This window comes from Geothrix alkalitolerans, from assembly GCF_022808885.1.
In the GTDB taxonomy this organism is placed as follows: Bacteria; Acidobacteriota; Holophagae; order Holophagales; family Holophagaceae; genus Geothrix; species Geothrix alkalitolerans.
On the sequence record NZ_JAKZLE010000009.1, the window covers coordinates 1 to 83,323 of the forward strand.

The window sequence follows — 83,323 nt, forward strand, 5'->3', positions numbered from 1 at the left end:
GCTCATGCGCTACAACCGCATGATGTACGGTCCCACGGCGAAGGAGATGAAGCCCGCCGTGAAGAAGGTCAACTTCGGGGCGGCCTACCTGGATCACCCGAAGTTCCAGAGCCTGATGACCGCCTTCAAGCGGGGCACGGCCTTCAAGTTCGAGGTCACGGACAAGGGCAAGACCTACACCATCGCCACGGATGGAACGGACATCCTGTTCAACGGGAAGACCATCTTCTATTCCCGCCCCATGAACAAGTACGAGGACCACCTGCTTCTCGACCGCGTCTCCATGACCCAGTACCAGACGACGGATGCGCTCATCCACCTGGCCTTCGCCGTGCTGCGCAGCCTCCCGGAGCTCGCCGGGCATTCGCTGGTCTACATGCAGCACCAGTTCTACTACGGCGCGGAGCCCCTGGAGGATGGCGTGGCCCAGCAGGGTCCCAACCTCCTGCTCGGCTCCTACCGACACAACAAGGTCCCGGAGAAGACCCGGGGCTAGACACCGGCCGAGCGGCTCAGTTCTGGATGTAGTGCACCAGCTGATCGATGGTGAACCGCTGGTCGGAGATGGTTTCCTTCACCAGGTCGCCGATGGAGAGGATGCCCAGCACCTCGTTGTCCTCCGAAAGGACCGGCAGGTGGCGGATGTGCTTGCCCGTCATGAGGGCCATGCACTCCTCTACGGTCTCCCCCAGGGTCACGCAGCTCACCCGCTCGCTCATGATCTCCCGCACGAGGGTGTCCTTCGAGGACTTGCCCTTGAGGATGATCTTCCGCGCGTAGTCCCGCTCCGAGAAGATTCCCACCAGGCGACCTCCTTCCAGCACCAGCAGGGCGCCGATGTCGTGCTGGGCCAGCAGGGTCAGGGCGGTGAACACCGTGTCGTCGGGGCCTACCGACACCAGGGCCTTCTTGCCTTGGATCAACTGGGCGAGTGGTCGCATGCGTGCCTCCCGGCGCCGGACTGGATGGAATGGATGGCCCTGACTATACGGCCAAGGAGGGCCCAATGGGACCCTCCGGTTCCGGGAATTCGTGATCCTTGGCGTGGATTTTCCCGGGACAAGGCATTTATGATGCATGGGTCAGCTTTTTGAAAGCCTGCCCGGACCTGCGCTCAGGGCCGCGAAATGCCTCCAAGGATCGCCCATGTCCCTCCCCCGGAAACTCAAGGATCACGCCGCCCGCCAAGCCGAAGCCAAGGAGCCCCATCCGGAGGCGGCCCGGAAGCAGGCTGCCCAGGGCAAGCTCCTGGCCCGGGAGCGCATCACCGCCATCCTCGATCCCGATTCCTTCCATGAGTACGACCTCTTCGTGGAACACAAGTGCTCCGACTTCGGCATGGCGAAAAAGCAGCTGCCCGGGGACGGCGTCATCACCGGCACGGGCACCATCGCGGGCCACCCGGTGGCCATCTACGCCCAGGACTTCACCGTGGCCGGGGGCAGCCTGGGCCTGGCCCACGCCCGCAAGATCACCAAGATCATGGACCACGCCATCAAGCTGGGCATCCCCCTCATCGGCATCAACGATTCCGGCGGGGCCCGCATCCAGGAGGGAGTGAACTCCCTGGCGGGCTATGGCGAGATCTTCTACCGCAACACCCTGGCCTCGGGCGTCATCCCCCAGATCTCCATCATCCTGGGCCCCTGCGCGGGCGGAGCGGTGTACTCCCCGGCCCTCACCGACTTCGTCTTCGTGGTGGACAAGATCTCCAAGATGTTCATCACGGGCCCGGAGGTCATCAAGACCGTGCTGGGCGAGGAGATCTCCATGGAGGACCTAGGCGGGGCCCGGGTGCAGTCCGAGATCTCGGGCAATGCCCATTTCTATGCGGAAAGCGAGGCCACGTGCTTCGAGCAGGTGAAGCGCCTGGTCACCTTCATCCCCTGGAACAACCGCAAGAAGGCTGACCCCTTCAACACCAGCCCCTCCCGCACCGAGGAGGACCTGGAGCGCATCATCCCCTCCGAGGCCCACCGGCCCTACGATGTGCGCGACGTGCTGCGGGCCGTCTGCGACGGCTCGGACTTCATGGAGGTCCAGGCCCTCTGGGCCGCCAACGTCGTGGTGGGCTTCGCCCGGATGAACGGCCGCACCGTGGGCATGGTGGCCAACCAGCCCGCCGTGCTGGCCGGCGTCCTCGATGTGGACAGCTCGGACAAGGCCGCGAGGTTCATCCGCTTCTGTGACGCCTTCAACATTCCCCTGGTGACCTTCGTGGACCTGCCGGGCTACCTGCCGGGCGTGGACCAGGAGCACGCCGGGGTCATCCGCCACGGCGCCAAGCTGCTCTACGCCTACAGCGAGGCCACCGTCCCCAAGATCACGGTCATCCTGCGCAAGGCCTACGGAGGCGGCTACATTGCCATGTGCTCCCGCCACCTGGGCGCCGACTTCGTCTTCGCCTGGCCCTGCGCCGAGATCGCCGTCATGGGCCCCGAGGGCGCCGCCAACATCATCTTCAAGGGCGAGATCGCCGCCGCGGCCGATCCCGAGGCCTTCCGGAAGCAGAAGGTCCAGGAATACACCGAGAAATTCGCCAGCCCCTACGTCGCCGCGGCCAATGGGCATGTGGATGCGGTCATCGCCCCCCGGCAGACCCGCGACTTCCTGCTCCACGCCCTGGCGATCTCCGAGCAGAAGGACGAGCCGCGGCCCGCCCGGAAGCACGGCGTGCCCCCCTTCTGAGCGAGCCTCCATGACCACGCGCCAGACCCTCACCCTGAACGACACCGTCTACGAAACGGCCCACACCCGGAAGTACACCCTCCGGAAGGCCTACGCACCCAGGGACCCGGGCCGGATCACGGCCTTCATCCCCGGCCTCGTCCTGGAAGTCCTCGTGAAGCCCGGGGACCTCGTGCGCCGCGGCCAGAGCCTTCTCGTCCTCGAGGCCATGAAGATGCAGAATCACGTGGCGGCCCCCTTGGACGGCACCGTGCTCGACGTGACCGCGGCCCCCGGCGCGACCGTGGCCAAGGGGCAGCTGCTGGTGACCCTCCGGACGGGCTCTGACACTCTGTAAACCGGGGTTCGGGCCGGCGCCTTCCGGACCGCCGTCACCCCGGGGGGCGGCTACCCTGGGGCCTGGATTCGCTTCGGAGGACCCCATGGCCGTCAACCTCAAGGGACGCAGCTTTCTCACGCTGATGGACTTCACCCCCCTGGAGGTGCGCTACCTCCTGGACCTCTCCCGGGACCTGAAGGCCAAGAAGCGCATGGGGCTCCACGGCGAGGCCCTGAAGGGCAAGAACATCGTGCTGCTCTTCGAGAAGACCAGCACCCGCACCCGCTGCGCCTTCGAGGTCGGCGCCCTCGAGGAAGGCGCCCACGTGACCTTCCTGGACAGCGCCAGCTCTCAGGTCGGCAAGAAAGAGAGCATCGAGGACAGCGCCAAGGTGCTGGGCCGCTTCTACGACGGCATCGAGTACCGCGGCTACAAACAGGAAGTGGTGGAGGCCCTGGCCCAGCACAGCGGCGTGCCCGTGTGGAACGGCCTCACGGACACCGACCACCCCACCCAGATCCTGGCGGACTTCCTCACCATCGAGGAGCACGTGGCCAAGCCCCTGAACAAGGTGAAGCTGGTATTTTGCGGCGACATCCGCAACAACATGAGCTACGCCCTGATGTACGGCGCCGCCAAGACCGGCATGCACATGGTGGCCCTGGGGCCGAAAGACCTCGCCCCCGATCCCGCCGTGCTGGCCGCCGCCCGCAAGGCCGCCGAGGAGACCGGCGCCACCATCGAGGTCACCGATGACGTCGCCGCCGCCGTCAAGGACGCCGATGTGCTCTACACCGATGTCTGGGCCAGCATGGGCGAGGAGGACCAGATCCCCCAGCGCGTGAAACTGCTCACGCCCTTCAAGGTCACGATGGAGATGGTGCAGAAGACCGGCAACCCGGACGTGAAGTTCCTCCACTGCCTGCCCGCATTCCACGACTTCGAGACCAAGCTGGCCAAGGAGCAGAAGGCTCTCGGCCACGACATCCGCGAGGTGACGGACGAGGTCTTCCGGTCCCGCCACAGCGTGGTTTTCGACGAAGCCGAGAATCGCATGCACACCATCAAGGCCGTCATGGTGGCGACCATCGGGTAGGGGACGACCCAGCCCCATCGGTTGTTTCACCGCAGAGAACGCAGAGAAGGTTTTTCTCCGCGTTCTCTGCGGTTGGCGTTTGAAGGTGTTGCCGCGGACCACCCGGTGCTATGGTGGGACCACCCATTCCACGGAGGTCCCCATGCGCGCAGCCCGGCTGTTCATCGTACCTGTACTCGCGGCTCTGTCTCTGGCGGCCCAGGAGCCTCCCCTCTCCGGCGCCTGGACCCAGACCAAGGCCGATGACATCGCCGCGGCCATCGACGCCACGGTGAAGGAGATGGCCTTCTACAAGCGACCCATCGCCCGCGGGCGGCTCAGGAAGCTGAACCCCGCCTACCGGAAGGTCACCATCACCATCACCGACAAGGGCGTGGCCGTGAAGCTGGACGACCGGGCCCCCATCCTCATGCCCGCCGGCGGCAAGGCCGCGCCCTGGACCCGCGAGGACGGCGAGAAGTTCATGGTGGCCGCCCAGGTGGGCAAGGACCAGCTCGTCCAGACCTTCAAGAACGAGGACGGCGAGCGCACCAACTTCTTCAAGCTGAGCCCCGACGGCAAGGCGCTGACCCTCACCGCCACGGTGAAGAGCCCCCAGCTGCCGAAGCCGCTGACCTATTCGATCCATTTCGGCCGCTAGGCGCCGTTCGACGGCCCGGGCGGCCTGCGGAGGTGGCGCATGACACGCACCGCGCCGTACGCCGTGGCTTCCGTGATCATCCTCCTGGCCTCGTGCCGTCCCCCGGCGCTGGCCCCGTCCGCCCCCGACACGCCGGACACCCGGCTCGTACTCAGCTTCCTGGAGGCCTACGGCCGCCGGGATCTCGAGGGGATGATGCGGTGCCTGACCGAGGACGCCGTCTTCCGGGGATCCGGCGGAATCCTTTCGAAGCCACAGATCCGGGCCTTCTTCCAGACCACCTTCCGCAAGCACCCCGACCTCCGCGTGGAGGTCGGGACGTTGGCGGTGGTCCAGGGCTCGATCCAGGCCCGGGTCAAGGTCCAGACCGATGCCATCTGGTCTGACACCTGGATCTTCGAGATGCGGGACCACAGGATCCGCGCCTATTCGCTCGCCTCAGGAACACGCTAGGTTCCCCGCACGGTCCCAGCGGCCCCTGACAAGCTCACTTCGTGAGCGTCACGGCCTCCAGCTCCCGCCCTTCGGCATCCAGTTGCCGCAGCCTCAACTCGCGGCCGTCCACGTCCAGCACCGTGAAGGAATGCCGGTCGGAGACGAAGGCGCGGGTCCAGGGCTGCCAGCTGGCGCGGACATCCGTCTGCCAGCGGTCGTAGAGCTCGGCCCCGCCGGCGCCCGTGACGATGTGGACGACGCCCTTCGCCCGGGTGACCGTCTTGCCGTCGAAGGCCTCGTCGACGGTGAAGGTGCCCTCCACCGGCCTGCCCCGGGGCCCCACCTTCGTGGGCGTGAAGCGGAGGGGAGCCGTGCGCTGGTAGTTGTGGACATGGCCGGCCAGCACCAGGTCCACGCCGTACTTCTCGAGGAGGGGGCTGATGGGGCGCATCCACTGGTCATCCATGTGGCTGCGGGAGCTCTGGAACAGGGGGTGGTGGAGGGCCACGATGCGCCAGGTGGCCGCCTTCGCGGCCTTCAGGTCGGCCTCCAGCCAGGCCCTCAGGACCGGGCTCGTCCAATCCGCGTAGGCGTTGGAATCCAATACGGTCCAGTGGACCTTGCCGTAGTCGAAGCTGTAGCTGGCCATGCGGGGAAAGGCCGGGCCCGCGGCAGCCACCATGGCATCGTGCACGCCGGCCACGACGGGCGCGGCGTTCGGCCCGCCGGGCTCCAGGGCGGGCCCGTTCAGGGGCAGGGACCAGTAGGCGAAATAGGCGGCCGCATCCGGAGCGCGGCGGAACGGCACGTCGTGATTGCCGGGCAGGCCCAGGAACGGCACCTCCGCCATGAGCGGGCGGGAGCCGCCGTTGTAGACCGGGAAGAAGCGTTGGCGGTACTCGGAGGCCAGGCCCATGCCATAGACCAGGTCCCCGACAAGGAGGACTGCGTCCGGATGCGCGCCGGCCACGGCCTGCGCGAGGGCCGCCTGTTCCCGCGACCCGTCCGCCGCATCCCCGAACACCACCATCCGATGGGCGTCAGGCTTGCGCACTTGCGCCTGAGCCTCGAACACCACCGCGCCATCCCGCTTCACCCGATAGGGCACGCGGGCCCCCGGCGGCAGGTCCTTCAGGGTGGCCCGGTAGATGCGGTGGGGCGGCAGAGGCGGCGCATCCAGCCGGCGGAAGGCGGGCCGCAGGGGCTTCCAGCGGTCGCCGACCTTCACCTCCACGCGCCAGGCGGCGTCACGATCCTCGGTCTGCCACAACAGATCCAGCCGGTCCACGGCCGCCGCCTTCGGAGCATCGCCCAGCTGCAGGTAGGGCTGCACCAGGAAGACCTCCTGGGCCCGGAGGAGCGAGGCGAGCAGGAGGAGGATGGAGAGGCGCATCCTTCCAGGGTAGGTGGTCCTCCCAGGAGGCTCCAGACGATCCGGGCCTTGCCTGTGCCCAGGAAGGCCTTATGCTCCAAGCGCCGGCCGTCCTCGCCTGGCTGTCCCGCCACTGGAGGTCGTATGCCCAAGCCCCTGGCGTCCCTCGTCCCGAGCATCGAGAAGCGGGAATGCACGTGGACCGAGCTGCAGGAGCGGCTCGCGCGCTCCCATCAAAGGCGGAACCTGCCCACCATCACCATCTCCAGGGAGTTCGGCTGCCAGGGCTATCCCCTGGCCCTCCACCTGAAAACCCTCCTCGACGAGGTGACAGGCCTGCCCTGGACCATCTTCGACAAGGCGCTGGTGGATCAGGTGGCCTCCGACGAAAAGCTCTCCCGGGAGCTCCTGGCCCACCTCGGGAACGAAAGCCACGCCCAGGATGTCCTCCGGACGCATTTCGGCTTCCTCACCCACGATGACGCCTACGCCAAGGTGGTGCAGCACCTGGTCCCCATCGCCATGGCCGGGGGTGCGATCATCGTCGGCCGGGGCGGGGCTGTCGTCTGCCAGGACATGAAGAACTGCTTCCATTTCCGCCTGGTGGGCAGCTTCGAGTTCCGCGTCCGATCCATCGCGCGCCGCCTCGAGATGCCCATGGAGGACGCCGGGGACGTGGTCCGGGTCCAGTCCAAGCTGCGAGAGAAGTTCATCAGCGAGTGCCTGCACACGGACATCACCTCCTTCCACTGGTACGACGCCGTCTTCAACAACGGACGACAGCGGGTGGAAAGCGTCGCCCAGGCGTGCCTCCGGCTTGTCGAATGCGGCTGGCCTGATCTGAAGGGCGGCTACAAGGCCGGCCCCGCGCACCCGACCCTGGTCGGCTCCTGAGTGGCGCGACCTTTCCCGAACAAGGAACCGGGCGCCGTCGGCGCCCGGTTCTGCGGAACGGAAGGATGGCCGCTAGTGCGCGCCCACCGCGGTCAGCAGCCGCGAGCCCTGGGCGTAGCAGGTCTTGTGGGTGATGTGATGCTCGAACTCGTGGCGGAACTTCTGGAGGGCGGAGTCCATGGGGCCGCAGGCGGCGTCGCCGAGGGGGCAGAGGGTCCGCAGGCCGATGCGGGGTGTGAGGCTGGCCAGCAGGTCCAGGTCCTCCATGCGGCCTTCGCCGTGCTCGATGCGGTGGAGCACCATCTCCATCCAGTTGCAGCCTTCGCGGCAGGGCGTGCACTGGCCGCAGCTCTCGTGGGCGTAGAAGCGGATGAGGCGCAGGGTGGCCTGCACCATGCAGGTGTCCTCGTCCATGCAGATGAGGCCGCCGGAGCCGGCCATGGAGCCGCGGGCCTTCACGGTGTCGAAGTCCAGCGGGCAGTCGAAGTCCTTCTCGTCGAACATGGGGGCGCTGGCACCGCCGGGGATGATCGCCTTGATCTTCTTGCCGGTGCTGGAGCCGCCCGCCAGTTCGTTCACGACGAAGTCCATGGGCGTGCCCAGGGGCAGCTCGAAGAGGCCCGGGCGCTTCACGTGGCCGCTGACGCCGAAGATGCGGGTGCCCGTGTTCTTGGGGGTGCCCAGCTTGGCGTACTCGGCGCCGCCCATGCGGAGGATGGGGGGCACGGCCGCGAGCGTCTCCACGTTGTTCACGGTGGTGGGCTGGCCGAAGGCGCCCTTGGCCGCCGGGAAGGGCGGCTTCACGCGGGGCTCGCCGCGGCGGCCTTCCAGCGAGTTCAGCAGGGCCGTCTCCTCGCCGCAGATGTAGGCGCCGGCGCCGCGGTAGACGAGGATGTCGTAGTCCCAGCCCGTGCCCAGGATGTTCTTGCCGAGGTAGCCGGCATCGCGGGCCTGCTGGATGGCGGCCTCCAGCTTCTCGATGAGCCAGAGGAACTCGCCGCGGATGTAGACGAAGCCCAGCTTGCACTGCATGGCCCAGCCGCCGATGATCATGCCCTCGATGAGCTGGTGCGGGTTGTACTCGAGGATGGCGCGGTCCTTGAAGGTGCCGGGCTCGCCCTCGTCGCCGTTGCAGACGAGGTAGCGCGTGAACTTCCGCTCGGGCGTGTCCTTGGGCATGAAGGACCACTTCAGGCCGCAGGGGAAGCCCGCGCCGCCGCGGCCGCGGATGCCGGAGGTCTTCATTTCCTCGACCACGGCCACCGGCTCCATTTTCAGCGCGGCCTTCAGGGCCACGTAGCCCTCGTGCTTCTGCTCGTAGACCTTGAGGTGCCAGTTGTCCAGGTCCCCCGCCCCGCGGAGCATCAGGTTCGGGTACTTCTCCGTGCCGAAGCCGGGGAAGGTGTAGATCTGGGGATCGGGCTTGGTGCGAATGGCGGCCATGTCTGTGTCTCCGCTCAGTGGGCCCAAGGCCGGTAATCGCCCCGCTTGCAGGCTTCCATCACCTCGAGGAGCTTCTTCTCGTCCACGAACTCGTCGTAGACATCGTGGTTCACCTGCACGCAGGGGCCGCTTCCGCAGCCGGCGAGGCACTCGACCTCCTCCACGCTCCACATGCCGTCGGCGCTGGGGCCCTGGCCGGGCTTCACGCCGGTCTTCTCGCAGACCTTCTCCAGCAGCTGGGCGGCGCCGCGCAGGGCGCAGCTGATGTTGGTGCAGACCTGGAGGTGGAACTGACCCACCGGGGCCTTCTGGTACATCGTGTAGAACGTGGCGACGCCGAAGACGTGGCCCTCGGGGATGCCGATGGCCTTGGCCACGGCCTTCATGGCCGAGAGGCTCACGAAGCCGAACTCGCGCTGGGCGATGTGCAGCGCCGGCAGCGTGGCCGCGAGCTTGTCCGGGAACTTGACCATGAGGGCCTGGATCTCCGCCAGGGCCTCGGGGCTGAATTCCTTCCGTTCGGATTCCGGCAGCCGCTGGCCCGGGGCTAGGGGCTCGTTCGAGGTCTCGGGAGGCAGAGGATGGTTCATGGGCGCGCTCGCATGAACGGCCAGTTTAGCCCAAAGACGCTGGGGGGCACCGGGGTAAACCCCTGTGCCCCCCATCACGAAACGGGACGTCCGGTTACTTCTGGGCGGTCTGGGCGACCTTGCCGGCCTCGGCGTTCAGACTGACGGCGACGGTCTCGCCGATGACGCCGGGGAAGGTCTTGATGCCGTACTCATTGCGGTTGAGGCTGAGGGCGCCGTCGATGAAGCCTGCCACCACGCTGCCGGGCGCCATGCCAGGCTGGGTGCCGGCGTTGGTGATGGGGAAGGTGATGCGCCGAGTCACGCCATGCAGGGTGAAGTCGCCGGTGATCTCCAGCTTGCCCTTGGCCACTTCCTTCACGGAGGTGCTCTTGAAGGTGATGGTGGGGTACTTCGCCACGTCGAAGAAGTCGGGGGACTTCAGGTGCTTGTCGCGGGCCTCGTTGTCCGTGGTCAGGCTGGCGGCGTCGATGGTGACGGCCACGCTGGACTTGCTGATGTCGGCGGTGTCGACCTGGATGGTGCCTTCGAACTTCGTGAAGCGGCCGCTGACCTTGGCGAGCAGGTGGCTGACCTTGAAGCTGACCTCGCTGTGGACCGGGTCGATCTTGTAGGTGTCCTGGCCGGCCAGGGCGGGCACGGCCGCCAGGGCGAGGGTGGCGAGCAGGGTGCGGAAGGGGTGTCGCATGGAGCCTCCAGAAATTAGGTGTTTCACCATGCAATTCAGTCTAGGCGCTTCCAATGAAGTTGCAACACCTTTTTTGGGGGAAATCATGTCAATCTTGGATCAGCCGGAGCAGAACCATGCACATCCAGGAAGAACTCCAGATCACCAAGCCCCTCGAGCCGGGCCACGAGGTGGCCCTGGCGATCCTCCTGACCCGGGAGTATGTCGCGCGGCTCTTCGACCAGGCGCTCTATGAGCCCGAGGACCTCTCCGACCAGCAGTTCAACGTCCTGCGCATCCTCAAGGGGGGCGGGAAGGACGGCTACCTGGTGAAGGACATCCGCTGCCGGATGATCTACCGCTTCGCGGACGTGCCCCGCCTGGTGAACCGCCTGGAGGCCCGGGGCCTGGTGAAGCGCTGCGAGAATCCCTCCGACCGCCGGGGCAGCCGGGTGCAGATCACGGCCAAGGGCCTGGCCCTGGAGGCCCGCATGCACGACTGCCATCAGGCACTCTGCCAGCAGGTGGACCGCTGCCTCTCCGTGGAGGAGCGCAACCAGCTCCTGGCCATGCTGGAGCGCCTGCGGGACGACTACCGGGCCCAGCTGGAGGCCCTGGGCAAGTAATCTGCGGGCGGCGCGTCAGCGGTCGAGCCCGCCGGCGATGATGCTCACTCGGCGCGTCAGCGGTCGAGCTCGCCAGCGATGATGTTCATGGCGCCGAGGACGGCGACGGCGTCGGCGATCAGGCAGCCCTTCACCTGCTCCTCGAAGCTGCTGAAGATGGGCAGACAGGGCGGACGGACCCGGATGCGGTAGGGGTTCTTGCCACCGTCGCTCACGAGGTAGAAGCCCAGCTCGCCGTTGGCCGCCTCGGTGGCGCTGTAGACCTCGCCCACGGGCATGTCGATGCCGTGCATGATGAGCTTGAAGTGGTGGATGAGGCTCTCCATCCGCGTGTAGACCTTCTCCTTGGGCGGCAGGGCCACCTTGTAGTCGTCCACGATGACGGGGCCGGGCTCCAGGCGGTCCAGCACCTGGCGGATGATGCGCAGGCTCTGGCGCATCTCCTCGATGCGAACCAGGTAGCGGTCGAACACGTCGCCGGTGGTGCCCACGGGGATGTCGAAGTCGTAGGTCTCGTAGCCCAGGTAGGGCTGGGCCTTGCGGAGGTCCTGGGGCACGCCGGCGGCGCGCAGGCAGGGGCCCGTGTAGCCGCTGTTCACGGCGTCTTCGGGGCTGATGGCGCCGATGCCCTTGGTGCGGTTGTACCAGATGGGGTTGTGGGTCAGGAGACGCTCGCACTCGTCCACGGCCGCCTCGCATTCCACGAGGAACCGCTCGGTCAGGGGCACGAAGCCCTCTGGGATGTCGCGGAAGAGGCCGCCGATGCGGGTGAAGCTGGTGTGCAGGCGCTGGCCGGCGGCCATCTCGAAGAGGTCGTAGACGGTCTCGCGCTGCTTGAAGAGGTAGAGGAAGGCGGTGAAGGCGCCGATGTCCACGGCGTTCACGCCCACGCAGACGATGTGGTCGGCGATGCGGGCCAGCTCGGAGACCAGCACGCGGATCTGCTGGGCCCGCTTGGGGATCTCGATGCCGAGCAGCTTCTCCACGGCGCAGGCGTAGCCCACGTTGTTCATGATGGAGCTGCAGTAGTTCAGGCGGTCGGTGAGCGGAATGAACTGCTGGTAGCTGAGGCTCTCGCCCAGCTTCTCCACGCCGCGGTGCAGGTAGCCCATCTCCGGGGTGGCCCGGATGATGGTCTCGCCTTCGAGCTCGAGGACGATGCGCAGGGTGCCGTGGGTGGTGGGGTGCGAGGGCCCGAAGTTGACGATCATGTGATCGCCGTCGAGCATCTGGCGGGAGAGGGCGATGGAATCCATGGTCATAGCGTCCTCAGCCCCTGGCCCGTTCGCCGTTGTTGTAGGGAGCGGTGCAGCCTTCCATGCAGAAGGGATCGCCGCCATCCAGGGGGAAGTCCTTCCGGAGCGCGTGCCCCTGGAAGTCGTCCCAGGTGAGCAGGCGCTTCAGGTTCGGGTGGCCCTCGAAGCGGATGCCGAAGAGGTCGAAGACCTCGCGCTCGAACCAGTCGGCGGTCTTGAAGCGGCCGGTCAGGGTGGGCACGGTCTCGCCGTCGGCCACGGGCACCTTCACCCTCAGGCGCTCCTGGCTGGCGAGGTTCAGCCAGTGGTAGACCACGTCGAACCGTTGCTCACGCTCCGGCCAGTCCACGGCGGTGATGTCCACCAGCAGCTGGAAGCCCTCCCGGTGGATCAGGTCCACCAGGGGCAGCAGGTTCTCCTTCGCGACGACCACGGTCTGGTCGCCCCGGAAGTCATGGCGGTCGGTGATGGCGCCCGGCAGCTGTGCGTCGATGTGCTCGATGATCATGGTCTTCCCCAGGCTAGAAGATCGTGCCCGCGCCGCGCTCCGCGGCGTCCAGCAGCATCTCGCGGATGGTCTGCTGGCCCGTGAGGCCCTTTTCCGCCTGGAGCGCGTCCTGCCGTGCCAGGCTTTCGTAGAACCGCGCGATGTGGTCCTTGCGCATGGAGAGGGATTCCTTCTCGATCTTCTCCTGCAGCTTCATCACGCCGTAGAGCATGCTCTCGGGCCGGGGCGGGCAGCCTGGCACGTAGACGTCCACGGGAATCACCCGGTCCACGCCCTGGAGTGTGGCGTAGGTGCGGTACATGCCACCGGAGCTGGCGCAGACACCGAAGGAGATCACCCACTTGGGCTCGGCCATCTGGGCGTAAATGGTGCGCAGCACCGGCGCCATCTTGTTGGTGACGGTGCCGAGGATCATCATCATGTCGCTCTGGCGGGGGCTGAAGCGCATGGCCTCGGCGCCGAAGCGGCTCATGTCGTACTTGGAGGCCTGCATGCTCATGAACTCGATGGCGCAGCAGGCGGTGCCGAAAGGCATGGGCCAGAGGCTGTTCTTGCGGCCCCAGTTGACGACCGCGTCCAGGCGGGTGGTCACCACCGCGTCGTTGAGGTTCATCTCGGCCATGGTCAGTGCTCCCACTCGAAGGCGCCCTTGCCCCAGGCGTAGATGAAGCCCACGAGCAGGGTGGCCATGAAGCTCAACATGGGGACGAAGGTCCAAAGCGCCTTTTTGAAGTTCACGGCCCAGGGCAGGAGGAAGGCGGCTTCCACGTCGAACAGGATGAACAGCATGGCCGTGAGGTAGAACCGCACGGAATACTTGTGCCGCGCCCCGGGCTGCTGGATGGGCACGCCGCACTCGTAGGGCCGCAGCTTGGCCTCCTGCGGGTTGCGGGGCTTGAGCAGGGCCAGCGCCTTGCCCGACAGGAAGAGGATGGCGACGGCCGTCACGGCGGCGACCAGCAGCAGGATCAGGACCGGCAGGAAGGGCGATGCGGGATGGGCCATGGCGCTCTCGGGCGGAGGGTTCCGCGAGGATCCAGCTTAGCGCCCTTTGCGGATCCCGAAACCGTGCCAATATCACAACCCCACCGGGCCCCCGGGTTGAGGATAGAATCACCACTTCCACTGATCTGCCGGGATTGTCATGAGCGACCTCAAGCTGCGCGTCAAAGAGATGATCATCGAGCGCCTGAAGCTTGAGGGCCTGACCCCGGACCAGATCGAGGACCAGGCCCCCCTCTTCGGAGAAGGGCTGGGGCTCGACTCCATCGACGCCCTGGAACTCGTGCTGGGCATCGAGCAGGTGTTCGGGGTGAAGATCGAGGACGAGGCCGCGGGCATGCGGGCGTTCAAGTCCGTCCAGGCCCTCACGGACTTCATCGCCGAGCACGCCAAAGCCTGACGTCCCGCCCATGGACATCCTGGCCCACCTCCCGCATCGCGCGCCCCTGCTCCTCGTGGACCGGCTGCTGGAGCGGGAGCCGGGCCTGCGGGTGGTGGCCGAGAAGCTCGTCACGGCCGGTGAGCCCTACCTCCTGGACCACCCCGCCGGGGGTGCCCAGGTCCCCGGCCCCCTGCTGCTCGAGATGCTGGCCCAGGCCGGCGGCTTCCTGGAGGCGGAAACCCTCCACGGGGCTTCCATCTTCCTGGCGGGCGTGCGGGACGCCCGGTTCCACGCCCCGGCCGTTCCCGGAGACCGGCTGCGCCTGGAGGTGGCCGCGGAAGGCGCCTTCGCGGGGCTGATGCGCCTTCAATGCGCCGCGACCTGCGAAGGGCGAGACCTCTGCACTGCGACCCTGCTGGTGAAGCGCCTATGAACCGCGTGGCGGTCACGGGCCTCGGCATCGTGAGTTCGCTGGCCCTGGACCGCGAAGGCACCTGGTCCGCCATGCTCGCCGGACGGGACGGCCTGGGACCCCTCTCCCGCCTGGACCTGCCGGCGGAACCGGCCCAGGTCGCCGGCCAGGTGGCCCTGGAACCCCTTCGGCACCAGACCCTGTGCGAGGTCGCCGCCCTGAGGGCCCTGGTGGAGGCGCTCGGCGGCTTCCAGCCCAGCGGCGATCCAGCCCGTATCGGCGTCTTCCAGGGCGCGGGCACCAGCGGCCTGCCCGTGGCCGAGGTTTACCTGGAGGATCGCCTGGCCGGGCATCGCGGCCGGGCCGCGGAGCCCGCCTACCAGAGCCCCTGCACCGTCACGGACGCCCTCGCCCGGGTGCTCGGCGCCGAAGGCCCCCGCGCCACCGTCATGAACGCGTGCTCTTCGAGCCTCCTGGCTCTGGGCCAGGCCTGGGAGCGCCTGGCCGCCGGGGAGCTGGACCTGGCCGTGGCCGGGGGTGCCGAGGGCCTCTGCCGCACCACCTATGCGGGCTTCTCCAGCCTCAAGGCCGTGGATGCCCGGAAATGCCGTCCCTTCAGCCGGGATCGGGCGGGCCTCAACCTGGGCGAGGGCGCCGTGCAGATCCTGCTGGAGCCCCTGGACCGGGCCCTGGCCCGGGGCGCCACCATCTACGCCGAGGTGCTGGGCTACGGCGCCAGCATGGACGCCCACCATGCCACGGCGCCCCATCCCGAGGGCGAAGGCGCGGCCCGGGCCATGGCCATGGCCCTCCGCACGGGCCGGCTGGATCCCGCCGAGGTGGACCTGGTCTCCGCCCACGGCACGGCCACCCCCGCCAACGACGGCGCCGAGTGCCTGGCCATCCGCCGGGCCCTGGGCGCGGCCGCCGACGCCGTCTCCGTCACCAGCACCAAGAGCCAGTTCGGCCATACCCTGGGCGCCGCCGGAGCCTTCGGGGCCGCCGCCGCCATCCTGGCCCTGCGCGACCAGGCGGTGAGCCCCACCCTGCGGCTGGAGGACCCGGACCCCGCCTGCGACCTGGATTGCACGCCCCTGGTGGCGAAGCAGCGCCGGCTCCGCGCGGCGCTGGTGAATGCCTTCGCCTTCGGGGGCAACAACGTGAGCTTGGCCCTGCGCCGCTGGAGCGGGGCATGAGCGGCGACCTCGTCATCACCGGCCTGGGCCTGGTGCTGCCCTGCGGGGACGGCATCGAGGCCGCGGGGTCCTGTCTCGCCTCGGGGCAGCCCTGTTTCGCGGATCTGCCGGAAACGCTGGGCCAGGGCCGGGGCGCCGCCTGCGCCGCGTTCAACCCCGCCGGCATCATCCCACCCATGCAGCTGCGGCGCCTGGATCGCGTCTCGCGATTCGCCTGGGTAGCAGCGCACCAGGCCTTCCAGGATGCGGGCCTGGATCCGAAGCCGGTGGGCGACCGCATCGCCGTGGCTGTGGGCACCATGACCGGCGGCAGCGAGGCCAGCGAAGCCTTCATGCGGCCCTACCTCCAGCGCGGACCCGATGGGGCCTCGCCCCTGCTCTTCCCCAACACGGTGGCCAACGCCGCCAGCGGCCACCTGGCCCTGGCCTTCGGCCTCAAGGGCCCCAGCGCCACCTTCGTGGACCGGGAGAGCGCCGCCCTCGCGGCCCTGGAGCAGGCGACCCGCTGGCTGCGCGCCGGCCTGGCGGACGCCGCGCTGGTCCTGGGGGCGGATGGCCTCTTCCCCCTGCTCCTCGACATCTGCGCCGGCGCCCGCCTGCTGGCCCGGCACGGCCGCCCCGAGGTGGGCTCAGACCGGGGTTTCCTGCCGGGCGAAGGGGCCCAGGCCTTCCTGCTGGAGACCCGGGAACGCGCCGAAGCCCGGGGCGCCCGCCCCCGGGCCCGCCTGCGCGCCGTGACCTCGCGGTCCGCGCCTGGAGCCGGAATCGAGATCCGGGCGCGGGCCTTGGCCGAGGCATCGATAGAGGCCCTTGGCGAGGCCGCTCCGACCAGATGGATCGGCGGCAGCAACGGTCTGGGCCGGCTCGACGCCCTGGAGGCCCGTCTGGCCGCCGCCCATCCGGACTGGCCCGCGGCCCGCTTCCCCAAGGCCCTCTGGGGCGAGTTCGGCGGCTCCGGCGGCCAGCTGCTGGCGGCGGCGCTGCTGGAACCCGCGGAACGCGCCCTCGTCACCGCCCCCGCCAGTTCGGGTGCCCAGTTCGCGGCGCTGTTCGAAGGCGTTAGGCTGGAACGACGATGACCCAGCGTGACCAGATCAGCATCGGCAGCCAATCCATCCTGTGGGTGGCGGGCGTGGGCGTGGGCCTGGTCACCCTGGCTTTCGTCCTGGGCGTGCAGGTCGGCAAGCAGGGCGCGGCTCTGCGCCGCCCTGCCCAGAAAGGCGTGGAGGAGGAGCTCAAGGACCTTCCCGAGCCGCTGGTCGACCAGCTCAAGATCTTCGAAGGCGACGGCCCGGACAAGCTCGTGGCCACCCCGCGGGTGGATGCCTCCGCTCCCAGACCCGAGCCGAAACCTGAGGCGGCCCCAGCTCGGGAGAGTGCCTGGACCCTCCAGCTCGTGTCCACCTCTGATGCGGCCGAGGCCAAGCGCGTGGCCGACAAGGCCAAGGCCGCCGGCTTCGCCACCACCACCCTCAAGGACAAGGGCCAGCTGAAGGTGCGCCTCGCCAAGTCGGCAGACCGCGCCGCCATCGACAAGACGGCCGAGAGGCTCAAGAAGGCGGGCTTCAAGCCCTTCGCCGTGAAGGCGGAGTAGCCTCCACAGGCTGAACCTTCACGGCTTGGGACCTCAGGGTTTGGGATAGACGCGGATCCCCACCCACTTTTTCAGGATCACCTTGCCCGGCGCGAAGCCGCGGGGCTTGCTGATGTCGGCGATGCGGGCGAGGTGGACCTCCACCTTGCCGCCGTCGCGGGCCTTGCTGTGGTAGGCGGCCAGCTCGGCGGCCCGCTCCAGCACGTGGCGCGGCAGCTCGCTCAGCTTGTCGGGATTGCGGATGACCACGTGGCTGCCGGGCACGCTGGCCACGTGCAGCCAAAAGTCCGTGTTGTCGGCCACCTTGAAGGTGAGCTGGTCGTTCTCCGCATCGCCCTTGCCGATGAGCACCTCGAAGCCGTCCACCATGACGCTGCGGAAGGCCGCGCCCTTGCCGTCCTTTCGTTTCGTCTCCGGTGCGCCCATCCGCTTCGTCCCCTGGCCTTTCGCCGCGTCCTTGCCGCTCCGTTGTCGCGTGGAAGGCGGCTCCGGCGCAAGGCCCGCGGCCTCGGACTCCATCCGCTCCGCCCAGGCCGACCGCTCGCGGGCGAGCTCTGCCTCCAGTTCCCGCACCCGGGCCAGGCCCCGCTCGGCCTTCTTGGCCGCGGCGAACCAGGCCTGGGCGGCATCCTCGGCGAGGCGCCCTTCCGGCAGGGGCACGCGCGTCCCATCCAGCAGCACGGCCTCCCCCGTGGCCCCCTTGAGGCGGTACAGCTCCGCCGCCAGACGCTGGGCCTGGACCTTGAGAGGCAGCACCGCCTCGTGCTTCGTCCGGTCCCGGGCCAGGGCCTGGGCCAGCCGCGCCATACGCGCGACCTCCGCCTGGCGCTTCCGCTCGACCGCCGCCTGGGCCGGGGCCAGGATCAGTTCCTCGGCCCGGGCCGCGGACCAGGCGTGATGCCGGTCCAGCAGGCCCCCTTCGCCCTCCAGGACTTCGGGGATCTCCCCCGCCAGGGCCCGCTCCAGGTCCGCGCCCCACCGGTCTCGCCAGCGACGGAGGGGGGGCGGGTCCTCCTGCGGCTCCGGCGCCGCGGCAGGGAAGGGCGAGCCCAAGCCCAGGCGGGGCATCTGGGTATCCAGACCATCCGCCCGGATGCCGGCCCGGCCGGGGATGGCCTGGAAGGCCAGGCGCACGGTCTCCAGGCGGCCCGTGATGGCCCGGCGCTGGAAGACGAGGCCCAGCCAGCGCTCCCGCGGGTCCCCCTCCACGGCCTTCAGCCTCGCCCCCTGGAGCCAGGGGCCCCAGAGCTTCCCGCTGTCCTTCGGGGCCTCGGCCTGGAGGCGCGCCCAGGCGGGATGGGCCGAGTCCAGCAGCCAGAGCTCGGGCCTGGGCTGGAGCAGCAGCACCCAGCCCTCGGCGGCCTTCCGTCCCGCCCAGCGCAGGCCCAGGGCCCGGTTCGAGGCCCAGACGGCCTCCACAGGCAGCTCCCCCCGTTCCCGGAGCCACGTCCGGCTCAGGGCCAGGATCAGGGGTGCATCCACGGACTCACCTTTCTCTGTTCTTTCCACCCGACGGTGGCCATCATGGGGCAGCCTCCCCGTCCAGCATCCCATGTCTGGCCCCGGGAGGGTTCCCACCTCCCCCCTCATCCGGCTTTCCTCCTCCACCTGACGCTGGACCCATGACGATTGCCGCAGCCAAGGCCACCAAGACCCTCCAGGTACTCCTGGTGGACGACAATCCCATTCAGCTGAGCCTCCTGCATCACCTCTTCCAGCGGCACGGACACACCACCCTCGAGGCCAAGAACGGCGCCGAGGCACTCATCGTCCTCGCCACGGAATGCCCGGACGTGGTGGTGAGCGACTGCGTCATGCCCCTGCTGGACGGCTACCAGCTCTGCCGCCTGCTGAAGGACGACCGGGCCACGCGCAACCTGCCCGTGCTCCTGCTGACGGCCCAGGGCGTGGGCCTGGCGCGCTTCTGGGCCAAGACCTGCGGGGCGGACCGCTTCCTGGTGAAGGGGCGGGACCTCGACCATGTGGTGGAGGCGGCCACCTCCCTGGTGGAGCAGACCGACCGGCTGCGGCCCCTTCCCGGCACCCCCCGGCTCGCCCAGGAGAACTTCGGCGTGGACGCCATCCAGCGCCGCCTGGCCATGGCCCTGGAGCAGCGCGTGGTGGAGACGGCGCTGCGCGACTCCATCTCCCGCCTCTACACCGTGGAGCACGACACCCTGCGGCTCATCCGCGGGTTCATCGAGATCCTCCAGGAGCTCGTGCTGCCGGGAGCCATCCTGGTGTCCTACATGGGCGAAGAAGGCACCGTCTGCCACGGGGCCCACGGCACCTCGGCCAGCGAGGAGGACCGCCGGGCCCTCGAGACCGCCCTCCTCCAGTTCTCGCCCGCCGGGGTTCCGACCGAGTGCCGATGGCACCCCGTGGATGACGGCGACGAACGGCGGCGCACCCTCCGGGATCCGGTGATGCGCGTGCTGCCCGCCCTCATGCCCGGCTACCCGGCCGTGGGCGCCCTGGGCTTCTTCGCCGAACGCCGCTCCGTCGAGGAATATGAGCGGCTGTTCGAGATCGCCAACGAGGAGCTGGGCCGCCTCCTCACCCTGGAGGACTCCCGCCTCCGCCTCTACCACCAGGCCATCCGCGACCCGCTGACGGGCCTGTTCAACCGGCGCCACATCCTCGACATGCTCAAGATCGAGGTGGATCAGTGCGGGCGGTTCGGACAGAGCCTGTCGCTGATGCTCATCGACCTGGACCACTTCAAGGCCGTGAACGACCGCTTCGGCCACGCCACCGGCGATCAGGTGCTCAGCGTCATGGCCCAGCGGATGTCCTTCGCCCTGCGCAAGGTGGACCAGCTGGGCCGCATCGGCGGCGAGGAGTTCCTGGCCTATGGGCCCCAGACCGAGCTGGAGGGCATCCGCGCCCTGGCGGAGCGGCTCCGCGAGCAGGTGGCCCTCGAGCCCCTGCCGGGACTTCCCAAGAACGACCGCGTGACGTTGAGCGTCGGCCTGGCCACCTGGGAAGGCCCCGCGGACAGCCTGGAGCGCCTGCTGGCCCGGGCCGACAAGGCCCTCTACCGGGCCAAGGCCGAGGGCCGGGACCGCGTCATCGGCTGACCTGCCGGGAAGACCAGGCCGCTTGACAGGGCCGGAACCGCCATCCCATGATTCCATACGCTTCCGTATGGAGACCTCATGGCCGAGCTTCCGCAGGATCAGTCCGCCTCCCCGGATCTCACCGAGCGGGTGGCCCGCCTGGAGGCCCAGGTGGCCTGGCTCCTCCAGCGCCAGCAGGCGCCCGTGCCTCCGCCCACCGCGCCCAGGGCCCGCAAAGCACCTGCCGCCGCGCCCCGGAAGCCGCTTTCTCCGGTGGTCTGGATCGCCGGTGCGGCGGCTTCCCTCTTCCTCGTGGGGGCCGTCTTCTTCTTCCACTGGGCCATCCAGCAGGGCTGGCTCGGGGCCGAGCTGCGCTTCGCCCTGGGGCTGCTGGTCGGCGCCGCCATCGCCGGCACCGCGGGGAAGCTCATCTTCGGTGAGGGACGCCGCCTGGGCGTGGCCCTGCTCCTGGCGGGCCTGGGCACCCTGCAGTTCACCTTCCGGGCCGGGGCCATGGCCTACCACTTCTACCCCGCCACCCTGGGCCTGGTGGCGGCGGCCCTGGTCACGTTGGTGGCCGGCGGTCTGGCGGCCCGGGGCCGCAGCGGCGGCGCCCTGACCGTGGCCCTGGTCTCCGGCCTCGCCGCGCCGCTGGTCTTCAGCCAGGGCGGCCACCACGAGGTGGCCCTGGCCATCTACCTGGCCGTGCTCATGGCCGCGGCGCTGGCGGTGCCCTACCTCGCCAGGACCGGGGAGGCCTGGCACGGCGCCCGCTGGACCGCGCTCATCGGCACCTGGCTCCTGCTGCTCCCGGCCTGCACCGAGGTGCTGAAGGCCGACGCCCCGGCCCTGGCGGGCCTGCTGGCCCTCCACCTGGCCCTGGCCGGAGGTTGGGCCTGGCTACCAGGACGGGAGGAGAAACCGGGCACGCCGACCGTGCTCTGGCTGGTCGCCTCGATCCTGGCCACCACGTACGGCGGCCTGGTGTGGAAGCGCCTGGACCTCGCGCCCGAAGCCTTCGCGGGACCGGTTCTCGGCCTCGCCGCCCTGAACCTGGCTCTCGTGAAGCCGCTGCGCCGCCGCCTGGGCGGCCGCCACGCGGACTGGGGCCTGCTGGCCCTGGCCACGGGGCATCTCGCCCTGGCGGTGCCCGTGGCCCTGGCCTGGCGCTGGGTCGGCCCCCTCTGGGGCGTCTTCGCCCTGGGCCTGGCCTGGGCCTCCCGGAAGGCCGAGGAGGGGGAGTTCACGCAGGAGGCCACCGCCCTGCGCTGGCTGGCGGCGGGCATGGCGCTGCTCACCACGCTCCGCTGGGCCTTCCACGGCCTGGACAGCCTCTTCTTCCACGGCAGCGGGACGGTGCCCTTCCTTCATGCCTCCTTCGTCGAAGGAGCCCTGGCCTCCGCCGCCTGGTTCCTGCTCACACGGCGCGGCGGCCCCCTGGGCGTGGTCTCGTTCCTCGCCCTGGAGGTGACGGCCAACGTGACCCTGGCCTTCGAAGCGGCCCGGCTGGTGCAGTGGCTCCAGACCCCCCCCCGGCCGCCTGGGGCCCCTCCCGCGCCGCCTCCATCGCCATGACGTTGGTGTGGGCCCTGTCCGGCGCCTGGCAGTGGATGCGGGGGCTGGGCCAGCGCGAGGCGGCCCGCCGCGCCCTGCTCGCCGCCGGCTATGCCTGGATGGGGATCGCCAGCTTCAAGCTCATCGTGTCGGACCTCGACCGCGCCGACACCCCCCTGCGCGCCCTGGCCTTCCTCGGCGTGGGGGCCATCGGCATGGCGGCCGCCATCCTCGCCCACCGGCATCATCCCGAGGGGAACGCATGACCTCCATCCGACTGATCGCTCCCCTGGGCCTCCTCCTGCTCGGCCTCGCCTGCGCCCGCGAGGACGCCGCAGCCCTGCGCCGGCGACCCATCCTGGCGCCGGCCGCCAGCGGGTGGGCGCGCCTGCCACTGGACGCGGATGCCCAGCGTCAGATGAAGGGTGCCTGGATCGGCGATGCGGAGGGGCGGAGCGTTCCCTTCCTGGTGGCCCGCGAGGGTCTCTGGGAATCGCGCACCCTGGCCCTGGATCGCCTGCTGACCGGGCGGGACGCCGAGGGCCGGCCCACGGCCGAGTTCTCGCTGAAGCTTCCCGAGGGCTGGCGGGTGGGCGAGCGGGAGACGCTGGAGCTCGACTTCGACCTCGACGGACGCGCCCCCTGGGTGGCTCAGGTGAAGGCCGAACGGCGACGCGAGGACGAGGGCGACGGCCGCGGCTTCATCACCTACGATGCCCCCGCAGCCATGCACCTCTACGACCTGTCGCCCTCGGGGCGCCGGCACACCCTCCACCTCCCCTGGGACGGCCAGCGCTACCGCCTGGTGCTGGTGGCCTCGCAGGGGGAAGCTCCGCGCATCCGCGGCCTCGCGGTGCGGGCGGAGACCCGGCCCGAGGCCCTGGAAGCGGAGCTGGCCCTCGAGGGCACCCTCGCCCCGGAGCCGGGCCGGCCGCGAACCTGGCGGCTGACGCTGCCCGACACGGAGCGCATCGTGGGGCTCGATCTGGTGCTGGCGCCGCCGGCCGCGCCCCTCGCGCCGGAAGTCCGGGTGGGAGAGCGGGTCGAGGCGGAGCGGCCCGGCATGGCCCAGACGATGGCTCAGACCTGGACCGGCGGTGACCTCGTCTGGAACCTCCCGGCGCTGGGCACGCGCTCCAGCCGCATCGCCCTCGCGCCGACGCTGGCGAAGACGCTCACCCTGACGCTGCCCGACGGCGCCACGCCCCAGCAGGTGCGCGCCCTGGTGCGGCGGCAGACCCTGATCTTCCCCGTGGAGGCGGGACAGGCCTACGTCCTCCACCTGGGGGGGGAGGCCAAACCCGCGCCTGGCAGCCTGGGCGCCCTGCCCTCCCTCCAGGTCCTGACCGCCGCCGCCGCCCTGACCCTCGGCGCCAGCGAGCCCGATCCCCAGGGCCTTCCCCGCCGCGTCGGCGCCGACGAGCGCGCCCGGCCCTGGATGCCCTGGTTGGCGGGGATCGCGGTGCTGGTCCTGGCCGCGGTCGCCTGGAAGCTGCTGAAGGAGAGCCCCGCCGCATGACGCCGGGAAGCCCCACTGGGAGGAGACCTACTACGTGCTGCGGGCCCTCCGGGAGCTGGGGGCCCTGGCTCCGGCCGAGCAGGCGAAGCGGGAGCGCCAGCTCCAGGCCTCCCTCCGGAAGATCGAAGGGAGGCTCTTCCACGACCTCGAGGCCATTCCCGGCTTTCCCCGCCCCCTCAGCCCTTCGCGGCCCCGGGAGTCGCCGGCCGCAGCTGCACCAGCGCCACCGCTCCCAGGATGACCGCCATGCCCAGGACCTGGCGCGGGCCGAAGGGCTCGTGGAGGATGAGGCCCCCCAGCAGCACGGCCACCACCGGGTTCAGGTAGGCATAGGTGCCCATCTTCGCCGGCGGCCAGGCCTTGGCCAGGTAGACGTAGGCGGAGAAGGCCAGCATGGAGCCGAACAGGGCCAGGTAGACCGTGGCCCCCACGGCCCTGTGGGTGAGCGGTCCCCGCAGGAACCCGCCCGCGAGGGGCGCGACCGTGAGCCCGATGGCCGCGGCGGTGGCCATCTGGATGCCCACGTTGGTGAGCAGCCCGCCGCCGTGGACGAAGTGCTTGCCGTGCAACGTGCCCCAGGACCAGATGATGGGCGCCGCCACCAGGGCCGCCAGCCCGCCCATGTGAACGCGCGTGCCGCCCGAAGGCCACACCAGTACGCAGACGCCGGCCAGCCCCAGCAGGAGGCCCATCCACCCCTTGGGGCCCAGCGGCTGCTTCGCCATGGAGAAGACCGCCAGCCACAGGGGCACCAGGGCCGCCAGCACCGCCGCCAGGCCCGAGGAGACGTGCAGCTCGGCCCAGGAGACCAGCGCGTTGGCACCTCCCAGCAGGAGGGCCCCCACGATCATGAGGTGGCCCACTTCCCGGGCAGGCGGCCAGGGCTCCCGCCGCAGCCGTCCCGCCGCCAGGGCCAGCACCGAGGCGAGGGAGAAGCGCGCCGCCACCAGGCCGTAGGGCGTGAAGGATTCCAGGCCCAGGGCGATGGCGAAGTAGGTGGAGCCCCACACCACGGCCACGGTGAGGTAGGCGAGCCAGGCGAGCATCAGGGTGTGCCCATGCCCGCTGCGCGCTCCACGCGGCAGACCCGCAGGTGGAAGGATCCGTACCACCGCTCCCGGCCCAGGCGCTGGGCCGCGGCATGCTCCGCGTGCGCCTTCCACGCGGCGATGGAGGCCTCGTCCTTCCAGTAGGACACGGTGATGCCAAAGCCCTCGGCGTCCCGGGCACTCTCCACGCCGAGGAAGCCGGGCTGCGAGCGGGCCAGCTCCACCATGCGGTCGGCCATGGCCTCGTAGCCCTGGTCGCCCGGGGTGCGCTGGCTGGTGAAGATGACGGCGAGGTAGGGCGGCTCGGGGGTTCGCGCGATCACTTCTTGGCCTTCTTCCCGGCGGCGTCGCCTGCCGGGAAGGGGCTCGGACCGGCCTTTTCCCAGTGGGTCTCCAGCACGATGGTGGTGCGCGTGGTCACCATGGGACCCAGCGCGCGGATGCGGCGCAGGCGCTCGGCGATGCCCGCGGGGGTGTCCGCCACCACCTTCAGCATGAGGGCGTCCTCGCCGGCCACCGTGTGGGCCTCCAGGATGTCCGGCTCGTCCTCAAGCGCCTTGATGAAGCGCTGCTCGATGGCCTCGTTGTTGTCCTTGTAGCGCACCGCCACGAAGGCCACATTGGGCTTGTTCACGGCCGCCGGGGCCACGCGGGCCGCGTAGCCCGCCAGGATGCCGTCGGCTTCCAGGCGCTTCACGCGGTCGATGATGGTGGGGCGGCTCACGCCGAGCCGCTCCGCCAGCTCCGCGTGGCTCATGCGGCCTTCCTGCTGGAGCAGGGCCACCAGGCGCCGGTTCAGATCGTCTTCCATCAACGTCTTCGCCATGCTGGACTCCGGGAATGGGGTTGATGAGAATCATTGAACACTGTGCTAGAAGGTTCGGCAATACGGATGACAACCCGTAAATGGCCCGGGTCGAGGTAAAATGCAGGCAGAGGTGCACATGGACTTCGCCCGACCCTTCACCGGCCAGAGCTTCTTCCTGATCGCGGGGCCCTGCGTCATCGAGAGCCGGGAGCATGCCCACCTGATGGCGTCGAGCCTGCGCGACCTGGCCGAGGCCCGGGGCATCCCCTTCATCTACAAGTCCAGCTTCGACAAGGCCAATCGCACCAGCCGCGACAGCCACCGGGGGCCGGGCATGGAGGAAGGCCTGGACATCCTGGCGGAGATCCGCAGCCGCTACGGCGTGCCCGTGCTCACGGACGTCCACGAGAGCAGCCAGTGCGGCCCCGCGGCCCAGGCCGTGGACGTCCTCCAGATCCCCGCCTTCCTCTGCCGCCAGACGGACCTGCTGCTGGCCGCCGCGGCAACGGGCCGCACCGTGAACCTGAAGAAGGGCCAGTTCCTCGCCCCCTGGGACCTCCAGCACGGCGTGGAGAAGCTGAAGTCCGTGCCCGGCCACGGCCCCGTGTGGGTGACCGAGCGCGGCTCCAGCTTCGGTTACGGCAACCTGGTGGTGGACTTCCAGAGCTTCCCCCACCTGCGCAAGACGGGCTGCCCCGTGATCTTCGACGCCACCCACAGCGTGCAGAAGCCCGGCGCCCTGGGCAAGGCCACCGGCGGCGCCCGGGAGATGATCCCCACCCTGGCGCGGGCCGCGGCCACGGCCGTGGACGGCTTCTTTTTCGAGGTGCACGACTGCCCCGAGAAGGCCTTCAGCGACGGCCCGAACGCCATGCGCCTCGAGCAGTTCGGCGCCCTGCTCGATGAGCTGCTGGTCCTGTGGAGGGCTGGCCGCGCCGCGGCGCAGCTCGATCCCGCCGGCAAGTGAGGGTCGCGATGCCGGAGGCGATCAAGGCCGGGCGCGCCCTGGAACTGCGCCCCCTCTGCCTGCGCGACGCCCGCCCCCTGTTCGCGCTCGTGGACGCCAACCGGGACCGCCTGCGCCACTGGCTGCCCTGGCCCGACGACAACCGCAGCGTGCAGGATTCCCGCGCCTACATCCTGAGGGTGCGGGCCCAGGCGCGCGCGGGCATGGCCCTGCCCTTCGGCCTCTGGTGGAAGGGCGACCTGGTGGGCGTGGCGGGTTTCGTGTGGCTCGATCCGGCCAACCGCAGCGGAGGCATCGGCTACTGGCTGGCGCGGGAGGCCGAGGGCCACGGCCTGATGACCGCCGCCGTGTCGGCCCTGGCCCGCCACGGCTTCTACGCCCTCAAGCTCAACCGAGTGGAGATCCGCGCCGGCATCCGCAACCGCCGCAGCCGCGCCATTCCCGAGCGCCTGGGCTTCCGCCACGAGGGCACCCTGCGCCAGGCCGAGCGCCTTGTGGGCCGCTACGTGGATCATGCGGTGTACGGGATGCTGGCGGAGGAATGGCGGACCCGATAAACCGCCCGCGCGCCCGGCAGTAACCGGGACATGCGCCTCTGGATCCCCCTGCTCATCCTTTCCGCCCTCCCCCTGGGGGCCCAGACGGCCATGGTGTCGGTGGTCCGCCAGCCCAAGGCCACCGCCGCGGAGTTCACCGTTCCCATCACTGACCTCCAGGTGCGGGACCAGGGCGATTTCGCGCACCTCCACCTGGGCGTCGGCCTCGGGGCCCGGCACTGGGACGACGGCGACACCAGCCTGCGGTTCGTCATGGACGCCAACGCCACCGCCAACGCGCTGTTCGTGGGATTCGGTGCCATCGTGGAGGTGCCGCCCGGCGAGGGCGCCTTCCTCGGCCCCCGCCTCCGTGTGGGCTGGGCCTTCCACCCGTCCTGGGCCCTCAGCCTCGAAGGCGAGCACCTGGAACGCCCCTTCACCGACGGGATCACGCCCCGCCGGCGGAGCGCCCTGGGGCTGGCCCTCACCTGCCGATTCTGAGCGCCGACCCGGCCTTCAGCGGAGCCGGAAAGGCATCGTCAGGCGGAACCGCGCATACTGCGGCACCCCGTTGAGCTTGGCCGGCTCGAACCGCCAGGCCAGGGAATAGCTGATGGCGGTGAACAGCAGGGGTACCGGCCCTTCCCTCGCCTCGGCCTGGACGGGCTCACCCTGCGGATCGATGATCAGGTCCAGGACCACCGTGCCCTGAACGCGGGCCAGCTTTGCCGCGGGCGGATACGGCGGCGCGGGCGGCTGGCGCTTTACGCGGATCTGGCTGAAGTCGAAGTCCACCACGCCCCCGGCCTTTTGTGCGGGCGCGGTGGAGGCGGGAGCGGGCGCCGATGGTTTCGCGGCCGGCCTGATCTCCCGAATCGGGGCCGGAGGCGCCAAGACCTCGTCCAGGCCCTGCCTGAGCACACCGGCGACCAGATCCTGGAGGCCAGCATCGCCCTTCTGCCCAGCCACCCGGTTGAAGAAGGCGATGCGGGGCGGTTTTCCGGCCACGTTCTCGGTCAGGTCCCGGTCCTCCCAGAGCGAGCAACGCGCTCGGACCTGACAGATGGCCAGGCCCTCCGCCCGGACGACCTGGATCTGCAGCCCGAGGTGGAAGGCGTCCTGCGGTCCCGCCTCCAAGGGCGCGACCCGGGTCAGGCCGCTCCGGTCCAAGAAGCGTCCGAGCTCGGCCTCCAGCCGGTCGGCCTCGAGAACGGCCGGTCCGTCCGTCGAGTTCTGCGCCACCTCCACCACCACCTTGGATGGCGGCGCCGAGGGGTGGGGCGCGCCTGGCGCAGCGTCGAGGTGGAAGGGTACCCGCAGGTCACATCGCACCCGCAGGGGTGTCCCGTCGATGACGACGGGCTGGAAGGTCCAGGCTTGCAGATAGGCCGCCGCGGCCTCGCGAAGCAGCCTGGGGCCCTCCAGGGCCTCGGCCCGCTCCACCCAACCGGAGCGCGAGATGGTCAGCCGCAGCAGAACCTCACCTTCCAGGTTCGCAAAGCGGGCCAGGGGAGGGTACGGGGGCGAATCAGCCCGTTTCCGGACCACCAGACGCTGGAAGTCGTAGGGCACCGGGTCCGAAGTCGCGGCGGGAGGTGCCACCAGGGTGCCCGGACCGGCCGGCGCAGGCTGGGCCAGGGCCGGGAGAAAGGGGCTGAGACAGGCCAGGAGACCGGCGGCGGGGCGCATGGGAACCTCGGGAACGTCGGGCCAATGTAGGGGGGGCTCGGCGGAGGCCTACTCCACGCCCGCCGCGTAGGTGAGGTTCAGCAGGGCCATGGCGCGGGTGACCTTGCCCACGCTGTTCTTCGTGGTGTCGGTGTAGAGAATGCCGCGGCGCTCCAGGGCCTCGTAGTCGAAATTGCCGTCACCGCTGAGGTCGAAGCAGAGGGCGCCGTCCTTGATCCAGTCCGTGCGGATCTGGTATCCGGGGGCTGGAACGGCGCTCACGATGACGTCGGCCATGCGGACGAAGCCCTCCAGGTGCGTGGGGTTGGTGGCGGCGTGGCAGAGGATGGGCGTGCCCTTGAGGTTGGCCACCATGGCCGTGAGGGGCCGGCCGATGCGGAGGCTGTCGTTGATGACGAGGACGGTCTTCCCCGCCATCCAGCCGTCGCCGAAGCCCCGCTTGAGCGTCTTCACGATGGCCCGGGCGGTGCAGGGCGTCATGCAGCGGTGCTGGGAGCCGTCGTCCAGGCGCTTCCGGTACTTGGTCAGGAACCCGATGTTGATGGCGTGGAGGCCCTCGATGTCCTTGCCCGGATCCACCAGGTCCATGACCTCGTCATCCTTGATCTCGGGGTAGCGCAGGGGATAGAAGATGAACACGCCGTGGGTCTTGTCGTCCTGGTTGAGGCGGGCGATGAGCTTCACGAGCTGCATGCCGTTCTCCACGCGCAGGTCGGCGGCGTTGATGCCCAGGTCCTCGCAGTCCTTCATGAGCCAGCGCTGGTAGGTGACGCTGCCGGGGTCGCTGCTCCCGAGGATCACGCCGAGGCCCGGGGAGAAGCCGAGCTTCTTCACGTTCAAGCGCACCAGGTCCAGGTAGTGCCGGGCGGTCTCCTGGCAGTCGAGCTTCCCCGTGAGCGTGGTGGGCATGCGGCACCTCGCCTTCCAGTTTATCCACCCGGCGGGCCGGGCACCCTATCCTGGTCCCATGCGCTCCTCCAAGCCTCAGCTCCGCGAGATCCAGGCCCGGCTGCGCGCCGCCTACCCAGACGCTCGCTGCGCCCTGGACCACCGGGACCCCTTCCAGCTGGTGGTGGCCACCATCCTCAGCGCCCAGTGCACGGACGCCCGGGTGAACCTCACCACGCCAGCCCTCTTCGCCCGCTACCCCAATGCGGCCAGCCTGGCGGCGGCCCGCACGGAGGAACTGGAAGCCCTCATCAAGTCCACGGGCTTCTTCCGCAACAAGGCGAAGAACCTCATCGGACTCGGACAGGCGCTGATGGCGAAGCACGGCGGATGCGTGCCTTCGGACCCGGCGGAGCTGGGCGCCCTGCCCGGCGTGGGCCAGAAGACCGCCAATGTCGTCCTGGCCAACGCCTTCGGCGTGCCGGCCCTGGCCGTGGACACCCACATCTTCCGCGTGGGGCGCCGCCTGGGCCTCTCGAAGGCCGCGACCCCCGAGAAGGTGGAGGCGGACCTCTGCCGCCTCTTCCCCCGGGAGGACTGGATCGAGCTGCACCACCAGCTCATCTTCCACGGCCGCCGCACCTGCGACGCCCGCCGCCCCGCCTGTGCCGCCTGCCCGTTGCTGGACCTCTGCCCCACGGGGCTGGGGCAGATCAAGGATCCGCACCTGGGGGTGAGGCTGACGGTAGATCCTGGGCCGAGCGCGCTGCGCCCTGCGGTGCCCCTGCCCCGATCAAGAGGCGCCAGGCAGGATCATCAGGCTCTGCCTGAAGATCCTGCGGGGCCCCGGGGGGACATCGCGAGCGAGGCGAGCAGGCGGTCCCCCCGGAGCCTGTCAGGCCCCCAGCGCATCGTCAGCCTCGTCCCGTCGGTCACGGAGCTGCTCGTCCAGTGGGGCCTGGCGGCGCGGCTGGCGGGGCGCACGCGGTACTGCATCGAGCCGCGGTGGATCCGAAACACGGTGCCGGCCGTGGGCGGCACCAAGAACCCGGACCTGGACCGCATCCGCGACCTGGCGCCGGACCTGGTGATCCTCGAGCGCGACGAGAACCCGAAGGAGGTGGCCGACGCCCTCACGGCCCTGGACATCCCCTGGCTGGCCCTGGAGATCCGGACGGTGAAGGACTGCGTGCGCGCCTTGCGCCAGCTGGGGGAGCGCCTCGGCGCCGTCGAGGTCGCTGAATCCCGCGCCTCGGCGCTGGAGGCCACCCTGAAGGGACGCCGCCGCAAGGGTCCCCGCACCCTCGCCCTCATCTGGAAGGATCCCTGGATGAGCGCCGGGCCCGACACCTACGTGGGCGATCTCCTCCGGACGGGGGGCCTGACGCCCCTCGGCCCGGACCGCTACCCGACGCTGACCGACGACGATCTGGCGGCCCTCTCGCCCGAGCTGATCCTCCTCCCCACCGAGCCCTACCGCTTCAACCGGCGCCATCAGGCCGAGCTGCAGCGGCGCTTCCCGGACGCGGAGGTGCGCGTGGTGGATGGCCAGGCCCTCACCTGGTACCTCAGCCGGACGGAGCTGGGCCTCGACCTGGTGCGGAGCTTCCGATAGGGTGGTGGGCAATCCCCACCGAGAGGTGTCCCGTGTCGCGTCCTCCGCTGTGCAGCCTTCTCCTGGCCCTCTCCGGCCTCGCCCTGGGGGCCCAGGGCATCTTCAACAACGCCAACAGCCCCAGCGACCCCACCTGCCCGAGGATCATGCAGGAAAAGACGGAATTGAACGACAAGAGCCAGTACGGTCCCAACGGGGCGGACGCCTCCGCGGTCCGCTACTCCCAGCGTGGGGATCAGTTCTTCCCTCCGGCGGCCCGGAAGGATGTCTCCGCCTTCACCGCCTACGACGAGAAGAGCAAGGGCATCTCCATCGCCAGCCTCAAGGGCAAGGTGGTGCTGGTGGGCCTCTGGAGCAAGAACTGCGATCCCTCCGCCAAGATGCTCCAGGAATTCGCCAGCCTCTATCCCAAGAAGGGTCAGTACGGTTTCGAGATCCTGGCGATCAATTTCGATGAGAACCAGCAGGACAGCGGCATTGAGGGCGGCTGGCGGGCCATCCACAAGTTCATGAACCGGAACCGCCAGTTCTTCGAGAGCAGCCACATGCCCGTCTTCACGCCGGGCCTCGGCAAGGAGGGTCCGTCCAACTTCATGGACATGGTCTATTCCGTGCCCGTGCTGTTCGTGGTGGACCGCCAGGGGAAGCTGGCCGAACTGCACATCGGCTACCATGACGGCTTCGTGGGCCAGGCCGTGATGCGGGCCCTGCGGGAGCGGACGCCCGCCCCGGCGCCAGCCCCGGCGCCAACCCCGGCACCCGCCCTGGCCGAACCCGCCAAACCTGCCCAGCCCTGACCTCATCTATTGAGGTAACCTGTCCGGCGAGGCTGCCCGCCCCGCCGGAGGATCCATGCCCTTGCCCCTGATCTGCCTCATGACGGCCCTGCCTGCCCTGCAGGCTCCCGCCCCTGCCCCGGCCCCCCAGGCCGTGATCGAGGCGGCCAAGGCGAAGGCCAAGGCCGTGATGGAGGCCCGGGCCGCCTTCATGAAGGCCGGGGGCAACACCAAGGACTTCCGTGGCGACTGCGCCAAGGAGCTGGCGGACCTGGACGCGCGCCTGGCGGTCGAAAAAGCCCCGGAGCTGCGCCAGGCCCTGCTGGTGAGCAAGCTGTTCCACCTCCAGCTGGCCAAGGCCGAGCCTGCCCCGGCCTTCCTGGCCCAGCTGAAGCAGGAGGTGCCGCCCACCGCCGCCGCCTGGAGCCTGGACCCGGGCCTGCTCACCGCCCGCGCCGAAGCTGACCCCAAGGGCTGGGACGCCTACGTGGCCGAGGCCCGGACGAAGCACGCCGACGCGGACCTCCGGCGCACCCTGCTCTTCGAGCACTTCTGGGAGCGCCTGGACGCCAAGGACGAGGCCGCCTGGAAGCCCGCCTACGAGACCCTGCAGAAGGACTTCGCCGGCAGCCGCCAGGCCAAGCAGGCCCAGGGCATCCTCGAGGGCGAGCTGAAGACCGGCCTGGGGCGCCCGGCGCCGGCCTTCCACCTCCAGGCCCTGGGCGATCCGACGACCACCTACACGCTGGACACCTTCAAGGGCAAGTACGTGCTCATCGACTTCTGGGCCACCTGGTGCCCGCCCTGCCGCGCCGAGATGCCCTCCATGCACGCCGCCTGGGCCAGGTTCAAGACGAAGCCCTTCGAGATCCTCTCGCTCTCCTTCGACCGCCGCGTCGAGCACATCGCGCCCTTCCGGAAGCAGGCCGCCACACCCATGCCCTGGAAGCACGCCTTCATCGAGGGCGGCTTCCAGAACCCCGTGGCCGACGCCTACGGCGTGAAGGGCATCCCCAAGCCCCTGCTCGTCGGACCCGACGGCAAGATCGTCGCCAGCGGCGCCCAGCTGCGGGGCGAGAACCTGGAGAAGACGCTGGAGACGTTCCTGGGGAAGTAGCACGCGCTTAACCGGCAGCGTGAATTCAGAAAGGGCCCGCGTTCGCGGGCCCTCGTCATTTGCCTTCCAGCCACGCCCTCATGCTCTCGGGCTTCTGGAAGCCGAGGATGCGACGCAGCTCCCTGCCGTCCGCGTCCAGCAGGAGGACCGTCGGGTAGCTGCGGATCTGGAGCTTGGCGGCCAGGTCCTTGCGCTTGGCGTCGGTGTCGATGCGGATGGGCACAGCGTTCTGGGCCATCCACTGCTTCACGGAGGCGTCGGGCCAGGTCTTCTCGTCCAGCTCCTTGCACTGGGCGCACCACTCGGCGTAGATGTCCACCAGCACGAGCTTCTTTTCGGCCCTGGCCTTGGCCAGTGCGCCTTCCAGGTCCTGCTCCATCCAGCCGGCGTGTTCGTCTGCCACGGCCGCCGCGCCGCCCTTGGGCAGCAGGTCCACCTTCAGGTAGGTCTCCACCGTTCGAACGCCCAGCAACAGGGTCAGGACCAGCATCAGGAGGGCGAAGCCCTTGCGGAGCTGGCCCACCAGGCCCGCGGCGGCCTCGAAGGCGCCGAAGACGGCCGCGCCCGCCAGCATCACGATGGTCCACATGGCGAAGTTCGCCCAGTCCGGCACCACGAGCCGCACGTTCCAGGCCGCGAAGCCCAGCACCACCAGGCCCATGCCCTGCTTGAACCGCGTGAGCCAGTCGCCGCTCTTGGGCAGGGCCGCCGAGAAGGTGCCCACGGCCAGGAACAGCACGCCCATGCCCAGGGCGAAGACGAAGAGCTGGAGCCCGCCCATGAAGACATCGCCCCGCTGGGCAATGCCCACCAGCACCGCGCCGATGACGGGGCCCACGCAGGGCGCCGACAGGGGTCCCAGCACGAGGCCCATGAGGAAAGCCCCGCCGAAGCCCTTGCGGGAGCCGTCACCCTGCAGCTTCAGGGCGAGCCCCTGGGGCAGGGCGATCTCGAAGGCCCCGAAGAGGGAGAGCGCGAAGGCCGCGAAGAGCAGGGACACCGGAATGAGGAAGGCAGGCTTCTGCGCGAAGGCCCCGAAGGCCGCACCGCTGCGCGCGGCCAGCACGCCCAGCGTGGTGTAGGTGACCGCCATGCCCAGCACCAGCATGGCAGACAGCGCGAAGCCCCTGGCCTTGCCGCTGCCCTTGGCTCCCACGATGGCCATGGTGATGGGGATCATCGGGTACACGCAGGGCGTGAGCGAGGCCCCCATGCCCGCCAGGAAGACCAGGAGCAGCGACCAGAACAGGCCCGAGTGCTCGGGGACAGGCGCAGGCGCAGCCGCCTGCGCCGTGGGAGAAGGCGAAGCCGCAGGGGTCGCCGGCTCTGCCGTTTTTTCCACCGGAGAAACCGCAGGTTTCTCTGCCGGCACGGCCGCGGGCGCGGCAGTCGGAATCTCGGACGCCCTCACATCCAGCACCCGAGTGGTCGGCGGGAAGCAGACGCCGCCCTCGCCCTCGGTGCAGGGCTGGTAGGTCACTTCCAGTTTCACGGTGCCGCTGAGGCTCTCGCCGCGCAGGGGGATGCGCACCGTGCCATGCCACACGCCGTCGCCGATCTCGTCCTGGGCGTCCGTGGCGGGCAGGGGACCCACCTTCAGCGTTCCGGCGCCGCCCTTCTTCGCCACCTCCATGAACGAGGCCTTCAGGTGGGCGCCCGGCGGCACCGTGAGCACCACGGCTCCCTTCTGGAAGGCCAGGCTCACGCTCTTGATCGCATCGAAGGAGGGATCGGCCTTCTGGGCCCAGGCGGTCGCCGCCAGCAGAACGGAGCAGAACAGGGACTTCAGGAACCGCATGGGCACTCCAGGCGTGCCTCGGGGCACCCTCCATGATCCCCTGGGCGGACCGCCCTCCGCCAGCGGCCACTGCGATGGCAGGGGCCGGCGGTCAGGACAGGCCGCCCGCGGCCCGCTGGACGAAGTTCTGGAGGCCCATCTGCCCGATGAGGTCGAGCTGGGTTTCCAGCCAGTCCACGTGTTCCTCCTCGCTCTCAAGGATGTCCTGGGCCAAGTCGCGGCTCACGTAGTCGCGGATGCCTTCCGCATAGGCGATGGTCTCGCGCAGGTCCTTCATGGCGTCCATCTCCAGGGCCAGGTCCCCCTCCAGCACCTCCTTGGGATTCTGGCCGATGCGCAGCTTGTGCAGGTCCTGCATGCTGGGCAGGCCCTCCAGGAAGAGGATCCGCTCGATGAGACGGTCGGCGTGCTTCATCTCGTCGATGGATTCCCGGTACTCGTGCTCCCCCAGTTCCTTCAGGCCCCAGTTGCGGCACATGCGGGCGTGGAGGAAGTACTGGTTGATGGCCGTGAGTTCGTTGCGGAGGAGCCGGTTCAGGTGCTGGATGAGGGTCGCATCGCCTTGCATGGGGCCTCCCCTGGAAAGGCCCTCACCATAGCCACCTTTGCCGGTTCCTCACAACTCGTTTCAGCTGGCCTTGGCGATCTCGCCCGGTACGCCCCAGACCGGGCGGCAGCGTCCCCGGCAGCCCCAGGGCGTCGCGAGCGGATCCAGGGCCACCCCCACCGGCTCCCCGGCCCGGATGGCCAGGACCGCCTCGGCCATGGCTCCCAGACAGCGGCCGCAGTCCGGCTTGGCCTCCAGGACCTCGAAGACCGCCTTCACCGACGCCGCGCCGCGCTCCCGCACGGCCCAGGCGACCTGGTCTTCCGTGATGGCGTTGCAGATGCAGAGATACATGCCCGGCCTCAGGAATCCATTCTAATCAAAAGAGAAGGAGTCTCAATATTGAAATGTGTGATCTGCGCCACAATCCCCGCCCACGGTCGCTGGATTAGGCTGGAACCATGACGTCGAGCCCCGCCTTCCCCTGGTCCGCGCCCCTGCTGGCGCGCCTTCGGGCCCACCTGGCCGCCGAGCCCTTCCCCCGGGATGCCGCCCACGACCTGGGCCACATCCTGCGGGTGGCGCGCCTGGCGGGCGTCCTGGCCACCGAGGAGGGCGCGGATGTAGAGGTCTGCGTGGCCGCCGCCCTGCTCCACGACCTGGTCTACCGCCCCAAGAACCACCCGGAGTCGCCGCTCACCGCCCGCATGGCGGCGGAGCTGGTGCCCCAGTGGTGCCGGGAGACGCCGGGATTGGAGCCGAAGGCAGAGGCCATCGCCGCCGCCGTGGCCACCCACAGCTGGAGCGGGGGCGAGTCTCCCGGCAGCCTGGAGGCCGCCGTGCTGCAGGACGCCGACCGCCTGGAGGCCCTGGGCGCCATCGGCATCGCCCGGGTCTTCGCCACGGGCGCCAGCTTTGGGGCCGGCCTCTGGCACCCGGAGGACCCCTGGGCCGAGGGCCGCGACCTGGATGACAAGGCCTGGAGCCTGGACCACTTCGAGCGGAAGCTCCTTAAGCTCGCCGCCGGCATGACCACCGCCGCGGGGCGCCGCCGCGCCGGGGCCCGCCAGGCGGTCATGACCGCCTACCTGACCGCGCTCCGCGCGGAGCTGGGGCCGACGGCCGAGCCCTGATCGCCGTTCCTCATGTCCGCAGTTCCATGGCCGATAGCTATACTCAGCCATGCCTTTCACCCTCTCTCTCCGACGCCCCTTCGTGGCCGATCATTTCCACAACCTTCCTGGATTCCAGGAGGATCGGCACGGGCACAACTGGGAAGTCGAGGCCACGGTCGAGCTGGTCTCCGAAGCGGACGAGGCGGCCTTCGCCAAGGCCCTGGATGCCTGGCTGGAAGCCGTGGACTACCACCTGCTGAACACCCTGTCCCCGCTGGATGGGCGGAACCCCACCGCCGAGGCCCTGGCCGAGTGGGCCTTCGAGCATCTGCGGGAGGCGGACCTGCATCCGCACAGCGTGAAAATCCGGGAAAAGGCCAACTACTGGGCGCTCTGCCGGGGAGACGCCACGTCATGAGACCCGCCCGCAGGTCAGGTCCGGGCCCGAGTCTGCGGATGGGCATGTGCACGGGCCTGGGCTCGGGGCTCTTCCTGGGCCTGTTCCTGGCCTTGACGGGCTGCGGGCGCCAGGCGGCCCGGGAGGCGGCTTCGCGGCCCGCTCCCCCGCCCAGGCCCGCCACCTCGGCCCGGAAGGACTGGTCCTGGCGCCCGGTGGGGGGGCTGGCCATCCTGGAAGGCGAGCTGGCCTCACCCGCGGAGCTGGTGCTGGAGGGGCGCTCCATCCGGGAGGCCCGCTTCGCCGAAGCCGGCCCCGTGCGCTGGGAGCTGTTCCGCCCCCCCGTAGGCGAGACCGCCCTGCTGCGCACCGCCTCCGGCCAGATCCTGGCCCGCTTCGAGTTCGTGCTGCCTCCGCCGGCCAGGGTCGCGCCCCCGAAACCCAGCACCCGCGCTGCTTCCAGGGTCCCGTCGAAGGCGCCGCATGCCGACCCGCCGGCCCGGGCCGAGGTGGGCCCCGCCATCGTGCCCGCCCGGCCTCCGAAAGCCTTGCCCGGATTGCCCGCCGTGGCCCCGGATCGGGTCACTCCCCTCCCGAGCCCCGCTCCGTTCCTTCTCCCCCGCGCCGCGGCGCCGGCCCCGGGGCCAGGCCCCTGGCCCGGGATGGGCGAGGCGCTCAACCTCACCCGCGGCCCCGGGGGACAGAAGCGGCTGCTCCTCAGCTTCGATGGCGGCTCCAATGCCGAGGTCGCCACCGAGATCCTCGACGCCCTGAAGGCCCGGGGCGTGCGCACCACCATCTTCCTCACGGGCGCCTTCATCCAGCACTTCCCGGCCCTGGTGAAGCGCATGGCGGCAGAAGGGCACGAGCTGGGCAACCACACCATGAACCATCCCCACTTCGCGCCGGGCATGAAGCGCGATCCCAAGTGGACCAAGGAGCGGGTGCAGCGGGAACTCCTGGAGGCCGATGCGGCCCTGGTGCGCCTCCTCGGCCGCCCCATGGATCCCTACTGGCGGGCGCCCTATGGCGAACAGACCGCCGAGATCCGCCGGTGGGCCGAGGAACTGGGCTACCGCCACGTGGGCTGGAGCGAAGGCGCGGACACCCTGGACTGGGCGACACCGAAGGAGCGCCGCCTGTACCGCAGCGGCGATGCCATCCTCCAGCGCCTCAGGCAGCGCCTGGACCGCGATGGCGACGGCCTCATCGTGCTCATGCACCTGGGCTCGGAGCGGGCCGAGAAGGACCGGCCCTCCGCGGGGCTGGGGGCCTTCATGGACCGCGCGCGACGGGAAGGCTGGGCCTTCGTGCCGGCCAGCGCTTTCCTGCACGACCTTGGCAAGCCCGCCTGGAACCCGCAGCTGCGCCTGGCCTTCCTGCAATCCCCAACTCCAGCGCCCCAGTCCCGCTGAGCGCCGCGCCCCTGGGCTACACTGAAGCCCAGTCACCTTGGAGGCGCGTTGCAGGGGATCGGCCGTTGGATGCTGAGGGCAGGACTGGGCTTCGTGGCCCTGGTGCTGCTGCTCTCGCTGGCCAGCTTCCATCCTCTGGACCCGCACCCCTTCACGCAGGGCGCCGCCGTGGCGGGCGTGCAGAACCTCTGCGGCACCGTCGGGGCCACCATCGCGGGTCTGCTCCAGACCCTCATGGGCATGGGCGCCTGGATCGTCCCGCCCTACCTGCTCTGGGAAGCCTGGCCCCGGGAGGAGCACCGCTGGCCCGGCCGCCTGGCCTGGCTGGGTCTGGCCCTGGCGGTCTGGACGGCCCTCGGCGCCTTCGGCAGCCGGTCCTGGCCGGGCCTCGATGGCGTAGGCACCGTGGAGATCCGCTGGGGCGGCTGGCTGGGAAGCACCCTGTGGCCCGCCCAGCGTCACCTCCTGGGGCCTGTCGGACTGCCCCTCTTCCTGGCCCTGGTGATGCTCACCTGCGCCCTCGTCCTGGCCCCCTCCGTGACGCGCGGCATCGGCAGGCTGCTGCACCGCTGGCTGGGCGAGACCGCCTGGCCCTGGGTGAAGCCCATGCCGGCGAAGGGTTTCCAGGGTTTCCTCGGCATGGTGAAGCGGCCCTTCCTCCGCGGCCGCAACCCGGACCAGCCGGACCTGGACGCGGCGGATGGCGCGGCCCTGCTGGCCCTGGCCCAGCGCCAGGAGGCCCTGGAGGCCCAGCGAGAGGCCCTCCTGAAGGCCGAGTTGGAGACGGCAGAGGTCCGCAGGAAGCAGCCCCTCGTCCGCGCCGAGGACCTGCTTCCGCCCATTCAGTCCATCAACCTCGATGCCACCCAGACCCTGATCGACGCGCAGCCGCTCCCCACCTCCGCACCGACGCCCCCCCTGCCCGCCGACGCCCCCTTCCGGGCCAAGCTGCTCGCCGAGGCCCCGCCGCCGCCCAAGCCGAAGGCCACCGTGGCCAAGGTCCAGGTGGCCAAGGACCGCTTCGGGCGGGAGATCGTCCAGCCCCCGCTGCCCCTCACGGAGCCCACCCCGGCGCGCCCCCTGCCCGCCCCGCCGCCCGATCCGGAACCGGGCCCGGCCTCCCGGGAGACCCTGCCCCCGCGCCGGCTCTTCGATCCTCCCGGACAGCACGCGAAGGCTGACCTCGCGGCGCTGGAGTCCATCAAGGAAGTCATTGGACAGAAACTGTCCGAATTCAAGATCAAGGGCGCCGTTACCGGCATGCAGCCCGGCCCCGTGGTCACGGTGTTCGAGTTCCAGCCCGATCCCGGCATCCCCCTGTCCCGCATCCTGGGCATGGAGGAGGATCTCGCCCTGGCCCTGCAGGCTGAAGCTGTGCGCATGGACCGCATTCCGGGCAAGAACCTGGTGGGCATCGAGGTGCCCAACCCCAAGCGGGAGATCATCACCTTCCGCGAGGTCATCGACAGCCCCTCGTTCCGCGACGCGCCGGGGCTGCTTCAGCTGGCACTCGGCAAGGACATCGCGGGCAAGCCCGTGGTGGCCGACCTCAACAAGATGCCCCACCTGCTCATCGGCGGCAGCACCGGCAGCGGCAAGAGCGTGGGCGTGAACGCCATGATCTGCTCCTGCCTCGTGCGCGCCCTGCCCGACGAGGTGAAGCTCATCCTCGTGGACCCGAAGATGGTGGAGCTGGGCGTCTACGAGGACATCCCGCACCTGTGGGCGCCGGTAGTCACGGACATGAAGGAGGCGGGCCGCGTGCTGAAGTGGGTGGTGGCCCAGATGGAGGACCGCTACCGCCGCCTGGCCCTGCTCAGCGTGCGCGACCTCAAGGGCTTCAACACCAAGATCGCCGACGCCGGCGGAAGCCTGGACATCTCCGAGCGCACGCCCAATCCGCGCTGGCCGGACCGGCCCGCGGTGCTGGACCCCATGCCGCACGTGGTGGTGGTCATCGACGAGCTGGCGGACCTCATGATGGTGGCCCGCAGCGAGGTGGAGGACAGCATCGCCCGCATCGCCCAGAAGGCCCGCGCCGTGGGCATCCACCTCATCCTCGCCACCCAGCGGCCCTCGGTGGACGTGGTCACGGGCGTCATCAAGGCCAACCTGCCCAGCCGCCTCAGCTACCGCGTGCGCACCAAGATCGACAGCCGCACCATCCTGGATTCCGGCGGCGGCGAGCAGCTGCTGGGCGCCGGCGACGCGCTGTTCCTCCCCAACGGCGCCAGCCATCCCCGGCGCATCCACGCCCCCTTCCTCACGGAGGACGAGACCCTGCGCCTCGTCACCTGGCTGCGGGAGCGCGGCCGGCCCGACTACAACCAGTCCCTCGTCAGCGCCATGGAGACCGAGGAGGAGACCGCCCTCTTCGACGAGGCGGAGATGGGCGGCGGCGACGACATCTACGTCCGGGCCCTCGCCGTGGTGAAGCGGGAGCGCAAGGCCAGCACCAGCCTCCTCCAGCGCAAGCTCAACCTCGGCTACGGCCGCGCCGCGCGCCTCATCGACCGCATGGAGGAGGAAGGCATCGTCGGGCCCGACCGCGGCGCGGGGAAACCGCGCGAAGTGCTGGTCGAGGCGGAGTGAGTCTCAGACGATATCGTTAATCGATTCATAACCATATCAACATAATTCAATCCATTGAACACTTGTAGAAACCCGCCATCGGACTGTCCGTAGATCTGCGTCACACATTTCTTGATGCATCGATCATGAATCCTCAGACTTCGCTTACCCCTGCCTGAGGAGCCTGCATGAATTCCGTCCCCTTTCTCCGCGCCGCCAGCCTCCTGGCCGCCGCTTCCTGCCTGTTGGCCGCCGAGCCCGCTGCGGCCCAAAAGCCGGCTTCCGCGAAGATCTGCACCACCTGCCACACCACCGCCGCCGACAACCTCCGCGGCAACTTCGACAACCTCGCCCTCAAGAACAATTCCTTCCAGCTCAAGCTCGACGAGCGCACGGAAGTGCTGCGGTTCGACAAGGCCTCGCTGAAGGTGGTCACCCCCGAGCCCGCCGCCAACGCGGAAGCGGCCCTCAAGTCCATCGCCAAGGGCCACGAGGTGCGCGTTCAGTTCACCGAGAAGGACGGCGTGAAGACCGCCGTGGCGGTGTTCGCCAAGCCTCCCGTCAAGCTGGCCGCCAGCGAGACCATCACGCTCGACGAGCTCCAGAAGCTGGTGGTCCTGGGCCCCGAGAAAGGAAAGTATTTCCTCTTCGACTCGCGCCCGGCGCCACGCTTCATGGAAGGCGCCATCCCCACGGCCGTGAACCTGCCCTTCCCCGCCTTCGACAAGAACGTGGCCAAGCTGCCGGCCGACAAGGGCGCGCTGGTGATCTTCTACTGCAGCGGGAAGACCTGCAACATGAGCCCCGGATCGCTCGCCAAGGCCAAGAAGCTGGGCTACACGAACGCCAAGGTGTTCATCGACGGCATGCCCGCCTGGACGAAGAAGGCCTACGGCGTGCTGAGCCCGGCTTCCATGAAGGTCGCGTTCCTCGACACGCAGACGCCGCTCGTGATCCTCGACACCCGTCCCGCCGCTGAAGCCTCCAAGGGCTTCATCAAGGGCGCCGTGGCCGCGGATCCCGCGAAGACGGCCGACCTGCTCCAGACCTTCCCCTCCGCCAAGCTCAAGCCCCCGGTGGTGGTGGTGGATGAGACCGGCGGCGACGCGGCGAAGGCCGTGGCCTCCGACCTGGTCAAGGCCGGCTATGTGGGCGTGAACGTCCTCACCGGCGGGTTCAAGGCCTGGCAGGCTGCGTCGATGCCGGTGGAGACGGGAACGTTGGCCACCAAGGCCGCCTTCGTGCCCAAGCCCCGCCCCGGCGCCATCGCCCCGGCGGAGTTCACCAGGCTCGCGAACCTCGCTCCCGCCGAGCGTGGCGCGGTGATCCTGGACGTCAGGAACCTCGACGAGACGAAGAACGGCATCATCAAGGGTGCCCTCACCGTCCCCGAACCCCAGCTTCTGGCCCGGCTGGCCGAGGTCCCCAAGGGCCAGAAGGTGATCTGCCACTGCTCCACGGGCATCCGTGCCGAGCTGGCCTACCACCTGCTGAAGGAGAAGGGCTACGACGTGCAGTTCCTCCCCACGGAGATCACCATCATCGACAGCGGCGAGTTCACCCTCGACTGAATCCCCTCGCCATCATAAAAAAGGCCGGTCCCGTGACCGGCCTTTTTTATGCCAGCCACCCCCAAGCAACACTCAAGTCTGGCCCGACTCGGCCGATAGCATGGGGCATGAGGGTCTGCCATGGACGCCAGCCTTGCCCCCTATCACCACCACCACCAGGAGCTGCGACGCCTGGCGCGCGAGCATGAGGCCCGCCTGGCCCCGGCCCTGGTGCGAAGCCATCCGGACCTCTGCCTGGCCGGCGCGCAGGCCCTCCTCGTCACGGTCAAGGCCCACGTGTCCATGGAGAACACCGTCCTGTATCCGGCGCTGCTGGAAGCCATGGACCCCGACATCCAGGCCACCGCGAGAGGGCTGGAGGCGGGCCTGGGCGAGCTGAAGACCCGGCTGCGCCAGTTCAGCCACCACTGGCCCAGCGCCGAAGCCATCCGGCTGGCACCGGAGGCCTTCATCGAGACGTCCAGGGACCTGCTCCAGGTCCTCCGCCGGCGAATCGACCTGGAGGAAGCCCGGCTGTTCCCCCTCGTGGAACGGGCCTAGCCTCGGGTCAATTCTCGGAAACGGGCCTCGCGCGCGGCACGCGCCAGCGGCTGCGCTGCGCGGGATCGGCCATGCCCCCGGTGTGGCAGGCTTTGCAGGCCTCCAGATGGGTGTTCTGGTTCCGCCAGTAGGCCCGGGCCTCGCCGCCGGTCTCCTGCCGGCGGTCGATGGGCACCTGGGGCCAGTAGAACGTGAGCGCGGGCATCTCGCCCCTCATCTCCAGGGCGTAGAGCGGGCCGGGTTCGGTGCCGGGGCGGCCCCAGCGGTCCTCCAGGGTGCTGAGCACCACCAGGGAGCCCGGCGGCAGGGGGTTGCCGGCCCGGTAGGCGGAGGCGGCGGCGGGATTGGCCCAGGCGCGGATCCACCGGCCGCCGTGAGCGGGAGACTTGACGGGCTCCGCGTGGATGGCCTCGAGGGAGGCATAGTCCAGGGCCCGCACGGGAGCCTGGGCTTCGGGATCCGCCGGCGGCGCGGGGGGCGCCTGGACGACCTTCGCGGGCGAGGGGGCAACGGGCCGGCCGGGATGGGCCAGGGCATAGCCGGAATACCCGGTCGCCAGGAGGGCGCCGGACCAGGCGAGGCCCAGCAGCAGCGCGAGGAGGCCCAGGCTCTGGTGATCCTTCCGCGGGCGGTTCATGGACCAGAGCGCGGGGACCGAGAGGAGCGCCGCGGCGGTGGCGATCACCGCATGGCGGAACAGCAGGGCATCCGCTCCCAGGCCCGAGGCCGGCAGGGGGAAGATCCGCCCGGCGGGAATCAGCGCCGACAGGCGGCCCAGCGCGGGGCCGCTGACCAGCGCGGCGATCAGCCCCAGCAGGCCGACCCAGCCCAGGTACCGGCACACCGTCCACCAGGGGCGCATGCCGCGTCCGGCGCGCTGGGAGGCGAACAGCGCCCAGGGCAGGAGCAATCCGGTCGCCACCGGGAGGTGGGCCAGCAGGGCGTGTTTGAGGGCAATCCATTCCATGGGACCCACGCTCGGAAGGGGCAAGACTCCCCGCAGTCTGCCAGTGTCTGGGAAATCCTGGGAGTGGAATTCCTGTCACAATCGGCGGCATGAAGCAGATCCTCCTCCAGCACGTCCAGGAGTCCGTCCAGCTCAAGCAGGCCTTTTTCACCCGGGAGATGGACCACCTCCTCGCCCAGGCTGACGACATGGCCGAGCGCCTGCGCCGCGGCGGCCGCATCCTCGTCTGCGGCAATGGGGGCAGCGCCGCCGACGCCCAGCACCTGGCCGCGGAGCTGAGCGGGCGCTACCTGAAGGAGCGGCGCGCCCTCGCGGGCATCGCCCTCACCACCGACACATCGGCCCTCACGGCCATCGGGAACGACTACGGCTTCGACCAGGTCTTCTCCCGCCAGGTGGAGGCCCTGGGCCGGCCTGGCGACCTGCTCATCGGCATCAGCACCAGCGGCAACAGCCCCAATGTCATCCGGGCCGCGGCCTCCGCGAAGGAGCTGGGCGTGCGCACCCTGGGCCTGCTGGGCCGCGACGGCGGCAAGCTGGCGGGCCTGATGGACGACGCCCTCGTGGTGCCCTCCACCGTGACGGCGCGCATTCAGGAGATCCACCAGATGATCTACCACTTCTGGTGCGAGGCCCTTGATGCCCAGTTCTGAGCGTGACGGATGATCACCGCTGCGGGACTGCTCGTCTTGGCCCTCCTGGGCCAGCCTTCGCGAACCTACTACTGGCGCGATGCCGGCGGGCAGACCCACATCACCAATACGCCGCCGCCGGCCGACGCGGAGATCCTGGAACCCCCGCCCCCGCCCGCGGTGGAGCCGGGTCGCCTCCGTCCTGCCCAGGCTGGTTCCCAGAACCTGGTCCCCCGCGGGTACCGGCAGGTGACCCTCACTCCCGCCCAGAAACAGGCCTGGGAGGCCCTGGACCAGCACCTGCTCCGGGCCCGGATCGCCAACGACCGCCGCACCCTCGAAGCCGTCACCGATTCCCTCATCCACGACTGCCTCTGGGGCAATGGCCTGTGGGCCATGCCCCTGGTGCCGCTCCTGGCGCTGGCGCTCATGGTCCTCATGGGCTGGTGGCTGGCCCTGGGGCTGAGCACCGCGCTCCGCCTCCCGGTGGTGGGCGGGTTCCTGATCCTGGGCCTCGCCTTCGGCCACCTGCTCTTGAACGTCTTCCTCTACCACCCCCAGGCGGCCCGCCTCCAGCAGAACCTCGAACTCCTCGAGCTCCACATGGGCGGGCGGATCCCCCGGCCCGAACGCCACGCGTTCCTGCTGCAGCGGTATCAGGCTCTGGAACGAACCGCGGAGCCCACCCAGGCTCCCTGGCGCTTCCCGAAGGAGATCCGGGCCCTGCGGGAGGCTGTGAAGCAGGTGATGGTTGACCCCTGACCTTCCGCCCCCCCTGGCGGAGAGGCTGCCGGCGCTCAGGGCCGCCGCGCACGGGGAGCCGCTCGGGCTCTACCTGCACATTCCCTTCTGCCTGGACCGCTGCACCTACTGTTCCTTCGCCACCACCCGGGATCGCGACCTCCAGCCGGCCACGATCCGGCGCCTGACGGCCCAGGTCCGGGCCTGGGGCGAGGCCCTGGAGCGGCCCGCGGTGGACACGCTCTACCTGGGCGGGGGCACCCCCTCCCTGCTCTCCCCGGGGGAACTGGCGGCGCTCACGGCCGCCCTCCGCGACGCCTTCGACCTCTCCCCCCTCGTGGAAGCCACCTTCGAAGCCAACCCCGGCACCGTGGATCTGGGTTGGCTCCAGGGGGCACGGGATCTTGGCTGGGATCGTGTGAGCCTCGGTGTGCAGGCCCTGGATGACGCCCTGCTCGCCCGGCTGGGGCGAATTCACGGGGCGGCGCAGGCTCTCGAGGCGCTGGGGCTGGCCGAGCAGGTTGGTTTCCGGCGGCGCAGCGCGGACCTCATGGTGGGCATCCCTGGACAGTCGCTGTCCAAAGTCATCGAAGATGCCCGCGCCCTCGCCGCCACAGGCATCGACCACCTGAGCATCTACCTGCTGGACCTGGACAAAGCCTGCCCCCTGCGGGCCGAGATCGACGCCGGCCGGCTCGCCTTGCCCTCCGAGGACGAGGTGGCGGACGTGTTCGAGGCCCTCCAGGCCGAACTTCCGCCGCTGGGCCTGGTGCCCTACGAGATCAGCAACTACGCCCGCCCCGGCGGCGAGTCCATCCACAACACCCGCTACTGGGAGCGCCGCCCCTACCTGGGCCTGGGCCCCAGCGCCGCCTCGCAGATGGGCGCCTTCCGCTGGACGGAGACCTCCGTCATCCCCGCCTGGACCCAAGGACGCGGCCGCCTGGACTTCCAGGAGCTGGGCGCCGCCGAAGCCCTGGCCGAGATCCCCCTGCTGGGCCTGCGCCTTCACCGCGGCGTGGACTGGGGGGCTCTGAGGCAGAAGGCGGGGGACCTGAACCTGCGGCCCCTGGCGGATGGGTGGGAGGCGCGGCTGCGGGCCCTCGCGATGGAAGGCCTCACAGTCTGGGAAGGCGACCGGGTGCGCCTCAGCCCCCGCGGCATGCTCATGAGCAACGGCATCCTGGAGATGTTCGTATGACGTACCTCGGCGAAAGCGCCGCCCTGCTCACCTCCGCGTGCTGGGCCCTCAACTCCGTCTGCTTCACCATCGCGGGCCGGCGAGTGGGGTCCGCCAGCGTGAACCTGGTGCGGCTGCTCATGGCCTGGGCCCTGCTGCTCCTGCTGCACCTCGTCCTCTACGGCCAAGTCTTCCCCTGGCAGGCGGGGGCGGTGCGCCTGGGCTGGCTGGGGGTGTCGGGCCTCATCGGCTTCGCCGTGGGCGACGCGGTGCTCTTCGAGGCCTTCGTCGTCATCGGGGCGCGGCTGGCCATGCTGCTCATGACCCTCTCGCCCATCTTCAGTGCTCTCTTGGCCTGGCTGTTCCTGGGCCAGAGCCTGAACCTCCCGAAGGTCCTGGCCATGGCCGTCACCCTGGGCGGCATCGCGTGGGTGGTGTGGGATGGCGGTGATCGCGAGCCCCATCCCCACCTCTGGCGCGGCGTGGCGCTCGGCGTCGGTGGCGCCCTGGGCCAGTCCGTGGGCCTCCTCTTCAGCCTGAAGGGCCTGGCAGGCGGCTTCCCGCCCATCTCCGCCAACCTCATCCGGGTGACCGCGGGCCTGGGCGCCCTGCTGCTCTACTTCGGCGCCAGGGACCGTCTGGGCGGAACCCTGGGGGGCTTCCGCGACGGCCGGGCCACCGCCTACATCGGCCTGGGCGCGGTCACCGGCCCCGTGCTGGGCGTGGTGCTGTCGCTGGTGGCCATCGCCCGGGCCCCCATGGGCGTCGCCGCCACGCTCATGTCCCTGTCGCCGGTCCTCCTGCTGCCTGTCTCCCGTTTCGCGTTCAAGGAGAAGGTGGGCTGGCATGCCATTCTGGGGACGCTGCTGGCCTTGGCGGGCGCGGCGGCGCTCTTCTTCGTGTAGGAGTCCCGATGTCGCTGCGCAAGGATCCCGTCAGCTGGCTCTACCCGCCCATCGAGCCCACCCGGGCGCTGCGCCTGAAGGTGTCGGACCTGCACGAGCTGCATGTGGAGGAGAGCGGCAACCCCCAGGGCAAGCCCGTCATCTTCCTCCACGGCGGGCCCGGCGGCGGCACCAGCCCCAAGCACCGGCGCTACTTCGACCCGGAGACGTACCGCATCATCCTCTTCGACCAGCGCGGCTGCGGGCAGAGCACGCCCTACGCCGAGGTGCGCGAGAACGGCACCTGGGACCTGGTGGCAGACATCGAGCGCATCCGCGTGGAGCTGGGCCTCGAGCGCTGGATGGTCTTCGGGGGCTCCTGGGGCGCCACCATGGGCCTGGCCTACGCCGAGACGCATCCCGGGCGCGTCACCGAGCTGATCCTCCGCGGCGTCTTCCTGCTGCGCCAGCGCGAGGTGGACTGGCTCTACCAGGAGGGCGCCAGCCGCATCTTCCCCGACGCCTGGGAGCCCTACCGCGACGCCATCCCCGAGGCCGAGCGCGGCGACTTCCTGCAGGCCTATGCGAAGCGCCTGCTCAGTGACGACCCGGCCGTGAACCTGCCCGCCGCCAAGGCCTGGAGCATCTGGGAGGGGGCCACCAGCAAGCTCATCCCCGATCCCGACTTCATCGCCTCCTACGGCGACGAGGCCACCACGCTGGCCTTCGCCCGCATCGAGTGCAGCTACTTCCTGAACAAAGGCTGGATGGACGAGGCCCAGCTGCTGCGCGATGCGGGGAGGCTCAAGGGCATCCCCGGCGCCATCGTCCAGGGACGCTACGACATGGTCTGCCCCATCGAGAGCGCCTGGGCCCTGTCGAAGGCCTGGCCCGAGGCCGACCTCGTCATCGTCCCCGACGCCGGCCACAGCGCCTACGAGCCCGGCATCTCCCGGGCTCTGGTGGCGGCGACGGACCGATTCGCCGGCTGAGGCTCCGGATCCCGCCTCCCCCAGCGCGGGTCAGGCGGGGAAGACCTCCTCTTTGGCGTTCTTCAGGATGGCGACCACGGCCGGATGCACCAGCCGCCGCGCGGCGCTGATGGCGTAGACGCGCTCCTGCAGGCCCTCCAGGCCGCAGACCCGCCGGACGCCGTAGCTGCGGCAGACCTCCTCCGCCAGCGCCGCGGGCGCCGTGAAAAAGCCCTCCCCCTCCGCGCCGAAGGTCTTCAGGAGCGCGCTGTCGTCGAAGTCCCCCGCCACCACGGGCCTCAGGCCCTGGCGCTCGAACCAGGCGTCCAGGTCCCGGCGGAGCGCGGTACCCTCCGCTGGCAGGAGGAGGGGCGCGCCGTCCAGGGCCGCGGGGAAGGCCCCCCGGTGGCGCTTGAGGAGGCCGGGCGCCGCGAAGAGGTCCACCCCGCAGACCCCCAGGAGGTGGTTGAAGGCACGGGGCGCGGTCCTCGGAGGACAGGGCACGTCGGACAGCACCAGGTCCACCTCGTGGGCCAGGAGCGCCTGCACCAGCTCGCCCAGGCGGTCCTCCCGGCAGGAGAGCCTCAGGGGCTCCTCGAGGCCCAGGGCCGGCCGGAGGAGCCGGTGGACCATGAGCTTGGGCAGCACGTCCGAGACGCCCACGACGAGCCGCAGCGGCCGCCCCGTGGGCCGGCCCTTGAGCTCGTTCTGGAACTCCCGTCCCAGCGTGAAGATCTCGTCGGCGTAGCGGTAGGCGAGGCGACCGGCCTCGGTGAGCCGGAGGCGGCGCCCGTCCTTCTCGAAGAGCCGCTCCTCCAGGCGCTCCTCCAGCTGGCGGATTTGGGTGCTGAGGGCGGGCTGGCTGACGCTCAGCTCCTCGGCGGCCGCGCGCACCGAGCCCAGGCGGGCCACCGTCCAGAAGTAGAGGAGATGGTGGTAGTTCAGCCAGGCCATGCCGGAAATATATCCAGAAAATGAAACTATTTTTTATAAATTATAAATTTGATGAAACTTATTCCAGGCCGCATCTTGTCCCTGCGCCCACGGGCGCCAGGGAGGAGGACGATGAGGATCGAGGTTCGAAGCTCCGGATTCACCACCAGCGAGGCGCTCCGCGCCCACCTGGAGCGGCGGCTCGGGAGCGCCATCGCCCGCCGGGCCGACGGGATCCTGCGGCTGGTGGTGCGGATGCGCGACGAGAACGGGCCGCGGGGCGGCCTGGACAAGCGCTGCCGGATCGAGTTCGAGCTGCGCGGCGGCCCCCGCCAGGTGGTGGAGGCGGTGGCCGGAGACTTCTACGCCGCCGTTGACGCCGCGTCCCGGCGGCTGGGCCGCGCCGTGGACCGCGCCCTGGACCGGCCCCTCGGTTGACCGGAGGAGACCCCATGAACCGCCTGAAGACCTTCTTGCTGCTCAGCCTGGTCACCGCGCTGCTGGTGGCCTTCGGCGCCCGGATGGGCACGGGCTGGTTGACCCTCGCCATCGCCGCGGCCTTCGCGCTGAACCTGGGCGCCTACTTCTGGAGCCACAAGCTGGTGCTGCGGATGCAGGGCGCCGAGGAGATGCCCGAGGAGGAGATGCCCTGGCTCCACCGTGAGGTGGCCCAGCTGGCCGCCGAGGCGGGCATCCCCAAGCCCCGGGTCTACGTGATCCCGGACGACGCCCCGAACGCCTTCGCCACGGGGCGGAATCCCGAGCACGGCGTGGTGGCCTTCACCGAGGGGATCCTGAGGACGATGCCGCGCCGGGAGCTGCGCGGGGTCATCGCCCACGAGCTCAGCCACATCGTGCACCGCGACATCCTGGTGGCCACGGTGGCGGCCGCCCTGGCCGGAGCAGTGAGCCTGCTGGCCCACGGGGTGCAGTGGGGCGCCCTGCTCGGCGGCGGACGGGAGGACGAGGAGGGCGGAAGCCCGCTGGGGGGCCTGCTGTTCGCGCTGCTGGCGCCCCTCGGCGCCTCGCTGATCCAGTTCGCCATCTCCCGATCCCGGGAGTACCTGGCTGACGAGGGCGCGGCGCGGCTCACGGGCGACCCGGAGGGGCTGGCCCTGGCGCTGCTGAGGCTCGGCCGGGGGCAGGATCCCGAGCGGCAGGGGCCTACGGCCGAGCCCGCGACCGCCAGCTTGATGATCGCCAGTCCCTTCGCCGGCGGCGGACTCCTGCGCTGGTTCAGCACCCACCCCCCAATCGAGGACCGGGTGGCCCGCCTGCGGGCCATGGCTCCGATCCGCCATCGCGCCGCCTAGGCCAAAGGAGACGACGTGGAATCCATCGGTTCGTTCTGGATGTGGGCCGGCTTCCTGGCCTTCGTCCTCGGGATGCTGGCCTTGGACCTGGGGGTGTTCCACCGCCGGGCCCACGCCGTCTCGGTGAAGGAGGCGGCCATCTGGAGCGCGGTGTGGGTGGCCCTCGCCCTGGCCTTCAATGGCCTCCTCTGGGCCGGCTTCGGCGCGGAGCGGGGCATGGCCTTCCTCACCGGCTACCTCATCGAGAAGGCCCTCAGCGTGGACAACATCTTCGTCTTCGTGCTGATCTTCGGCGCCTTCTCCGTGCCCACCACCTACCAGCACCGGGTGCTGTTCTGGGGCATCCTGGGCGCCCTGCTCATGCGGGCCGTCTTCGTCGCCCTCGGCTCGGCCCTGATCGCCAGCTTCCACTGGGTGATCTACTTGTTCGGCGCCTTCCTGATGGTCACCGGCCTCAAGATGCTGCTGCTCCGGGACCAGACCTTCGATCCCCGCGCCAATCCGGTGTTCAGGCTGTTCCGCCGGCTGGTGCCGGCGGTGGAGGGCTACCACGGGCCCGCCTTCACGGTGGTCCAGGGCGGCCGCCGGTTCGCCACCCCGCTGCTTATGGTGCTGGTGGCCGTGGAGCTGACCGACCTGGTGTTCGCGGTGGACAGCGTGCCGGCCATCTTCGCGGTGACCCAGGACCCGTTCATCGTGTTCACCTCGAACATCTTCGCCATGCTCGGCCTGCGCTCGCTGTACTTCCTGCTCGCCGGGGTGGTGGGGAAGTTCCATCTCCTCAAGGTCGGCCTCAGCCTGGTGCTGGTCTTCGTCGGCGCCAAGATGCTCCTCTCCGAGGTCTACAAGGTTCCCGTCGTCTGGAGCCTCGGGGTGATCGCCGGCCTGATCGGCGGCGCCATGCTGGCCTCCAGGCTGTTCCCGCGCCGCGAGGCGGAGGCCCGGTGAGCCTTGCGATCCCGGCGGCCTCAGCCCTTGGACCGGTGCTTGAGGTGGTCGTACACGAACCACGCCACGCCCGCCACGAGGAGCGCGCCGATGACGGCGTCGAGCTTGTGGAAGTACTGGCCCAGGGTGTTCCACTTCTCGCCAAGCTTGTAGCCGACCCAGGCCAGTCCCAGGCACCAGGGGAGGCTGCCCACGAAGGTGTAGAGGTGGAAGCGGGTGCGGTTCATGCGGGCGATGCCGGCGGGCAGGGCGATGAAGGTGCGCACCACGGGCAGCAGGCGGCCGATGATGATGGCCTCTGAGCCGAAGCGCTCGAAGAAGCGGTGGGCCTGGTCCAGGTGGCCCGTGTGCAGCCAGATGTATTTGCCGTACTTCTCGATGGCGCGCCGGCCGCCCCAGGCGCCCACCTCGTAGGCGGGAATGCTGCCCAGGTTGCAACCCAGGGCGCCGAAGATCCCGGCGATCCAGATCTGCCCCGCGGGGCTGCCGGCGCCGATGCCCAGGAAGGTGAGCTTGCCCTGGAAGGCCAGGTAGCCCGCGAAGGGCATGATGACCTCGCTGGGCAGGGGGATGCAGGCGCTCTCGATGGCCATGAGCAGCATGACGCCCAGGGGCCCCATGGCGGCCATGAGGGCCACCATCCAGGCGATGATCGGGGCGAGGAGCTTCTGCAGCATGGCGGCGTCCCAAAAGGACGAGTGTACCGGGCGGATAGACTGGGGTCATGTCCGAAGACCTCGTCCGCAACCGCAAAGCCCTGCACAACTACCACGTCCTGGAGACCTGGGAGGCGGGGATCGCCCTGCAGGGTACGGAGGTGAAGGCCCTGCGGGCGGGCCTGGGCCAGCTCCAGGACGCCTACGTGGACGCCGTGGCCGGGGAGCTGTGGCTCAAGCAGGCCCACATCTCGCCCTACGAGTTCGGCACCTACGCCAACCACGACCCGCTGCGCCCCCGCAAGCTGCTGCTGCACAAGGCCGAGATCACCAAGATGACCGCCAAGGTCGTCCGCAAGGGCCTCACCATCATCCCCCTGGCCATCTACCTGAATGAAAAGGGAACGATCAAGGTCAAGGTGGCCCTGGCCGAGGGCAAGGCCGTGGGCGACAAGCGCGAGGCCCTGAAGGCCCGCGAACAGAAGCGCGAGATGGATCGCATCCGCAAGGGCGCCCGGGAGTAGGCGCCAGAGAATTTTAATGGAGGTGCCGGTCCCCTGCCCGGGGGACGCAGTTTCCCGTGCCCGGCCCGCAGCGCGGAACGACACTGGGCCCGGTGAAGTCCCCTCCGCGCAGGCGGCACATGGAGCAGCCATGAGACACGCATCGGTCGCTCTCCAGGGAATCCTCTCCGTCCTCGTCCTGGGTTGGGTGGGGTGCGGCGGGGGTGGATCGGGGGGCGGATCCTCCTCTCATCCGCCGACGATCTCGAACCTCTCGGTCACCCCCACCGCGCTGTACCAGGGCCATGGCGGGGGGACGGCCACCGTATCCGCCAGTTTCGACTTCACGGACATGGGGGGCGACCTTTCGACCGTGAACCTCGTGATCAAGAACGGGGCCGGGACCACGATCCAGTCCATCAGCGAGCCCATCACGGACGTGACGGGCGTGACCCACGGCAGCCTCTTCGGCCAGGTGACGATCGGCACCACCCAGGCAGACACCTTCAGCTTCCAGATCACGGCCTCCGACAAGCAGGCGTCGGCCTCCCAGGCCCTGAACGGGACCTTCCGGGTGGCACCCGTCCCCTACACGGCCCTGCCAGCCATGCCCACGCCCCGCTACCGCGTGGCCACGGCCACGGTGGGTGGCGTGATCTACGTCCTCGGCGGGGGAGACTCCCTCGGCAACCACTTCACCACCGTGGAGGCCTTCGATCCCGCGACGGGCCTCTGGTCCGCCCGGGCCAGCCTGGCCATGCCGCGCGATCCGGCCGTGGCGGGCGTGATCGGCGGGAAGATCTACGTGGCCGCCGGGGGCTTGAGCCGAACCACAGAGGTGTTCGACCCGGCCGCCGGACTCTGGACCACCGTGGCCCCCCTGCCCACCGAACGGCAGGGTGCCTTCGGCTGCGAGCTGGGCGGCCGCCTCTACGTCGCGGGCGGGAACCAGGGCATGGATCTCACCACAGTCGAGGCCTATGACCCCGTCCTGGACGCCTGGATCACCTGCGCGCCCCTCCCCGTCGCCCGGTCCTGGGCCAGCGCCTGCGCCCTCAACGGAAAGCTCTACGTGGTCGGCGGGTACGCCGGGGGGACCGTGAACCCCTGGCTGGCGCGGGTGGATGTCTACGATCCCGCCACCGACACGTGGTCCTCCGCCCCGCCCCTCCCGGCCGTCTCCGGGGTGTACCAGCACGCCGTCCTGGCCCTCGGCGGCCAGGTGGTGGTGCTCGGAGGCGCCAACGCTGAGCCGGCCCTCACCACGGTGTACCGCTTCGACCCCGGGAGCGGGACCTGGACGCAGGGCGCCCCCCTGCCGAGGCCCCTGGCCCAGTACGGCGCCGGCTCGGCCTCAGGAAAGGGCTACCTCTTCGACGGCCTGGGCACCCTCGCCTACGATCCCGCCAAGGACCTGGGACCCCTGAACTAGGCTCTGTCCCAGCCGCCCTGCGCGAAGCGCGCGAGCTTCTCGTCGCGGGCGCGGAGGGCCATGGCGCGGGCCACGAAGCGGCCGATGGGGTCAACCTCCAGGTTCACCGGGTCGCCGGGGCGCATGGTGGCCAGGGCGGTGCGGGTGACGGTTTCGGGGATGAGGGCCACGGTGAACCAGTCCGTGCCGCAGTCCACCACCGTGAGCGAGATGCCCTCCACGGCGATGGAGCCCTTGGCAGCGGTCATGGACGCCAGCTCCGGGGGCATGGCGAAGCGCCAGATGCCTTCCGCCACGCCGCCCTGGACCTGGGGACGCGCCAGCAGCTGTCCCACGCCGTCCACGTGGCCGGAGACCAGGTGGCCGTCCAAGGGATCGCCCACGCGCAGGGCCGGCTCCAGGTGCAGGGTCGCGCCCAGGGGCAGGCGGCCCAGGGTGGTCTTCGCCAAGGTCTCCTCGCTGAGGTCCGCCTCCCAGGCCCGGCCGTCCACGGCGACGCTGGTGAGGCAGGCACCGTTCACGGAGATGCTGGCGCCCAGCTCCGCGCGCGCCAGCAGGTCCGCCGGGGCCGCGATGCGCAGGCGCGCCCCGCCGGCCCGGGAGGACCGGGAGTCAAGGGTGCCGAGATGTCGGATCAGACCGGTGAACATGGGACAGCTCCGGATCCATCATCGCGCAGCTGGCGACTCCAGGCGGCTGTTCCGCGAGCCGAAGAAGAAGTAGATCACCAGCCCGATGCCCAGCCAGCCGAAGAAGCGGTACCAGGTGATGGCGGGCAGGCCCCTGGCAATCCAGAAGCAGCCGAGGATGCCCAGGGGCGCCACGATCCAGGCGAAGGGCATGACGAACTTCCGGGGAGCCTCGGGCCGGCGCTTCCGCAGGATCAGCACGGCGGCGCAGACGATGACGAAGGCGAAGAGGGTGCCGATGTTGGCCAGCTCCACCACCTCATCGATGTTGAGCAGGGCGGCCGGGATGGCCACCAGGAAACCCGTCAACACCGTGGCGGTGGAGGGAGTCTTGAACCGGGGATGGACCTTCCCGAACCAGGATCCGAGCAGGCCGTCGCGGCTCATGCTCAGGAAAATGCGGGGCTGGCCCACCTGGTAGACGAGGAGGGCCGCGGTGGTGGCGATGACGGCCCCGAAGCTGATGACGGCGGCGATGCCGGCCATCTTGTGCTGGGTGAAGATGTAGGCCAGGGGATCCGCGATGCCCCCCAGCCTCGTGTAGTGCAGCATGCCTGTCACCACCAGGGCCACGGCGGCGTAGATGACGGTGCAGATGACCAGGGAGCCCAGGATCCCCCGGGGCAGGTCGCGGCCGGGATCGCGGCATTCCTCGGCCGTGGTGCTCACGGCGTCGAAGCCGATGAAGGCGAAGAAGATGATGGCGGCGCCGGCCTGGATGCCACGGAACCCGTGGGGCACGAAGGGATGCCAGTTGTCCGGGCTGATGAACTTGACGCCGAGCCCCACCACGGCCAGCAGGATGATCACCTTGATCACCACCATGACGCCGTTCACCCGCGCGCTCTCCTTGATGCCGATGTAGCAGAGCCAGGTGATGACCGTGGTGATGATCACCGCCAGGAAGTTGATGGTGATGGGGAAGCCCGCCACCGTGGGCGCGGCCTTCAGCACCTCCCAGTTGGCGAAGGTGGCGCCGCCGCTGATGAGCCCCGCCTTGGCCTGGGCCAGGGCCTGGAGCTTGGCGCCCAGGTCCATGGCCGGCACCCCCTGGACCAGCTTGAGGGCGCTGCGGGGGTCCATGCCCAGCCAGCCGGGGATGTCCACATGGAGCACCGTGGACAGGAAGCTGCGGGCATAGTCGCCCCAGGAGATGGCCACCGCCACGTTGGAGATGGCGTACTCCAGCAGCAGGTCCCAGCCGATGATCCAGGCCATCAGCTCGCCGAGCGTGGCGTAGGCGTAGGTGTAGGCGCTGCCGGACACGGGGATCATGGACGCCATCTCGGCGTAGGCCAGGGCAGTGAAGCCGCAGATGACCGCCACGATGAGGATGCTGAGGACCAGGCCCGGTCCCGCGGGGAGGCGCCCGTCGGCCATGTTCCCGGCGGCGGCGGTGCCGATGCTGGAGAAGATGCCCGCCCCGATGATGGCGCCGATGCCGAACATGGTGAGGTCGAAGGCCCCCAGGTTCTTCTTGAGCTGGTGCTCCGGCTCCTCGGCGCTGGCGCGGAGCTGCTCCAGGGTTTTCGTGCGAAGGACACGTTCCAGCATGGGGGGCCTTGTGGGGATGAAGGACCATGCTAGCAGGCGGATTTCCGATCCCATGGCGGGGTAGGCTGGAGCCATGAGCACGAAGCAGGAGCGAAGTGCCACTTTGGCGCAGCCGAAGCCCGATGGGCGGGGCGCAGGGAGGCTCCGCCTCGGCAAGCGGAGCGCGCCGGAGCACGCGACGCGTGCATTAGGCGGAGGTGCCGCGTGAGGCTCTGGAACGACCGCCGCCTCCGGCTCTCCCTCACGGGGCTGGGCGTGCAGTGCCTGCTGGCCCTGTTGGCGGTGGGCGCCTTCTCCGTGAACACCGGGAACAACCTGCTCTACCTGGTGTTCTCCTTGATGCTGGGCCTCTTCCTGGTCTCAGGGGTCCTGAGCCGCCGCGCCCTCCAGGGCCTCCGGATCGCCAGCCTCGAGGAGGGCAACCTCTTCGCCCGCGTCCGGGGCGGCCTCCGGCTCCGCCTCCAGGACCAGGGCCGGAACCATGGCCGCGGCCGGATCCGGGGCCTGGAACTCCACCTCACCCTGGAGGACGGCCAGGTGGAGCCCGGCTTCCTGGGCCGGTCCACCTCCGATGGCGAGATCCTGGTGGTCCTCCAGGCCCGCGCGGGCCACCGGGGCTGGACGAAGGCGCGGCGGCTGGAGCTCCGCACCCGCTTCCCCTTCGGCCTGGTGGAGAAGGCCCGCTTCATCGACCTGGATCAGGACCTGCTCATCCTCCCCCACCCCCGCACCCCGCCCGCCTCCCCGGTGGGATGGCGGGGCGAGGGCCATCGCACCGTCACCCAGGAGGGAACCAGCAGCCCAGAGGGGGCACGCCCTTGGCGGGCGGGCGATCCCCCAGGCCGCGTCCACTGGAAGCGCACGGCCCAGCGGAGCCAGCTCTGGGTGCGCACCTTCCACGAGGAGCGTCCCCAGGGCCTGCATCTGCGGCTCGACCTCACCGCCTGGACCCCGGGCCGGCCCTTCGAGCGGGAGCTGGAGCGCCTCTCCGGCGCGGTGCTCCAGGCCCGCCTCCAGAAGCGGGAGGTCAGCCTGGAGCTCCAGGGCCCCCTGGAGACCCGGGAGGTGCGGGGGCATACCTCCTGCTGGCGCGCCCTGGCCCTCGCCCAGGCCGAGGGTTCCGGAGACCCAGCGGCCCCCGAGAACCTCCGCTAATCTGAACGTGACGGAGGCGCCGGTGTTCGACGATCCCCAATCCCCATCCTGGACGCCCCTGCTGGAGGCGGCCTGGAAGGCCCGCGCGAATGCCCACGCCGCCTACTCCCACTTCCAGGTCGGGGCGGCGCTGCTGACCGCCTCGGGCGACATCGTGGCCGGATGCAATGTGGAAAATGCCGCCTACCCCGTCACCCTCTGCGCCGAGCGGGGGGCCCTCAGCGCGGCCGTGGCCGCCGGCCTGCGCCCGGGAGGCCTGGTGGCCGCCGTGGTGGTGACGGACGTGGACATGCTGACGCCGCCCTGCGGCGCCTGCCGGCAGGCACTGGCCGAGTTCGCCGAGCGGCTGCCGATCCTCCTGGCCAACCGCCATGGCCGCGAGCTTCACCGCCTGGAGGACTTGCTGCCCCACAGCTTCACAGGGCGCAACTTCACTTAGACCACAGGATCTATCCAAGTGGGCCCCCGCCGCCTACACTTTCCGAACCGTCAGGCATCTTGAGGAAGTGAATGGCCATTGATCGCGTCAAAGTCAAGAAGGAAGCCGACAAGCTCTTGACGGCGGGGAAGGTCGATCGGGCCATCGAGGAGTTCCACAAGCTCGTCGAGGACAACCCCAAGGACTACGCGACCCTGAACCAGATCGGCGACCTCTACGTGCAGATCGGCCGGTCCCGGGAAGGAGTGGAGATCCACAAGCGGCTCGGCGGGTCCTACGAGCGGGACGGCTTCCACGCCCGGGCCGCCGCCATCTTCCAGAAGGTGGTGCGCAACGCACCGGAGGACATCGACGCCGCCCAGCGCCTGGCGGACCTCTACCGCCAGATGAACAAGGTCACCGATGCGGTGAAGGTCCACCTGCAGGTGGCCGAGCACTTCCAGAAGAAGGGCCTCATCAAGCGGGCCCTGGAGGAATTCAACAAGGTCGTCGACCTCGACCCCAAGAACCTGAAGATGAAGGTCAAGCTGGCCGACCTCTACAACAAGGAGGGCATGAAGGACCGCGCGGCGGGCATCTACCTGGAAGTGGCCGAGTCCCTGGCCATGGAGCAGATGCACGGGGAGGCCAACCAGATCCTCGAGCGCGCCAAGTCGATGATCTCCACGCCGCATGTCTTCCTCACCCAGAGCCGGCTGGGGGTGATCCAGGGCGACTATGCCCTCGCCGCCCAGCACCTGCGTGAGGGGCTGGCCAGCAACCCGCGCGATACGGAGCTGCTGGAAGCCCTGGCGGAGATCGAACTCCGCAGCGGACACCCCGACCGCGCCCTGGAGGCCCTGGGAGAGATCGCCCAGCTCCCGGAGAAGTCCCTTCCGCTGGCCGAGAAGGCCCTCCGCAACCTGGTGAACGCCGACCGCGGCAACGAAGGCCTCCTGCTGTTCGCGCCCATCGCCCGCGAACTGGCCCGCCGGGGTTCCGGCGACATCGTCGGCCGCAGTCTCCGTGGGGCCATGCAGAGCGCCATGAGCCTCGAGGCCTGGGTGCTGCTCGCCGAGATCGCCCACCAGAGCGGCAACCGGGCCGACCAGGTCCATGCCCTGCAGAATGCGTACAGTCTGGCCCACCAGGCCAATGACCAGTCCCAGATCGGACAGCTCGCCAACCAGCTCCGCGGGTTGGGCGTGGTTCCCGATGCCTCGGCGCCGCTGCCCAGCCCGCTCCAGGCCGGTTCCTCCGCGGGCTTCCAGGCTCCGGCGATCATGGAGACCACCCTTCAGGGCGGGGGGGACACGGAGCTGGATCCCGTCCGACGCCTTCGCATCGAGCAATTCTCCCGGGAGGCCGAGGCCCTGCTGCGCGGCGGCAGCCACGACCGCGCCGTGGAAAGCTACAAGAAGGCCCTGGAGCTCGATCCATCGGATCTCGCGATCATCGAGGCCATCGTCGCCGTGCACCGGACCACCGGGCACCTCACCAAGGTGCAGATGCAGTACGTGCAGAGCGCCCAGGCCCTCAACCAGCTCGGCAGGAAGCGCGAGGCCGCCCAGCTGCTGGACATGGCCGAGCAGCTCTTCCCGGGATCGACCCGCATCCACCGCCGGACCCTGGGCCTGCCCGAGCCCGGCGCCCGCCTGCCCGAGCCTCCGCCCCCTCCGCCGGTTCCTGCGCCGGCCCCGCCGCCGCCGCGACCGGCCATCCCCCTCGCCGCTCCCGCGCCCGCTCCGGCCCCCGCTCCCATCCCCCTGCCAGAACCCCAGCCCGAGCCCCAGCCCGAGCCCTCCCTCTCCCTGGAACAGCCCATCGAGCTGGAGCTTCCCGACCTTGCTCCGGCGCCGCCGGCCAAGCAGCCGCGCACCCCCTCACGGGAGCCCATCCCCCTGGGTGAAGGCCTGCCCGTGCTGCCGGAGCCCATCCTCCCGGCCGCGGCCCTGCCTTCGGCCCCCACAGCGGCGGCGGTCCCGCCTGCTGCGCTCGACGCCTCCGACTTGAGCTGGATGGACGAGACTCTGTCCGACCTGAGCGCCGGATCGGAAGCCGTCTCCTCCCCCACGCTGCAGCTCCCCCCCATGCCCACGGGCGTCCTCTCACCGGAGGTCGTCGAGGCCCTGCCGCCGCTCTCGGCCGGAGAGCCCTGGGCGCCCCCGGCGGAGCCGGCCCTGCCGGATGAGCTGGGCGGCCTCCTGGGCGACATCGACTTCCAGCTGGATTACGGAAGCCCGGAGGAGGCGGAAGTCGAGATCCAGGCCGCCCTCAAACAGTTCCCCGGGCACCCCGAACTGGAAGCCCGCATGGAGCGGGCCTCCATCGCCCTCCAGAAGCTGGGCCACGCCCCCAAGGCCAGCGCCCTGGAGGAAGGTGACTTCGCCAATTCCTTCTTCGACCTCACGGACGTGCTCGGCACCGCCCTGCTGGACACGGGCGAGGGCGAGGAGATGCACGACGCCACCCACGTGGTGGAGAAGATCCAGAGCGTCGACGAGTTGTTCAGCGCCTTCCGCGAGGGCGTGGAGAAGCAGGTCAAGGGCGACGACTACGACACCCACTACAACCTGGGCATCGCCTACAAGGAGATGATGCTCATCGACCCCGCCATCGAGGAGTTCAAGATCGCCATGGGCGACCCCGAGCGGACCCTCGAGTGCTGCTCCATGCTCAGCATCTGCGAGCAGAGCCGGGGCGATCTCCAGGCCGCCGTGGACTGGCTCCGGCAGGGTGTCGAGGCCCCCGGCTTCCCGCCCGAGGACAGCATCGGCCTCCGCTACGACCTGGCCGAGATCTACCTCCAGCAGGGCCAGACCGCCCTCGCCGCCGCCGAGTTCAAGGCCGTCCACGAGATGGACCCCGACTACCGCGACGTGGCCGCGAGACTGGCCTGACGCTTTCCGGGGGACCCGCGCTCCGCTTCGCTGCGCGCACACCCCCGGTCCCCCACGCCCCCGCCCAGCGAAGCCGGGCGAGGGCTTTCATCCTGCTTGCCCACCCGCTTCCCCTCGGGCCTGGCGTGAGCTAGCTCACTACCCGGCTGCCGCTGGCGCCCCAGGGCTGGAGGGCCTGGAGGGCGGGCTGGACGGGCTTGCCGGGACGCTGGAGCTGGGTGAGCTCCAGGGCGCCTTCGGGGGTGGTGAGCCAGGCGCCCTCCTTACCCCAGAGGAGCTGGCCCGGGTCGCGGTAGCAGGTGCGCAGGGCCCCCACGCCACAGACCTTGAGGGGCTGACCCTCCAGCTGCAGCTCGGATCCCGGCCAGGGCCAGAGGGCCCGCACCTGCCGGTGGAGTTCCGCCGCCGGGCGGTGCCAGTCGAGGTGGCCCATGTCCTTGCGGAGCTTCGAGGCGTAGGTGGCCTCCTCGTGGCGCTGCTCCACGGGTCGGCCGCAGCCGCAGAGCAGCAGGGGCAGCTGATCCATGAGCAGCTCGGCCGCGTCTTCCGCCAGGGTGGCCAGCAGGCTCTCGGCCGTGTCCCCATGGCCGATGGCGCGGCGGGACTGCGCCAGGATGGGCCCTTCGTCCAGCCCCGGGGTGAGGCGCATGAGGCTGACACCCGTCTCCTCGTCCCCCGCCAGGAGGGCGTGATTCACCGGCGCCGCGCCCCGCCAGCGGGGCAACAGGGAGAAGTGCAGGTTCCAGACACCGTTGGGACAGGAATCCAGCATCCAGCCGGGCAGCAGATGGCCATAGGCCACCACCACGGCGAGGTCGATCTTCAGGGAGTCCCACAGCTCGCGGGTCTCCGGCGCCTTCCAGGTCGGGGGCTGGTGGACGGGCAGGCCCAACTCCAGGGCCGCCCCCTTCACGGGCGGGGCCTCCAGGTGGCGCCCCCGGCCCGAAGGCCGGTCGGGATTGCAGAACACCGCCTCAATGCCTTCCTCGGCCAGGGCCCGCAGGGCCGGGACGGCCGCGCGGGGGGTGCCAAGGAACGCGATGCGTGTCATCCCCGGGCCTGTTTTTGGTACTTGCGCTGGATGACCTGGCGCTTGACCGGTCCGAAGTACTCCACGAAGAGCCGGCCGCGCAGGTGGTCGATCTCATGGCAGAAGGCCCGGGCCAGCAGGTCCTCGCCCTCCAGCTCGTGCCAGCTGCCGTCCTTGGCCCGGTTGCGGATGGCCACCTTCTGGGGGCGCTCGAGCACTTCCCGGATGCCGGGAATGGACAAGCAGCCCTCTGGCCCCACCTGGCTGCCCTCGGTCCGGACGATCTCAGGGTTGATGAGAACCAGCTTCTGGGCCGGATCCTCTCCGCAGGAGCAGTCGATGACGGCCAGGTTGAGGTTCACGCCGACCTGCGGCGCCGCGAGGCCCACACCTTCCTCGTCGAGGGCCGTTTCGAACATGTCGGACACGAGCTGTTCCAGCTCGGGGGTCCATGCCCCCACATCCTCGCTGTTCTTCTTCAATCGGGGATCGCCCCAGGTCAGTACGGGCAGGACGGCCATGCATTCGCTCCAGCATTCCAGTGTAATCCATCGGGGTTCCCGGGGTAATCTGAGAGGTCCGTACCCCGGAGCCCCGCATGCTGCGTTCCTTCCGCCAGGTCTTCAAATCCAACCGCACGCCCATGGCGGCGGTCATGATCGTGGTCCTCCTGGGCCTGGTGGCGTATCTGGCCCCCTCCGGGCGGGTGGATACGCCGGATACCGTCGTGGCGCGGGTCTACGGCCGCGAGGTGCTCCTGCGCGACCTGGCCGAGCACATGCAGGAGCTCTACCAGCGCTACGGCAAGCAGGCCAGCCCCGAGGCCCTCAAGCCCTTCGTCCAGTCCCAGGCCCTGAAGGACCTCATGAACCAGAAGCTCATGGAGGAGCTGGCGGAGCGGCACCACGTGGTGGTGACGGATGAAGAGGTGGGCGCCCGTCTCCGTGCCTTCCTGAAGCAGTACCCCGTCCTCCTGGATGCCAACGGCAACCTGAAGTCCACCGCGGAACTGAAGCAGATCTTCCAGGACACCGGCTTCAACCCGGCCATCCAGGAGCGGAACCTGCGCAGCGAGCTGCTGCGCACCAAGCTCATTCAGCAGGCGGCCGTCCAGGTGCCCGTGGACGAGGCCTGGCTGGCGGTGGAGAACCGGCTGCGCAACGAGAAGGTCGCCTTCCAGCAGGCCACCCTGGCCGTGGACCCCGCCGCCGTGGCCGACCCCGGCGACGCAACCCTGGAGGCGTTCTACAAGGCCGGCGGCCAGCGCTTCCTCCAGCCCCCCCGCCGGGTGATCCAGTACGTGGCGGTGGACCGCGCCGCCCTGGGCAAGGACCTCCAGGTGGACGACGCCACCCTCAAGGCCGCCTTCGAGGCCCGGAAGAACGATTTCATCGAGTTCAAGGCCCGCCACATTCTCTTCAAGGCCGAGGGCGACACCCAGTTCCAGGAGGCCACGGCCAAGGCCGAGCTGCTGCGGGAGCGCCTCGTGAAGGGGCAGGACTTCGCCAAGGCCGCCGAGGAGCTCAGCGAGGATCCCAGCGCCAAGGGCAACGGCGGCGACCTGGGCTGGTTCAATGCCTCGAAGATGGTCAAGCCCTTCTCGGATGCCGCCGCGACGCTCAAGCCCGGCGAGATCAGCCAGCCCGTGCGGACCGTCTATGGTGTCCACCTCATCAAGCTGGAAGGCCGCCGGGAGAAGCGGTTCGAGGAGGTCAAGGACCAGCTGGCCCGCGAGATCTCGGAGGACCGTTTCAACGCCCGCGCCCAGGAACGCCTTGAGCAGATCCGCAAGCGCGCCAACGGGGGCGACCTCGGAGCCGCGGCCAAGAGCTTCGCCAGCCAGGCCCAGCTCAGCCAGCCCTTCAGCAACGAGCCCGGCGCCCAGTCCGAAGGCCTGCCGGAACTGCCCCAGATCGCCGGCGAGGCCTTCCGCCTGAAGGTGGGCGAGGTCTCCAAGCCCATGCGGTTCGCCGATCGCCACATCCTCTTCCGCGTGCAGGAGGAGCTGCCTGAGGCCGTGCCGCCCTTCAAAGAGATCCGCGCCAAGGTGCTGACCGCCTACCGCCTGGAGGAATCCCGCAAGCAGGCTCTGGCCAAGGCCGAGCAGGCCATCAAGACCGGCGGCATCCAGGCCGTGGGCCCCGTCTCCGACCAGGCTGCGGCCCCTCTCAGCGGCCTGCGCGACCTGGTGTCCCACCCCGGCATCCGCAAGGCCCTGCTGGACACCCCCGTGGGCCAGACCACGCCCCTGCTCTGGGCTCCGGACGGCAAGCTCTGGGCGGCCCGCATCGTCTCGCGGGAGCCCGCCCCGGCCCTCGACTTCGAAAAGCGCCGGAGCCTCATCCAGGAGGTCCAGACCTCCGAGGCCCAGAAGCTCCTCTCCGCCGAGCTCCAGTCCCTGGACCAGGAAGGCCGCCTGCGCCCGGGCCTCAGCAGCTTCTGGGGCCACTTCGGCGGCATCTACGTGAACGCCAGCGCCGTGCAGGTGCCGGTGGAGGAGTAGCTAACAGCTATCGGCTGTCAGCTGTCAGTGACTGATAGCTGACAGCTCCATCGCCCGATCGCACAGGACCTCCACAGCCGCCTGATCGTGGCTGGCCAGGAGGAGGGCCGTGCCCTCGGCCTTGAGGTCCAGGAGCAGGGTCAGCAGGTGGCTCGCCAGGGTCGCATCCAGGGCCGAAAAGGGTTCGTCCAGCACGAGCAGGACCGGTTCCAGCATGAGGGCCCGTCCCAGACAGAGGCGCTGGGCCAGGCCCCCGGACCAGGCCCCGGGCCGCTGATCCAGGGCCGCCTCCGGGAACCTCACGCGCGCCGCCATGGCTGCCGCAGCCTCCCGGCGGGATGACTCCGTGCCCCGATTCCAGATCTCGAGGGGCTCCTGGAGGATCTCCCAGCCCGTGCGGTGGGGCGGCAGACTGGCCAACGCATCCTGGAACACCGCCTGGATCCGGGGCCGGCGGACCCGCCGTTCCCGCTCCGGCAGGGGCGACCAGGGCGCGCCCTCCAGGAGGATCCGGCCTTCCGTCGGTTCCAGCAGACCCAGCACGAGATTCAGCAGGGTGGTCTTTCCCGCCCCGCTCGCGCCGACCACGCCCAGGGCTTCCCCCTGGGCAATGGAAAAAGAGACACCCCTGAGCACATCCTTCCCCATGCGCTGAAGGCGCAAGCCTTCAGCGCAAAGGACGGGCCCTTCCCTCAGCGGATCACCTCGGCGCCCAGGTAGGGCCGCAGGGCCTCGGGCACCGGGATGCTGCCGTCGGGCTGCTGGTAGTTCTCGAGGATGGCCACCCAGGTTCGGCCCACGGCGAGGCCGCTGCCGTTGAGGGTGTTCACGAAGGCGGGCTTGCCCTCCTTGCCCTTCATGCGGATGTTGGCGCGCCGGGCCTGGAAGTCGCCGAACCAGCTGCAGGAGCTGATCTCCCGATAGGTATTCTGCGAGGGGAGCCAGACTTCGAGGTCGTAGGTCTTCTGGCTGCTGAAGCCCATGTCCCCCGTGCAGAGAAGCACGCGGCGGTAGGGCAGTCCCAGGGCCTCGAGGATGGCCTCGGCGTTGGCCGTGAGCCGCTCCAGCTCCGCCTCCGCGTCATCGGCGGCGGCGAAGGTCACCAGCTCCACCTTGTGGAACTGGTGCTGGCGGATGATGCCCTTGGTGTCCTTGCCGTAGCTGCCCGCCTCGCTGCGGAAGCAGGGCGTGAAGGCGCAATGCCGCAGAGGGAGGGTCTCCGCCGGCAGGATCTCGTCGCGGTAGAGGTTGGTGACGGGGACTTCCGCCGTGGGAATGAGGTAGAGGGGCGCGCCGTCCCCGCGCGAGGTCTTGAAGAGGTCCTGCTCGAACTTGGGCAGCTGGCCCGTGCCGTACATGCTCTCGGCGTTCACCAGGTAGGGCGGAATCACTTCGGTGTAGCCCGCCGCCGTCTGGCGGTCCAGCATGAAGGCGATGAGGGCCCGCTCCAGCTTGGCGCCCAGGCCCTTCAGCACGGCGAAGCGCGCGCCGCTCAGCTTGGCGGCGCGGTCCAGGTCCAGGATGCCCAGGGCGGTCCCAAGCTCCACATGGTCCTTCGGCGCGGCGATCGAGGGGACCTGGCCCCAGCGCTTGACCTCGACATTCGCATGCTCGTCGCGTCCGGAGGGCACGCTGGCGTGGGGCGGGTTGGGGATGCCGGCCAGGAAGTCCCGGAAGGCGGCTTCGATCTCGCGCTCGGCCGCTTCCAGGTCCTTGAGCTTGTCGCCCACCTCGCGCTGCTGGGCGATGAGGTGGTCCGCGTTCTCCTTGGCCCGCTTGAGGCGACCCACCTCTTCGCTGACGCGATTGCGCTCGGCTTTGAGGGCCTCCGCCTCCTGGAGCGCGGCCCGGCGCCGCTGGTCCAGCTCCTGGTAGCGCGCCTGATCCAGGGCGTAGCCGCGCTCGGACAGGCGGGCCGCCACGGCGTCAAGGTCGTTGCGCAGGAGGTTGGCGTCGATCATGGTGGGGATTCCCGGAAACGATCAGTTTAACTTGCTCCGAACGGGCCTTGGCGCGTTCGGAGGAGGCTCAGGCCTGCGCCCAGGCTCCCTCCGGCATGGGCTCTCCTGCCCAAGCCACCCCGAAGGCCTCCCGCACCGCCTCGATGCCGCCATCGGTGCCCAGGACCAGGCCCATTTTGGCCAGGGCCGCCCAGCGGGTATGCAGGCCGCCGGAGATGGCGCCCATCGCCTCGATCTGCCGCCCCAGCTCGTATGCCGAGAGGTCCACGCCGCCGTAGGGGCACTGGGAGATCACCACCACGGGCAGCCGCCGCTGCCGTGCGTCCTCCAGCATGGCCCGGAGGTCCGCCCGGCCCATGGGCAGGTTGCCCGCGCCGAAGGCCTGGATCAGGATCGCCCTGGCGCCCGCGGGGGCCAGGCTCCAGGCCATGCCCGGGTGGGGCGTCAGGGTGTGGATGGCCAGATCCAGCCGCGCTCCCACGCCCTCCGGCACCTGGCGGACGAACTGGCCCACATCGGGGTGGAGGCGGATTTCCGCCCCGATCTCCGCCAGGGGCGGCAGGTTCGGGCTCTGGAAGGCTTCGAACTGGTGGACGCTCAGCTTGTCCGCCGCCACCCCGCGGATCCAGTGGGTACCGAAGCAGATCCCCACCTCGGGGATGCCGCGGCAGGCCAGGTCCACCGCGTTGACGAGGTTGCTGCGGGCGTCGCTGCGCACGAAGGCCAGCGGGCGCTGGCTGCCCGTGATGACCACGGGCTTGCCCAGGTCCGCCAGCAGGAAACCCAGGCATGAGGCCGTGAAGGCCATGGTGTCCGTGCCGTGGATGATCACGAACCCGTCAAAGTCCTGGGCCGCGGCCCGCACGCGGGTGGCCAGCGCCAGGATGTGCTCCGGCTCCAGGCAGGAGGAATCCTGGTTGAAGGGCACCTCCACCGAGAGCTTCGCCATCTGGCCCAGCTCCGGCACCTGCTCCAGCAGGTGGTCCAGGAATCGCCCCGGCGCCAGCGAGGCCGGTTCCCCGCTGGGCATCATGCCCAGGGTGCCACCCGTGTGGAGAAGGAGGATCGTCCGCATGCTTCCACCCTAATCGAAACGGGCCGGACTTCTCCATCGGGCACGGCGCACCGTCGATGCTCTGGTCCATGGTTGGCCCACGCCCCTTCCGGATGGTTAACTGGACCGGGACCTTCGCCAGCTCATGCGCCGCATTCCCCGCTACCTCCAGCTGATCGCGGGCCGCTATCTCCGGCGGCTGCTGAGGGGGCGTCTGTCCGGCCGGCAACTGCAGACGGCCGTGGAGACGGCCATCGCCACCCTGCCCATCCAGGAGAAACTCCTGGTGCGCGAGGGGGCCCTGCGCTCTGAGACCCTGAACCGTCAGCTGGCCTGGGCCATGGCCTTCATCGCCGGGGCGGTGAACGCCGGCGGTTTCCTGGCCGTGAGCCACTACACCTCGCACGTGACCGGCGTGGTGTCCTCCATGGCCGACGAGCTGGCCGACGGGGACCTGGCCACCGCCTTGGCGGCGCTGGCCATGATGCTGAGCTTCCTGGCGGGGGCCTTCGTCTGCACCACCCTGATCAGCTTCGGCCAGCGCCGGCGCATGCGCAGCCGCTACGCACTGACCCTCGTGTTCGAGGCCCTTCTGATGATGGTCTTCGGACTCATGGGCAACCGCCTCCAGCAGGAGATCCGGTTCACCCTGCCCAGCACCGTCATGCTGCTCTGCTTCATCATGGGCATGCACAACACCGTCACCTCCATCATCTCCGGCGCCGCGGTGCGCACCACGCACCTCACGGGCACGGTCACGGACATCGGCATCGAGCTGAGCCGCCTGACCTACGTGAACGTCCACCACCGGCACGGCCGGGAGCGCATCGTCGCCAACCGCCAGAAGCTCACGCTGCTTCTGCTGATCCTGGTCTCTTTCATCGTCGGCGGCGTGTCGGGGGCCCTCGGGTTCCGGCACATCGGCTTCAAGGTCACGGTGCCCCTGGCCCTGTTCCTGTGCTTCCTCGCGGCCCGTCCCCTGCTGCTGGAGATGCGCCTCCTGCTGCACCGCCTCCGCCGACAGTGGGATCCGGACCACACGACGCCGTGACCTCCGGCCCTCCCCGGGCGGCGGATCGTTGGCTACAACGTGGATGACCGCGGAACCTGCAATGCGGCCTACAGCGCGACCACGGCCGCCTTCAGCTCGTCGAAGCCCTGGTCGCAGGTGCAGCTGATCACCACGGCGCACTGGCCGGGCTGGCTCGGCGGCAGCTGGACCTCCCCGTCGAAGTGGCCATCGCTGGCCGTGCGCCCGCTCAGGAGGCTGGTGGCCTTCTTGAGGCTGGACACCAGCTTCACCGAGACCTCGGCATCGGCCACGGGGCTCTGGCTCTGGCTGAGGCGGGCCTGCAGGCGCACCCGGAAGGGGGCTCCGAAGGCCGGCTTCAGGGGCTGGTCCAGCACCAGCTCCAGCGTGTCCACATCGCCCTCCAGCTGGAGGAACTCGAGGATGGCCTGGTCCAGGGGGCGGTCGTTGAAGGCCTGCTTCTCCAGCAGGTCCGGCGGCGTCTGGTCGTACTTGCCGTTCTTGATGTCCCGGATCACCGCCCGGTGCTGCTCATCCATGCGCTCCTGGACGGCGACATCGGACACGGGTGGGGTCGAGATCAGGTCCTCGTAGGAGGACCGGTAGTTGTCCAGGATCTCGCCGCCCACGTAGATGAGGGTCTCGATCTTGGGGTTCGACATGCCCTTGTCTTCGGTCTGCACGTGGTAGACGCGATTCCCATGGCGGACATCGGTGTTGTAGCCGGTGATCATGGGAGGAACCCGGAAGACGAAGTGGCAGGGCGGTTCATGAACCTACCTTTGCAATCTTCCAGCCAGTTCCGGCATGACCTCCCAGGCGATCTCGCGGATCACCTGATCGCCCATGCGGGCCACCAGGGCCTTCACCAGGGCATCCATCAGCGCAGGATCGGCCAGGAGCGCCTGGACCTGGGCGGGCGTGAGGGCTGCCTGCCCGGGTGCGGCAGGCGCCTGCCCAGGCGCGGCAGTGGTCGCCTCCACCGGGGCGGCCAGGACGGGCATGACTGGCGCAGCGGGCGGCGCGAACGGGACCACCGGCGGAATCCCGGCGACCGGGGGCGCCGGAAGGGGAGGCTCCAGGAACGGGACCGCCTGGGGCTCCGGTGCGGCCGGATGAGGGGACGGGTGAGGGGTCTCGGGAGCGGGCTGGTGAGCCTCCTGCGACCGCCCCAGCAGACCGGCGGCTCCCGCCGCCAGGCCGGCGAAGGCGACGCCCGCCGCAGGGAGGACCGAAGGACGCTCGGCCGCGGCGGGCGGTTCGGGCAAGGGCGGCAGCTCGAGGGTGCCTCCCAGGTCGTCGAGGGCCTCGAGGCCCGAGAAGGCCGGCAGGCTTTCCTCGACCAGGGCCTCCGCCGGGGCAGGTTCAGAGACAGGTTCGGGGGCGGGCTCCGGCACCGAGGCAGCCACCGGGGGAAGCGACGGAGGGACCGGCAGGGACTCGGCCGCCGCAGGGATCGCGGCCGGCAGCGAGGGGAGCGACTCGGTGGCCAGGCCGTGAAGGCTATCCAGGTCCAGTTCTTCCAGGTCGAGGTGGACCTGGGCCACAGCCGGGGGTTCGGAGGCCAAGGCGGAAATCGGCACAGCCATCGGTTCGGGAACCGGTGCGTGAATCGGTTCAGGAGCCGGCACGGGGGCCGCCCCGACCGCCACATCCTCGGGCCAGAGGTCCTCGGCCGTCAGGACCAGCAGGTCATCCTCGGCCGTGTCGACGAGGGCGATCTGGGGAGGCTCGGGGCCCGCATCAAGGGTTGGCAGGCTGATGTCCGGAACTGGGAAGTCGGCCGCCACCGCCGGAGGCGGGAGGTCGGGCGGAAAGACCGGTCGGGCGAATTCGGCGGTCTTCGCAGGCTCCTGCGTCGGAGGGGCCACGGCGGCAACCAGTGCGGCGGCAGGCGCGGCAGCCACCGGCGCAGCGGAGGCGACCGGGGTCGCCAGCAGCGCCTTCACGCGGTCCGCCAGCTCCCGGAGCTCGATGGGCTTCTTCAGGAAGCCCTGGATGGGGGCCTGGGCCAGCTTGGCCGGGTCCACGGGGTCCAGCACACCGGCCATCATGGCGATGGGAAGGCGGGCGGTGGCCTCCATCTCCCGCATGCGGGCCAGCAGGGCCCACCCGTCCATGCCGGGCATGGCGGTATCCACCAGCGCCACGTCGAACCGTTCGCCCCGGGCGATCCGGTCCAGGGCCTCGGCAGCGGAGTCGACGCAGACCACTTCCACATCCGTGGGAGCCAGCAGGGATTCGGCGATGCGGTGGATGCTGGGATTGTCGTCCACGAGGAGGAGGCGGGGCATCTGGTTACCTCGGGAGGCCGGGAGGAAGAAAGAGTGGCTGGGCACAACGCTACCAGAAATCTGCACTTCCAACGCAAGCGAATGGGCCGGAGGCGTGTCTGGAATCTGACGCTAGCGCAACAGCTTCTTCAAGACCCGTACCCGTTCCACTTCCACCAGGCGGACCAGCAGGACCCGGTCCCCCACCCAGATCCAGGCGACGCCCAGGGGTTCGCGCAAGGCGACCTCGGGGCCTCCGGGCAGCCAGCCCTTGACGGAGACGCGCAGGTTCAGGGCGGCGCGCCAATCCGGACGGAAGGCCTCGTTCAGCGCCTGGCGCTGGCGCTCCGGCGGCAGGGCGCTCTCGTTCCACCGCTGGTCCCAGGCATCGAAGGCCCCGTTGTCCCGCCAGGCCCAGGCCGCGTCCCAGGCGGGCCAAGGCAGCGCCCCCTCGGGCACCGGGGTCCAGTCCACCCCCGTCATCGGGCTCGTGCGGCGGGCCATCCCCTCGTCGGCGAGAGGCGAAGCCAGGGCCATGCGCTGAGGCGGGTGGGCCGTGAGCAGCCCCGGTCCCGCGGCGGCGCGGCGCCACCGGCCCTCCTTCAGAACCCAGGCGGCCCACCCCTGGACGCCTCCGTACCAAAGGCGGTCCGCCCGCGGGAACCAGAGGCGGTCCCCCGCGTGCCAGGGCAGCTCGATGCGGGCCCCGGGCAGGTCCCGGCCATCGTCCGACAGGGCCTCCAGCTTCGTGGCCAGGCCCCGGGGCGGAGGGGGGAGACCCGCTTCGTCCCAGGCGGCGAGGGTGGCTTCCCCCAGATCGGTCTCCAGGGGCAGGACGCCGACCAGAAGGCGGGATTCCGCCCGGGGATCCGGTTTTTCGAAAAAGCCCAGCAGCACGGCCTTCCCGTCCCAGCTGAATCGGCTCCAGGGCCCGGACTCCGTGGACCAGATCACCCGGCCCTCGGGCACCTCCAGCAGCCGAGTCTCGTAGCGGCCGTCTCCCATCTGGAGGGTGACCAGCAGGCGGTTGCCCTTGCCCGGATCCAGCCGAGCGGAGGAAAGGGGGGCATCGAATCGGTACCGGCGCCATTCCAGCCCGCGCCAGAGGACGACCTCGCTCCGTCCCTGGGGACCGTTCAGGGCTAGGCCCTGGTCGCCAAGGTAGGGCGAGGCCGGCTCCCAGGGTGTCCCGAAGCCGCCTTCGAAGGGCCAGGGCTCGGACTGGTCCGGGTCCAGGGCCCCCTGGAAGCGGGGCGCCCAGCCATCCTCCAGCCTCAGCTCGGCGAGGGTCTCACTGCCGCCAAAGCTCATCACCGCGGGGGCGTCCGCCGCGCCCACCCCGCCCGAGGTCACCGGACGCGGCGCCTGCACCACCGCGAAGAGCAGCAGCATGGCGGCGATGAAGAGGGTGGCGATGATGTACCGTTGTGGGATCACGATGGGACCGCAGAGACAGCACCATCATGCCTGATCGGAGGCGCGCCGCGATGAAGCACAAACCCGCCGTGGAGACCGAGCTCAAGCTGCGCATCCCGGCCACGGGGCCCTACCGCGCCCTGCTGGAGGCTCTCGGGTTTCGCGAGGTCATCCCCGCCCAGGCCGAGGTGAGCGTGCTCTGGGACCGGGATGGCGAGCTTCGGGCCGCGGGCTCGGCGTTGCGGACCCGGCGCTTCGCCGGGGCCTTCCGGCTGACCTGGAAGGGCCCCAAGGTGCCGGACCCCATGCTCAAGATCCGCCCGGAGCACGAGGCTGGCATCGACGACGGCGAATCCCTGGAGGCCATCCTCCGCGCCCTGGGCTACGTCCCCGTGCTGCGCATGGAGAAGCGCCGGGCTGTGTGGGAGCGGGAGGAACTGGAGGCCTGCCTCGACGAGACCCCCTTCGGCTGCTACCTGGAGCTGGAGGGCGACCCCCAGGCCATCCGCGCCGCCATGGAGGGCTTGGGCCTCGCCCCCGACCGCGCGGAGCCCCGCAGCTACCCTGAGCTCTACCAGGCCCACGGACTCGGTTAGGCCCCTAAAAGAAGAACCGCCAACCGCGGAGAATCAACCGCCCGGATGGGTCGGCGCGATTTAGACCTTCAGCACCTGCTCCAGGTCCTCGATGAGGTCCTGGACGTCCTCCACGCCCACGCTGAGGCGCAGGAGGTTGTCGTTGATGCCGAGGCGCTGGCGGTCGGCCTCGGGCACGCTGCCGTGGGTCATGCTGGCGGGGTGGCAGACCAGGCTCTCCACGCCACCGAGGCTCTCGGCCAGGGAGAAGACCTTGAAGCTGGAGGCCATGCGGCGCGTGCGCTCCGCGTCGCCCGTGTCGAAGCTGACGATGCCCGAGAAGCCTTTCATCTGCTGCTTGGCCAGGGCGTGCTGGGGGTGGGACTCCAGACCCGGGTAGTAGACGGCCTTCAGGTCCTTGCGGGCCTCCAGCCAGCGGGCGATCTGGAGGGCGCTCTGGTTGTGGCGCTCCATGCGCAGGTGCAGCGTCTTGGTGCCACGCAGGATGAGCCAGGACTCCATGGGCGAGAGGATGCCGCCGGCGGCCTTCTGGTGGAACCGCAGGCCCTCTGCGATGTCGTCGCGGCTGGTGATGGCGATGCCGCCGATGGTGTCGCTGTGGCCGTTCAGGTACTTGGTGGTGGAGTGGAAGACGAGGTCAGCCCCCAGCTCCAGGGGGCGCTGGTTGTAGGGCGTGGCGAAAGTGTTGTCCACGGCCAGCACGGCCGTGCAGCCCGCCTCCGTCATCACGCGGCGCACGCCGGGGATGTCCGTGAGGCCCAGCATGGGATTGGTGGGCGTCTCCAGCATCACCAGCTTCGTGTTGGGACGCAGCGCCGCCTTGAAGGCCGCCAGATCGCCCGTGTCCACCTGGGTGTAGGTGAGGCCGAAGCGGGTCATTACCTTGTCCAGCAGGCGGAAGGTGCCGCCGTAGACGTTGTCGCCCAGCACCACGTGGTCGCCGCTGGAGAGCTGCTCGAAGATGGCCTGCACCGCCGCCATGCCTGAACCGAAGGCCATGCCGTGGGCCCCGCCCTCGAGGGCCGCCAGGTTGGCCTCCAGCGCGTCGCGGGTGGGGTTGCGCACGCGGGCGTAGTCGAAGCCCTTGTTCTGGCCCAGGCCCTCCTGCACGTAGGTGCTGGTGAAGAAGACGGGCGTCATGATGGCGCCGCTGGTGGGATCCGGGCTCTGGCCGGCGTGGATGCAGCGGGTGTCGAAACGGCCTTGGGGATTCATGGGACCATCCTTCCTGGTCCACCAGTGTGAAGGTGAGCGTCCATGAGGAAAAGCATCGCTTTGGTTTCTATGCTGGCGGTCCTCCTGGCTTGTCGATCCGACAAGCCCGAGGACCGGATCCGGAAGGCCTTCGAATCCTGTCGCGCCGCCGTGGAGGACGGGGACGCGGCGGCCGCCGTGGGGCCTCTGGACCCGGCCTTCCGCGGCCCAGAAGGCATGGACAAAGGTGGCGCCCGGCTGTTCCTCACGGGCCTCCTGAGGCAGGACAAGGTGGGTGTGACCGTGCTGCGCAACGACCTCGCCGTGCGGGGAAACGAGGCCTTCCAGGAGGTGGACCTCATCATCACGGGCCGCCAAGGCGGTCTCCTGCCCCGGGACGCCACGCGCCGATCCTTCGGCCTGCGCTGGCGGAAGGCCGGCGACGACTGGCGGATCCTGGAGATCCAGGAGCGCTAGGAACGTCAAGAACGCTGGGAGCGCTAATCCCCCAGGTAGGCCATGAACTCCTGGTGCAGCTCCAGGGGGAGGTGGCAGGCGGCGGCCTCCTCATCCACGAGCTGAGCGCAGCGGGGGACCGCCTTCAGGAGCGAGGCCGGAATGCCCCCATCCCGGGCGTGGCGCAGGCTCTGCATCATGGCCTCCCGCCAGCCCAGGCGGTAGAGCGTGACCAGCAGCATGGCGTGGGCCCTTGCATTGCCCGGATCGATGGCGAGGGCCTGGAGCAATTGGCGTCGCGTGGTTTCCAGGACATCCTTCCGGACTTCCGCCTGGCCCGCGGGACGCTTTTCCAGTGGAACCTCCCCCTCATGCTCCGGAGCCGGCGCGACCCCTCCGGCCCTGGCGACCCCCCGGGGCCCCGAACCCGGGGACGGGGGCCTCGCAGGGGGGGTGTCCCGGGGGCGCCCGGAGGCAGCGGGGGCAGAGGCGGGGAGTTCCCTCGGCACTGTGGCCTCCTGGGCTCTCGCGGGCCGAGGCGCAGGAGCCGCTGGGAACGGGGCCGGGGCCCCGCGGGGCGGCGGGGGACCGGCGTGGAGGCACTCCGGGCTCCAGCGCCAGTTCGGATCCTTGGCGGCCCTCAGGGCCGCCGCCAGGGCCTCGGCGCTCTGGAACCGGTTCGCCGGGTCCTTGGCCAAGGCGCCGCTCAGGAGGTTCCAGACGTCGCGGCTGATGCCGTGGAAGGCCGTGGGCAGGAGGGGCGGCGGAGGCTCGTGCAGCAGGCGGTAGATCACGGCGCCGGGATTGGGCCCGTCGAAGGGGGGGATGCCCGTCAGCGTCTCGTAGAGGACCACCCCCACGGCGAACAGGTCGCTGCGGGCATCCGGACGGCCCCCCTGGAGGTACTCCGGCGCCATGTAGGTCACGGTGCCGAAGACGATGCCCTCATCCGTGGTGTCGGTGTTGAAGATCTTGGCCACCCCGAAATCCAGAACCTTGGCCTGGAGGGCCTTCCCGTCCCACACCACCCGGATGTTGGACGGCTTGATGTCCCGGTGCAGCACCTGGTGCTGGTGGGCCACCGCCAGCCCGTCGCAGACCTGGGCCAGCACCTCGAGGGTGTCCCGCGGCGAGAGGGTGCCCGCCCGGATGAGCGTGGCCAAGTCTTCGCCCTTCACCAGCTCCATGGCGAGGTAGAGCACCCCCTGCTCCTCCCCCATCTCATGGATGGTGACGATGTTCGGATGGTTCAGCGCCCCGGCGGCCCGGGCCTCCCGGGCGAACCGCTCGCGCGCCTCGGGCCCCGCGGCCGCCGAGGCCTGGATGACCTTGATGGCCACCTCCCGCCCGATGATGGGATCGCGGCCCACGTAGACATCGCCCATGCTTCCCTGAGCCAGCAGGCGGAGAATGTCGAACTTGCCGAGGCGCGTGAGCACGGGACTTTCCAAGGATTCGGCCCCGATCATCGGACGATCCCCAAGCCGGCGTCCAGGCCTTTTCAGTCCCCCTGCCCCAGCAGCCAGCCCTCGTCCCGCACGGGAATGCCCAGGGCCTCGGCCTTGGCCAGCTTGGAGCCGGCCTTCTCCCCGGCCACCAGCAGCGTGGTCTTGGCGCTGACGCTGCCCGTGACCTTCGCCCCCAGGCGCTTCAGCAAGGCCTCAGCCTCCTCCCGGGAGAGCGTGGGCAGGGTGCCGGTGACGACGGCCACCTCGCCGGAGAGCGGCAGGCCGCTCCGGTCGCGGGGTTCTGGCGGAGTTGGATGGATGCCCAGGGCGGACAGCCGCGCGGGCAGGTCCGGGTGCAGGGCCGCAAAGGCGCGCAGGGCGGCGGCGACCTTGGGACCCACTTCCTCCACGGCCTGGAGGCGGCCCTCTTCGGCCGTCCACAGCGCCTCCAGTGACGGGTAGGCCTCCGCCAGCAGCTCCGCGGTGCGGGCGCCCACCATGGGGATGCCCAGGGCGTGGAGCCACCGGGACAGGGGCTTCGTGCGGGCCGCCGCCAGGGCGTCCATGAGGTTCTGGGCGGATTTCTCCGCCATGCGCTCCAGGTTCGACAGGTACGCCAGACCCAGCAGGGGCTCCTCCAGCAGGGTGAAGATCTCCCAGGGCTGCTGGAAGCGGCTCGACGCCACCAGCTGCTCCACCAGGGCCTCGCCCATCCCCTCGATGTCCAGGGCGGACCGCCCGCCGAAGTGGAGCATCCGCGCCACCAGCTTGGCCGGGCACTCGGGGTTCAGGCAGCGGATGGCCACCTCGGCGTCATCGGCCTTGCCCACCTCGCCGCCGCACACGGGGCAGACGGGAGGTACCTCCGGCGCCGGCAGGTCGCGGTCCTCTTCTCCGGGCACCAGGGCCACCACCTTGGGGATGACCTCCCCGCCCTTCTCGATGAACACGCGGTGGCCCACCTTCAGGCCCAGGCGAGCCAGCTCGTCGGCGTTGTGGAGCGTCGCCCTGCGCACGGTGGAGCCCGCCACCTCCACGGCCTCAAGCTCCGCCACCGGCGTGAGCTTGCCCGTGCGGCCCACCTGCCAGGTGATGCCCAGCACCGTGGTGGTCACCTGCGTGGCGGGGTACTTGAAGGCGATGGCCCAGCGCGGCACGCGATCCGTGGCGCCCAGCCGCTGCTGAAGGTCGGCATCGAGCACCTTGATCACCACCCCGTCCGTGTCGAACGGGAGCTTCTGGCGAGCCTCGGCCTGGGTGAAGATGAAGGCCAGCATGGCCTCCAGGTCCCCGGTGGCATGGGCAGGCATGACCCCGAAGCCCCAGGCGCCGAGGTGGACCATGGACCGGGCGTGATCTTCTGCCGGGCCGCCATCCCAGAGCGCCTGCCAGGGCAGGAAGGACAGCCCGCGGCTGGCCACCTCCCGGCTGTCCAGCAGCTTCATGGTGCCGCTTGCGGCGTTGCGGGGGTTGGCGAAGCGGGCCTCGCCCCGGGCGTCCCGCTGGCGGTTCAGCTCCTCCCATCGCTTGCGGGACAGGAACACCTCGCCGCGCACGGTGAGCGTGTCCGGGGCGTTCTCGGGCAGCCGCATGGGGATGTCCGCGATGGTCCGCGCGTTCTCCGTCACCAATTCCCCGGTCTCGCCGTCGCCGCGGGTGAGGGCCTCCACCAGCTCGCCTTTCTCGTAGCGCAGCGACAGCGACAGCCCATCCACTTTCAGCTCTGCCGCGTACCGCGGCGGAGCCTCCGGCGCGAGCTTCCGCCACTTGGTCTCCCAGTCGCGCAGTTCCGCTTCGGAATAGGCGTTGTCGAGGCTCAGCATGGGCGTGGCGTGGCGGCGCTTCTCGAAGGCCTCCACGGGCGGCGCGCCCACGCGCAGGGTGGGGCTGTTGGGATCGGCCAGCTCGGGATGGGCGGCCTCCAGGTCGCGCAGCTCCCGCTCCAGGGCATCGTACTCCGCGTCGGAGACGGTGGGCTGGTCCAGCACGTAGTACCGGTGGCGGTGCTGCCGCACCTGGTCAGCCAGCTGCTTCATGCGGGTCCGGAGATCCATCACTTCACCTTCGACCGGTACAGGATGCCCATGATGAGCCCCAGGGCGAGGAAGAAGCTGAGGGTGCTGCTGCCCCCGGCACTGAAGAAGGGCAGCACCATGCCCTTGTTGGGCAGGGCCCCGGCCACCATGCCCACGTTCACCAGCAGGTGCAGGGCGAAGATGCCCGCCGCCCCGGCGCAGAAGTAGGCCTCGGCGGTGGTGTGGGCGGCCTTGGCCGCGTCGAGGATGCGGCCGAGCAGGAGGCCGAAGAGGCCCAGGGCCAGCAGCACGCCCAGGAAGCCCCGCTCCTCCGCCCACACGCTGAAGGCGAAGTCGGTGGTCTTCACCGGCAGGAAGTTCAGCTGGGTCTGGGAGCCGCTGGTGAAACCCTTGCCGATGAGGCCGCCGGAACCGATGGCGATGCGGCTCTGATTCACCTGGTAGCCCTTGCCCTGGAGGTCGCTGGAGGGATCCAGGAAGATCATCACCCGCTGCTTCTGATAGGGCTTCAGCACGACTTTCCACGCAGCGAACCCACCCACCGTCACCAGCAGCAGGAGGGCCACCACCCACCGCGCCCGGAGCCCCTTCATGAGGGGGATGATGAGCAGGATGGGCAGGAAGCTGAGGGCCATGCCGAGGTCGGGCTGGCGCTGGACGAGCAGCATGGGAAAGGCCACCAGGCCCACCGCGCCCAGCAGCTCGAGGCGGCCGATGCTGTCCGCGGGCCGGGAGCCCAGGCGCTGGGACACGTAGAGCAGCGTCACCCACTTCATGAGCTCCGAGGGCTGGAAGGTCTGGCCGGCCACCACGAACCAGCGGGTGGCGCCTCCGATCTTCTTGCCCACCACCAGCACCGCCGCCAGGGCCGCCAAGCCCAGCAGGTAGGCGGGAAAGCTGTAGCGGAGGACGCGGCGGGGGTTCGTGTTCGCCAGCAGGAGCATCAGCGCCAGCCCCATGAGGTTCCAGACGGTCTGCTTGAGCCAGATGGTGGCCTGGGGCGTGTTCCGGCCCGCCGAATAGAGGGTCAGCGTGCCCAGGGCCATGAGGGCGAGGATGACCCACAGCAACCGGGAATCCAGGGCTCGGACGCGATCCTTCATTCCGCCGCCTCCGCAGGAGGGGCGAAGGGATCCACCATGCGGCCCCTCGGGGGCGGGATGGGATTCTTCACGCGATCCACGAACCAGTACTTCACGAGCTTGGCGGCGATGGGCGCGGCGGCGGTGGAGCCGAAGCCCGCGTTCTCCACCACCACGGCGAAGGCGATCTGGGGCTTGTCGTGGGGCGCGTAGCCCGCGAAGAGGGCGTGGTCCTTCAGGTGCTTGGCCTGGCGGGCGTAGTGGCTCTTGTCCACGAAGGTGGCCACCTGGGCCGTGCCGGTCTTGCCCACGAAGGGGGCTTCCCGCGCGATCTCCCGGATGAAGGGGTTGGCCGCGGCGGTTCCGCTCTGGACCACCTCGTACAGCCCCTCGTCCAGCACCGCCCAGAGCCTCGGATCGAGCGGTGTCTCCTTGGTGCCCGGGGGAGGCGCGGGCTCCAGCTGATTGGTCTGGTCGCTGCGGAAGCCGTAGAAGAGGTGGGGCGTGAGCACCTTCCCCCGGGTGGCCAGCGTGGCGTAGAACCGCGCCAGGCCAATGGGCGTGACGCCCACGGCCCCCTGGCCGATGCCCACGCTGATGGTCTCGCCGGCATACCATTTGGGATCCTTGGGCACGGCCTTGCGCTTCCAGGCCCGGCTGGGGATGCGGGTGCGCTTCTCCCGGGGCAGGTCGATGCCCGTGCGCTCCGTCAGGCCGTACTTCTCCGCCGTGGCGTAGATGTCGTCCACATCCAGCCGGGAGGCCACCTCGTAGAAGTAGACGTCGCAGCTCTGGGCGATGGCCTGGACCAGGTTCAGGCCCCCGTGGCCCGTGGGCTTGTCGCAGCGGAAGTCGCGGCCGTAGAAGTTCTTCTTCCCGGCGCAGTAGATCACGGTCTGGGGGGTGATGACGCCCTTCTCCAGACCCGCCAGAGCCACCAGAAGCTTGAAGGTGGAGCCCGGCGCGTAGATGCCCTGGATGGCCCGGTTGATCATGGGGCGCGTGGGATTGTTCAGGTAGCGGTCCACCATCTCCTGGCTGAGGCGGTTGAGGAAGAGGTTCGGATCGTACGAAGGGCTGGAGTACATGGCCAGGATGCCGCCGTCGCGGAGGTCGAGCACCACGGCCGCGCCGGCCTCCTCTCCGTAGGCGTCCTGCATGACCTTCTGGAGGCCCGCGTCCAGGGTGAGGTAGAGGCTGTGACCCGCGACGGCGTCCGTCTGGCCGAAGTGGGCGACTTCCGTGCCCAGCTGGTCCACGAGGATGCGCCGCTGGCCGTCCACCCCCTTGAGCTTGTCGTTGCCGCTGGCTTCGAAGCCCTCCTTCCCGATGGTCTCGCCCAGCCGGAAGACATCGGGATTGGCCTTCATCATCGGCTCGTCCACCTCACCCACGTACCCCAGCACGTGACCCGCCAGCTCGTCGCCGAGATACACACGCCGCGGCGCCACGTCCACACTGAGGAAGGGGAAGCGGGCCCGGACCCGCTCCGCCTGAGCGATGCCCACATCATCCAGGTTCTCCTTAAGTACCAGCGGACGGCCCTTCCCGGCCAGACGGTAGCTCTGGATCTTCCGCATGAGCCCGGCCGGGTCCAACTCCAGGGCCTGGGCCAGGCTCTGCACGACTTCCGGTCGGGTGGGGAGATCCTCCCGCTGGATGACGAGATGCAACGCGCGGCGGTTGTCCACGAGGCGGTAGCCGTTGCGGTCCAGCACCAGGCCCCGCGGTGCGGCGATGGGGCGGATCTTCACCGCCTGCTGCATGGCCAGCTGCTTGAACTCTCCGTGCCGGACGATCTGGAGCCAGGCGTAGATCAGCACCAGCAGGGCCACCAGGCCCCAGGCCAGGCCCTTGAACACCCCGAGGCGGCGGTGGAGGAGGGGGCGCTGCCGGGGGTCCATCAGCCCAGCCGGGGAGAAGGCCCGGAGTACAGCAGGCGCCAGGTCGCCCAGCCCCAGAGCGGAAGGCTGAGGAAGGCCCAGAACCAGCCGGAGCCCCAGGCATGCGGGCCCGCGGCCAGACGCACGGCCGCGTGGACCAGGAGGGTGTGCGCGACGACCAGGCAGGCCAGCCGCGCCAGCCAACCCTTCAGACCTTCCAGCGGCCAGCGGCCCGCCATCCAGCCGGCCGCCAAGGTCAAGGTCATGTCGGCCCAGGCCGTCCCGCCCAGGTGTGGATAGAGTCGCAGGGATCCCTCGAAGGCCCAGCCGGCGGCCGCCGCCCAGAGCACGCCCGTCAGAGCAGAGCCCGCCCGGGGCGCCAGGGCCAGCACCAGCAGCACATGCACCACGGCCTGGAGCCGCGGGAAGGGGGCGCAGAGGAACACCAGGCCCAGGGCGGCCGCGCACAGGAGGTTCTGACGCATGGCGGAAGGAGCCGGGATCCTCATGGCGTCCCCCGCTTGCGCTGCGGCTTCTGCTCCGGCGCCACGAAGGGCGGCTGCACTTCCAGCGGCGGCTGGGCGGGCAGCAGCAGCACGGTGGAGATCCGATCCAGAGGCGCCGACAGGTTCACCTGCACCTTCAGCTCCAGGTCGCCGCGCGCCACCTCGGCCACGTAGCCCACCAGGAGGCCCCGGGGAAACACGCGGTCCAGGCCCGACGTGAGGACGGCTTCGCCCACCTGCACCACCTCCTGGTTGCTGATGTAGCGGATCAGGGCGCGCCCGGACCCCAGGCCCTGGAGCACGCCCGTCGCGCGGCTGCGCATGAGCATGACGGCCACGGAAGCGTTCGGCGCGTCCGCCGGCAGGATCTTCGACTGGGTGGGCCCCACGGACCAGAGGCGACCCACGATGCCCTCGGGCACCAGCACGCCCTGATCCGCCACCAGGCCCAGGTCCTGGCCCCGATCCAGGATGAGCCCCCCGAAGGCGGCGGGCCGCGTGCTGAAGATCACCCGTGCCCCCTTCAGATCCAGGGGGACCTGCCGCTTCAGCCCCAGGAGCCGCACGGCCTCGTCCGCCTCCATCAGCCGGGGCGCCTCCTGTGCCATCTGGGTCCGCAACTGCGCAAGCTCCGCGCGCAACCGTTCATTCTCGGCCTGGGTCTCCGCGAAGCTGCGGGCCGACACCCGCCGGGCCGCCCGCCACTGCGTCCACCGGGACGCCAGGCCCTGTCCGGGCTTCGAGAGGACATCGGCGGCGCGCGCCCAGTGACGGCCGGGATGCGGGCCCAGCAGGACCCAGGTTCCGTGGCCCAGCCACAGGAGGAGGACGAGCAGGCGCTGCCAGCCCGTGCGGCTCCATCCCCACTTGGCTGCGCGGAGGGCCATCTGTCGAACCTCCCGCCAGCTAGTCGAGGATCTGGATGCGGCGCAGGAGCGGGATGTTCTCCAGCAGGAGCGCGGTTCCCCGAACCACGGCGGTCTGGGGATCCTCGGCGCGGAAGACCGGCAGGTGGGTCTCCTTGCGCAGCCGCTCGTCCAGGCCCTGGATCAGCGAGCCGCCGCCCGTGAGGCAGATGCCGCGATCGATGAGGTCGGCCGCCAGCTGGGGGGGCGTCTCGTTGAGGGCCTTGCGGACCAGGTCAATGATGGCGTTGATGGGCTCGGCCAGCGCCTCGCGGATCTCCGCGTCGTTGAGTGTCAGGGTCTTGGGCAGGCCCTCGAACTGGTCCCGGCCGCTCACCTCCATGGTGCGCGTCAGCTCCGAGGGGAAGGCCGATCCCAGCGTCCACTTCACTTCCTCGGCCGAGGCCTCGGAGATCAGCACGTTGTACTTCTCGCGGATGTACTTGATCACCGCCTCGTCCATCTCGTCGCCGGCGATGAGGATGGAATCCGAGAACACCTTGCCGTTGTAGCTGATGACGGCCACGTCCGTGGTGCCGCCGCCGATGTCGACGATCATGCAGCCGCGCTTCTCATTGATGGCGAGGCCCGCGCCGATGGCGGCCACCATGGTCTGGTCCACGATGAAGACCTCGCCGGCCTTGGCGTCGTAGCAGACCTGCTTCACGGCCCGGCGCGCCACCTGGTGGGCCCGGGGCGGCACGCTCACCACGATGCGGGTGCGGGCGATGCCGCGGTTGGGCCGGGCCTTGGAGATGAACTGAGCCAGCATCTTCTCGGCGGCGTCCACCTCGAAGATCATGCCGTCCTTCATGGGTCGGATGGTGCGCACGCCCTGGGGGGCCCGGCCCAGCAGCTGCTTGGCCTCGTCGCCCACGGCCTCCACGTCATGGGTGACCGTGTTCACGGCCACGATGGAGGGCTCGTAGATGACAATGCGGCCCGCCTGCTTCGTATGGATCAGGGTCGACGCCGTGCCGAGGTCGATGGCGAGGTCCGAATTGAAGATGTTGGACCAGAACTGGCTGGAAAAAATGCTGGCCACTGGCGGCTCCCGGAGAACCTCCTAGAGTGCCACGAACCACCCCTCCCCGGCCAGCCGAGGAACATCCGCCCGCCGGGCCCTGGAGCGGCGTTGCATCCCCGCGGCCAGCAGCTCCTCCACCTCCCGACCCTGTGGGTCGCGGAACAGGCTGCGGGGCCGCCTGTGGAGCGGGGCCCCACAGGGAGGGAATCACGCCCGGGTGGGTCGAAGTCCCCGATCACCCATGGCGTGTCCGGGGCGGCGTTGCATCCCCGCAGCCAGCAGCTCCTCCACCTCCCGACCATGTGGGTCGCGGAACAGGCTGCGGGGCAGCCTGTGGAGCGGGGCCCCACAGGGAGGGAATCACGCCCGGGTGGGTCGAAGTCCCCGATCACCCAT

General features: G+C 70.0%; 85 protein-coding genes. 46 read left to right on the forward strand and 39 right to left on the reverse strand.

The window, feature by feature from the left end; genetic code table 11:
- The coding region (locus tag MLJ35_RS15150; protein WP_243383850.1) for a hypothetical protein at positions 1-496 on the forward strand (496 nt) is incomplete at its 5' end.
- Between the two features lie 16 nt (positions 497-512).
- Here the strand turns inward: MLJ35_RS15150 and MLJ35_RS15155 are convergent.
- Positions 513-941, reverse strand: coding sequence for a CBS domain-containing protein (locus tag MLJ35_RS15155; protein ID WP_243383851.1), 429 nt, complete (start codon positions 939-941; stop codon positions 513-515).
- Between the two features lie 205 nt (positions 942-1,146).
- On the opposite strand from MLJ35_RS15155, the gene MLJ35_RS15160 reads away from it, so the two are divergent.
- The 5 genes from MLJ35_RS15160 to MLJ35_RS15180 all read left to right on the forward strand — a co-directional run bounded on the left by MLJ35_RS15160 (position 1,147) and on the right by MLJ35_RS15180 (position 5,196).
- Positions 1,147-2,688 carry an acyl-CoA carboxylase subunit beta gene (locus MLJ35_RS15160; RefSeq protein ID WP_243383852.1) on the forward strand — a complete coding sequence of 514 codons (1,542 nt, stop codon included), beginning with the start codon at positions 1,147-1,149 and terminating at the stop codon, positions 2,686-2,688.
- 10 nt (positions 2,689-2,698) lie between these two features.
- Positions 2,699-3,025 (forward strand): acyl-CoA carboxylase biotin carboxyl carrier protein subunit, encoded by a 327-nt coding sequence (locus tag MLJ35_RS15165; RefSeq protein WP_243383853.1) that lies wholly within the window; start codon positions 2,699-2,701, stop codon positions 3,023-3,025.
- An 85-nt stretch (positions 3,026-3,110) separates the two neighbouring features.
- On the forward strand, positions 3,111-4,103 hold the full coding sequence (argF, locus tag MLJ35_RS15170) for an ornithine carbamoyltransferase (protein ID WP_243383854.1): 993 nt from the start codon (positions 3,111-3,113) through the stop codon (positions 4,101-4,103).
- Positions 4,104-4,245: 142 nt separating this feature from the next.
- Complete coding sequence (locus MLJ35_RS15175; RefSeq protein ID WP_243383855.1) at positions 4,246-4,743, forward strand: hypothetical protein; 498 nt, start codon at positions 4,246-4,248, stop codon at positions 4,741-4,743.
- Between the two features lie 39 nt (positions 4,744-4,782).
- Complete coding sequence (locus MLJ35_RS15180; RefSeq protein WP_243383856.1) at positions 4,783-5,196, forward strand: nuclear transport factor 2 family protein; 414 nt, start codon at positions 4,783-4,785, stop codon at positions 5,194-5,196.
- Between the two features lie 34 nt (positions 5,197-5,230).
- Here MLJ35_RS15180 and MLJ35_RS15185 read toward each other — a convergent pair whose 3' ends face one another.
- The gene (locus MLJ35_RS15185; protein WP_243383857.1) at positions 5,231-6,571 is read right to left on the reverse strand and encodes a metallophosphoesterase; all 1,341 of its coding nucleotides are present in this window, start codon (positions 6,569-6,571) and stop codon (positions 5,231-5,233) included.
- Between the two features lie 123 nt (positions 6,572-6,694).
- Between MLJ35_RS15185 and MLJ35_RS15190 the strand changes: the two genes are divergently transcribed.
- Positions 6,695-7,444, forward strand: coding sequence for a cytidylate kinase-like family protein (locus tag MLJ35_RS15190; RefSeq protein ID WP_243383858.1), 750 nt, complete (start codon positions 6,695-6,697; stop codon positions 7,442-7,444).
- Between the two features lie 72 nt (positions 7,445-7,516).
- Here the strand turns inward: MLJ35_RS15190 and nuoF are convergent, their stop codons facing one another.
- The 3 genes from nuoF to MLJ35_RS15205 all read right to left on the reverse strand — a co-directional run bounded on the left by nuoF (position 7,517) and on the right by MLJ35_RS15205 (position 10,165).
- A complete protein-coding gene (gene nuoF / locus MLJ35_RS15195) occupies positions 7,517-8,887 on the reverse strand; it encodes an NADH-quinone oxidoreductase subunit NuoF (RefSeq protein ID WP_243383859.1) in 1,371 nt (456 codons plus the stop codon).
- 14 nt (positions 8,888-8,901) lie between these two features.
- Entirely contained in the window at positions 8,902-9,477 is a 576-nt protein-coding gene (locus MLJ35_RS15200) for an NADH-quinone oxidoreductase subunit NuoE family protein (protein ID WP_243383860.1), read from the reverse strand.
- 94 nt (positions 9,478-9,571) lie between these two features.
- Positions 9,572-10,165, reverse strand: coding sequence for a YceI family protein (locus tag MLJ35_RS15205; protein ID WP_243383861.1), 594 nt, complete (start codon positions 10,163-10,165; stop codon positions 9,572-9,574).
- 116 nt (positions 10,166-10,281) lie between these two features.
- Here MLJ35_RS15205 and MLJ35_RS15210 point away from each other — a divergent pair, with 116 nt between their 5' ends.
- Positions 10,282-10,770, forward strand: coding sequence for a MarR family winged helix-turn-helix transcriptional regulator (locus tag MLJ35_RS15210; RefSeq protein WP_243322770.1), 489 nt, complete (start codon positions 10,282-10,284; stop codon positions 10,768-10,770).
- A gap of 56 nt (positions 10,771-10,826) precedes the next feature.
- Here the strand turns inward: MLJ35_RS15210 and nuoD are convergent, their stop codons facing one another.
- From nuoD to MLJ35_RS15230, 4 genes are read right to left on the reverse strand one after another with little or no spacing between them, the layout of a single operon-like run.
- On the reverse strand, positions 10,827-11,999 hold the full coding sequence (nuoD, locus tag MLJ35_RS15215; RefSeq protein WP_347710753.1) for an NADH dehydrogenase (quinone) subunit D: 1,173 nt from the start codon (positions 11,997-11,999) through the stop codon (positions 10,827-10,829).
- Between the two features lie 40 nt (positions 12,000-12,039).
- Complete coding sequence (locus MLJ35_RS15220) at positions 12,040-12,534, reverse strand: NADH-quinone oxidoreductase subunit C (RefSeq protein WP_243383862.1); 495 nt, start codon at positions 12,532-12,534, stop codon at positions 12,040-12,042.
- Positions 12,535-12,547: 13 nt separating this feature from the next.
- The gene (locus MLJ35_RS15225; protein WP_243383863.1) at positions 12,548-13,156 is read right to left on the reverse strand and encodes an NADH-quinone oxidoreductase subunit B; all 609 of its coding nucleotides are present in this window, start codon (positions 13,154-13,156) and stop codon (positions 12,548-12,550) included.
- 2 nt (positions 13,157-13,158) lie between these two features.
- Positions 13,159-13,539, reverse strand: a complete 381-nt coding sequence (locus MLJ35_RS15230) for an NADH-quinone oxidoreductase subunit A (RefSeq protein ID WP_243322762.1) — start codon at positions 13,537-13,539, stop codon at positions 13,159-13,161.
- Positions 13,540-13,678: 139 nt separating this feature from the next.
- Here MLJ35_RS15230 and MLJ35_RS15235 point away from each other — a divergent pair, with 139 nt between their 5' ends.
- The 5 genes from MLJ35_RS15235 to MLJ35_RS15255 are packed head-to-tail and all read left to right on the forward strand — an operon-like array spanning position 13,679 to position 17,120.
- Complete coding sequence (locus tag MLJ35_RS15235) at positions 13,679-13,936, forward strand: phosphopantetheine-binding protein (protein ID WP_243295036.1); 258 nt, start codon at positions 13,679-13,681, stop codon at positions 13,934-13,936.
- A gap of 10 nt (positions 13,937-13,946) precedes the next feature.
- A complete protein-coding gene (locus tag MLJ35_RS15240; RefSeq protein WP_243383864.1) occupies positions 13,947-14,351 on the forward strand; it encodes a 3-hydroxyacyl-ACP dehydratase FabZ family protein in 405 nt (134 codons plus the stop codon).
- Complete coding sequence (locus MLJ35_RS15245) at positions 14,348-15,526, forward strand: beta-ketoacyl-[acyl-carrier-protein] synthase family protein (protein ID WP_243383865.1); 1,179 nt, start codon at positions 14,348-14,350, stop codon at positions 15,524-15,526. Before MLJ35_RS15240 ends, MLJ35_RS15245 begins: the two co-directional genes overlap by 4 nt.
- A complete protein-coding gene (locus MLJ35_RS15250; RefSeq protein ID WP_243383866.1) occupies positions 15,523-16,605 on the forward strand; it encodes a beta-ketoacyl synthase N-terminal-like domain-containing protein in 1,083 nt (360 codons plus the stop codon). Before MLJ35_RS15245 ends, MLJ35_RS15250 begins: the two co-directional genes overlap by 4 nt.
- Complete coding sequence (locus MLJ35_RS15255; protein ID WP_243383867.1) at positions 16,602-17,120, forward strand: SPOR domain-containing protein; 519 nt, start codon at positions 16,602-16,604, stop codon at positions 17,118-17,120. Before MLJ35_RS15250 ends, MLJ35_RS15255 begins: the two co-directional genes overlap by 4 nt.
- 33 nt (positions 17,121-17,153) lie before the next feature.
- Here the strand turns inward: MLJ35_RS15255 and MLJ35_RS16175 are convergent, their stop codons facing one another.
- A complete protein-coding gene (locus MLJ35_RS16175; protein WP_338028449.1) occupies positions 17,154-18,602 on the reverse strand; it encodes an NFACT RNA binding domain-containing protein in 1,449 nt (482 codons plus the stop codon).
- Positions 18,603-18,742: 140 nt separating this feature from the next.
- Here MLJ35_RS16175 and MLJ35_RS15270 point away from each other — a divergent pair, with 140 nt between their 5' ends.
- The 4 genes from MLJ35_RS15270 to MLJ35_RS15285 all read left to right on the forward strand — a co-directional run bounded on the left by MLJ35_RS15270 (position 18,743) and on the right by MLJ35_RS15285 (position 23,252).
- Positions 18,743-20,200, forward strand: a complete 1,458-nt coding sequence (locus MLJ35_RS15270; protein ID WP_275976446.1) for a GGDEF domain-containing response regulator — start codon at positions 18,743-18,745, stop codon at positions 20,198-20,200.
- Positions 20,201-20,278: 78 nt separating this feature from the next.
- The gene (locus tag MLJ35_RS15275; protein ID WP_243385025.1) at positions 20,279-21,754 is read left to right on the forward strand and encodes a DUF2339 domain-containing protein; all 1,476 of its coding nucleotides are present in this window, start codon (positions 20,279-20,281) and stop codon (positions 21,752-21,754) included.
- A complete protein-coding gene (locus MLJ35_RS15280) occupies positions 21,751-21,999 on the forward strand; it encodes a hypothetical protein (protein WP_243385026.1) in 249 nt (82 codons plus the stop codon). The genes MLJ35_RS15275 and MLJ35_RS15280 overlap by 4 nt, the downstream gene beginning before the upstream one ends.
- Positions 21,996-23,252, forward strand: coding sequence for a hypothetical protein (locus MLJ35_RS15285; RefSeq protein WP_243384100.1), 1,257 nt, complete (start codon positions 21,996-21,998; stop codon positions 23,250-23,252). The genes MLJ35_RS15280 and MLJ35_RS15285 overlap by 4 nt, the downstream gene beginning before the upstream one ends.
- Before the next feature lie 176 nt (positions 23,253-23,428).
- On the opposite strand, the gene MLJ35_RS15290 is transcribed toward MLJ35_RS15285, so the two are convergent.
- Genes MLJ35_RS15290 through MLJ35_RS15300 form a run of 3 tightly spaced genes read right to left on the reverse strand, consistent with a single transcriptional unit; the run spans position 23,429 to position 25,127 of the window.
- Entirely contained in the window at positions 23,429-24,298 is an 870-nt protein-coding gene (locus tag MLJ35_RS15290) for an EamA family transporter (protein WP_243383868.1), read from the reverse strand.
- Positions 24,298-24,624 carry an antibiotic biosynthesis monooxygenase family protein gene (locus MLJ35_RS15295; protein WP_243383869.1) on the reverse strand — a complete coding sequence of 109 codons (327 nt, stop codon included), beginning with the start codon at positions 24,622-24,624 and terminating at the stop codon, positions 24,298-24,300. Before MLJ35_RS15295 ends, MLJ35_RS15290 begins: the two co-directional genes overlap by 1 nt.
- Positions 24,621-25,127, reverse strand: coding sequence for an Lrp/AsnC family transcriptional regulator (locus tag MLJ35_RS15300; protein WP_243287242.1), 507 nt, complete (start codon positions 25,125-25,127; stop codon positions 24,621-24,623). Before MLJ35_RS15300 ends, MLJ35_RS15295 begins: the two co-directional genes overlap by 4 nt.
- 118 nt (positions 25,128-25,245) lie before the next feature.
- Here MLJ35_RS15300 and kdsA point away from each other — a divergent pair, with 118 nt between their 5' ends.
- From kdsA to MLJ35_RS15315, 3 genes are read left to right on the forward strand one after another with little or no spacing between them, the layout of a single operon-like run.
- Positions 25,246-26,076: a 3-deoxy-8-phosphooctulonate synthase gene (kdsA, locus tag MLJ35_RS15305; RefSeq protein ID WP_243322743.1), complete on the forward strand. Its 831-nt coding sequence runs from the start codon at positions 25,246-25,248 to the stop codon at positions 26,074-26,076.
- Between the two features lie 8 nt (positions 26,077-26,084).
- Complete coding sequence (locus MLJ35_RS15310) at positions 26,085-26,633, forward strand: GNAT family N-acetyltransferase (RefSeq protein ID WP_243322741.1); 549 nt, start codon at positions 26,085-26,087, stop codon at positions 26,631-26,633.
- 30 nt (positions 26,634-26,663) lie between these two features.
- On the forward strand, positions 26,664-27,113 hold the full coding sequence (locus tag MLJ35_RS15315; RefSeq protein ID WP_243322739.1) for a hypothetical protein: 450 nt from the start codon (positions 26,664-26,666) through the stop codon (positions 27,111-27,113).
- Positions 27,114-27,128: 15 nt separating this feature from the next.
- Here MLJ35_RS15315 and MLJ35_RS15320 read toward each other — a convergent pair whose 3' ends face one another.
- Entirely contained in the window at positions 27,129-28,301 is a 1,173-nt protein-coding gene (locus MLJ35_RS15320) for an energy transducer TonB (protein ID WP_243383870.1), read from the reverse strand.
- Positions 28,302-28,349: 48 nt separating this feature from the next.
- Positions 28,350-29,210: a bifunctional 5,10-methylenetetrahydrofolate dehydrogenase/5,10-methenyltetrahydrofolate cyclohydrolase gene (locus MLJ35_RS15325; protein WP_243322735.1), complete on the reverse strand. Its 861-nt coding sequence runs from the start codon at positions 29,208-29,210 to the stop codon at positions 28,350-28,352.
- A 58-nt stretch (positions 29,211-29,268) separates the two neighbouring features.
- On the opposite strand from MLJ35_RS15325, the gene nth reads away from it, so the two are divergent.
- From nth to MLJ35_RS15340, 3 genes are read left to right on the forward strand one after another with little or no spacing between them, the layout of a single operon-like run.
- Positions 29,269-30,804: an endonuclease III gene (gene nth, locus MLJ35_RS15330; RefSeq protein WP_243383871.1), complete on the forward strand. Its 1,536-nt coding sequence runs from the start codon at positions 29,269-29,271 to the stop codon at positions 30,802-30,804.
- A gap of 32 nt (positions 30,805-30,836) precedes the next feature.
- Entirely contained in the window at positions 30,837-31,601 is a 765-nt protein-coding gene (locus MLJ35_RS15335; RefSeq protein WP_243383872.1) for a TlpA disulfide reductase family protein, read from the forward strand.
- A 55-nt stretch (positions 31,602-31,656) separates the two neighbouring features.
- A complete protein-coding gene (locus tag MLJ35_RS15340) occupies positions 31,657-32,697 on the forward strand; it encodes a TlpA family protein disulfide reductase (protein WP_243383873.1) in 1,041 nt (346 codons plus the stop codon).
- 55 nt (positions 32,698-32,752) lie between these two features.
- Here the strand turns inward: MLJ35_RS15340 and MLJ35_RS15345 are convergent, their stop codons facing one another.
- From MLJ35_RS15345 to MLJ35_RS15355, 3 genes are all read right to left on the reverse strand, one after another.
- Positions 32,753-34,495 (reverse strand): protein-disulfide reductase DsbD family protein, encoded by a 1,743-nt coding sequence (locus MLJ35_RS15345; protein WP_243383874.1) that lies wholly within the window; start codon positions 34,493-34,495, stop codon positions 32,753-32,755.
- Positions 34,496-34,586: 91 nt separating this feature from the next.
- Positions 34,587-35,063 carry a bacterioferritin gene (gene bfr / locus MLJ35_RS15350; protein WP_243287252.1) on the reverse strand — a complete coding sequence of 159 codons (477 nt, stop codon included), beginning with the start codon at positions 35,061-35,063 and terminating at the stop codon, positions 34,587-34,589.
- A gap of 60 nt (positions 35,064-35,123) precedes the next feature.
- Positions 35,124-35,396: a (2Fe-2S)-binding protein gene (locus MLJ35_RS15355; RefSeq protein WP_243383875.1), complete on the reverse strand. Its 273-nt coding sequence runs from the start codon at positions 35,394-35,396 to the stop codon at positions 35,124-35,126.
- A gap of 107 nt (positions 35,397-35,503) precedes the next feature.
- Here MLJ35_RS15355 and MLJ35_RS15360 point away from each other — a divergent pair, with 107 nt between their 5' ends.
- The 6 genes from MLJ35_RS15360 to MLJ35_RS15385 all read left to right on the forward strand — a co-directional run bounded on the left by MLJ35_RS15360 (position 35,504) and on the right by MLJ35_RS15385 (position 42,651).
- A complete protein-coding gene (locus MLJ35_RS15360) occupies positions 35,504-36,175 on the forward strand; it encodes an HD domain-containing protein (RefSeq protein WP_243383876.1) in 672 nt (223 codons plus the stop codon).
- 49 nt (positions 36,176-36,224) lie between these two features.
- Positions 36,225-36,575 carry a 6-pyruvoyl trahydropterin synthase family protein gene (locus MLJ35_RS15365; RefSeq protein ID WP_243383877.1) on the forward strand — a complete coding sequence of 117 codons (351 nt, stop codon included), beginning with the start codon at positions 36,225-36,227 and terminating at the stop codon, positions 36,573-36,575.
- Positions 36,576-36,619: 44 nt separating this feature from the next.
- Positions 36,620-37,969 carry a polysaccharide deacetylase family protein gene (locus MLJ35_RS15370; RefSeq protein WP_243383878.1) on the forward strand — a complete coding sequence of 450 codons (1,350 nt, stop codon included), beginning with the start codon at positions 36,620-36,622 and terminating at the stop codon, positions 37,967-37,969.
- 48 nt (positions 37,970-38,017) lie between these two features.
- Positions 38,018-40,561: an FtsK/SpoIIIE family DNA translocase gene (locus MLJ35_RS15375; protein WP_243383879.1), complete on the forward strand. Its 2,544-nt coding sequence runs from the start codon at positions 38,018-38,020 to the stop codon at positions 40,559-40,561.
- 167 nt (positions 40,562-40,728) lie between these two features.
- A complete protein-coding gene (locus MLJ35_RS15380; RefSeq protein ID WP_243383880.1) occupies positions 40,729-42,111 on the forward strand; it encodes a rhodanese-like domain-containing protein in 1,383 nt (460 codons plus the stop codon).
- Between the two features lie 120 nt (positions 42,112-42,231).
- A complete protein-coding gene (locus MLJ35_RS15385) occupies positions 42,232-42,651 on the forward strand; it encodes a hemerythrin domain-containing protein (protein WP_243322715.1) in 420 nt (139 codons plus the stop codon).
- Between the two features lie 7 nt (positions 42,652-42,658).
- Here MLJ35_RS15385 and MLJ35_RS15390 read toward each other — a convergent pair whose 3' ends face one another.
- Entirely contained in the window at positions 42,659-43,618 is a 960-nt protein-coding gene (locus MLJ35_RS15390) for a hypothetical protein (RefSeq protein ID WP_243383881.1), read from the reverse strand.
- A gap of 89 nt (positions 43,619-43,707) precedes the next feature.
- On the opposite strand from MLJ35_RS15390, the gene gmhA reads away from it, so the two are divergent.
- The 5 genes from gmhA to pip are packed head-to-tail and all read left to right on the forward strand — an operon-like array spanning position 43,708 to position 48,047.
- Positions 43,708-44,271, forward strand: a complete 564-nt coding sequence (gmhA, locus tag MLJ35_RS15395; RefSeq protein WP_243322711.1) for a D-sedoheptulose 7-phosphate isomerase — start codon at positions 43,708-43,710, stop codon at positions 44,269-44,271.
- Between the two features lie 9 nt (positions 44,272-44,280).
- On the forward strand, positions 44,281-45,012 hold the full coding sequence (locus tag MLJ35_RS15400) for a DUF4124 domain-containing protein (protein WP_243383882.1): 732 nt from the start codon (positions 44,281-44,283) through the stop codon (positions 45,010-45,012).
- Positions 45,002-46,192, forward strand: coding sequence for a coproporphyrinogen-III oxidase family protein (locus MLJ35_RS15405; RefSeq protein WP_243383883.1), 1,191 nt, complete (start codon positions 45,002-45,004; stop codon positions 46,190-46,192). Before MLJ35_RS15400 ends, MLJ35_RS15405 begins: the two co-directional genes overlap by 11 nt.
- On the forward strand, positions 46,189-47,076 hold the full coding sequence (locus tag MLJ35_RS15410; RefSeq protein WP_243383884.1) for a DMT family transporter: 888 nt from the start codon (positions 46,189-46,191) through the stop codon (positions 47,074-47,076). Before MLJ35_RS15405 ends, MLJ35_RS15410 begins: the two co-directional genes overlap by 4 nt.
- An 8-nt stretch (positions 47,077-47,084) precedes the next feature.
- The gene (gene pip, locus MLJ35_RS15415) at positions 47,085-48,047 is read left to right on the forward strand and encodes a prolyl aminopeptidase (RefSeq protein ID WP_243383885.1); all 963 of its coding nucleotides are present in this window, start codon (positions 47,085-47,087) and stop codon (positions 48,045-48,047) included.
- A 30-nt stretch (positions 48,048-48,077) separates the two neighbouring features.
- Here the strand turns inward: pip and MLJ35_RS15420 are convergent, their stop codons facing one another.
- Positions 48,078-48,980: a LysR family transcriptional regulator gene (locus MLJ35_RS15420; protein ID WP_243383886.1), complete on the reverse strand. Its 903-nt coding sequence runs from the start codon at positions 48,978-48,980 to the stop codon at positions 48,078-48,080.
- A 111-nt stretch (positions 48,981-49,091) separates the two neighbouring features.
- Here MLJ35_RS15420 and MLJ35_RS15425 point away from each other — a divergent pair, with 111 nt between their 5' ends.
- Genes MLJ35_RS15425 through MLJ35_RS15435 form a run of 3 tightly spaced genes read left to right on the forward strand, consistent with a single transcriptional unit; the run spans position 49,092 to position 51,220 of the window.
- A complete protein-coding gene (locus tag MLJ35_RS15425; protein WP_243383887.1) occupies positions 49,092-49,397 on the forward strand; it encodes an HPF/RaiA family ribosome-associated protein in 306 nt (101 codons plus the stop codon).
- Positions 49,398-49,411: 14 nt separating this feature from the next.
- Entirely contained in the window at positions 49,412-50,272 is an 861-nt protein-coding gene (locus tag MLJ35_RS15430; RefSeq protein ID WP_243383888.1) for a M48 family metalloprotease, read from the forward strand.
- 39 nt (positions 50,273-50,311) lie between these two features.
- On the forward strand, positions 50,312-51,220 hold the full coding sequence (locus MLJ35_RS15435; protein WP_275976463.1) for a TerC family protein: 909 nt from the start codon (positions 50,312-50,314) through the stop codon (positions 51,218-51,220).
- Positions 51,221-51,240: 20 nt separating this feature from the next.
- On the opposite strand, the gene MLJ35_RS15440 is transcribed toward MLJ35_RS15435, so the two are convergent.
- Entirely contained in the window at positions 51,241-51,897 is a 657-nt protein-coding gene (locus MLJ35_RS15440) for a DedA family protein (RefSeq protein WP_243383890.1), read from the reverse strand.
- Positions 51,898-51,944: 47 nt separating this feature from the next.
- Here MLJ35_RS15440 and smpB point away from each other — a divergent pair, with 47 nt between their 5' ends.
- Positions 51,945-52,400, forward strand: a complete 456-nt coding sequence (gene smpB / locus MLJ35_RS15445) for an SsrA-binding protein SmpB (protein WP_243322695.1) — start codon at positions 51,945-51,947, stop codon at positions 52,398-52,400.
- Between the two features lie 130 nt (positions 52,401-52,530).
- On the forward strand, positions 52,531-53,811 hold the full coding sequence (locus MLJ35_RS15450) for a Kelch repeat-containing protein (protein WP_243383891.1): 1,281 nt from the start codon (positions 52,531-52,533) through the stop codon (positions 53,809-53,811).
- Here MLJ35_RS15450 and MLJ35_RS15455 read toward each other — a convergent pair.
- Both MLJ35_RS15455 and MLJ35_RS15460 read right to left on the reverse strand, forming a co-directional pair.
- Positions 53,808-54,461 (reverse strand): riboflavin synthase, encoded by a 654-nt coding sequence (locus MLJ35_RS15455; protein ID WP_243383892.1) that lies wholly within the window; start codon positions 54,459-54,461, stop codon positions 53,808-53,810. The genes MLJ35_RS15450 and MLJ35_RS15455 overlap by 4 nt on opposite strands.
- An 18-nt stretch (positions 54,462-54,479) precedes the next feature.
- Positions 54,480-56,054, reverse strand: a complete 1,575-nt coding sequence (locus tag MLJ35_RS15460; protein WP_243383893.1) for an amino acid permease — start codon at positions 56,052-56,054, stop codon at positions 54,480-54,482.
- Between the two features lie 204 nt (positions 56,055-56,258).
- Here MLJ35_RS15460 and MLJ35_RS15465 point away from each other — a divergent pair, with 204 nt between their 5' ends.
- The 3 genes from MLJ35_RS15465 (at position 56,259) to MLJ35_RS15475 (ending at position 60,527) form a co-directional block, all read left to right on the forward strand.
- Positions 56,259-57,209: a DUF58 domain-containing protein gene (locus tag MLJ35_RS15465; protein WP_243383894.1), complete on the forward strand. Its 951-nt coding sequence runs from the start codon at positions 56,259-56,261 to the stop codon at positions 57,207-57,209.
- Between the two features lie 22 nt (positions 57,210-57,231).
- Positions 57,232-57,648 carry a cytidine deaminase gene (gene cdd / locus MLJ35_RS15470; RefSeq protein WP_243383895.1) on the forward strand — a complete coding sequence of 139 codons (417 nt, stop codon included), beginning with the start codon at positions 57,232-57,234 and terminating at the stop codon, positions 57,646-57,648.
- A 71-nt stretch (positions 57,649-57,719) separates the two neighbouring features.
- Positions 57,720-60,527: a tetratricopeptide repeat protein gene (locus MLJ35_RS15475; protein WP_243383896.1), complete on the forward strand. Its 2,808-nt coding sequence runs from the start codon at positions 57,720-57,722 to the stop codon at positions 60,525-60,527.
- Positions 60,528-60,657: 130 nt separating this feature from the next.
- Here MLJ35_RS15475 and fmt read toward each other — a convergent pair whose 3' ends face one another.
- Both fmt and def read right to left on the reverse strand, forming a co-directional pair.
- Positions 60,658-61,578, reverse strand: coding sequence for a methionyl-tRNA formyltransferase (gene fmt, locus MLJ35_RS15480; RefSeq protein WP_243383897.1), 921 nt, complete (start codon positions 61,576-61,578; stop codon positions 60,658-60,660).
- Positions 61,575-62,078, reverse strand: coding sequence for a peptide deformylase (gene def / locus MLJ35_RS15485; protein ID WP_243383898.1), 504 nt, complete (start codon positions 62,076-62,078; stop codon positions 61,575-61,577). Before def ends, fmt begins: the two co-directional genes overlap by 4 nt.
- Positions 62,079-62,155: 77 nt before the next feature.
- Here def and MLJ35_RS15490 point away from each other — a divergent pair, with 77 nt between their 5' ends.
- Positions 62,156-64,060, forward strand: a complete 1,905-nt coding sequence (locus MLJ35_RS15490) for a peptidylprolyl isomerase (RefSeq protein WP_243383899.1) — start codon at positions 62,156-62,158, stop codon at positions 64,058-64,060.
- A 24-nt stretch (positions 64,061-64,084) separates the two neighbouring features.
- Here the strand turns inward: MLJ35_RS15490 and MLJ35_RS15495 are convergent, their stop codons facing one another.
- The 3 genes from MLJ35_RS15495 to MLJ35_RS16060 form a co-directional block, all read right to left on the reverse strand.
- A complete protein-coding gene (locus MLJ35_RS15495) occupies positions 64,085-64,723 on the reverse strand; it encodes an ATP-binding cassette domain-containing protein (RefSeq protein WP_243383900.1) in 639 nt (212 codons plus the stop codon).
- A gap of 29 nt (positions 64,724-64,752) precedes the next feature.
- On the reverse strand, positions 64,753-66,021 hold the full coding sequence (gene serS / locus MLJ35_RS15500) for a serine--tRNA ligase (RefSeq protein ID WP_243383901.1): 1,269 nt from the start codon (positions 66,019-66,021) through the stop codon (positions 64,753-64,755).
- Between the two features lie 67 nt (positions 66,022-66,088).
- Complete coding sequence (locus MLJ35_RS16060; RefSeq protein WP_275976448.1) at positions 66,089-67,096, reverse strand: asparaginase; 1,008 nt, start codon at positions 67,094-67,096, stop codon at positions 66,089-66,091.
- Positions 67,097-67,220: 124 nt separating this feature from the next.
- Here MLJ35_RS16060 and MLJ35_RS15515 point away from each other — a divergent pair, with 124 nt between their 5' ends.
- Positions 67,221-68,126 carry a YoaK family protein gene (locus tag MLJ35_RS15515; protein WP_243322675.1) on the forward strand — a complete coding sequence of 302 codons (906 nt, stop codon included), beginning with the start codon at positions 67,221-67,223 and terminating at the stop codon, positions 68,124-68,126.
- Positions 68,127-68,194: 68 nt separating this feature from the next.
- Here MLJ35_RS15515 and MLJ35_RS15520 read toward each other — a convergent pair whose 3' ends face one another.
- From MLJ35_RS15520 to MLJ35_RS15530, 3 genes are all read right to left on the reverse strand, one after another.
- A complete protein-coding gene (locus MLJ35_RS15520; protein WP_243322674.1) occupies positions 68,195-68,839 on the reverse strand; it encodes a hypothetical protein in 645 nt (214 codons plus the stop codon).
- Between the two features lie 42 nt (positions 68,840-68,881).
- Positions 68,882-70,399: a response regulator gene (locus tag MLJ35_RS15525; RefSeq protein WP_243383902.1), complete on the reverse strand. Its 1,518-nt coding sequence runs from the start codon at positions 70,397-70,399 to the stop codon at positions 68,882-68,884.
- Positions 70,400-70,510: 111 nt separating this feature from the next.
- On the reverse strand, positions 70,511-71,815 hold the full coding sequence (locus MLJ35_RS15530) for a hypothetical protein (RefSeq protein WP_243383903.1): 1,305 nt from the start codon (positions 71,813-71,815) through the stop codon (positions 70,511-70,513).
- 50 nt (positions 71,816-71,865) lie between these two features.
- Between MLJ35_RS15530 and MLJ35_RS15535 the strand changes: the two genes are divergently transcribed.
- Entirely contained in the window at positions 71,866-72,390 is a 525-nt protein-coding gene (locus tag MLJ35_RS15535) for a class IV adenylate cyclase (protein ID WP_243383904.1), read from the forward strand.
- A 60-nt stretch (positions 72,391-72,450) separates the two neighbouring features.
- On the opposite strand, the gene MLJ35_RS15540 is transcribed toward MLJ35_RS15535, so the two are convergent.
- Complete coding sequence (locus MLJ35_RS15540; RefSeq protein WP_243383905.1) at positions 72,451-73,605, reverse strand: trans-sulfuration enzyme family protein; 1,155 nt, start codon at positions 73,603-73,605, stop codon at positions 72,451-72,453.
- A gap of 42 nt (positions 73,606-73,647) precedes the next feature.
- On the opposite strand from MLJ35_RS15540, the gene MLJ35_RS15545 reads away from it, so the two are divergent.
- Positions 73,648-74,061 (forward strand): hypothetical protein, encoded by a 414-nt coding sequence (locus tag MLJ35_RS15545; RefSeq protein WP_243383906.1) that lies wholly within the window; start codon positions 73,648-73,650, stop codon positions 74,059-74,061.
- Between the two features lie 23 nt (positions 74,062-74,084).
- On the opposite strand, the gene MLJ35_RS15550 is transcribed toward MLJ35_RS15545, so the two are convergent.
- The 7 genes from MLJ35_RS15550 to mreB form a co-directional block, all read right to left on the reverse strand.
- Positions 74,085-75,479 (reverse strand): serine/threonine-protein kinase, encoded by a 1,395-nt coding sequence (locus MLJ35_RS15550; RefSeq protein ID WP_243383907.1) that lies wholly within the window; start codon positions 75,477-75,479, stop codon positions 74,085-74,087.
- Between the two features lie 62 nt (positions 75,480-75,541).
- The gene (gene ligA, locus MLJ35_RS15555; protein ID WP_243383908.1) at positions 75,542-77,542 is read right to left on the reverse strand and encodes an NAD-dependent DNA ligase LigA; all 2,001 of its coding nucleotides are present in this window, start codon (positions 77,540-77,542) and stop codon (positions 75,542-75,544) included.
- Complete coding sequence (gene rodA, locus MLJ35_RS15560) at positions 77,542-78,627, reverse strand: rod shape-determining protein RodA (RefSeq protein WP_243383909.1); 1,086 nt, start codon at positions 78,625-78,627, stop codon at positions 77,542-77,544. The genes ligA and rodA overlap by 1 nt, the downstream gene beginning before the upstream one ends.
- Positions 78,624-80,510, reverse strand: coding sequence for a penicillin-binding protein 2 (mrdA, locus tag MLJ35_RS15565; RefSeq protein WP_243383910.1), 1,887 nt, complete (start codon positions 80,508-80,510; stop codon positions 78,624-78,626). Before mrdA ends, rodA begins: the two co-directional genes overlap by 4 nt.
- On the reverse strand, positions 80,510-80,998 hold the full coding sequence (locus MLJ35_RS15570) for a hypothetical protein (protein WP_243383911.1): 489 nt from the start codon (positions 80,996-80,998) through the stop codon (positions 80,510-80,512). The genes mrdA and MLJ35_RS15570 overlap by 1 nt, the downstream gene beginning before the upstream one ends.
- Positions 80,995-81,882 (reverse strand): rod shape-determining protein MreC, encoded by an 888-nt coding sequence (gene mreC, locus MLJ35_RS15575; protein ID WP_243383912.1) that lies wholly within the window; start codon positions 81,880-81,882, stop codon positions 80,995-80,997. The genes MLJ35_RS15570 and mreC overlap by 4 nt, the downstream gene beginning before the upstream one ends.
- A gap of 19 nt (positions 81,883-81,901) precedes the next feature.
- The gene (gene mreB / locus MLJ35_RS15580) at positions 81,902-82,945 is read right to left on the reverse strand and encodes a rod shape-determining protein (protein WP_338028450.1); all 1,044 of its coding nucleotides are present in this window, start codon (positions 82,943-82,945) and stop codon (positions 81,902-81,904) included.
- Positions 82,946-83,323 lie beyond the last annotated feature (378 nt).

Bases quoted from the DNA above. Each gene is read 5' to 3' on its own strand.
- MLJ35_RS15155 (WP_243383851.1), bottom strand. From the start codon at position 941: ATGCGACCACTCGCCCAGTTGATCCAAGGCAAGAAGGCCCTGGTGTCG.
- MLJ35_RS15160 (WP_243383852.1), top strand. From the start codon at position 1,147: ATGTCCCTCCCCCGGAAACTCAAGGATCACGCCGCCCGCCAAGCCGAA.
- MLJ35_RS15165 (WP_243383853.1), top strand. From the start codon at position 2,699: ATGACCACGCGCCAGACCCTCACCCTGAACGACACCGTCTACGAAACG.
- argF (WP_243383854.1), top strand. From the start codon at position 3,111: ATGGCCGTCAACCTCAAGGGACGCAGCTTTCTCACGCTGATGGACTTC.
- MLJ35_RS15175 (WP_243383855.1), top strand. From the start codon at position 4,246: ATGCGCGCAGCCCGGCTGTTCATCGTACCTGTACTCGCGGCTCTGTCT.
- MLJ35_RS15180 (WP_243383856.1), top strand. From the start codon at position 4,783: ATGACACGCACCGCGCCGTACGCCGTGGCTTCCGTGATCATCCTCCTG.
- MLJ35_RS15185 (WP_243383857.1), bottom strand. From the start codon at position 6,571: ATGCGCCTCTCCATCCTCCTCCTGCTCGCCTCGCTCCTCCGGGCCCAG.
- MLJ35_RS15190 (WP_243383858.1), top strand. From the start codon at position 6,695: ATGCCCAAGCCCCTGGCGTCCCTCGTCCCGAGCATCGAGAAGCGGGAA.
- nuoF (WP_243383859.1), bottom strand. From the start codon at position 8,887: ATGGCCGCCATTCGCACCAAGCCCGATCCCCAGATCTACACCTTCCCC.
- MLJ35_RS15200 (WP_243383860.1), bottom strand. From the start codon at position 9,477: ATGAACCATCCTCTGCCTCCCGAGACCTCGAACGAGCCCCTAGCCCCG.
- MLJ35_RS15205 (WP_243383861.1), bottom strand. From the start codon at position 10,165: ATGCGACACCCCTTCCGCACCCTGCTCGCCACCCTCGCCCTGGCGGCC.
- MLJ35_RS15210 (WP_243322770.1), top strand. From the start codon at position 10,282: ATGCACATCCAGGAAGAACTCCAGATCACCAAGCCCCTCGAGCCGGGC.
- nuoD (WP_347710753.1), bottom strand. From the start codon at position 11,999: ATGCTCGACGGCGATCACATGATCGTCAACTTCGGGCCCTCGCACCCC.
- MLJ35_RS15220 (WP_243383862.1), bottom strand. From the start codon at position 12,534: ATGATCATCGAGCACATCGACGCACAGCTGCCGGGCGCCATCACCGAC.
- MLJ35_RS15225 (WP_243383863.1), bottom strand. From the start codon at position 13,156: ATGGCCGAGATGAACCTCAACGACGCGGTGGTGACCACCCGCCTGGAC.
- MLJ35_RS15230 (WP_243322762.1), bottom strand. From the start codon at position 13,539: ATGGCCCATCCCGCATCGCCCTTCCTGCCGGTCCTGATCCTGCTGCTG.
- MLJ35_RS15235 (WP_243295036.1), top strand. From the start codon at position 13,679: ATGAGCGACCTCAAGCTGCGCGTCAAAGAGATGATCATCGAGCGCCTG.
- MLJ35_RS15240 (WP_243383864.1), top strand. From the start codon at position 13,947: ATGGACATCCTGGCCCACCTCCCGCATCGCGCGCCCCTGCTCCTCGTG.
- MLJ35_RS15245 (WP_243383865.1), top strand. From the start codon at position 14,348: ATGAACCGCGTGGCGGTCACGGGCCTCGGCATCGTGAGTTCGCTGGCC.
- MLJ35_RS15250 (WP_243383866.1), top strand. From the start codon at position 15,523: ATGAGCGGCGACCTCGTCATCACCGGCCTGGGCCTGGTGCTGCCCTGC.
- MLJ35_RS15255 (WP_243383867.1), top strand. From the start codon at position 16,602: ATGACCCAGCGTGACCAGATCAGCATCGGCAGCCAATCCATCCTGTGG.
- MLJ35_RS15270 (WP_275976446.1), top strand. From the start codon at position 18,743: ATGACGATTGCCGCAGCCAAGGCCACCAAGACCCTCCAGGTACTCCTG.
- MLJ35_RS15275 (WP_243385025.1), top strand. From the start codon at position 20,279: ATGGCCGAGCTTCCGCAGGATCAGTCCGCCTCCCCGGATCTCACCGAG.
- MLJ35_RS15280 (WP_243385026.1), top strand. From the start codon at position 21,751: ATGACGTTGGTGTGGGCCCTGTCCGGCGCCTGGCAGTGGATGCGGGGG.
- MLJ35_RS15285 (WP_243384100.1), top strand. From the start codon at position 21,996: ATGACCTCCATCCGACTGATCGCTCCCCTGGGCCTCCTCCTGCTCGGC.
- MLJ35_RS15290 (WP_243383868.1), bottom strand. From the start codon at position 24,298: ATGCTCGCCTGGCTCGCCTACCTCACCGTGGCCGTGGTGTGGGGCTCC.
- MLJ35_RS15300 (WP_243287242.1), bottom strand. From the start codon at position 25,127: ATGGCGAAGACGTTGATGGAAGACGATCTGAACCGGCGCCTGGTGGCC.
- kdsA (WP_243322743.1), top strand. From the start codon at position 25,246: ATGGACTTCGCCCGACCCTTCACCGGCCAGAGCTTCTTCCTGATCGCG.
- MLJ35_RS15310 (WP_243322741.1), top strand. From the start codon at position 26,085: ATGCCGGAGGCGATCAAGGCCGGGCGCGCCCTGGAACTGCGCCCCCTC.
- MLJ35_RS15315 (WP_243322739.1), top strand. From the start codon at position 26,664: ATGCGCCTCTGGATCCCCCTGCTCATCCTTTCCGCCCTCCCCCTGGGG.
- MLJ35_RS15320 (WP_243383870.1), bottom strand. From the start codon at position 28,301: ATGCGCCCCGCCGCCGGTCTCCTGGCCTGTCTCAGCCCCTTTCTCCCG.
- MLJ35_RS15325 (WP_243322735.1), bottom strand. From the start codon at position 29,210: ATGCCCACCACGCTCACGGGGAAGCTCGACTGCCAGGAGACCGCCCGG.
- nth (WP_243383871.1), top strand. From the start codon at position 29,269: ATGCGCTCCTCCAAGCCTCAGCTCCGCGAGATCCAGGCCCGGCTGCGC.
- MLJ35_RS15340 (WP_243383873.1), top strand. From the start codon at position 31,657: ATGCCCTTGCCCCTGATCTGCCTCATGACGGCCCTGCCTGCCCTGCAG.
- MLJ35_RS15345 (WP_243383874.1), bottom strand. From the start codon at position 34,495: ATGCGGTTCCTGAAGTCCCTGTTCTGCTCCGTTCTGCTGGCGGCGACC.
- bfr (WP_243287252.1), bottom strand. From the start codon at position 35,063: ATGCAAGGCGATGCGACCCTCATCCAGCACCTGAACCGGCTCCTCCGC.
- MLJ35_RS15355 (WP_243383875.1), bottom strand. From the start codon at position 35,396: ATGTATCTCTGCATCTGCAACGCCATCACGGAAGACCAGGTCGCCTGG.
- MLJ35_RS15360 (WP_243383876.1), top strand. From the start codon at position 35,504: ATGACGTCGAGCCCCGCCTTCCCCTGGTCCGCGCCCCTGCTGGCGCGC.
- MLJ35_RS15365 (WP_243383877.1), top strand. From the start codon at position 36,225: ATGCCTTTCACCCTCTCTCTCCGACGCCCCTTCGTGGCCGATCATTTC.
- MLJ35_RS15370 (WP_243383878.1), top strand. From the start codon at position 36,620: ATGTGCACGGGCCTGGGCTCGGGGCTCTTCCTGGGCCTGTTCCTGGCC.
- MLJ35_RS15380 (WP_243383880.1), top strand. From the start codon at position 40,729: ATGAATTCCGTCCCCTTTCTCCGCGCCGCCAGCCTCCTGGCCGCCGCT.
- MLJ35_RS15385 (WP_243322715.1), top strand. From the start codon at position 42,232: ATGGACGCCAGCCTTGCCCCCTATCACCACCACCACCAGGAGCTGCGA.
- MLJ35_RS15390 (WP_243383881.1), bottom strand. From the start codon at position 43,618: ATGGAATGGATTGCCCTCAAACACGCCCTGCTGGCCCACCTCCCGGTG.
- gmhA (WP_243322711.1), top strand. From the start codon at position 43,708: ATGAAGCAGATCCTCCTCCAGCACGTCCAGGAGTCCGTCCAGCTCAAG.
- MLJ35_RS15400 (WP_243383882.1), top strand. From the start codon at position 44,281: ATGATCACCGCTGCGGGACTGCTCGTCTTGGCCCTCCTGGGCCAGCCT.
- MLJ35_RS15410 (WP_243383884.1), top strand. From the start codon at position 46,189: ATGACGTACCTCGGCGAAAGCGCCGCCCTGCTCACCTCCGCGTGCTGG.
- pip (WP_243383885.1), top strand. From the start codon at position 47,085: ATGTCGCTGCGCAAGGATCCCGTCAGCTGGCTCTACCCGCCCATCGAG.
- MLJ35_RS15420 (WP_243383886.1), bottom strand. From the start codon at position 48,980: ATGGCCTGGCTGAACTACCACCATCTCCTCTACTTCTGGACGGTGGCC.
- MLJ35_RS15425 (WP_243383887.1), top strand. From the start codon at position 49,092: ATGAGGATCGAGGTTCGAAGCTCCGGATTCACCACCAGCGAGGCGCTC.
- MLJ35_RS15430 (WP_243383888.1), top strand. From the start codon at position 49,412: ATGAACCGCCTGAAGACCTTCTTGCTGCTCAGCCTGGTCACCGCGCTG.
- MLJ35_RS15435 (WP_275976463.1), top strand. From the start codon at position 50,312: ATGTGGGCCGGCTTCCTGGCCTTCGTCCTCGGGATGCTGGCCTTGGAC.
- MLJ35_RS15440 (WP_243383890.1), bottom strand. From the start codon at position 51,897: ATGCTGCAGAAGCTCCTCGCCCCGATCATCGCCTGGATGGTGGCCCTC.
- smpB (WP_243322695.1), top strand. From the start codon at position 51,945: ATGTCCGAAGACCTCGTCCGCAACCGCAAAGCCCTGCACAACTACCAC.
- MLJ35_RS15450 (WP_243383891.1), top strand. From the start codon at position 52,531: ATGAGACACGCATCGGTCGCTCTCCAGGGAATCCTCTCCGTCCTCGTC.
- MLJ35_RS15455 (WP_243383892.1), bottom strand. From the start codon at position 54,461: ATGTTCACCGGTCTGATCCGACATCTCGGCACCCTTGACTCCCGGTCC.
- MLJ35_RS15460 (WP_243383893.1), bottom strand. From the start codon at position 56,054: ATGCTGGAACGTGTCCTTCGCACGAAAACCCTGGAGCAGCTCCGCGCC.
- MLJ35_RS15475 (WP_243383896.1), top strand. From the start codon at position 57,720: ATGGCCATTGATCGCGTCAAAGTCAAGAAGGAAGCCGACAAGCTCTTG.
- fmt (WP_243383897.1), bottom strand. From the start codon at position 61,578: ATGACACGCATCGCGTTCCTTGGCACCCCCCGCGCGGCCGTCCCGGCC.
- def (WP_243383898.1), bottom strand. From the start codon at position 62,078: ATGGCCGTCCTGCCCGTACTGACCTGGGGCGATCCCCGATTGAAGAAG.
- MLJ35_RS15490 (WP_243383899.1), top strand. From the start codon at position 62,156: ATGCTGCGTTCCTTCCGCCAGGTCTTCAAATCCAACCGCACGCCCATG.
- serS (WP_243383901.1), bottom strand. From the start codon at position 66,021: ATGATCGACGCCAACCTCCTGCGCAACGACCTTGACGCCGTGGCGGCC.
- MLJ35_RS16060 (WP_275976448.1), bottom strand. From the start codon at position 67,096: ATGCGGACGATCCTCCTTCTCCACACGGGTGGCACCCTGGGCATGATG.
- MLJ35_RS15515 (WP_243322675.1), top strand. From the start codon at position 67,221: ATGCGCCGCATTCCCCGCTACCTCCAGCTGATCGCGGGCCGCTATCTC.
- MLJ35_RS15520 (WP_243322674.1), bottom strand. From the start codon at position 68,839: ATGATCACCGGCTACAACACCGATGTCCGCCATGGGAATCGCGTCTAC.
- MLJ35_RS15525 (WP_243383902.1), bottom strand. From the start codon at position 70,399: ATGCCCCGCCTCCTCCTCGTGGACGACAATCCCAGCATCCACCGCATC.
- MLJ35_RS15535 (WP_243383904.1), top strand. From the start codon at position 71,866: ATGAAGCACAAACCCGCCGTGGAGACCGAGCTCAAGCTGCGCATCCCG.
- MLJ35_RS15540 (WP_243383905.1), bottom strand. From the start codon at position 73,605: ATGAATCCCCAAGGCCGTTTCGACACCCGCTGCATCCACGCCGGCCAG.
- MLJ35_RS15545 (WP_243383906.1), top strand. From the start codon at position 73,648: ATGAGGAAAAGCATCGCTTTGGTTTCTATGCTGGCGGTCCTCCTGGCT.
- ligA (WP_243383908.1), bottom strand. From the start codon at position 77,542: ATGGATCTCCGGACCCGCATGAAGCAGCTGGCTGACCAGGTGCGGCAG.
- rodA (WP_243383909.1), bottom strand. From the start codon at position 78,627: ATGAAGGATCGCGTCCGAGCCCTGGATTCCCGGTTGCTGTGGGTCATC.
- mrdA (WP_243383910.1), bottom strand. From the start codon at position 80,510: ATGGACCCCCGGCAGCGCCCCCTCCTCCACCGCCGCCTCGGGGTGTTC.
- MLJ35_RS15570 (WP_243383911.1), bottom strand. From the start codon at position 80,998: ATGAGGATCCCGGCTCCTTCCGCCATGCGTCAGAACCTCCTGTGCGCG.
- mreC (WP_243383912.1), bottom strand. From the start codon at position 81,882: ATGGCCCTCCGCGCAGCCAAGTGGGGATGGAGCCGCACGGGCTGGCAG.